The sequence below is a fragment of the Curtobacterium sp. MWU13-2055 genome (assembly GCF_023242305.1).
Lineage (GTDB): Bacteria > Actinomycetota > Actinomycetes > Actinomycetales > Microbacteriaceae > Curtobacterium.
This window is the reverse complement of the sequence record NZ_JALLIO010000002.1, coordinates 335872-450013: the sequence shown is the minus strand read 5'-3', so window position 1 is coordinate 450013 and position 114142 is coordinate 335872. Positions and strand designations below refer to the sequence as shown.

Sequence of the window (114142 nt, the reverse complement as noted above, 5' to 3'; positions counted from 1 at the left end):
CGTCGGCACGGTCGGCAACGGCAAGGGCGGGGACCTGCCCGTCGTCGAGGACGCCCTGGTGCGCCTCGGCTGCCGCGAGGACCGCGAGCCCGGTGCGAACGCCCGTCGGCTCGCCGCCCTGTGTGCCGCCACGGTGCTGTGCGGGGAACTCTCGCTCCTCGCCGCCCAGACGAACCCGGGTGAGCTGATGGCCGCCCACGTCGCCATGGAGCGACGGGGCACGAAGCCGGCCGGAGGCGCAGCATGACGCGCATCGGCATCCACGACATCGCCATCGCGACCGGGCACCACGTGCTCGAGCTCGACGACCTGGCCGAGCGCCTCGGCGTCGACCCGGCGAAGTACCACGTCGGCATCGGCCAGGACGCCTTCAGCGTGCCCGCCCCGGACGAGGACATCGTCACGATGGGGGCCGCCGCGGCCAAGGAGGTCATCGACCGCCACGGTGTCGAGGGCATCCGCACCGTGCTGTTCGCCACCGAGTCCGGCGTCGACCAGTCCAAGGCCGCCGGCGTCTTCGTGCACGGGCTGCTCGGCCTGCCGAAGAACGTCCGCGTCGTCGAGCTGAAGCAGGCCTGCTACGGCGGGATGGCCGCCGTGCAGCTCGCCCTCGGCATCATCGCCCGGGCACCGCACGAGCGCGTGCTCGTCATCGCCGCCGACGTCGCCCGCTACGACGTCGACACCGCCGCCGAGCCCACGCAGGGTGCCGGTGCGGCCGCGATCCTGGTGTCCGCCGACCCCGACCTCATCGAGATCGAGCCGGCCGCCGGCGTCTTCACCGCGGACGTCGACGACTTCTGGCGTCCGAACGACCGCTCCACCGCGCTGGTCGACGGCCGCCTGTCCGTCAGCGCCTACGTCGACGCCTTCGTGGGCGCGTGGGACGACCTCGCCGAGCAAGGCGGACCGGCGTACGAGGACATCGTGCGCTTCGTCCACCACCAGCCGTTCACGAAGATGGCGCTCAAGGCCCACCGGAAGCTGACGCAGCACGTGGGCGTGCCGTTCGACGAGTCGGAGCTGTTCGTCGGGTTCACGTACAACAAGCAGACCGGCAACACGTACACGGCGTCGCTCTGGATCGGGCTCGCCGCGCTCCTCGACCTCGACGAGGAACTGGCGGGTGAGCGCATCGCCCTGTTCAGCTACGGCTCGGGCAGCGTCGGCGAGCTCCTCACGGGCATCGTGCAGCCGTCCTACCGTGAGCACCGTCGCGTCGGCCGCGTCCGGCAGCTGCTCTCGGCCCGCGTTCCGCTGACCGTGGACGCGTACCGCGAGCTGCACGCGACCGGCGCCGCGACGAGCGACGACGTCGAGCGTCCGCGCGTCACGGCAGGGCCGTACCGGTTCGCCGGGGTGCGCGGCGGCGCGCGCCACTACGAGGCGTCCTGAGACGCACCGCGTGACGGACGGGAGGCCCGTGGCGGCCCCGCCACGGGCATCCCGTCCGTCCGCTGGTCACGTGGCGGACAGGACCTCGCGTTCCAGACGCTGGTAGCTGGTCTCCATGCCGTCGGTCATGCCGGTGGCCAGGATCATGTCCCGCTGCGTCCGGTCGGGGTAGGTGATGCGCAGCGTCAGGAGGGTGACGCCGTCGGCCTCGTCGAACTGCAGGTCGTTCGTGTTCGGCGGGAACGGCGCACCGGTCATCCGCTCGGTGGACACCATCCGCCGCTCCGGTTCCACGACGAGGTTCTCGCCCTCGAACCCGAACGGCTCGCCCTCGGTGTCACCCGTCGGCGCCCACGCCTGCCGGAACGTGCCACCCGGCGTCAGGTCGTTCTCGTACACCGTCATCTCCCACCCGTCCGGTCCGAGCAACCACTGCCGGACGAGTTCGGGCTCGGTGTGCGCCCGCCACAGCAGGTGGCGTGGTGCTGCGAAGGCCCGCGTGATGCGGACGTGGGTGTCGTCGACGAGCTCGGTGACGGTGCCGTTGCCCAGGGCGTACTCGCGCAGGTCGGCGAGGACGGCGTCGAGCTGTCCGAAGGCCTGCTCGTAGCCCTCGACCATGCCCATGTCCACCATGGTCTCGAGGTCGGCGGTGGACCCGAACGACGACCGGACGGTCACACGCGACCCGGTTCCGACGGTCTCGAACGACAAGACGGTCTCGCTGGCCGGCAACCCGTCGTCGACCTCGCCGTCGGCGTCGGTGAAGAGGTCGCGGAACACGATGCGGTGTGGCTCGTCGACCTCGGTGACCTGCCAGGCGGCGTGGAACCGCTCGCCCTGTGGTGACGTCATCCGGTAGTCGGCGCGGCCGCCGGGCCGCAGGTCGAACGAGGTGAAGGTGGCGGGGAAGCCGGGTGGGCCCCAGAAGCGTTCGAGCTGACGGGGATCGGCGAAGGCGCCCCAGAGGCGCTCGACCGGGACGGGGAACTCGGCGACGAGCGTCAGCGCGAGGGCCTCGGGATCGGTGTGGACGGACGTGGTGGGCATCATTGCTCCTTGTCGGTGTCGAGCAGGGTGTCGAGGCGGTCGATCCGGCCCCGCCAGAGGTCGCCGTAGGCGTCGAGCAGGTCGCGGACCCGGGCGAGCTGCCCCGGTTCGGCGCGCACGATGCGGGTGCGGCCGCGTGCTTCCTTGCTCACGAGTCCGGCTCCTTCGAGGACGGCGACGTGCTTCTGGACGGCGGCGAACGACATCGAGTACGCGTCCGCCAGGTCACTGACGGACGCGGACCCGACGAGCGTGCGTCGGACGATGTCACGACGGGTCGCGTCGGCGAGTGCGTGGAACACCCGGTCGACCTCGGCGTCGGACAGTGCAATTCGTACAACCATTTGGTTGTACGTTAAGACTGTCCACCCCCGTGCGCAAGGGCGACGTGCAGGTAGTCTGTCCGCGGAGATCGAAAGGGGCGATGCCAGTGGGCTCGAGCGCGTCGGACACCGTCAGTGCCCTCGTCGCGACCCTTCCTCCGTCGCCGAGGCTCCCCGACGTCGTCGCCGGGGTCGGGCGGTTCGTCGGCAAGCCGACCCGCGTGGTCGACGTCGACGGTCCGAGCTGGGGACCGCTCACCGCGCTGGTGTCGCAGTTCGAGCACGAGAACCTCGTCCTGGTGCCGGCCGGCGCTCCCGAGCTGTACCGGATGCACTGCGTCCTGCACGAGCTCGGACACCTCGTGCACGGTGACGCCGGAACCCCGACCACCACCTCGATCGCCGAGTTCGCCTCGGGCGGGCACGTGTGCCGCCGCGCCCTCGACGGCGACACCGGACTGGTGAGCATCTCGGACGACGACGAGCACTTCGCCGAGCGGTTCGCGTACGAGCTCGCGACCGTGCTGCTCGCCGGCAGCGCGAGCGCGGACGAGCGGGCCTACGGCTGATGGCCGTCCTGCACGCCGCCGCCTTCTGGTGCGCGGCGCTGATCTTCCTCGCCCGCACGCCCTACGTGCTGCGGAACCCGCGTGGCCGCGCCGCCTGGGGTGCGACCGGCGTCGGTGCGCTCGGGCTGCTGACCCTCGGCAGCGTCGTGCCGCAGACCGTGCTCGACGGCGCCCTCGGGGGCACGAACCTCATCAACCTGGTGCAGAACGTGTGCGCCACGGCGGCCTTCTGGCTGATGCTCCGGGCGAGCACGTCCGACCTGCCGAAGCGGCCGGGGCTGGCGAGCCCGCTCGCGCTCCTCGTGGTGGTCGTGGCCTTCGCCGTCCCGTTCTTCGCCGTGCGCGACCGGGGCGGCACCGACTTCCACTTCATCGTGCGGGAGATCCACCAGCCGGCGATGTGGCTCTACGGGTCGGTCTACATGGTGGGTGTCGGCGTGATCGCCGCCGCGACGCTCCGGTACGGCGTGCTGCAGAACCCGGTCGCGCTCGTGGTCTTCCGGGTGGGCCTGTCGCTCGTGGTCATCGCGAGCATCGACGAGCTGCTCTCCCTCACCGCCGACCACTTCGGGTGGTTCCCCGCCCCGCTGCGCGACGGACTCCGTCTGGGCTTCGACCCGCCGTTCTACCTGGGCATCGTCCTCATCGTCGTCGCGATGGCGTCCCTGACGTTCCGCCGGTGGTGGCGGGACGTGACGTGTCGTCGGCACCACCGACGGCTCCGTCGCATCGCACGGCGCCACGAACTGCGCGCCGTCGAACGGGACGGCGACGTGCAGGCACGGACCTACGACCTCGTCATCGCGATCCGCGACGCCGAGGTGCAGGGCCGCACCCTCGACGACGCCGAACTCGCCCAGGTGCGCTCGGCGGAACTGACCCTGACCCGCAGTCTCGGAGGCTGATGCGATGACGATGGTCTGGTGGGTGCTCGGTGTGCTCGTCGTGCTGGCGGCGGCGTTCCTGCTCGTGGTGCGGAAGGTCGTCGGCAAGATCGTGCTGCCCGGCGGCGACCGCTGGACCCCGGTGCTCGAGACGACCGACGACTCGATCCGGCTCCCGATCACCGACGACACCGTCCGCCCGGGGGAGTACGGCCTGTGGCACGACGGCACCGGGCACACCACGGTCGGACCGGTGCTCGACGTCGACGAGGCCGCCGGCACCGTGCGGCGTGCGGTGGTCCGGACGACGGGTGACGTGTCGACACGGGTGCGGTGGAGCGGGCACGTGCACCCGGACCCCGCCGCGATGGACGTCGACTGGGCGGAGGTCGACCTGGCGACGCCCGTGGGACCCGCGCCGGCCTGGGTCATCCGGCCCGATGGCCCCGAGGCCGAGCTCGCGCGGGCCACCGCCGACGCGCCCGGCGCAGACGCGCCCGCCGCGACCTGGGCCGTCCACGTGCACGGCATTCGCACCACCCGCGTGACGGCGCTCCGGACCGTGCCGGCGGCGCTCGAGGCCGGCTGGACCTCGATCCTCCCGTCGTTCCGCGGCGACGGCGAAGCACCCTGGCAGGGCCGTGCCTCGCACCTCGGCGCCCGGGAGTGGCCCGACGTCGAGGCCGCACTCGACCACGCCGTCGCGAACGGGGCTGAACGGCTCGTCATCGTGGGGTGGTCGATGGGCGCGACGATCACCCACGAGCTGCTGGCGCGGTCGGCGCACCGCGACCGGTTCGTCGGGCTGGTCCTCGTGTCGCCGGCGCTCGACTGGGCGACCACGGTGCGCTCCCAGGCCGGTCGTGCCGGGCTCCCCGGGTTCGTCGTCGGTGCCGCGCTCCGGGCGATGGCGCTGCCGTTCGTGTGCCGCCTCGTCGGGCTCCGATCACCCGTGGACGTTCGCGCGCTCTCCTGGTTGCACGCGCCGCGGAGCCTGCCGCCGACCCTGCTCATCCACTCGTCGGGGGACACCACGGTGCCGTTCGCCGTCAGTCGGGAGTTCGCCGACGCGCACCCCGACACCGTGACGTTGGCGGTGAGTGAGCCCGCCGAGCACGCCTGGGAGCGGAACGTCGACGCCGTCTGGTTCGACACCACGATCACGAACTGGGCGAGATCGCTCGACCACACCGGCACCATGGAGTAGAAGGGGCCATGGGTCAGCTCATCTACGACGGCCAGCCGCTCGACCTCCGCATCGACGACCGCGCCATGACACACCTGCAGATCGTGATCGTGAACATGCTCCGGCGTGATCACCGGTTCGCGTTCTCGTGGAAGGACGACGTCGTCCACGGCAACGGCCGCAGCACGATCTGGTTGAACCCCAACGTCGGCCTGCACTTCAAGTTCTCCGGCAGCCGGGTGCCGTCGATCAACCGCAGTTGGCTCGAGGACCTCTACGCCTCAGCCACGTCCGGGTCGGGGCTCGTCCTGACGCCGGAACCGCCGGACACGAGCACGGCGGCCGACTCGGCGTGGTCGCGAGCGGTCGCACCGGGGGACGCCGACGACGCTTCGGGGACACCGAGCGGTAGCACGGCTGAGTGATTCCCGTCAACGGGTTCCGAAGATCCGCCGATCGTCGTAGCGTTTCTGTACCGCGGATCAGAGTCGTCCCTTCGGGCCGGCATCCAGGGAGCCGGTGACGGCAACGAACCGCGGCAGGAGGGGGACCCGAATGACCGTGACGCAGTGCGCGCCCGGCGCCGACCAACCATCGGCGATCGAGTGGCGAGCACGACGGGAGTCCCGGATCAGGAGACTCGTCGTCCAGGAAGCCGGGTCATCGCACCCGGGTCCTTGCGTCACGCCACTGGGCTCGTCGGTCAGGCCTCACTGACCGGCACCCTTCCACAGGACGCCCCGGCAGTCGGATTCGGGTTCCGCTACCGGGGCGTTCTGCTGCCCGGGCGTTCTGCTGCCCGGATCGGGCGGGCGCTGCTGGCTCAGTAGACGTCGCGGACGTACCGCTTCGTGCGGCGCAGGTCGGCCAGGTACGACAGCGCGTCGTCCTCGTCGCGGCCGCGGCCGGTGCGGATGACGTCGAGCAGCGCGGCCTCGACGTCCTTCGCCATGCGCGAGGCGTCTCCGCACACGTACACGTGGCCGCCGTCTTCGAGCCAGGCGAACAGCTCGGCGGACTGCTCGCGCATCCGGGTCTGCACGTAGACCTTCTCGGCCTGGTCGCGTGAGAACGCCAGGTCGAGGCGGTTCAGCACGCCCTGCTCCTGCAGCTCGGTGAGCTCGTCCTGGTAGACGAAGTCGGTGTCGCGGTGCTGGTCGCCGAAGAACAGCCAGTTGCGCCCCGTCGCACCGGCCGCGGCCCGCTCGTGCAGGAACCCGCGGAACGGGGCGATGCCGGTGCCCGGACCGATCATGATCATCGGTGCGGACGCGTCGGCCGGCACGCCGAACGACGCGTTCGGCTGCAGGTAGACGTCGACCGTACCGTCGGGGTCGACCCGGTCCGCCAGGAACGTCGACGCGACACCGGCGTACATCCGGTGCGGGTCGCCGTACCGGACGGACGCGATGGTCAGGTGGATGCGGTCCGGGTGCGCCAGTGGGCTCGACGAGATCGAGTACTGGCGTGCCTGCAACGGGCGCAGGTTCGGCAGCAGCTCGTCGAGTCCGGGAGCGGCCGGTCCGGCGTCGCGCAGCAGGTCGAGGACGTCACGGCCCCACAGCCAGCGGTCCAGTTCGTGCTTGTCGCCGTGCGAGACGACCGCGGCGAGTTCGCTCGCCGGGGCGCGCTGCACGAGGTCCGCGATGAGGTCCTTCGACGGCGTGCGGACCTCGCGGTCGCTCCGCAGGACCTCGGTGATCGGTCGGCCGTCGAACGACTCGCCGCCGTTCGCGCCGACCTGCTCGAGCAGCTCCGCGACGAAGACCTCGTCGTTGACCGGCACGACCGCCAGGGCGTCGCCGGCGGCGTACTCGATGCCGGAGTCGCCGAGGTCGAACTCGTAGTGCCGGATCTCCTTCGCGCTGCGCGGCGAGGAGAGCAGCCGGTTCTCGGCCAGCCGCGACGGGTAGGGGTTGCGCTTGTTCCACTGCGACCCCGGCCGGGAGGCACGACCCGCGCCCGCCCCGCCGGTCGCGGTGGCACCGCCGTCGGCACCACTGCCCGTGGTCGCGCCGGGTGCGCCCGTCGCGCCGGCCTCGGCAGCGAGCCGGTCGAGCACGGCGGCGCTCCAGAGTGCGGCGGCGTCCTCGAAGTCGACGTCGCAGTCCACGCGGTCGTGCACCCGGGTCGCGCCGAGCTGCTCGAAGCGGGTGTCGAGGAGCTTGCCGGCCTGGCAGAACTCGTCGTAGCTGGTGTCCCCGAGGCCGAGGACGGCGTACTGCAGCCCCTCGAGCCGCGGCACGGTGGACGCCTGGACCGCCTCCCAGAACAGACCGGCGTTGTCGGGCATCTCGCCCTCGCCGTACGTCGAGGTGACGACGAGCACGTGGGTCATCCCGGCGAGCTGCTCCGGGGTGACGGCGTCGAGTGCAGCGGCACGGCCACCGAGCCCGCGGGCCTTCGCCCCGGCGACGAGCTCGTCGGCCAGGAACTCCGCGTTGCCGGTCTGCGTGCCGAACAGCACGTCGATCGTCGTCGTGGGGGCGGCGCCGGACGCCTTCTTGCCGGCGGCGGCGATGCCCGCGATGAACCCGGCCAGCCAGGACTCCTGGGCAGCCGAGAACGGTGCGTCGACGGGGATCAGCGATCCGGTCGGGGGGAGCAGGCTCACGCGGACACCGCCTCGGTCGGCGCCTGGGGTGCACGGCGGGCGATGTCCTCGAGCGCCGCGGTGGCGAGCAGCTCGTCGAAGCGGGCCTCGCGGACGCGGCCGTCGTTCTTGGCGTTCTGGTGCATGATCCACCCCGTGGTGCCCGGTGCGTCCATGCTGCGGTTGTTCCGCTGCGTGAGCGCACGCTTGTAGTCGTCGAGCCGCTTGATCGCGATGAGCGTCGCGAGCTGGTCGTCCGCGAACCGGTCGAGCGTGCCGCGCAGGTACTTCACGACGCGCTGCTTCACCGAGAAGTCCTCGGTCAGGACGAGGTTCTTCACCGCTTCGGTGACGCGGGGGTCGTTCGGACCCGCACCGGGGACGCGCTCGAGGGCGACGTCCTGGGCGACACCGAGCACCGTGTACGACGACAGCAGCGAGAACATGTCGTCGCCCTGGTCGCCGAGGGCCGGGGCCCGGCCGTCGAGGACGGTGCGCTGGTCGCGGTAGTCGACCTTGAACGCACGGAGCTTGTCCGTGGCGATCGAGGACGCGAGCTCGTCGAGCAGCTCGGAGCGGGTGGCCGCCGCGAGGATCTCGCCGGCGTCCTGCGAGAGCAGCAGGGCGCGCGGCATGCCGACGAAGACGTGCTGCCGGGTGGTCTCCCAGTCGGCGAGCAGCCGCTCGGCCAGCGCCGACCCGGTCGCCTCGAGATGCCACTCGAGCAGCAGGCGCGCGCCGGCCTCGTGGAACGCGCCGCGCTCGGTGTCGGTGACGGGGAACACGAGGAGCGAGTCGGTGCTGGCGCGCTGGGCGACCTGACCGGACGGGTCGTACTGGTACAGGAACCCGCCGGACATGCCGTTGCCGAGCCCCTTGCCGAACGCGCCGAGGTTGAACACGGCGCCGCCCGTCATGTACTCGCACCCGAAGTCGCCGACGCCCTCGACCACGGCCGTGGCGCCGGAGTTGCGCACGGCGAAGCGGTCTCCGGCCTCGCCCTCGACGAACGTGCGGCCGCCGGTGGCCCCGAAGAGCGCGAAGTTGCCGATCAGGACGTTCCCGCCCTGGTCGGCACTGCCGCCGCCCGGAGCGCGGACGATGATCCGACCGCCGCTCTGGCTCTTGCCGACGCCGTCGTTCGCGGTGCCGGTGTGCTCGAGCACGATGCCGTCGTTGTTGAACACGCCGTACGACTGTCCGGCCGAGCCCTGGGTGCGGATCGTGACCGCACCGTCGACCAGCCGGCGGCGCCCGCGGTCGTCGGTCGCCACGGCGGGCAGCCCCTGGACGTCCTCGGCGCGGAGCTCGTGGTTGAGCAGGCGCTCGACGTCGATGCCGAGCTGACCGCCGACGGACTTGTCGCTGTTGCCGAGCAGGACCCCGTGCACGAGCACGTGCTCCTGGGCGTGGTCGACCAGCGCCGTGCGGATGCGCTCGAGCAGTGCGTCGTCGGTGTGGAAGTCCTTCTCCAGGTACTCCGGGTCCGTCACGACCTTCTCCGGCACCTGCGCGAGCAGTGCGCGGGCGTCCAGACGGCCGACGCTCGCCGGGTGGTCGAGGAGCTGCAGCAGGTCGGTGCGACCCCGTGCCTCGCGCAGGGAGCGCAGGCCGAGGCGGGCGAGGATCTGCCGCACGTCGTGCGCGATGTTGAGCAGGTACTGCGCGAGGGCGCGCGGGTCGCCCTCGAACGCCTCGGCGTTCGTGGTGAGGCCGGCCGGGCACTTCACGTTGCAGTTCTTCGCCATGACGCAGCCGAGCATCATGAGCGCGGTCGTGCCGAACTCGAAGCTGTCGCCGCCGAGCAGGGCGCTCGTCACGACGTCGGACCCGGTCTGGTGCGCGCCCGAGCACCGGAGCGTGACCTTGGAGCGCAGGCCGTTCGCGACGAGGGCCTGGTGGACCTCGGCGACGCCGATCTCCGCCGAACGTCCCGCGTACTTCAGGCTCGTGACGGCCGCGGCGCCGGTACCACCGGTGTTGCCCGCGACGTTGATGACGTCCGCGCCGGCCTTGGCGACGCCGACCGCGATGGTGCCGATGCCCTCGGAGGACACGAGCTTCACGATCACCCGGACGCGGGCGGCCTTGCAGTCGTGGATGAGCTGCGCCAGGTCCTCGATCGAGTACGTGTCGTGGTGCGGCGGCGGCGAGATGAGCTCGACGCCGGGCGTGCCACCACGGGCCGCGGCGATGTCCACCGTGACCTTCGGCGCGGGCAGCTGACCGCCCTCGCCGGGCTTCGCGCCCTGACCGATCTTGATCTCGAGTTCCTCGAGCATGGGGTCGGCGAGGTAGCCCGCCCAGATGCCGAAGCGACCCGAGGCGAACTGCTTGATCCGCGAGCCGCGGATGGTGCCGTAGCGGGAGTGGTGCTCGCCGCCCTCACCGCTGTTCGACATGCCGCCGACCATGTTCGTGCCGTGCGCCACCGCTTCGTGCGCGGTGGCGACGAGGGCGCCGTGGCTCATCGCGCCGGACGCCAGGGTCCGGGTGATCTCGTGCGCCGGCTGGACCTCGTCGAGTTCGACGCTGTCGGGCGCGCTCTCGAGCAGGGCGAGCAGTCCGACGGCCGCGCCGGTGGCGCGGAGCGTCACCTGGGTGGCGTCGACCGAGTCGACGTCGACCTGGCCCGGGTACAGCAGCCCGAGGCCGTCTGCCAGGGCCTGGTGGCGCAGTGCACCCGTGGTCCCCGTGGACGCGAGGGCGAGGCGGAACCGCTCCGTGCCTCCCGGCAGGTCCTGGTCGTCCGTCGGACGCGAGCCGGACAGCCCGCGCACGGTGACGCTGGCGTTGCCGGTCGTCGAGAACCGACCCAGCTCGCGGGCGAAGTCCTCGGCCGTGTCGATGCCGGTGACGTCCGCGGGCAGCGCGAGCACGTCGCGGAGCGCAGCGGGGCGGCGCGACCGTTCGTCGTACGTGGTCTGCAGGAACGTGACGTAGCCCGGCGTGATCCGGTGCTGGTCGATCTCGGTGTCACTGAGGCGGTCGTAGCCGGTGTTGCGGTACGCCGCGTCGGTGATGCCGAAGGAGTCGTCGAGCTGACCGAGCGTCAGCAGGCGCAGTGCGTCCGAGTCGCCGGAGCGCTCGAAGGCCGGACGCTCCTCGGTCATGCCCCCGAACCCGCGGACGCTCGCGACGCCGAACGAGTGGCCGGCACCGTCCGAGCGCTCCTTGAACAGGCCGAGCAGGGGGACCTGGCCCTCGGCCGCGACCGAGCGGGCACGCTCGTGCCAGTCGGTTGCCGCCTGGGCGATGCGGGCGAAGCCGACGCCGCCCACGGGGGCCTGCATGTGCGGGAACACCCGCGCCAGGACGTCGTCGCCGGTGTCCAGGTAGTTCGGCTCGAAGAACGCGCCACCGATGTAGCTCTCGGCGGTGCACAGGCCGACGCGACCCATGGTCTTCGCCAGGGCCTTCTCGGCGGCCTTGCGGAACTGCTTCAGCGCGAGGTCCGTCGCGGTGAGCTCACCGGCGGGGGCCGGCGCGGCGGGGTACTTCTCCTCGGCACGCAGGCGCGCGCTCAAGCTGTACACAGCCGAGGCGCCGAAGCCCAGGGCCGTCGCCACGTGGTGTGACGATGGCAGCTGACCGCTCTCGGCGACGACGGACACCCGCAGGCGCAGCCCGGTCTCGATGAGCCGCTGGTTCACGGCGGCCACGGCCAGGATCACGGGCAGGGGCGCACGGGCCGACGAGACCTCGCGGTCGGTGAGCACGGCGATGCCGCCGGACGTCCCCGCGAACTGCTCCACGGCGTCGCACAGGGCGTCCACGGCGTCGCGCACGGCGTCGGCGTTCGCCTGCTCGTCGGCGAGCACCGGCACGTAGAGCATGTCGAAGCGCTCGAGCGGCACGATGTCCTGGTCGCGCAGGCGCACCATGTCCAGGTGGCCGAGGATCGGCGACTGCACGACGAGCTGTCGGCTCGTCGAACCCGTGCCGTCCGGCTTCGCGCCGAGCGCCACGCGCATGCTCATGCCGTCGGCTTCACGGATCGAGTCGAGCGGCGGGTTCGTCACCTGGGCGAAGCGCTGCGAGAAGTACTTCGCCATGCCGCCCTCGGTGTCGCTCAGGGCGTTGATGGCGTTGCCGTAGCCCATCGCCGAGATCCGCTCCGAGCCGTTCTGCAGCATCGGGTCGAGCATGAACCGGAAGCTCTCCTGGTTCAGCGAGTACGCCACGTACCGGCCGGCGAGCGACAGGTCGCCCTCGTAGCCCAGGGTGGTCGTCGTGCGCTCGTAGTCCGGAGCGGGCAGGTCGTCGAGGTCCACACGCGCAGCGTCGAGCAGCGTGCCGTAGTCGCGGCGGGCCGCGAGCATGCGCAGCACCTCGTCCGTGCGCATCCGGGTACCGGTGCGGTGGTCGACGACGAGCATGCCGCCGGCCTCGATGCGGCCGCGGTGCACGACCTCGTCGGCGTCGAACGTGACCTGACCGGCCTCGGACGACACCATCAGGTACTCGGTGGTCTCGACGGTGCGCAGCGGACGCAGCCCCAGGCGGTCCAGGCGCGCGCCGACGACGTCGCCGTCGCTGAAGATCACGGCGGCGGGGCCGTCGTTCTTCTCCTCGTACAGCGAGAAGTACTCGAGCATGTCCCGCACGTCGGCGGTCAGCGTGCGGTCGTTCTCCCACGCCGGCGGCATGAGCGAGACCACGGCCTCGACGATCTCGAGTCCGTCGTCGAACACGCGGCTCTGCAGCGTCTGGTCGAGGCGGCTCGAGTCCGACTGCCCGGGCGGGCGGACGATGCTGCGGGTGCGGGCACGCGCCAGTGCCTCGTCCGACAGCCGGTTCTTCCGGTCGGTGTTCAGCTCGCCGTTGTGCGCCATCAGCCGGAACGGCTGCGCCATCGTCGGGTGCGGCTCGGTGTTCGTCGAGAACCGGGTGTGGAAGTACAGCGTCCGCACCGAGTGACGCGGGTCACGCAGGTCCGTGAAGTACCCGATGACCTCGCCTGAGTTCAGACGGCCCTTCAGGATCTGGGTCCGGGCGCTGAGCGACAGCGGGTACAGGGCCGCGTGCTCGGCGCGCTGCTCGGCGGCCTCGCCGTAGGACACCGACTCGATCGTGAGCAGGGCACGGTTCGCCGCGGCGTCGACCTCGGTGCGGTCCCACTGCTCGGGCGCGCGGAAGACCCACTGCACGATCGGCAGCTGGTACTGCTCGGCCTCGGGTCGGGCGACGGAGTGGTCCACCGGGACGTCGCGGACCACGAGCAGCTCGAAGCCCTGCTGCTCGATGGCGTCCGTGACGGTCTGCCGCGCACGGGCGCGCTCGGCGTCCGCCGCCGCACCTGCGCCGCTCGGCACGAAGCAGTTCGCGACACCGAAGTGACCGGCGCGGAGCTCCTGGCCGGTGATGGCGCTGAAGAACTCCACCGACAGGTCGATGCTCACACCGGCGCCGTCGCCGACACCCTCGGCGGACTTGCCGCCGCGGTGGGGGATGGCGCAGAGCGCTTCGTCACCCTTGCGGATGACGTCGTGGTGGGGCGTGCCGTCGAGTCGGGTGATGAAACCGACGCCGCAGTCGCTCGATTCGCGGGCAGGGTCGTAGAGACCGAAAGATGTGGGGTTCACGTGTGCGGGTCCAGTGGGGCGTTGCCGGCAGCGGACGGCCAGGCTGCATCGATGGAGCGCTCGCCGCGGGCAGACCGGTGTTGGCAGTCGGGCCCTGTGGGGTTGTGGTGCGGTACGGCGATGCTACGGCGCGGTATACCGCCCACGCAACACCGCGCGGTGCGGCGCACCGTGCGGGTCTGTTCGGCTGGTGCGAGGTTGCCCGCTCGGTGCGCTGTCGTTGCGCTGCACGGAGCGTGCAACCTCGCACGGGATGGGCCGTACCGCACGGTGCGACGGGCTGCGCGGGCCGAACGACCCCGCACCGAGTGGCCAGCCCCGCACGGTGTCAGGCCGCGCGCTCGCCGGTCCGTTCGTCGACGGTGATCGGCTCCGTCACCGCCGTACTGGCGTCCGCGGCGGGGGTCGTGCCGGGGCGGATGAGCTCCGGGCGACGGCGGCCGCTGCGGAACACCCACGCCTTGAACAGCACGAACCGGACGCAGGTCGCGACCAGGTTGGCGGCCGTCAGCACCAGGATCTCGGCACCGTGCGACGCTCCCGGCGTCGTGCTGTGCAGCACCACGAGCGACCCCGACGTGATCGCCCAGGCGACGCCGAAGACCACCAGCCCCTGCACGTGGTGTCGCCCGGCTCCGGCACGCCCCCGCACACCGAACGTGAACCGCCGGTTGAGCGCGGTGTTGCCGATCGCCGTCAGCAGCAGGGCCAGGAAGTCCGCGGTCTGCGCCCCGATCGCCGGACGGAACAGCGCGTACAGCACCGCGAACGCGACGGTCGACAGCACCCCGATGGCGCCGAAGCGCAGCACCTGCCCGAGGAACCCGACGTGCGGTGGCGTGAACGGACGGCGGCCGATGGTCTCGTACACGGCACCCACCGGCACCCGCCCGCTGGCGATGCCCCGCGAGACGCGCCACATGCCCTTGAGGTCCTCGGTGGCCGTCGAGGCGATCTGCACGGACGAGTTCACGTCGTCGACCCAGTCCACCGGGACCTCGTGGATGCGCAGTCCCGCGTGCTCGGCGAGGACGAGCATCTCGGTGTCGAAGAACCACGCGTCGTCCTCGCACAGCGGCAGCAGCTGGTCGGCCGCCCGTTTCGTGACCGCCTTGAACCCGCACTGCGCGTCCGAGAACGACACCCCCATCGTCGTGCGGAGCAGCAGGTTGTACGAGCGGGAGATGAACTCGCGCTTGCTGCCCCGAACCACCCGCGACGAGTCCGCCAACCGCGTGCCGATCGCCAGGTCGGAGTGCCCGGAGAGCAGCGGCGCCACGAGCGGCTCGAGTGCCGCGAGGTCCGTCGACAGGTCCTCGTCGACGTACACGAGCACCGTCGCCGGAGATGCACCCCACACGGCCTTGAGCGCCCGCCCACGACCCTTCTCGGGCAGGTGGACCGCGTGCACGCCCGGCAGCATGGCGGCCAGGTCGTCGGCGATCCGCGCGGTGTCGTCCGTCGAGGCGTTGTCGGCGATCGTGATCCGCCAAGAGTGGTGCAACGACGTCCGGCAGAACGTGTGCAGGCGTCGCACGTGGGCCGCGAGCGTGTCCTGCTCGTTGTAGCAGGGGACGACGATGTCGATGTCGAGGGTCTGGTTCGTCTCCGTCATGCCGCTCATGCTCGGCAGCGGGCACATGCGGACCGAGGCAGTGCGCTGTGCTCCCGGTAAGAACGGCGTTCGGCGACCGTTCACGTCACGGTCGAACACGACAGGTGTCGCGCGGATACGGTCGACGGACGATGACGACCGAGCGCGACGACGCACACCGATCGGCGGTGCTGCTCCCGGGGGAGCGGCTCGGCCTGGCGCTCGACGAGCGGTGTCCGGAGTTCGAGGAGCTCCTGCTCACCCCTCCGCTGCACGGCATCCGACCGGACGGCCACGACTGGCTGCGACGCCGGTACGCCGAGATCGTCCCGCTCGTGCTCCCGGCCGCGCTGCGTGCCGTGGAGCGCGGTGAACCCGTCGACCGCGAGTGCCTCGCCCAGCTGCGCGCGGTGGCGGCCGCGAGCGCGGAGGACCCCCGCGTCGACGTGTCGGTCGTGCTCCGCGGGGCCCTGCCGGCGATCCGGGTCTTCGCCCTCGTCATGCACACGGCCACCCGCGACCACGCCGTCACGCTCGACCACGCCAGCCGGACGATGCTCGCGATGAGCCGCGCCTCGCTCGTCGCCCACGAACTCGGCTCGTGCTGGGCCGAGGCCTGGGCCCAGCAGCGACGGCGATCGGCGGGCGAGTCCGCGGCGGCGGTCACCACCGGGGAGATCGACCTCGTCGCCCGTGCGCCCGGCCTCGACGAGACCGAGGAACAGATGCTCGCGCTCGCCGCGCAGGGGCTCTCCAACGACGAGATCGCGAAGGAGACGGCCTACAGCCGCCAGGCCGTCGCGTGGCACCTCGGACGGCTGATGAAGTCGTGGAAGGCGCCGAACCGGACGGCGCTGGTGTCGGTCGCCTTCGTGAAGGGGTGGATCCGTGCACGGCGCGAGGTCCGCGGTGCAGCACGGACCTGGCCCCCGGCGATCGAGCCCGTCGCCGAGCGTCCCGCCACGCACGACGACGCCCCCTGAGACCGTGGTCCCCGGGGGCGTCGGTGCAGCGCCGACGGATCAGCGCCGGCGGATCAGCCGCCGTTCACGTGGATGACGTTGTCGATGCGTTCGATGTTGCCGAACGCACCCCAGTTCAGCCAGCCACCGTCACCGTTGTTCGTGATCGAGCCGGGGCCCTTGAACCAGTAGATGACGTAGTTGCCGCCCTTGATGTCGATCGACTGCGCGTCCGCGACGTCGCCGGACACCGTGATGTCCTGGTTCTTGTTGACCACCGCGACGGTGAGGCGGTCGGGGTTGCCCGCGTTCCAGTAGCCGACGTCGAGCGCGGCCTGCACGGCGCCGCCGCGGTCGCTCTGGTCGTTCACGGCGTCCTTGATCGCGTTGACGATCGCGACCGGGTCGAGGTTGACGTTGACGTTGCCGCCGACGGAGGCCGAGGTGCTCGGTGCGGGCTCGGCGGCCTGTGCCGGTGCCGCGACGAACGCCCCGGCGATGACGGCGCCACCGAGTGCGGTGCCGGCGAGGAGCTTGACGGACTTGCGCTTGAACGAGTTCATGATCGTGTTCCCATCTCTGCGGTGGTGACCCGTGTGGGTCGTCCAGCTCGGACAGGACCCAGCCTGCGTCGCCGGGTGCCGGCTTGCACGCGTTCGGCCCGGACGTTGGACGATCGTCTGATGATGCGGACGGTTGCGCCGGGCGCGTGCCATCCTCCGGCGCGGGCCCCATCCGGACGGTTGGGCGCTCGGGTCTCGCGCTTTCTCGGCGAGTTCTGCGGATCAGACGTCGACGACCGTGACGACTGACCCGGAACGAGCACGCGGGTACCGTCAGGGTTGCAGCAGGATCTGCAGGATCTGCACGATCGCGATGACCGCGAGGACCGCGATCGGCACGCCCGCGATCCACATCCCTGCACGGACCTGGGTCCGGCGGATCGTCGGCGGCGCGTGGGAACTCCGGGCGAACTCGGTCGCTGCGACGAGCTCCGGTGCGGCCGCCGGCGGTGCAGGTTCGGGCTGCGGACGGTCGTCTTCGAACGCGGGCACTTCGACCACGAGATCCGACGGGTCCGGGCGCCCCGGCAGCTCGCCGTACTCCTTCGTCATGCGACCAGTATGCGTTGCCGTCGGGATCGGCGTCCTTCGTGAGCAGCAATGGTCGAGTCGCGCCAGAGGACTCGACCATTTCTGCTCACGAAGCGGGCGAGGCGGACGTCACGAAGCGGGCGAGGCGGACGTCACGAAGCGAGCGCGGCGGGCGGCCCCGGCAAGTTCACCGTGAACGCCGTCCGACCGGGGCCGGAGGCCACCCGCACGCTCCCGCCGTGCGCCGACACCACGGCCTGCACGATCGCCAGCCCGAGGCCGCTCGTCCCCTGTCCCTGCGCACGGGTCCGCGAGGCCTCACCCCGGGTGAACCGGTCGAACAGGGTCGGGAGGGCTTCCGAGGGGATCGGCGGCCCGTCGTTGGCCACGACGAGGCGAGCGGCCGCACCAGCACCGGACGGCCCCATCCGCTGCAACGACACCACCACCGCGGTGCCGGTCGGGGTGTGCGTCCGGGCGTTCGCGAGCAGGTTCGTCACGACGCGGCGCAGCTGCTCCGCGTCGCCCGTCACCGTCAGCGGGTGGTCGTCGACGATCTGCAGGGTCCACCGGTGCCCGGGCGCGGTGGCCCGGGCGTCCATCGTCGCCTCGACCACGATCGAGGTCAGGTCGACGGGTTCGCGCGCGAGCGGGGACACCGGAACCCCGGACGCCAGGGCCGTCGCGTCGAGCCGCGCGAGCAGCAGGAGCTCCTCGACGAGGTCGCCCATCCGCACGGCCTCCCGGCCGATCCGGTCGACGTTCCGGTGGATCGCGTCGAGGTCCGACGAGCGCGCGGTCAGCTCGGCGTAGGCCCGGACGGTCGCGATCGGCGTCCGCAGCTCGTGCGAGGCGTCGGCGACGAAGGTCCGCATGCCGGCCTCGGCGTCGCGGCGCACCGTGAGCGCCCGGGCGACGTGCCCGAGCAGCCGGTTCAGTGCGGTGCCGACCTGCCTGACCTCGCGGTTCGCGGTGAGGTCGGCGTCGGCGACCCGCACCGGGATGTCGGTGTCGCCGCGTTCGAGGTCGAGGTCGGTCACCCCGGAGGCGACCGCGGCGACGCGTTCGAGCGGTCGGAGGGACCGCCGCACGAGCAGTGCGAGGGCCCACGCGGCGACGACGAGGCCCAGCACCGTGACGATCCCGATGACGAGCAACAGGCGGGCGATGGCGGCGTTCAGGTCACCGAGGGGAAGTGCGGTGACGAACACGTCGCCGTCGTCCCCGACCGCCTGCACCCGGTAGGTGCCGAGCGAGCCGAGGTCGATCGTCGCCGGGTCGGCGCCGCTGTCGACCGCGGTGAGCGTCCGCCGTTGCGCCGACGACAGCCCGTGCTGGTCGCCGTCGCTGTCGGTGTACCCGCCGAGCACCACGGTGCCGTCGCGGACGATCGCGACGACGGTGCCGGCGGACTGCCCCGGCGCCCCGATGAAGGCGTTGTCCGGATCCGGACGGTCCGACGACGATCCCGACGACGATCCCGACGACGATCCCGACGACGACCCGGGCGGCGGGCCGGTGGGTGCGTCTGCATCGTCCCGGCCACCGACGGTCCGGTTCGCCGCCGTCGACAGCTCCGCGTCGAGGCGGTCGACCAGGTACCCCCGGAACGCGACGACGGTCACCGCTCCGACGACGACGTTCGTCGCGACGAGCAGGAGCGCGACGGCAGCCACGACCCGCCACCGCAACGACGGCACCCGTCCGGCGCGGGTCGGACGGGCCCGGATCGCCTTCGTCGATCGGCTCACGTCGTCGGCCGCAAGACGTACCCAGCCCCGCGCACGGTCTGCAGCATCGGCTCGCGTCCGGCGTCGAGCTTCTTCCGCAGGTACGACACGTACATGTCGACCAGGTTCGACGACGACCCGAAGTCCATGCCCCAGACGCCCGCGAGCAGCTGTTCCCGCGAGAGCACCCGGTTGGCGTTCCGCGCCAGGTGCCGCAGCAGCTCGTACTCGGTCGGTGTGAGCTCGATCGGTTCGCCGGCACGGCTGACGGCGCGGGCGTCCTCGTCGAGGCGGAGGTCACCGACCACCACCTCGGCGCTCCCGCCCACCGCTGCGACCCGAGCGGAGGTCCGTGCGAGGATCCGCGCCCGGACGAGCAGCTCGTCGATGCCGAAGGGCTTCGTCAGGTAGTCGTCCCCGCCGCCGGTGAGTCCGGCGAGCCGGTCCTCGGGGGCGTCGCGCGCGGTGAGGAAGAGCACACGGACGGCGTCGCGGGAGTCGCGGAGCCGCTCGAGCACCTCGAACCCGTCGATGTCCGGCAGCATCACGTCGAGGACGATGACGTCGGGTTGGAACTCCCGCGCGGCGAACAGGACGTCGCGTCCTCGGTGCACCGCCCGCACGGCCCAGCCGTCCCCCTCGAACGCGAGGGCGACGGCGTCGGCCAGGGCGTGCTCGTCGTCGACGACGAGGGCGCGGACGGGGGTGCCGTCGGTGCGCTGCAGCGGTTGGCCGGTCACGTCCGCGAGCCTATCCACCGCGCCCTCGTCGTCGATCACTTGGCGGTGCTCAGGTCGTAGACGGTCTGCCCGCCGACCGTCGTCGACTCGTAGTTCGCCGCGACCCACTCCTGGATCGCCGATGCGGTGGACGAACCGCCGCCCATGCCACCGCCACCGGAGCCGGAGGAGACGTAGTACCCGATGTCCCCGTCGGCGACGTACGCCTTGAACTGCGCGAGCGTGGGTGCCGGGTCGCTCGACCAGCCACCGATCGCCATGACGGCGGTGTCGGTGTCGAGTTCGAGCTGCGCGGCCGACTGCGATCCGTTGACGGCGGCCGCCCACTTCGCGTCGGACGCCTCGAGCAGCTTCTGCAGGGCCGACGAGGTCGACGCACCTTCGCCACCACCCCCGGTCTGGAGGCCCGTCCCCGACCCACCCTCGGAGGTCGCGTCCTCCGTGCCGTCCTGGCCACTGCCCGGTGCCGTGCCGGACGTGCCGTCCGGCATCTCCGGCGCCTCGCCGGACGCGCCCTCCGGCGGGGTCCCGCCGGGACCCTGCTGGGAGTCGGACGTGCTGTCGGAGCCGCTGTCGTCGGAGCCGGAGGTCGACCCACCCGGTCCGCCCGTGCCTCCCGGGAAGCCACCGGTGCCGCCGCCCGTCCCACCGGAGCTGCTGCCCGCCGGGCCGACGCTCGGGATCGAACCGGAGTGCGCGACGGTCGTCGTGGCGAGGGCGTAGGCGGTGGTGCCGGACAGCCCGAACAGGGTGCCGGCGAGGACGCCGACCGTGACCAGCTTGCGGAGCGACGGGACACTGCCCATCACCACGAGCGCTGCGGACAGCAGCCCGCCGGCCAGCATCACCCAGCGGAGCCAGGGCAGCCACGTCGGGTTCTCGTTGAGCAGGCACCAGCCCCAGAAGGCGGTGATGCCGATCATCGCGGCCAGGCCGATCCGGCCGACGAACCGCGCTCGTGCGTGCCAGAGCAGCGCGCCACCGGTGCCGACGAGTCCGGCGATCGCCGGTGCCAACGCGACCGTGTAGTACGGGTGGATCGTGCCGGACATGTACGAGAACACCAGGCCGGTGACCAGGAGCCAGCCGCCCCACAGGACGAGTCCGGCGCGGGCCGGGTCGGCCAGGTGACGGCGTCCGACGACGACCAGACCGACGATCAGCGCGATGAGCGCTGCGGGCAGGAGCCACGAGATCTCGAGCCCCATCTCGGACGAGAACAGCCGGTTCAGGCCCGTCGAGCCACCGAAGGAGCCACCCGCGGTGCCGCCGGTCATGCCGCCGCCTCCGCCACCGTTGCCCGATCCGCCGAAGATCCGACCGAGGCCGTTGTAGCCGAACACCAGGTCGAGGACGGTGTTGTTCGTCGAACCGCCGATGTACGGGCGGGACTCGGCCGGCCACAACCACACGGCGACGACCCACCAACCGGCCGACACCACGAGGGACCCCGCGGCGATGAGCAGCCCGATGACGCGCTTGCCCCAGGTGGTGCGGGCGGCGAACAGGTAGACGAGGCCGAAGGCCGGCAGGACGAGCAGCCCCTGCAGCATCTTCGTCAGGAACGCGAAGCCGAGGGCGACCCCGGCCAGTGCGATCCACTTCCAGCTGCCCCGCGGCAGCGCCCGCACGGTGCAGTACGCGCCGGCGGTCATCAGGAACACGAGCATCGCGTCCGGGTTGTCGAAGCGGAACATCAGGGCTGCCGCCGGGGTGGCCGCGACGACGAAGCCGGCGAGCAGCGCGCCCACGTTCGCGGTGGTGGTGCCGACGCGGGCGAGGGTGCGACGGACCGTGCCCCACACCAGCGCGACGGACCCCACGGCCATGAGCGCCTGGGGGAGCAGCAGACTGAAGCTCGAGAAGCCGAACAGCCGGGCCGACAACACCATCACCCAGAGCGACGCCGGGGGTTTGTCCACCGTGATGAAGTTCGACGAGTCGAGGGAGCCGAAGAAGAACGCCTCCCACGACTTCGTGCCGGCCTGCACGGCGGCGGCGTAGAAGCTGTTGGCGTACCCCGAGACGCTGAGGTCCCAGAGGTACACCACGGCGGTCACTGCGAGGAGCGCCCAGAACGCCGGCCGGAGCCAGCGGGCGTCCTCGCGCTCGCCGAGGAACAGGCGGGCGAGCGGCTTGCGACGCCGATCCTGCGCGTCGGTCAGCGCGGAGGCCTTTCGATCGGTCACGGGTATCGGGTACGTGGTCATGTCGATGAGCATCGGGGGCGTTCCCCGAGCGCGGCACTGCGCCGGCTGTGCGCGGCCTAAGGAACGTCGGGCGCGGCCGGCGCGGCGCACCGTGCGAGGGGCAGTCTGCCGTGGTGCGAGGTTCCGCACTCGGTGCGAGGCACGCGGGGTCGCACGGGGTGCGGAACCTCGCACCGTTCGGCCGCGCCCCTCGCACCGTGCGCGGTCAGGCGTACCGCTGCGCCGCGTGCAGGGCCGCCCCCGTGTACGACCCGCCGAACAGGAACACGTGCAGCAGCAGCGGCGCGAGCTGGTGGAGCTCGACGCGCTCCTGCCAGCCGTCGGCGAGCCGCGACTCCCGGTCGTAGGCGGCGAGCACCGTCTCCAACCGAGGCAGCCCGAACAGTCCGAGCAGCGCCAGGTCGGTCTCGGCGTGCCCGCCGTGCGCGATCGGGTCGATGAGCACCGCGCCGGTCGGTTCGGACGCGTCCGTCGGCCAGAGCACGTTGCCGGCCCACAGGTCGCCGTGCAGCCGTGCAGGACGGTCCCCGACGAGTGCGGGCTGCGGCGACCCGAGCGTGCCGTCCTGCACCCGGTCGGCGACCCGCTCGAACACGGCCGCCTGGGCGTGGTCGAATCCTCCGGCGTCGACGATCCGCCGGACGAAGTCGCGGATCCGGTACTCGGCGAAGAACTCACCCCAGGTGGCCGGTGCGTGCGCGGCGTCGACGAACGGGGTGCGGGAGCGTCCCATCCGGAGCGCGGAGCCCGTCGTCCAGCCGGCGGGCGGTGCGCCCCAGTGGTCGGCGCCGGCGGCGTGGGTGTGCGCGAGGGAGCGTCCGAAGCGCTCGGCCTGTGCGGCGGTGGGGGAGCCGTCGGTGATCAGCTCGAGGTCGAGCACGGTCGGGCTCGGCCGGTCCAGCACCCGCGCGATCCTGGTGCCGCCCACGTCCTCGGCCTCGGCGAGCCAGGCGAGGCCGGCGGCTTCGGCTGCCGCTTCGTCCGGGGTGGTGAAGGTCTTCACGTGCGTCTCGGCCATCGGTCCATCCTGCCGAGGGGTCCCCGTCGTCCGTTCAGCAGGTCGTCAGACCGCGTCGACCAGCGCCCTCGCCAGCGGGTGCCACTCGCGTGACGACGGGCCGCTCAGCACCAGGGTCCGCTCGAGTCGCCGGGCCATCGGCACCATCACGAGGTCCGGCGGCAGCATCACCCGGCCGAGCGTCGGCACGATCGAGACGCCCTCGCCCCGTTCGATCATCCCGAACATGGTGCTCATCTCCCGCACGCGGTGGGCGTACCGGAAGGGGCGTCCGTCGAGCTCGTGCAGCTTCTGGATCTGGTACTCGCACCCGCCGCCGCCCGCGACCAGGCCGTCCTCGTGCAGGTCGTCGAGCGTGAGCGCGGGCAGCTCGGCGAGCGGGTGGTCGCGCCGGACGACCGCGGCCATCTCGTCCCGGGCGACGACGACGCCCCCGGCTGGCACCGGCGCGGGGTCGACGAGCACGGCTGCGTCCACGGTGCCGCTCTCGAGCCACTCGGGCATCTCGTCGTCGTCGCCCTCGTAGACCTGCACGTCGACGTCGGGCAACGTCACCGCCCACAGTTCGCGGAGCCGCGGCAGCAGGCCTTGGCAGACGGTGGGGACGGCCGCGAGTCGCACGGTGCCGCGCGCTGTGGCGGGCCGGACCACTGCCTCCAGGGCGTCGACCGAGGCGAGCACGCTGCGGGCGTGGGCGAGCAGGCGGTCGCCCAGGGGTGTCGGGACGGCGACCGCCCCGCGCCGGACGACCGGCCCGCCGACCTCGCGCTCGAGCCCGGCGACGGCGTGCGAGACGGCCGACTGGCCGACGCCGAGCACGGAGGCCGCGGACGTGAACGACCCGGCGTCGAGCGTGGCGACGAACGCACGGAGCTGGGGGACCGAGACGGTCATGCGTGCTCCTCATGTCGGCATGAACCCCATGCGTTTGCCGCATGGGCGTTGGTGGTTCGACACTAGGCCACATGAACGCCCTCCTCTACGGTCTCGTCGCCCTCACCTGGGGCTCGAGCTTCCTCTTCGCGAAGATCGGCCTCGACGGACTCGCACCGCAGCAGGTCGCCACCGTGCGGACCGTCCTGGGCGGCGTGACGCTCGTCGTCCTGTTGCTCGCGACCCGACGACGCTGGCCGCGGGAGCCCCGCGTGTGGGCGCACCTGGCGATCGTCGCGTTCTTCCTGAACGCCCTGCCGTCGTCGCTGATGGCGTGGGCCGAGCAGACCGTGCCGTCCGGGCTCGCGAGCATCTACAACGCGACGACCCCGATCATGACGCTGGCGGCGCTCGCGGTGCTCGTGCCCTCCGAACGGCTGCGGGGGCGGCAGGTGGCCGGGATCGTGGTCGGCATCGTCGGGGTGCTGGTGCTCGTCGGTCCGTGGGACCTGCTCGGCGACCCGGCCGTCCTGGCGAGCGTCCCGGGGCAGGTCGCGTTGCTCGGCATGACCGCCTCGTACGGCATCGGGCTCGGCTACCTGCGGCGGGTGGCGGTGGGCAGCGCGTACGACCCGGTCACGATCGCGACGGTGCAGCTCACGCTGGCGTCCGGCATGCTCCTGCTGGTCGCGCCCGCCATCGCCACCGGCCCGGTACAGCTGGACGGGAGGATCGTGGCCGCGATGGTCGCGCTCGGTTGCGTCGGCACGGGGCTGGCCTACGCGTGGAACACGCGCCTGGTGCAGGCGTGGGGCGCCGGTCGGGCGTCGACGGTCACCTACCTGACGCCGGTGGTCGGGGTGGCGCTCGGCGTGCTCGTGCTCGGTGAGCGCGTGCGGTGGAACGAGCCGGTGGGCGGACTGGTCGTGCTGCTCGGCATCGCGTTGGCCTCGGGGGTGCTCGGCCGCCGGAGTCTGCGTCGTCCGGCACGCCCCGCCCGTACGCTGGCCGGGTGACCTCCGGCCGGGACCCCAAAGTGGTGCGACTCCTGTTCGCCTCGTCCCACCCCGGTCCGACGGTCACCGTCACGGTGCTCGCCGCCGTCATCGCCGCAGCCGTCGGACACCCGGTGTGGCTCGTGGTCCTGGTCGCGCTGACGGTGGTCGCCGGGCAATTGTCGATCGGCCTGGCGAACGACTGGATCGACGCCGACCGCGACCGAGCCGTCGGCCGGAGCGACAAACCCGTCGCCCGCGGACTCATCGCGGTGGAGACGGTCCGCACGGCGGCGTTCGTGACGGCCGGTGCCGCCGTGGTCCTCTCGCTGTTCCTCGGGCCCGTCGCCGCCGTGGCGCACCTGGTGCTCGTGGCCGCGGGGTGGGCCTACGACGCCGGGCTCAAGCGCACCGTGTGGTCGGTCGTGCCGTTCGTCGTCGCGTTCGGACTGCTGCCCGTGGTCGCGGTGTCCGCCGGTCCCGAGGGGCTGTGGCCGGCGTGGTGGGCGATCGCCACCGGCGCGGTGTTCGGCGTCGCGATCCACTGCACGAACGTCCTGCCCGACCTGGTCGACGACGCCGCCACCGGTGTCCGCGGGTTCCCGCACCGCCTCGGGCTCCGGGGAGCCGGGATCGTCGCGTTCGGGTCGCTCGTCGTCGCGGCCGGCCTGGTGCTCGGCGGACAGGTGCTCGGTGACGACCCGGTCCGCGGCATCGGGGTCGTGCTCGCCGTGGTCGGGGCGGTCGTCGTGCTGGTGCTCGCCGTGGTGGGGGTCCGGCTGGTGCTGGCGGGACGGGCATCGCGCACCCTGTTCCGGCTCGTCATCGCGTCGTCCCTGGTGCTCGTCGTCGAGCTCGGGTTCGCCGGGGCGCGGCTCGTCGCCTGACGCACTCCTGCGCGGGACGCACCGCGCGGCTCGCCTGACGCGCTTCCGGGCGGCTCGCACCGCGCCGCTCGTCGCCGACGCGAGCCGTCAGGCCCAGCGCATGGCGTAGAGCCGGGCCAGGCCGTGCGCGGTCGGCAGCGACAGGACGGTCCGGAGCAGCGCCTCCCGTCCGATGGTGGAGGCGGCACCGAGTGGACGACCGAGCCCCATGTTCGCCTCGGCCTGCCGGGCCGCACGGCGGGCTGCTGCCTGCCGGCGGGCGGCGTAGCCGGGCCACGGTCCGGCCACGCCGGTCCGGACCGCGCCGGCGAGCAACGGCGCGAGCTCGGCCGCGTCGAGCCAGCCGAGGTTCATGCCCTGCCCGCCGATCGGGCTGATCTCGTGGGCGGCGTCGCCGACGAGCACGACCCGGCCGACCCCGACGCGGTCGGCGACGCGGCGCCGCACCCGGAAACCGCTGAGCATCGTGCAGGAGGACGGATCCGGGACGACGCCGGTGCGTGCGGCGACGATCGCGGCCAGTCGTGCCGCCGTCTCCGGGGCGGGGGTCGCGCCGCTCGGGGCGAACGCCAGCGAGTCCGGCACCAGGGCGACGTACCGGCGCCGACCGTGCGGCAGGGGGAAGGACTCGACGACGCCTCCGGGGCCGACGTCCACCAGGGCGGCGGTCCGGGCGTCGGCGCCCTCGGGGTCGGCGAAGTCGCCCATCACGTAGCGGTCCGGGTAGTCGCGGCCAGTGGTGCCGATGCCGAGCAGGTCACGGACGACGCTCCGTGCGCCGTCGGCCCCGACCACGAAGGCGGCGCGCACGGTTACCGGTGCGCCGTCCGGGCCGGTGCCGACCGCGTCGACGTGGTCACGGTGCCGGGACAGGGTGGTCACCGTCGTCCCGGTGCGCAGCGCGGCTCCGTCGGCAGCGGCCAGCCGGTCCCGCAGCAGGGACTCGGTGCGGTGCTGGTCGAGCGTCGCGACGTACGGGTGGGTGTCCGAGGCACGGTCGAAGGTCAGCGTGCCGAGCGTCCGCCCGCGGCTCCGCGCGACGCCGGTGCGCACGAGGGTCGCCTCGGCGAGCACCGGGACGTCGAGCCCGATCGCGGCGAAGGCATCGAGGGACGGCGGGTGGATGCCGATGGCGCGCGACCCCTCGGGTGGACCGGGGCGACGCTCCCACACCTGCACGGCGATGCCCCGGGCGGCCAGCAGCGCGGCGAGGAAGAGGCCGACGGGACCACCGCCGACGACGAGGACGTCGGTGCGCTCCGTGGTCACGGGCCGAGCCTACGGTCGGGCGGTCGAGCCGCGCACAGCTGCACTGCTCGTGCGCAGCCGGCGACGGAGCCGCTCCACGGGGACCTCGACCGCGTAGGCGGCACCGATCGACACGAGCAGCACGACGCCGACCAGACCGACCGTGCCCCACGCGCCGATCGCGAACGTGCCGAGCAGCGCGATGACGAGCGGGTGCCACAGGTACGCCGAGTACGACACCCGTCGTCCGAACCACGCCACCGGGGTCCAGCTCAGCGCGGTGGCGACGGGTGAGCGCACCGACACCAGGCCACCGATGAGCACCGCCGAGATCACCCCGATGACCGGCAGGACGACGCCGAAGGTCCAGGCGTGCTGGGTCCAGTCGTCGTCGATCCAGAGCAGCACACCCGCCAGGAGCCCGAGCCCGGTCCAGGTCGCGACGTGTCCGGCGATCCCGGCTGCCCGGACGCGTACCCGTTCGTCATCGAGCAGCAGCGCGAGCGCGCACCCGATCGCGAGCGGCACGACGCCGAGCACCGGCGAGAAGTACACGTCGGGGGTTGCACCGCCGCTCGGGGTCCGGTAGCTCGCCCACGACGCCGCCGACGCTCCGACGACCAGGACGCCGAGGCCCGTCAGCAGCCAACGCCGTCGAGCCCGCAGGGCCGCGAGCAGCACGAGCACGGGTGGCCAGACCAGGTAGAACTGCTCCTCCATCGACAGGCTCCACGTGTGCGCGAACACGCCCTGCGTGGTGTCCCAGAACGCGCGGAAGAGGTTGCCGGTGTAGGTCAGGGCGATGACCCCGGCCTCGCCCGCCGAGAACGACGCGCCCTTGTAGTCACCGACCCAGTTCCACAGCAGCAGGCCCACCGCGACGAACACGAGCAGCGCGGGGTAGAGCCGGAGCAGGCGCTTGAGCCAGAACGAACCCAGCCGGACACGACCGGTGCGTCGGCGTTCACCGAGCAGCAGCGTGGTGATCAGGAAGCCGGACAGCACGAAGAACACCGTCACGCCGATGAAGCCGCCCTCGAACTGCGGGACGTGCAGGTGGTACAGGACGACGGCGAGGATCGCGATGGTCCGGAGTCCGTCGAGGGCGGGTGCGCGATGGGTGAGCGGGGGCGGTGGCGTCCGGCCCGTCGGGTCGCCGTCGGTCCGGCCCCGCGCGGTCGTCGCGTGGCCGGGCGCGGTCGTCGCGCGGCCAGGTGCCGTCGTCGCGCGGACCCGCTCGGGCGAGAGCACGTCGGTCGTCACGGGCACCTCCTGCGCGATCGGGAGGCCACGACAGCGGGACGCGTCGTGACCGGATCGTCACATGATGCGCGCGGCAGGTAAGAGCCGACTCAACGCCCGGGGTGCACCAGCGTCGCCAGGGCGTCGAGTCGTTCGTGCACGATCGCGGCGAACGGGCGGTCCTCATCCGGAGCGATCCACTGGGCGAAGGACAGGTGGAACACCGTCACGGCGGTCTCGGCGGCCATCGTCGCCGCCGGTTCGGGGACGCCGCGCTCGCGCATGACCTCGCCCAGGCGTGCCTTCAGGGTGGCGAGCTTGCCGAGCTCCCGTTCGCCGAGCGCTGCGTTCGCGTCGATGATCGTCTGCCGGGCCCGCGACCACGACCGGCGGTCCTCGGGGAAGAACCCGGCGGCGGCGTCGAGGGCGCGGCCGACCAGGTCGAAGGGCGCCGCGTCGGCCGGGGCGGCCGTGATCGGGTCGACGAACATCGCGAGGAAGTCGTCCTGGCCGGCGAACAGGACCTCGCGCTTGTCGGCGAAGTGCCGGAAGAAGGTGCGCTCGGTGACCTGGGCTTCGGCGGCGATCCGCGCGACCGTGGTGCCGTCGTAGCCCTCGGACGCGAAGAGCTGCAGCGCGACCGCCTGCAGTCGTTCACGCGTTCCGGGTTGCCAGCGAGCCATGCGGAGAGTCTACTGATCAGGACGACTTGATGACAGCGGCTGACATCGAGTGCTACGGTGATGTCAGTTCATGACATCACACCGTGGACATCTGTGAAAGGACCACTCATGCACGTGTTCGTCACCGGGGCATCCGGCTGGATCGGCTCCCACACCGTCGACGACCTGCTCACCGCCGGGCACACCGTCACCGGGCTCGCGCGTTCCGACGCGTCGGCCGCCGCGCTCGAGGCGAAGGGCGTCGCCGTCCTGCGCGGTGACCTCGACGACCTCGACGTCATCCGCCGGGGCGCTTCCGAGGCCGAGGGCGTCCTGCACCTCGCCAACAAGCACGACTGGGCGAACGCCGCCGCCACGAACGCCAGCGAGCGGGCCGCCGTCGAGACCATCGGTGCAGCGCTCGTCGGCACCGACCGCCCGTTCGTCCTCGCGTCGGGCGTCGCCGGGCTCGCCCAGGGCCGCCCCTCGACCGAAGCGGACGCCAACCCGTTCGTCGGCCCGGACAGCATGCGCGGCGGCAGCGAGAACCGCGGCTTCGACTTCGTTGGCCAGGGGGTACGCACGATCGCGGCCCGGTTCAGCCCCACCACCCACGGCACCGGTGACCACGGATTCATCGCCGCGATCGTCGGTGCAGCCCGGCAGCGCGGCGTCTCCGGCTACGTCGGCGACGGCACCAACAGCTGGTCCGCCGTGCACGTCACCGACGCCGCCCGGCTCGTCCGCCTCGGGCTCGAGCAGGCCCCGGCCGGCACGCGGCTGCACGCCGTCGCCGAGACCGCGATCCCGACCCGCACGATCGCTGAGGCCATCGGCGAGGTCCTGGGGCTGCCGGTGACCTCGATCGACCCGGCGGACGCGGACGCGCACTTCGGGTTCATCGGCCGGTTCTTCGGCATGGAGATGTCCGCCACGTCCGACGCCACCCAGAAGCTCCTCGGGTGGGAGCCCACCGGGCCGGGGCTGCTCGAGGACATCGCCGCCGGCGCCTACTCCGGCGTGCGGGTCGCGTAGGCGACCGGTCCCCGCGAGACTCCGAACGACGAGTTCGATGTCGCACGACGTCGACATGGTCGTTCCGAGTCGGCGCCAGCCCCACGCGCCCCAGCAACGGACGGGAGGCCCGTGGCGGCCCCGCCCCGCGCCTCCCGGCCGTCGCCGGTCCGAACCACGGCGCATGGTGAGCAGAAATGGTCGGGTTCAGTCACCGGACCCGACCATTTCTACTCACGAGGCGAACCGCGAAGCGACGCGCGACGCGCGAGCGCGTCGGCGCCGACTACTCGGACTTCTGCATCTGCCACGGCTCCGGCTCGCGGTCGCCGTTCGGGCGCACGGGCCGGACGTCGCCGACGATCGGGATCGCGCGCTTCCGCATGAACCACAGGTAGCGGACGAAGAAGTGCGACAGCGTCGACAGCCGGTTGCCGTTGCCGAGCAGCGACGCGATGTGCACCGCCACCCACGCCAGCCACGCGACGGGCCCGACGAGCGTGATGCCACCCCGCAGCTGCGCGACCGCGGCGTTCGTGCCGATGGTCGCCATCGTGCCCTTGTCGAAGTACTTGAAGTGCTCGGTGGGCTTGCCCTCGAGCAGACGCTTGATCTGCGTCGCGACGTGCCGTCCACCCTGCAGCGCCGGCTGGGCCAGCTGCGCGAGGGCATCGGACTGCGCCGCGATGTCCCCGGCCGAGAAGATCCGCTCGGCGCCGTTGACGCGCAGGTCGTCGCCGACCTGGATGCGTCCGCCGCTGGTCTGCGGCAGGCCCCAGCCCGATACCTCCTTGTGGGCGGCGACGCCGGTGGCCCAGATGACCTGCGAGGCGGGGATGAACTCGCCGTCGGCCGTCATCACGCCGTCCGTCTTGACCTCGGAGACGCCGGTGTTCAGCCGGAGGACGACGCCGCGCTTCCGCAGGACCTTGGCCGCGTACCGGCGCAGACGCGGGGCGAACGGCTTGAGCAGTTCGCCACTGCGGTGCACGAGGGTGATCGTGATGGCACCCTTGTCCAGCTCGGGGTACGCCCCCTCGAGTGCCTGGTCGCGGAGCTCCGCGAGCGCGCCGGCCATCTCGACGCCGGTCGCGCCGCCGCCCACGATGACGATCTTGATCTCGTCGGGGCCCTGGTTCGCGGCAGCCTCTTCCAGCCGGGTGAACAGCTCGTCGCGGATCCGCAGGGCCTGCGAGCGGGAGTACATCGAGTACGCGTACTCGTAGGCGCCCGGGGTGCCGAAGTAGCTCGTGTTCACGCCGTTCGCCAGCACGAGGTAGTCGTAGTGCAGGTGCTCGCCGTCGGACATCTCGGCGATGCGTTCGTCGGTCCGGATGCCGGTGAGCAGGCCGTGCCGGAACTCGGCGTTGTCCTGCTTGGCGCGCAGGCTGCGGAGGAAGTACGTCACGTCGCCGGCGTTCAGTCCGCCCGTCGCCACCTGGTACATGAGGGGCTGGAACATGTTGTAGACGTGCCGGTCGACGAGCGTCACCCGGACGGGAGCGTCCGCCAGCTCGCGCATGGCAGCGACACCGGCGAATCCACCGCCGACGATGACGACGTGCGGGCGGGTGTCCTGGGGCATGCTGATCCGGCTTTCTTCGGTTCGTGAGGTGGTCACCCACGAGGGTACGCGCGCTGTGGACCGCTCCCGTCCACTGCCGACCGGGAGGCCCGGGTCGGCTCCGTCAGGCGTCGAGCCGTGCGTAGGTGCTCACGACGTTCCCCTTGCTCGTCACGGTGCTGCCGACCAGCCGCAGGCGCGTGGCCGGGTCGGTCGGCTCGAAGAGCTTCCGGCCGGAGCCGGCGATCGCCGGGTGCACCATCAGCTGGAGCTCGTCCAGGAGCCCCGCGAACAGCAGGTGCCGGACGACGCTCACGCTGCCGCACACCGCGATGTCGGCGCCGTCGCGTTCCTTGAGCTCGCGGACGAAGGTGTCGAGGTCGCCCGGGATCCTGGTGGTGTTCTGCCACGTCAGGTCGTCGCCGAGCGTCGTGGAGGCCACGTACTTCTCGATCGGGTTGATCCACTGCCCGAAGCCGTCGTCGGGGTGTGCCGGCCACCACTCGGACCACTCGAGGTAGCTGTTCCTGCCGAGCAGGACGGTGTCGGTGCGGGCCATGAACGCGCCCATCCCGGCCCCGAGCTCGTCGTCGAAGCTGTCGTACTGGAACTCGTACGGGTCCTGCACCACGCCGTCGACCGACGTGAACAGCCCTGCGGTGACCTTGCGCATGGCCGGAGCGTACTGCGGATCAGCTGCCGGTGCCGCTGTCGCTGCTGCTGCTGCTGCCGTCCGTGCCGCTGCCGGATCCGTACCCGGGGAGCTGCCCGGTGCCGTTGCCCGGGAACTGGTTCGTCCCGCCGTTCGTGCCGGGCACCTGCGTCGTCGACTGGGACTGGTCCCCACCGATCGCATGCCCGATGGCGAAGCCGATGCCACCGCCGACGAGCAGTGCTGCGAGTCCGACGATCGCAGCCAGGACGGGCCAGAACCACGGCGGCTTCGGTGTGCTCTTCCGGCTCGTCGGGGCCGAGGCGCCGTACCACGGGGTGGCGCCGTTCGGGTCGCCGGCGTTCCAGGATCCGGCGTCGGAGCGGTAGGGCTGCTGGGCGTACTGGTTCGGTGCGGGTGCGTCGAGGGTCGCCGTGGAGGTCGGCGTGGGTGCCGAACCCCAGCCGGCCGGTGCCGCTGCCGAGGGAGTGCGGGCGGCGTTGCCCGGCTCGTGGCCGTTCGTGGGAGTGGTGTCGCTCATGGAAGGCAGTGCACACCGTGCCCCTGTGTGCAGCCGATGACGAGCCTGACGCAGTGCTGCGAACCGCCGCGTACCCTCGGGGCGTGCGCGATGAGCTGGAGACGGACCCGACCACGTTCCGCACGGAGCCGGCGCGCACGGGCCGACCCGTGCCTCCCGGCATCCCGCTGGTGCGACGCGCGAGGTGGGCTGCACTCGACTGGTGGTACGCGATCTCGTGGCAGGTGCGGAGCCTCGGGCCCACCACGGCTGACGACTACCGGACCGGCGACGGCCAGCCCGTCGTGGTGATCCCCGGCGTCTACGAGACCTGGCACTTCATGCGGCCGCTCATGGACGCCCTGCACGACCGCGGGCACCCGGTGCACGTGCTGCCGGTGCTGCGGCACAACCTGCGTCCGGTGCCGGACTCGGCGCGCGACGTGTTCGCGTACCTCGAGGAGCACGACCTGCGGAACGTGCTCGTGCTCGCGCACAGCAAGGGCGGGCTCATCGGGAAGTACGCGATGACCCAGCTCGACGACCACGGCCGCATCGACCGCATGGTCGCCGTGTCGACGCCGTTCGCCGGGTCGGGTTACGCGCGACTGGCTCCGGTTCGGCACCTGCGGGTGTTCCGGGCGGCCGACCCCGTGCTGGCCGGACTGGCGCGGGAGCTCGACGCGAACGCCCGCATTACCTCGGTCTACGGGGTGTTCGACACGCTCATCCCCGAGGGCAGTGAACTGTCCGGGGCGACGAACGTGCGGCTGCCGGTGGGCGGGCACTTCCGGATCCTCGGTGACGCCCGCACGCGCGCCGCGGTCCTGGCAGCCGCCGACCCAGCCTGAGGCGCGCCCGTCCCGTCCCGTCCCCGTCCTCGTCCTCGTCCCCGAGGTTCCGAAATCTCGGCATGTCGGCGCTCGGATCGCCGCAGTTCGGAACCTCGGCGGCGATCACCCGGCGTGTTGTGGAACCTCGGGGAGCGGCCAACCTGCCTCAGACCCCGGGCAGGAACAGGCAGAACGGGTGCCCGTCGGGGTCGAGCAGCACCCGGACGTCGTCCTGCGGTTGGAACGCGGCCTGTGTGGCACCGAGCTCCTCGGCGCGGGCGACGGCTGCCGGCAGGTCCTCCACCTGGAAGTCGAGGTGCAGCTGCATGCCGGGGGCATCGGCGGTGCCGGGCCAGGTCGGCGCGACGTACTCGGGCTCGTACTGCACGGACAGACCCGGGCCCTCGGCGGGGCGGATGCGGGCCCAGGTCGGGTCGTCCTCGTACACGGTCCACCCGGTCAGGGCGCCGTAGAACCGGGCGAGGGCGATCGGCTCCGGGGACTGCAGGACGGTCGCGGCGAGCGTCGGCATCGAGGCGTCTTCGCTGGTCATGCCGCGGAGCGTACGCCGATCAGCGATCAGCGATCAGCGATCAGCGATCAGCGATCAGCGGTCAGCGGTCGGCGACGCTCGCGCGCTCGACGATGCGGTGCGGCACCACCACGGTCTCGGGCGGCAGGCTCCGGTCCTCGATCCGTCGGGTCAGCAGGTCGAGTGCTGCCGTCGCGAACGCCCGCCGGTCGAACGACACCGTGCTGAGCGCGGGGATCGAGTACGCCGCTCCGTCGATGTCGTCGAACCCGATGACGCTGACGTCCTCGGGGACGCGGACACCTCGGGCGGCCAGGACGTGCAGCACGCCGAAGGCGATCGAGTCCGTGAAGGCGAACACGGCGTCGGGCAGGGGGTGCTCGTCGAGCCAGGCCGCGAACGCCGTCGCTGCCGAACTCGTCGTCCAGGACGGCAGCGGCACCCGCAGTGCGGGGTCCGGTTCGATCCCGGCGGTGGCGAGTGCGGCGAGGTACCCGCGCTCCCGCAGCTCACTGGTGGCGGTGGGCTCGGACGCCCGGGCGGCACCGGCGACCGCGATCCGGCGGTGGCCCCGGGACACCAGGTAGGCGGTGACCTGCTCGGCGGCGGCCCGGCTGTCGACGTGCACCTGGTCGACGTGCTCGGGTTCGACCTCGCCGATCACGACGGTCGGCGGCAGCCCCTCGGTCGAGGCCAGGACGCTCGCGCTGAGCGACACCGGGTTGAGCACGAGGCCGTCGACGAGGTGGGCGCGGGCTCGTGAGACGAGTTCGCGCTCGCGGGCCGGGTCGTTGCCGGTCTGGTCGAGCTGGACGACCCATCCGCGCTCGCGGGCGAGTTCGACGAACCACTGCGCGAGTTCGGCGGAGTAGGCGCTGCCCATCTCGGGCAGGGTCAGGGCGATCGCACCGGAGCGGCCGTTCCGCAGCCCGCGGGCGGACAGGTTCGGCACGTAGTCGAGTTCGGCGACGGCCCGTTCGACGCGCTCGCGGGTCTCCGGGCGCACCACCACGCCGCCGTTGATGACGTTGGAGACGGTCTTCGGCGACACCCCGGCGAGGGTGGCCACGTCCCGCACGGTTGCGCGCATCGGGACGAGCGTAGCGCGGCAGGTCTCCGGTGGAGTCGTCGTGCGGGGCTGCGGGTGTGCGCTCACTGGAGCGTTACAACGATGGAAACGTTTGGCAACGGATTGCCACGTTGTAACTCCGCACGCCAGGGTCGCTGCAGGAATCCAACGGAGGAGGCCACCGAGTGACGAAGCTCGACGTCCGCGCGACGACCACCGCGCACACCGCACCACCACCCGACCCCGGGCTCCGCCGACGGAGCACGTGGCAGCGGATCCGCCGCGACCGGGTGCTGCTGCTGATGGGCCTGCCGGGAGTCGCCCTGCTGCTCGGGTTCCACTACCTGCCGCTGCTCGGCAACCTCATCGCATTCCAGGAGTACCTGCCGTTCGTCCCGCTCGGCCGCAGCCCCTGGGTCGGGTTCGAGAACTTCTCGGTGGTGTTCGACGGCAACGGCGAGTTCCTCGGCGCGCTCCGGAACACCCTCGTGATCACCCTCGTGCAGGTCGTGTTCGTGTTCCCCGCACCGATCATCCTGGCGCTCATGCTCAACTCGCTGCTGTCCGAGCGGATCAAGGGCGTCGTGCAGTCGATCCTGTACCTGCCGCACTTCCTGTCGTGGGTGATCGTCGTCGCGGTGTTCCAGCAGATCCTCGGCGGCTCCGGGCTCGTGAACAACGCGATCCGTGCCGCCGGCGGTGACGCGATCGACTTCCTCGGCAACCCCGACGGCTTCATCGCGCTGCTCACCAGCCAGGTGATCTGGAAGGACACCGGCTGGGCAACGATCCTGTTCCTCGCCGTCCTCAGCTCGATCGACGCCAGCCTGTACGAGGCGGCGAAGATGGACGGCGCCTCGCGCTGGCGCCAGCTGTGGCACGTCACCCTGCCCGGCATGCGCGGCATCATCATCCTGCTGCTCATCCTGCGGCTCGGCGACTCGCTCACCGTCGGCTTCGAGCAGATCATCCTGCAGCAGCAGGCCGTCGGTCGTGCCGCCAGCGAGGTCCTCGACACCTACGTCTACAACAACGGCGTGCTCGGTGGGCAGTGGGGTGTCGCCGCGGCCGTCGGACTCGTCAAGGGCGTCGTGGGCGTGCTGCTCGTGCTCGGCGCCAACAAGCTCGCGCACGTCTTCGGTGAAGCGGGCGTCTACCAGAAGGAGTCGCGATGACCGCCACGCACACCGTGACCGTCCCACGGGCGAAGAAGCGCAAGCGCGGTGGCCCGGACGCGGCTCCGCTGCCCGGACGGCTGCTCACCGGAGCGGTCCTGCTCGTGATCTGCCTCGTGGTGATCCTGCCGTTCGTCGGCATCGTGTCGACGAGCCTCGCACCCACCAGCCAGGTGAACGACGCCGGCGGGTTCGTGATGTGGCCGAAGGGCTTCGACCTCAGCGCCTACGAGAGCATCTTCGCCGGCGGTGTCGTCACCCGGGCCCTGGTCGTGAGCATCGGCATCACCACCGTCGGCACGCTCATCAGCCTGTTCGTGAGCGCGATGCTCGCCTACGCCCTCAGCCGTCCGGGCTCCTACGGGTCGGGCGCCGTGCTGGGCCTCGTGCTCGTCAGCCTGCTGTTCGCGCCCGGCCTCATCCCGAACTACCTCGTCGTCAAGCAGTTCGGGCTGCTCGACTCGTACTGGGCGCTCATCCTGCCCACCGCCCTGAGCGCCTTCAACGTCATCGTGATGCGGTCGTTCTTCATGGCGATCCCGCAGGAGCTCCTCGAGTCGGCACGCATCGACGGCGCCGGTGACTTCGCGGTGTTCTGGCGGATCGTGCTGCCGCTGTCGAAGGCCGTCCTCGCCGTCATCGGCCTGTTCTACGCCGTCGGCTACTGGAACGCGTTCTTCAACGCGCTGCTCTACATCAACGACACCGCGAAGTGGCCCCTGCAGCTGGTGCTCCGCACCTACGTGATCAACAACGCGCAGCTCGGCGGCGCCGACCTCGGGGCGTCCGCCGATGCCCTCCCACCCCAGGCCTCGATCCAGATGGCGATCCTCGTCGTCTCGATCGTGCCGATCCTCATCGTCTACCCGTTCCTGCAGCGGCACTTCGCCAAGGGTGTCCTGACCGGTGCGGTGAAGGGCTGACCAGCGTGACGAACAACGGAATCACCCGCCGCGCGCTCATCGCGGGCGGTCTCGGGGTCGCAGCCACGGGCCTCCTGGCCAGCTGCTCCACCGTGACCCGCTCGACCGACGTCAAGGCGATCAACCAGGCGGTCACGCTGCCGGACTACGTGCCGTGGGCCGGCGGGCCGGAGCCGGCGTTCCCGAAGACGAGCGCCCTCATGCCGAGCGCCTTCCGGAAGATCCCGGCGACCCTCGTGCCCACCGACGGCAAGCCCGGCGACGGCTCGACCGTGCACGGCAGCGTCCCGACGAACTCGCCCGTGCCGCCCTCGAAGGGCAGCAACCCGTACTGGCAGGGGCTCGACCAGCGGATGGGGATCGACCTCGACCTCACCATCACGCCGAACGCCGACTTCGGCAACAAGTTCGCCACGCAGGTCGCCGGCGACACCCTCGGCGACGTGTTCACGGTGTTCGGGTCGTTCCCGTACCTGCCGCAGTTCCTCGAGGCCAAGGCCGCAGACCTCAGTCCGCACCTGTCCGGCAGCGGCGTCCGCGACTACCCGTACCTCGCCAACCTGCCGACCGCGTCCTGGAGGGGGACCGTGTACTCGGGCGGCATCTACGGGGTCCCGATCCCGCGTGGCCCGCTGTCGTCGCAGGCGCTCCTGCGTCGTCAGGACCTGTTCGCGGACCTCGGGGTCGACCCATCGTTCTCGAGCGTCGACGAGTTCGTGCAGCTCTGCCGCGAGGTCTCGGACCCGCACCGCAACAGATGGGCGTTGGCGTCGGTACCGACGAACGTGCTCGCGCCGATGTTCGGACTGCCGAACCAATGGCAGGAGGAAGGCGGCCGCTTCCAGCACATGTACGAGACGGAGGAGTACCAGGACCTGCTCGAGACGTCGCGGAAGCTCATCGCCGAGGGCCTCGTCCACCCGGACAGCATCACCGCCTACAACGGCAAGGTCTGGTTCGTGCAGGGGTCCGCCGTGATGCTCGCCGACACCTACACCGCGATCCCGGGCCTGCTGCAGCAGGCGACGGCCGGGAGCGGGTTCGAGCTGACGATCGCACCGTTCGTCGGGCCGGCGGGCGCCGCGGCGAAGCCGTGGCTCGGGGACCCGAACAACACCATCGCCGCGGTCGCCGCCGCGTCCGACGAGCGCATCCGCGTCCTGCTCGAGGTCCTCAACTGGTGCGCTTCGCCGTTCGGTACCGAGGCCTGGATGTACCGCAAGTTCGGCATCGAGGGCCGCGACTTCGAGTACCGCGATGGTGCCCCCGTGCTCACGAAGACGGGCAACAGCGAGACCGCGCTCGGCGAGTTCCCGCTGCAGTACCTCACCGAGTGCCCCTTGCCGCTGTACTACGCCGGGGCCCCGGCGATGACGGACACCGTGCACGAATCGCTGTCGTCGTGGGTCGCCCGCGGGCTGCCGAACCCGGCCTACGGTCTGTACTCGCCGACGAACTCGACGACCGGGCCTGCCCTCGGCACCTTCGCGACGAACGCGATCAACGACGTGCTGCTCGGGCGGGCGAAGGTGTCGTCGTGGAAGGGGACCGTCCGGGAGTGGCGCCGCCGCGGCGGCGATGCCGTTCGACGAGAGTTCCAGCAGGCGTTTGCAGCGCGGTCGTCCTGACCGCTGGGGCTGCGTTCGGAGCGGACGGGAGGCACGTGGCGGTGGCCGCCACGGGCGTCCCGTCCGGTCTGCGGTCGCGTCCCGATCAGCGCGGGGTGACCGCGAGGTTCCGCCACTGCGCCTCGACCAGGTGCTCGCGCACCCCCACCGCGCCGCTCGTGGTGGTGCAGCTGCCGAAGTCCTTGCTCGCCTGGACGACCGTGCCGCCGGCGGACGGCGACGCCGTCGCCGTGACCACGCAGCCGACCACGGCGACGGTGATGTGCCACCACTCGCCTCGGCGGACGTCCCGTGGCAGCGGAGTCGTCGCCCCGGGGATCCACCTACCGGCGTCGTGCTGTCCGACGACGAGTGCGGTCCCGCTGATGCCGGCTGAGAACCCGCGGAGGTCGTCGACGCCGCTGCCGGGGTTGGTCACCCGGGTGATGAACCCCGCATCGATCGAACCGGTCGGTTCCCGCATGAGCCGGACGTCGCCGGTCAGGGTCAGGTCGCCCCACGAACGGTTCAGCACCTGCTTGTCGCCGACGCCCTGGTCGGCGGTGTTCGCGAGCGTCTCGGCCTGCTGGTCGAAGCTCCAGGAGCCGCCGTACGTGGCGGCCGCCGGGCCGTCGTTGAAGCTCGCGGTGCTGAACGTGGAGTTGTACGGCGTGGTGCTCACCGATGCCGCCGGTGCACCCGACGTCGCCGTGAAGAAGCGGTAGCCGGCCTTGCTGTCCTGGTTGCGGAGGCCGACCGCGCCGGCGGTCAGGCAGGTCGACGCCGGGTCGGTGAAGGTCGCGCGGGTCCAGGAGTTCGCACCGACCGTGGTCTGCCACGCGGTGACCGTGCAGCCCGACACCTGGACGACGAGGTGGTAGAACTGCCCGAGCGCGAGTGTGCCGGGGATCGACGTGCGCGCGAGCGACGGGGTGTAGGACCCGTTCCGCATCCGCCCGATGAACAACGAGTTGTCCGACAGGTCGACGGCGGCGTAGTACGCGTTCATGGCGTCCGTACCGGATGCCGGCGAGGTCACCCGGGCGAGGAGTCCGGCTTGTGTGCCCTCGTTCACCTGGACGTCGGCCTGCACCGTGTAGTCGGTCCACGCCGGGTTGCCGGTGACGGCCTTCGGGCCACCGGTCCCGCCGCACGTCTCGAGGAACTTGCCGTAGCCGAAGGTGGTCTGGGTCGACCAGCACCCGTTGTACGTCGTCCAGCCGGCCTGGCCGCCGGCGAAGCTGTCGCGCATCGGGAAGGTCGTGCGGTTGTAGCTCGGCGACGTCGTCACGGTGTCGGTCGGGTGCACGAAGGTCGCGGTGTAGGCGCCGTGCGTCGTGGGGACGTACCCGGCGACGATGACCCCGACGGCGAGCAGTGCGACGGCCAGCGACCGCCAGGGGCGCCTCACCGCACCGTTCCCGCCGGCGGAGCGGCTGTCTCGGCGTCCGTCAGCGGCACGTCGTTCCGTCCGACGAGGACCGCCACGACGATCGGGACCGCGCACACCAGCCCGAGGCCCGCCCAACCGAGGACCGACAGCTCGAGCTGCGATGCGACGTGGAAGACCCCGCCCGCACCGGGGGAGACACCGACCTCGGCGGTCTGTCCGCTGGTGAGGTGCGCTGAACCGCCCTCGGCGATCGATGCCCGGATGGGGAGCAGGCCGGTCGAGACGACGCGGGCGACGCCGCCGTCCGCCGTCGTCGACGTCGCGAGCAGCTGCACCGCCACGAACGGACGGAGGACCGCGCCGACCACCGCCACGGCGAGGGCCGCTCCGAGCAGCCGCGACGCGGAGCGGGCGTCACCCGGAGCGAGGAACCCCGTGCCGAACCAGACGAGTGCGACGGCCGCGACGATCCACGGCAGTCCGCGCGCCGCCCACCCTGCGCCGGGCAGGACGACGACCACGTGTCCGACCACGTCGGTCGGTGCGATGAGCCAGGCATCCGGCGCGGCGTTCACGTCACCGCGGGTCTGGATGCCCGCCGAGCCACGGCTGTCGATCCGGTGCGTGTAGAACTCGCTGCCGGCGTCGGGGCGGAAGGTGATGACGTCGCCCGTCCGCAGGTCGCCCACGACCGCGGGACGTGTGAGCACGAGGCTCCCGACGGGAGCAGCGGTGCCCATCGACGGCGTGCGCACGTCGAAGGCCCGGAGCCCGGACACCGCCGCGACGGCGATCCCCCCGACGGCGAGTGCCACCAGCAGGAAGAGCACCACGACCCGCGGCGGGACAGCCGTGCCGCGGGCCCGTCGCCGTCCCCGCGACGGCGCGTCGAGGGCCCCGCGACCGTCGATGACGACGGTCGCGGGCCTCTGGAGGCTGCTGGTGCTCATCGGCTGGTGACGCTCCGCGCTTGCTCGGGGTCCGCCCGGCTCAGGCGGTGAACGTCCACGTGAGAGGCTGCGAGAGCGACAACCCCGACGTGCTGTTCGCTGTGTCGGCCGGCAGGGTGACCGTGACGACGGCGCTGAGGACCTCGGTCGGAGCGGGCGGGTTCGGCACGACCGTCGTGGTGCCAGCGAGGGACTTCGGGGTCGTGCTGGCGGGCAGGACGTCGGCGTTGCGCCACTTCAGCGAGACGACCACCTTGTCGCACAGGTCCACGGAGCTGCTGGCCGGGCTGGTGGTGCAGGCGCCACCAGTCAGGGCGAACCGCTGCGGAGTCGTCGATCCGGTGTTCTTGAACGTCACGGTCGTCGACTTCGTGTCACCCGGGCTGAGCGTCTGTCCGCTGTAGAGGTTCGCGGTGCGGCAGGTCGCGGTGCCGGACGAGTCCGTGCCGCACGTGGTGTTCGACCCGTCCGCCGACGTCTCAGCGATGCTGATGGAGGCTGTGGAGACGGTGTTGTCCGGGTGGACGAAGCTCGCCGTGTAGGCCGAGAGCGTGCCCGAGAAGGACATGGACAGGGCGACCGCGGCGGCGACGCCAGCGCCGATCAGGAGCGGGCTGAAGCGCCGGCGACCGGCGCGGTTCGCGATGACGTGTCGGGACATGGCTGTGCTGTACCTCCGGGGGTCCGGTTCGGATCAGGGTCTGCCCGGCGCGCCAGGGATGCACGGGGGCAGCGCGAGGCCGCAGGAAGGGCGTCCGCGAACTGAGAAGTGTTCAGTCATTTGTGACTGTAGGGATGCTCAGAACCCTCGGAGTCCCCCAAAGCACGGGCAGACAGTTCCGTGCACCCCTCGGCCGAGGGTCGGAGCGTCGTCGGGGTCTCGCGTCAGCCCGCGGGCCACGACGCGTCGGCGAACAGGTCCTCGAGCTCCTGGACCAACCGCGAGGTGTGGAAACCGTCGGCCGCCGCGTGGTTGATCTGCAGCGCCATCGGCATCACCGTGCGGTCACCCTCCGTCCGGTACCTGCCGAGCGTGATGATCGGCAACAGGTGGTCGTACCCGTCGCGGACGTGCAGCGCGAACCCGGTGAACGACGTGCGGGGGAAGGTGGAGACGTCGAACACGTTCCGGGGCCGGTCGTCCTGCGGGAACATCCGGACGTCGTCCCGGTACCGATCCATCGTCTCGACCGCGGCGGCGTGGAACCGGCCGGGGTCCTCGTCGTAGGGCACCACCAACGCCGAGAAGGTCTCCGTGTCCGGGTGGAACACCGTGAACATCGGGTGCACGACGTCCCAGACGCCGGGGGAGCCGTCGTCGAGCAGTTGCATCCGGAACTCGGCGTGACGGTTGACCACGGTCGCGATCGCCCAGATCTGGGACGCGTAGGTCTTCGCCGCGCTCGTGCGGACCGCTGCGACGAAGGCCGTGACGTCGACGTCGACGGTCACCTCGTAGGTGCACTGCACACGCCGCCGGTAGTGCTCGAAGTGCTCGCGGCGGGGCCAGGTGTCCAGGTCGATCGGTCGGATCTCCGTCATGGCACCAGTCTGGTCGCGAGTGCGGCGTCGAGTGCTGCCCGCTCACCGTCGATCGTCAACGCGACCTCGACGAGCGCCCGTCGCTTCCACAGGAGGAGCAGCACGTCCTCCGCCCGACCGGTGACGATGACGGCGGCGTCGCCACCGTCCGTGCCGTCGAGCGAGGCCTCGCCGGGTGCGTCGGAGAACGCGAACGCGACGGTCCGCGCCAGCGCCGCGATGCGGCCGAGCCGCACCTGACGCGGGTACAGGTCACCGACGACCTCACGAACACCGTCGGTCGCCAGCTCGACCGGGAGGCCCGGCTCGACTCCCAGCGCCCGCTGCGCGTCCCACAGGTGGATCGCGGTCTCGTGCGCCTGGCGACGTGCCCAGGTCGCGGCCGTGTCCGGCGGGTAGATCGCCGAGCACGGAGTGTCCGAGGAGCGTGCCCGGAGCGCCGCGACGAGTTCGTCGGCTCCCGTGCGGAAGCGGTCCGCGAGGTCGTCGTGCGCGAGCGGTGCGGGCTCCGAACCGGTCAGCTGCCCGAGCGCCCACCGGTGCACGTCGGTCAGATGGACACCGAGGTCCTCGACGGACCAACCAGGGCACGACGGCACCGGTGCCGCGCGGTCGCCGGACCGCAGGACGTCGTCGAACCGTTGCGCTGCTCCGGCGAGGGCGGTGAGGTGGGTGTCGTACGTCGACATGGAGCCAGCATGGTCACGAGGTGCTCCCTAGGGTGGAGCCATGCCGACGCTCGAACGGGTTCCTTCCCTGACCGCCCCGGAACTGCTGGCCGCACCCGTCGCCGCAGCGCTCGCCGCGTTGCCCGCCGATGTCGCCGCACGGATCGAGGCAGCTCCGATCGACCCTGACCTGGCAGACACCGCCGCGTTCTCGGATGCGTACGGCTTCCCGCTCGACGGCGGGGCGAACTGCATCGTCGTCGCGGGCAAGCGCGGCGAGGACGTCCGGTTCGCCGCGTGCGTCGTGCTCGCCCACACCCGCCTCGACGTGAACCGTGTCGTCCGGAAGCTGCTCGACGTGCGGAAGGCGAGCTTCGCGCCGATGGACCAGGCCGTGGAGCTGACGGGCATGGAGTACGGCGGGATCACCCCGATCGGGCTCCCCTCCGACTGGCCGGTGTACGTCGATTCCCGTGTGCTCGATGCACCGAACGCGGTGATCGGGGCAGGCCGCCGCGGCGCGAAGGTGTTCCTGCCCGGCTCCGTCCTCGGAGCGCTGCCGGGTGTGCAGGTCGTCGAGGGCCTGGCGACCGAGGGGCTCGCGACCGAAGCCTGATCAGTCGTTCGGGCGGATGAGGCAGAACGGGTGCCCCGCCGGGTCGAGGTACACGCGGAACGTCGGGGTCGCCGAGCCCGTCGCGGTCGCACCGATCGCCAGGACCGCTGCCTCGCCGTCGTCGAGGTCCTCGACCTTCACGTCGAGGTGGCTCTGCTGCGGGACGAGCTGGCCGGGCCACTCCGGTGCGCGGTAGTCCTCGACCTGCTGGAACGCCAGGAGCGGACGCTGGTCGGTGAAGGGGAGCGCGACCTCGGCCCAGTCCTCGTCGAAGCCGACGATCTCGCCGCCGAGCAGCTCCGCGTAGAAGCGCGCCAGACCGCGAGGGTCTGCGCAGTCCAGGACGACCATGTCGAGTGTGCCGATCATGGCCGTCAGGCTAGACCGATCACGTCGATTTGTCCCCACCCTGCTCCGTTCTGACAGACATGTGATCATTGGCTGCGCCGATGAGCGCGATGAGACCATCCACCTCCGACTGAAGATGTTGTGGGAGTGGATCCAGCCACATCTTCGAAGCCGCGCGCGCAATCGCCACCTTGCTCGGTTCAACGCCAATACGAGAAGCCTTCAGCGGGTTCTCGTATCGTCCTGCCGATGTGGCCGGCGGATTACCCTTCTTTGGATGCGCTTTGCGGATGGCGGCGCTCAGTACGTGATGTGGCACGTAGTTCTCGATTGTGTATCCCCAAGTGACCCACCCGAAGCTTCGGCTCGGGTCTTCGCGAAGAGCGTCCAGTACTTGCTGTTTGCTTTCGTTCAGGTGGTCGCCGGGCGCATGTCGATCCGAATCGATAAGGACCGCTACGTACCTGTTCAGGCGACGAAGCGAAATGAAGTCTTCCACCTCGGGTTTGTCCAGAGGTGAGAGTGCGTTCAATAATCCCCCTCCGTAGAACATGATCGAGTAGTGAATGCCCTCGGCGAAATATTCCGGAGCAGTACGATCAATCCATGACTTCAAGTAAATGCGGTCGGACGGCCCCTCCACCCAGATGACTACATTCGCCTGGACGAGGTCGGATGGCCGGTAGCCGAGGTCCTCGCAGATGTTGGCGCGCCCGCTCGCTGAACCGACCGTGTCGACGGTCGAATTACCGGCCTCAACCGTCACATGAGAAATGGTACCGATGCCGACGTCGAGCATGTGGGCGGAGTGTGTTGCGATGAAGTAGGTATTCGTCGTCTCATTCGCGAGGTACTGCAAAAGCTTTCTCTGCAAGAGTGGATGAAGATGGACCTCGGGTTCTTCTATGCAAACGATCGATTCCTCGATCGTCGTCGCGGCTGCCGCTAAAATCACAACCTCGTGGATTCCCGTACCGAGGTGTTCGATGGGTAATGTGTGACCGTTCTGTGTGATGTGTATAGATTCCGCATTGTGCGGGATCTCAATTGTGAGGTCGTCGTCCTCGAGAACGGTTTGGACGAACCGCTCGATCGCGTGGAACCGGGCCTTGAGTCGGCGATCGGCAAATGCTGGGTGTTGCAGTTGGAGGAGACGACGAACGATGCCTGCTCCATTGAGCTCTTTTTCTGTATTGCTCTCGTTTGTGATAGCTCGTCCGCCGTCGATCATGAAGGACTCTGCCTTGCCGGTCATCCGATCGACCAGATCTGCGACGACGTTGCTCGCCGTTGCTCCGGCTTTGTCGCCGGTGAAGACGTCCAATTGGGCCGCGAGGATCGAGGTCAGATTGCCATCGCCAATTAGCCTGCCCAGTTCCTTCACGAGTGGGGTGGTTGCTGCGAGCCCCTGAGGCCCTCGGTTGTTCGGCAGCCATATAGAGTCTGCGGCATGGTCCGGTAGGAGAAGGGCGGACCGGATGTTCTCCGCGAAGCTTCTCAGGTGGGGTGCGAGAGAGCGGCGCTCGTCTCCGAGCTTCAGATTGTCGAAGCTCACGAGTAAGAGGTAGTCGTCTCGGTCGTCCTCCTCATCGCCGACCGCCCGGTTGGATGCACTGGATTTCGGTCCGTTGCCGAAGATGTTCATCACGACGCGGAGGGCATTCGACTTGCCGCTGTTGTTCTGACCAGCGATCAAGTTGACCTTGTCCATTGGTAGAATGGAAAAGCTCGGCCCGCGATAACTTCGGAAGTTTCGGAACGCGATTGCCTCGATGCCGTTCATCCGTTGATCATGGCACGCGGAAGTCGGCGCCGGAAGCGATCAGCGCGCTGCGGTCAGGGCCTTCGTGATCCGCTGCAACGACACCGTCTCAGCGGTGCCGAGTTCTTGCGCGAACAGGCTGAGGCGGAACTCCTCGAGCATCCACCGCGCGTGCACGAGCTCGGGGTGCGAACCGACTGCCGGAGGGAAGGCCCCGCCGGCGTCGACGTAGCGGTCGGTGGCGACGGTGACCTCGCGCATCCACGTGGCATCGCGCCCGGGGTTCTGCAGCAGCTTCTGCACGCGTGCCTCGATGCCCTGCAGGTACACCCGGATGCGCCGGAGCCGGTCGGTCCCGGCGACGGAGACGAACCCCGGGGAGACGAGACGCTCCATCTGCTGGCGCATGTCCGTCAGCGCACCGAGCAGGGACATCGAGTTCGCCTGCTTGAGTGCTCGTTCGGCGGACCGTTGGGCGAGGAGCACGGCAGCGAGCTCGGACACCGCCGTGAACATCGTGTCGACGACCGTCGCCGACACGGCGTCACGAACCGCTTCGAACGCGGCCTTCGTGAACACGAGCCCGTCCGGGTGAGCGCGACGGATCACCGCGTCGACGACGGCCGCGAGCACGTCGTCGAAGAGTGCGTTCGTGGAGGCGTACGGGCTCGCCGCGAGTGCGAGTTTCTCCTGCGCCGTCAGGTGCGACTGGATGTACGACACCGGCGACGGCACCGCGAGCATCACCAGGCGACGGACCCCGGCGGGCATGCGCACCTGCCGGTCGGACGGCGTCGCGAGCAACTGCACGCCGACGGTCGCCTTCGGACCGGAGCCCTCTTCCACCAGGGACGGGTACGCGCGGATGACGCCACCGGCCTGCTTGGTGTCGAGGGTCTGCGGCAGGTCCTGGGCCGGCCAGGTCGTCAGGCCGGACTGTTCCACCCCGGCACCGCCACCAGCGGCGGCGACGCGAGCCGCGCCTCCTGGCTGGCCCGCAGCCCGCACCGTGGCGGAGGCGACACTCTGCTGCGTGCGGTCCTTGAGCTTCGTCTGCAGGACCGACAGGTCCTTGCCGGCCTCGACCCGCCGACCACGTTCGTCGACGACCGCCCAGGTCGGCAGCAGGTGCGACGGCACGCGGGCCAGGTCGAAGTCGGACTCCGACACCGGCACGTAGGTCATGCGCTGGATCGCCTTGGCCAGGGTCGCGCGGAACGACTCGGTCGGCTCGGTCGGGGCGTCGTCCGGCAGTTCGGCGACGATCTTCTCGGCCCAGTCGGCGGCGGGTACGACGTTCTTGCGGATCTGCTTCGGCAGCGACTTGATGAGGGCGGTCACGAGCTCCTTGCGCAGGCCGCGGACCTGCCAGTCGAAGCCCTCTTCGCGCATGCGGGGGAGCAGTGCGAGCGGCACCTGCACGCTGACACCGTCGTCCTGCGCGCCCGGCTCGAAGCGGTACTGGATCGCGAGTCGCTGGTCGCCGCTCCGCCACTGGGTCGGGTACTCGACGTCGTCCTCCGCTGCCTCGGCAGCGGATTCGTCCAGGAGGTCCGCCCTGCGCATCGTGAGCAGGTCCGGCTGGTCGCGGCGCGTCGTCCGCCACCACCCCTCGAAGTCGCGGGTCGTCGCGATGTCGGCGGGGATGCGGGCGTCGTAGAACTCGTAGACGTTCTCGTCGTCGAGCAGGATGTCGCGCCGGCGCGTGCGCTCCTCGAGCTGCTCGAGTTCCTTGCGGAGCTTCCGGTTGGCACGGTCGAACGCCTGCTGCGACTCCCACTCGCCCTCGACCAGGGCGTGGCGGATGAAGAGCTCGCGCGAGTGCTCCGGGTCGATCCGGGCGTACTGCACGCGGCGCCGCTGCACGATCGGGACGCCGAACAGGGTCACCCGCTCGTAGGCGACGACCGCGCCCTGCTTCTTCTCCCAGTGCGGTTCGCCGTAGGTGCGCTTCAGCAGGTCACCGGCGAGGGGCTCGACCCAGGCGGGGTCGATCCGGCCGACGGTCCGTGCGAACAGTCGACTGGTCTCGACGAGTTCGGCCGCCATCACCGCGTCGGGCTGCTTCTTCGCGAGCACACTGCCCGGGAACACCACGAACCGGGTGTTCCGCGAGCCGAGGTAGTCGCGCTTCTCGCGGTCGCGCAGCCCGATCTGGCTGAGCAGACCGGCGAGCAGGGACCGGTGCACCGCGTCGCCGTCCTCGGAGCGGGACTGCCCCACGCGGACGTCGACCTGCTTCGCGGCGCGGGAGAGCTGGCGGTAGAGGTCCTGCCACTCGCGGATGCGCAGGTAGTTGAGGAACTCGGCCTTGCAGAGCCGGCGGAACGCGCTCGACGACAGCTCGTCCTGCTTGTCCTCGATGTAGTTCCACAGCGCGAGCAGGGTGAGGAAGTCGCTCGTCGGGTCGGCGAAGCGGGCGTGCATCTGGTCGGCGTGGGCGCGCTTCTCGAGCGGGCGTTCGCGGGGGTCCTGGATGCTCAGGGCACTGACGACGGCGACGACCTCGCGACCGACGCCCTGGCGCCCGGCCTCGAGCACCATCCGGCCGAGCCGCGGGTCGATCGGCAGCCGGGTGAGCTGTCGTCCGGACTTGGTGATTCGGCCGTCCTTGTCGACGGCACGGAGTTCGCGCAGCAGGTCCAGGCCGTCCTTCACGCCGCGGGAGTCCGGTGGCTGCAGGAACGGGAACGACTCGATGTCGCCGAACCCGAGCGAGATCATCTGCAGGATCACCGCGGCGAGGTTCGTCCGCAGGATCTCGGGGTCGGTGAACTCGTCGCGACGCTCGAAGTCGTCTTCGGAGTAGAGCCGGATCGCGATGCCGGCGCTCGTGCGGCCCGCTCGACCCGAACGCTGGTTGGCGCTGGCCTGCGAGATCGCCTCGATCGGCAGCCGCTGCACCTTGGCGCGCGGGGAGTACCGCGAGATGCGCGCGGTGCCGGTGTCGATGACGTACTTGATGCCGGGCACCGTCAGCGAGGTCTCGGCGACGTTGGTGGCGAGCACCACGCGTCGGCGGATCCCCGGCGTGGTGCGTCGGTCGAAGACGCGGTGCTGGTCGGCGGCGGAGAGCCGGCCGTACAGGGGCAGGACCTCGGTGCCCTGGTAGCGCTTGCCCTCGATCGCGTCCTGCGCGTCGCGGATCTCGTTCTCGCCGGACAGGAACACGAGCACGTCGCCGGGTTCTTCGCGCGCGAGTTCGTCGAGTGCGTCGGTGATCCCCTGCAGGGTGTCGCGATCGTCGGCGCCGTTCGCCCCGCCGCGGTCGGCCGTGCGCGAGTCGGTCTCGTCGTCCTCGTCGGTGTCGTCGGCGTCCTCGGACACGAGCGGGCGGTACCGGATCTCGACGGGGTAGGTCCGCCCGGAGACCTCGATGATCGGGGCGTCGCCGAAGTGCTTCGAGAAGGACTCGGGGTCGATCGTCGCGCTCGTGATGATCAGCTTGAGGTCAGGGCGCCGCACCAGGAGCCGCTTGAGGTAGCCGAGCAGGAAGTCGATCGTGAGCGACCGCTCGTGCGCCTCGTCGATGATGATCGTGTCGTACCGCTTCAGGTCGCGGTCGAAGTGGATCTCGTTCAGCAGGATGCCGTCGGTCATCAGCTTGATGCGGGTGTTCGACGACACCTTGTCGGTGAACCGGACCTGGTAGCCGACCAGGTCGCCGAGGTCGCTGCCGAGCTCTTCGGACACGCGCTCGGCGATGGTGCGAGCGGCGATCCGGCGGGGCTGGGTGTGTCCGATGTGCTCACGCCCGAGCTCGAGGCAGATCTTCGGCAGCTGGGTGGTCTTGCCCGAGCCGGTGGCACCCGCGACGATGACGACCTGGTTGTCACGGATGGCAGCCGCGATGTCGTCCCGCCGCTGCGAGACCGGCAGTTCGGGCGGGTACGTGATGACTGGCGGCGTGGGAGACATGAGCATTCCAGGATACCGTCACGCCGCCGGTGCTGCGAGCCCGGCGGCCAGGTCTCCTGCGGACCGAGCGGGCAGGGCGCACACGCGGTCGTGGCAGACGTACGCAGCCGGGTCGAGGGCGTCCCGTGCCTCGAACAGTTCGAACCCCGCAGCTGACCACTCCGCAGCCTGCGTCGGGGTCACACGAGCGATGACCGTGCCGGGTCGGCGCGCGGCGCGGACGGCATCGCGGAGTGGGTCGTGCGGGTCCGACGTCACGACCACGACCTCGCGCGAGGGCCGTTGCAAGCCGAGTGCGACACCGAGGGCGTCGGCGTGCCCGAGCGGTCGCTCGGTACCCGTCGTCGCGCGGTCAGCCACCAACCGCGCGGCCGCCGTCCGGTACGCGGAGTCGCCGGTCAGCGCCGCGAGGCCGGCTGCCGCTGCGGCCAGCGCCACCGTGCCGGAGCGCATCGCGGTCTGCGGCTGTTCCCCGGTTGCCGTGCCCGCTCCGGCGAGCACGGCGTCGACGTCGAACCGGTTCGCCAGGCCGTCGTCGACCAGGGCACGAGCCGTCACGGCGTAGGTGACCTCGCCGGTCACCAGGGCGAGCTCGAGCAGACCCTCGGCCAGCAGCCCGACGTCCTCGATGGTCGCCGGTGCTGCTGACGCGCCGCGAGGCGTGCTCGAGCGAACCACGACGTGCCCTTCACGCACGTGCGACCGCAGCAGCGCATCGGCCGCATCCCGGGCGATGCCGATCATCTCGGGGTCGTCGTGGCGGTCACCGGCGATCGCGAGTCCGCGGATCGCCAGGCCGTTCCAGCCGGTCAGGACCTGGTCGTCGAGTGGTGGCGGGTCGAGGAGCACGCGCTCGGACAGCGGCCGTCGGTACCACTCGCCCTCCACCCGCTGGCCGTCGATCGTGGACTCGCTGTCCTGCGCGGCGACGAACGCTCCGTCGTCCTGCCGCAGGGTGTCGCGCAGGAAGTCCGCGATGCCGCGCGCCTGTTCGGCGCCGGCGACCGCGAGGAGTCCGGCGTTGTCGTAGAGCATCCGCTCGTAGTGCGGCACACTCCAGTCGCGCTTGGTGGCGTACCGGAAGACACCGCCGTCGGCATCGGTCAGCTCGGAGGCCCGGATCGCGTGGAGCGACCGGTCCAGCAGACCGTCGGCCTCGGCATCGCCGTCGCGTGCCGCGTCGGCGAGGAACTCCAGCAGCGGCGTGCTCGGGAACTTCGGAGCGCCGCCGAAACCACCGTAGGTGGTGTCCTCTGCCTGCGACAGCTGACCGGTGACGGCCCGGATGTTGTCGACGGACGGGAGGCGCGGGTCGGCTCCGTCAGCACCGTCGGCCGCGCGGGCGGTCGCGTCCACCTCGGCCCCCTGCCGGATCGCCGTCGCGATGGCCGCGGCGTTCGCGTCGACCTCGTGCCGCCGCTCGGTCCACGCGTCGAGCACCGCCGCCAGGATCTGCCGGAACGCGGGCACCTGACCGACCGGGGTCGGCGGGAAGTAGGTGCCGGCGAAGAACACGTGGCCCTCGGGCGTCAGGAACGTCGTCAGGGGCCACCCGAGCTGCTGCGTGAACGCGCTCGCGGCGGCCATCAGGCTGGCGTCGACGTCGGGACGTTCTTCGCGGTCGACCTTGACGGCGACGAAGTCCTGGCGGAGCAGTGAACCGATCTCCGGGTCGGCGAAGCTCTCACGCGCCATGACGTGGCACCAGTGGCACGTGGCGTAGCCGACCGACACCAGGACCGGGACGCCGCGCTCACGTGCCTCGGCGAAGGCTTCGGGGCCCCACTCGTGCCAGTCCACGGGGTTACCGGCGTGCAGCCGGAGGTACGGGCTGACCGAGGTGCCGAGTCGGTTGTCGTTCATGACTCCAGCGTGCCCCGTGGCGACTGAGCGGGCCAGCGACGGACGCGATCTGTGGACGGATCGCGGAGTCCACAGGCCGCAGCGGGACGGTCAGCGGGTGAGCCACCCCGTCAACGCGGCGAGGCGCTGCGCGACCTGGGCGGGGGTGAGATCGTCGGTGTCCACCCGGGTGACCGTGTCCCCGGAAGCCGAGTCGAGCCTCCCGGCCGTTCGCGTGCTGTGCGCGAGCTGCGCCTGCGGGACCTTGCCACCTGCCCGCCGAGCGAGGCGCTCGGCGGTGGGACCGTCCGCCGCGCGCAGCAGGACCGTCGTGACCACGGGGTCGTCGCCCATGGCGGCCGCCAGACGCTCGTGTTCGAGCACGGAAACGGTGTTCGTGTAGACCAGCCGGTGGTGGCCGAGCTCGCGGTAGGACGTCCACAGGGCGGCGAGGTTCCGTTCCGCGAGCCGCGCCTCGGGGTGCTCGACGTGCGGTGCCGGGTGCGCCAGGTCGAGCAGGTCGCCCTCGATCACCGCGTGGCGGACGTCCGCAGCGACGAGCAAGTCGTGCAGTGCCTCGGCCGCGGTGGACTTGCCGACACCGGACCGACCGCCGATGAACAGGACCTCGGAGCGGGACGTGCTCGGCGCCGTCACCCGAGGCCCAGCGACAGGAGCGCGAGGGCAGCGTCCTCGGGGCCGTAGTCGAACATGCGCTCCCAGAACGGGTCGTCAGCCCACGGCACGTCGCCGTCCGCCGGTGTGGACTGCGCCGTCTCCACCAACCAGTCGAGTTCGGGCAGGACCGCGGTCGCGAAGGTCGGCGGCTGCCACCCGAGCGCCCGTGCCGCCGTCGTGTCGAGGACGAACGGTGACGGCGACGACCACGGGGTCGTGCCGACGAAGGCAGGGGCGTCCGCGTCGAGCAGGACCTCGTCGAACCGGTGGTCGAGGTGCCCAGCGATCGTCCGCACGATCTCGAGCGCCGTCGGAGCGGAGTCATCGGCGACGTTGAGGATGCGCCGGTCCGGAGCGTCCGCGACCAGTCGGACGAGCGAGCCGATGCCGCTCGCCGCCGTCGTGTGGTCCACACCGCGGCCGTGGTCGGCGAGCAGGATCCGTTCGCGGCCGTCGAGGACCCGGCGGACCACGAACCACTCACGCGGACGGCCGATGCCGACGCCGTACACCTTCGACGGGCGCAGCACCGTGACCGGGGCGCCGTGGTCGAGCAGCACCTGCTCGGACGCCACCTTCGCCGCGCCGTAGCCGTCACGGCTGGTCGGGTCGCCGTCGCCCGCCGTGACGGTCGGTTGGATCTCGGTGACCGCGGCGCCGAAGACCGGCTTGTCCGTCGAGTTCGCGTGCCGGCCCTGGTCGTCGACGTAGACCGCACGCGAGGAGACGAAGACGCTGGAACCGACGTCGTCGAGGAACGGCAGGAGCTGCGTCGCGTCGTCGCGGGTCAGCCCCACGGTGTCGACGAGCAGGTCCGCGCCGGGGCGGAGGAGGTCGCGCAGGGTGCTCGTGTCGCGGCGGTCACCCGCGGTGAAGGTCGCGCCGCGGGCGGTGAGGGAATCGGCTGCCGGGCCTCCGCGGCGGGCGAGGACGTCGACCTGCCAGTCGTCGCCGCCCCGCCCGGAGGCGTCGAGGAGTTCACGCGCGACGGCCGAACCGATCCCGCCGGTACCGCCGACGATGACCGCGCGTCTGGAGCTCATGCGCCAACGCTAGCCGGGACGCGCGTCGTCGTCAGGACGCCAGGGCCTCGGGCTCGTGCCGCCACCAGTCCAGCAGCGAGCCGTCGTACACGGTCACCTTGTCGTGGCCGAGCACGGTCAGCGCCAGGGCATCGACGCACGCGGCGCTACCGACCCCGCAGTACGTCACGATCTCGTCCTCGCCGACGACCGCGGCGAACGCCTCGGCGAGCTTCGGCCCGCGCAGGTACGCGTTGGTGTCCGGGTCGACCAGGGTGTCCACGGTGATCGGGGTGCTCCCCGGGATGATCGGCGGGTGGTCGTCGCCGAGGGCCGCTGCGGGCGCCGCGAACACCAGTGCCGCGGGCTGTTCGCCCGTCACTGCTCGGCGGACACGGGCGTGGTCGGCCCAGAGCGGGCGTTCTTCACCGGCGAGGAAGGCGCTGTCGTCGTCGGGCGCCTTCGCCGGCGATGGTGCCTGGCGCAGTGCACCGACGCGGACCGGTCGGCCCTCGTCGCGCCACTTCGTGAACCCGCCGTCGAGGACCGCGACCGAGTCGAAGCCGAACGACCGGAAGATCCACCACAGCCGCGCCGACCACTCGCCGACGCTGTCGTCGTAGACCACGACCGTCGAGGTGTTCGTGACGCCGAGGTCGCCAGCAGCTGCTTCGAACCGCTCGGCACTCGGGCGGGTGAAGGGCACCTCGGCGCCCGGCGTGGAGAACGCGTCGACGAGGTCGGCGAAGCGGGCACCGGGGACGTGCCCGCGCTGCTCGTAGGAGTCGACCGCGGAGTGCCACATCGTCTCGAGGCCGGTCCCCACCGTGTGCACGGAGGCGTCGAGGACGACGAGCTCGTCACCACCGAGGTGGTCGGCGAGCCACTGCGTCGACACGAGCGGCGAGGTCAGGACGGGGGCCATGCCGCACACGATAATGCGGACCACTGACGGGTGACAGGGAAACCGACACACTGCGCAACCGGGGCGCGTGTGGTGGCTTGTGCGTCGACTCGGAACGACAAGGTGGTCGTCGTACGACATCGCGATCGTCGTTCCGAGTCGGCAGCCCCGCCCACCCCGCCCCACACACACGCACGAACGGCCCGCCCCGGCAGAACCAGGACGGGCCGTTCGGACGAGCTGACGCGTCAGTGTGCGGCGGCGGGGATGCTCCCGGTCGTCGTGGACGCGGCGTGTGCGAGTCGGTCGAGCCGCACCGACTGCCGGTTGATGAGCAGACCACCCGCCAGGGCGACGAGCACGAGCACACCGGCCGAGATGCCGAACGCCACGTGGTAGCCGTCGAGCGTGGCCTGCGCCTGCTGCAGCTTCGTGGGCGCCGCCGACAGCCCGGTCAGGCTGTTCTTCACGACGTCGGCGAAGATCGTCGACAGCAGCGCCGTGCCGATCGAGCCACCGATCTGCTGCATGGTGTTGACCGTCGCCGAGGCCACACCGGCGTCGGCTCGGGCCACTCCGGTGGTCGCGGTGTTCATCGCGGACGAGAAGATCGTGCCCATGCCGAGCCCGATGACGATCAGCGCCGGCAGGACGGTGCCCGCGTAGGAGCTGTCCAGGTCGGTGCGCAGCAGCAGGAGCAGGCCGATCGCGGCGACGAGGCCACCGGCGAAGATCAGGATCTTCGGGCCGATGCGGGGCAGCAGTCGCCCACCGATCTGCGTCGCCGAGATCATGATCGACAGCGGCATCGGCAGGAAGGCCAGACCGGTCTGCAGCGAGCTGAACCCGAGGGTCTGCTCGAGGTAGTAGGTCAGGAACAGGAAGATGCCGAACATGCCGATCGCCACCAGGCCGATCGCGATGAACGACCCGCCGCGGTCACGGTCGAGCACGACCCGCAGGGGCAGCAGCGGGTGCGCCACACGGGTCTCGATGAACACGAACGCGGCGATCAGGACGACGCCACCGGCGAGCATCGCGATGGTGACGGGGGAGTCCCAGCCGTTGGTCTCGGCGTTCGAGAACCCGTAGACGACACCGACCAGACCGGCGGTGATGGTGATGACGCCGGCGACGTCGATGCGCGGGCGATCGACCTTCGGCGGCTTCTCCATGAACACGAGCGCGCCGATCACGCCGAGCACGGCGAAGACGACGTTGACGTAGAGGCACCAGCGCCACGACGCGTACTCGGTGAGCACGCCGCCCAGGAGCAGGCCGATGGCCGCACCGGAACCGGCGATCGAGCCGAAGATGCCGAACGCACGACCGCGCTCCTTCGGGTCGCGGAACGTGGTGGTCAGCATGCCGAGCGCGGACGGTGCGAGCAGGGCGCCGAAGACACCCTGCAGGGCGCGGGCCGCGACGAGCAGGCCGAACGAGTCGGCGAGGCCGCCGAGCACCGACGCGACCGCGAAGCCGACCAGGCCGATGATGAAGGTGTTCTTGCGGCCGAACAGGTCGCCGAGGCGCCCGCCGAGCAGCAGGAGCGAGCCGAACGCCAGCGAGTACGCGGTGACGATCCACTGGCGCTGGTCGGTGCCGAACCCCAGGTCGGCCTGGGCCGAGGGGAGCGCGATGTTCACGATCGTGGCGTCGAGCACGACCATCAGCTGGGCGAGGGCGATGACCGCCAGGGCGATCCAGCGGTGGTTGCTCTTGGCGGGGGTGGTGCCAGAAGTCGTGGGTGCTGCCCCGGTGGGGGTCGGCACGGTGTGTTCTGCCGTCACGGCAGCCTCCTTCGAGAAGGTTGGAGGGGGAGCACGAAGCGCGCACCGTCGGGCGTTTCGAAGAGGGGAGGTGTCAAACGGATGCGCGGCATCCGTTTGTCGACAGTGTAGACCGAAACGGAAGGTCCGCATCCACTTATTCCCAGAAAGTTCAACTAGGTTCGGCATCGTGAGCACCACCGAGTCCGCGCCCGACCTCGAGCGCCCGCTGCGCGCCGATGCGGCACGCAACCGCGAGCTGATCCTGCAGACCGCTCGCAAGTGCTTCGCGGAGCGCGGGCTGTCGGTCACCCTGAACGACATCGCGCACGAAGCGGGGGTCGGTGTCGGCACCGTGTACCGACGCTTCGCCGACAAGGACTCCCTGATCGAGGCGCTGCTCGCCACCAAGTTCGAGGCGATGAACGACGCAGCGGCCCGCGCCGCCGACGTCGTCGACCCGCGCGAGGCCCTGCGGGTCTACCTGACCGGGGTGTTCGAGTTCCGCGCCCGCGACCGTGCGCTCGCCGACGCCATCGTGCGTGCGGGCAAGGCGCGTCCGTCGATCGTGCAGGAGCGTGACCGGTTGGAACGCCAGGTCTCCGCGATCATCGGTCGGGCCGAGACCGCCGGGGTGGTCCGCGCCGGCTTCGACTACCGCGACCTGCCGATGCTCACCGCCATGGTGGGTGCGGTGGCCGATGCCACGCGCGAGCACGACCCGAACGCCTGGCGCCGGTACGCCGAACTCCTCATCGAGGGCGTCCTGCCGCAGACCCGGACCGCGCCGAGCATGGTCGGCGACCCGCTCGACCGCGAGTCGATCGAGCGCGCGCTGCACGCGCAGTCCTGACGCGTCCCCGCGGACCGCGCGCGGCTCGGCCGCCAACCGACCCCGGACGGGAGGCCCGTGGCGGGCCCGACCCGTGCCTCCTGTCCGGCGGTCTGGTCGCGACCAGTGCGCCGGGCCGGTCGCGACCAGCGCGCCGGGCCGGTGGCGAACAGCGCGCCGGGCCGACACCCGACGCGCGCTACAGCCAGCTCGGCAGCCAGTAGTGCGACCGGATGAAGTCCCACGGCACCTGGATCGCGGTCCACATCGGGTACCAGTACGCCGACGCGAGCACCACCACGACCAGGTACACGCCGACCCAGACGATCGCCCGGGTCCGTCGGGGCCGCGGATCGGTCCGTGACCCGAGCACCAACCCGATCGCCGCCGCCAGCGCCATCACCATGAAGGGCTCGAAGGCGATCGTGTAGAACTGGAAGACCGTCCGGTTGACGTACATCAGCCACGGTAGGTAGCCCGCGGCGACGCCGAGCAGGACGAAGCCGTACTGCCACTGTCGGCGCAGGATCCAGAGCACGAGCAGCGCCACGGTCGCGATGACCGCCGCGTACCAGATGAACGGGTTCGCAACGCCGGTGATCGCCTCGCCGCAGCGGCTCGCCGAGCAGCCGTCCTGGCCGGCATCGGTGCCGACGTAGAACATCGACGTGGGCCGCTGCATCACGAGCCAGAGCAGCGGGTTCGCCTGGTACGAGTGCGGCGTGTGCAGCCCGATGTTGAAGTTGTAGATCTCCGACTGGTAGTGCCACCAGTTCTGCAGACTGTCCGGCACCCACCGGAGCAATCCGGTCCAGCGTTCGCCGCCGGAGGCCAGCCAGTTGCGGTCCCAGCCGTCCTTCGACACGAACCAGCCGGTCCACGACGCGACGTAGGTGACGGCAGCGATCGGCACGGTGAGCAGGAACGAGACCGGGGCCTGCTGCAGCAGCGCGCTCGACGACCAGAACTCGACCCCGGCACGGCGGCGCATCATCATGTCGCTCAGCACGGAGTACACGGCGAAGAACGCCAGGAAGTACATCCCCGACCACTTCGTCGCGGTGGCCAACCCCATCGTCAGCCCCATCGCGAACAGCCACGGACGCCACCAGAGCACGGGCCCCCACAGGGTGTCGCGGCCGGCGGCGACGCGCTCGGCGACCCAGTCGTCGAGCCGCCGCTGACTCCGGCGCCGGTCGAGCAGGAGCGCCCCGAACCCGAGCACGACGAAGAACGTCAGGATCCCGTCGAGCAGCGTCACGCGGGACATCACGATGGCCTGGCCGTCGATCGCGAGCAGGCCGCCGGCGAGCGTGCCGACCAGGGTGGAGCGGAACAGCGACCGGGCGATCACCGCGGTGAGGAACACCGTGGCGATGCCGAGCACGGCGACGGCGAACCGCCAGCCGAACGAGTTGTCCGCCCCGAACAGGAGCATGCCGAGCCCGATCAGGTACTTGCCGAGCGGCGGGTGCGCGATGAACTCCGCGGCGCTGGTGAAGACGTCCGTCTCACCGCTCGAGAACCGGTCGTCGGTCGTCGGGGCGGAGTCGCTGCTCGGGTTCGCCGGCCAGGTGCCCTCGTAGCCGAGGTGGACGATCGACCAGCCGTCCTTGACGTAGTAGGTCTCGTCGAAGACCAGCGAGTGCGGGTTCCCCAGGTTCGCCAGGCGCAGCACGGCGGCGAGCAGCGTCACCGCGATCGGTCCGGCCCAGCGCCACACCGCGACGCGCTGGGCGGTGGAGAGCACCCGCCCCCACCAGTCGTCGAGGCGCGAGCCGACCGGCCCGTCGGGCACGGCCGTGCGGTCGTCGGTCAGCTCGCTGGTCATCGCTGAGCATCCTACGGATCGACCGCATGTCCGCGCTGCGACCGTGCTGCGACGACAATGGGTGGCGTGATCGTCCTCGCAGCAACCCCCATCGGCAACCTCGGGGACGCCTCGCGCCGTCTCGTCGAGACCCTCTCCAACGCCACGGTGGTCGCGGCGGAGGACACCAGGACCGCCATCCACCTCATGCGCGCCCTCGGCATCGAGAACCGTCCGCGGCTCATCGCCCTGCACGAGCACAACGAACGGGCGAAGGCGTCCGAGGTCGTCGAGCTCGCCCGTGACGAGGACGTCGTGGTCCTCACCGACGCCGGTATGCCCGCGATCAGCGACCCCGGCTTCCCGCTCGTCGAGGCAGCGGCCGCCGCGGGCGTCACGGTCACGGCGCTGCCCGGCCCGTCGGCGGTGCTCATGGCGCTCGCCGTCTCCGGACTGCCGACGGACCGCTTCACGTTCGAGGGGTTCCCGACGCGCAAGGGCGGGGAGCGGCGTCGTGCGTTCCAGGCGCTCGCGGGGGAGCAGCGCACGATGGTCTTCTTCGAGTCGCCGCACCGGTTGGCCGAGACGCTCGCCGACATGGCCGTCGGGTTCGGGGGTGACCGTCGTGCCGCCGTCTGCCGCGAGCTCACGAAGCTGTACGAAGAGGTCCGTCGTGGGCCGCTCGACGAGCTCGTCACGTGGGCGTCAGAGGGGGTCCGGGGCGAGATCTGCATCGTCGTCGCCGGTGCCGCCGAGGCCACCGAGGAGGCAACGCTCGACGACGGGGTCCGCCTCGTGCTCGAGCGGGTGGCCGCCGGCATGCGCATGAAGGAGGCCGCAGCGGCGGTCGCGGACGCGACCGGCCTGTCGAAGCGGGACCTGTACGAAGGGGCGCTCGCGGCGCGCTGAGCGGGGCTCGTCACGTTCGCGTCGGCCGGTCTGGAGGCGCGGGGCGGGCCCGCTACGGGCCTCCCGGATCCGGTTTTCCACAGTCCACCGCCGCGCGCGTCATCCGGGTTCCGCGCGCCCGTAGGATGGTCCGCATGTCCGCCGGGTCCTCGTTCAGCATCACCACGCCGATCTTCTACGTGAACGACGTGCCCCACATCGGGCACGCCTACACAGAGGTCGCCGCGGACGTCCTCGCGCGCTGGCACCGGCAGCGGGGTGACGACACCTGGCTGCTCACCGGCACCGACGAGCACGGGCAGAAGATCCTGCGCACCGCCTCGGCGAACGAGGTCACGCCCCAGGAGTGGGCCGACCGACTCGTGACCGAGGCGTGGAAGCCACTGCTCGACACCGTCGACGTGGCCAACGACGACTTCATCCGCACCACCGACGAGCGCCACGAGCGCGGTGTGACGGCGTTCCTGCAGAAGCTCTACGACGACGGCTTCATCTACGCCGGCGAGTTCGAGGGCTTCTACTGCGTGGGCTGCGAGGAGTACAAGCAGCCGAGCGACCTGGTTCCCGGCACCGGTGCGTACGAGGGGCAGCAGGTCTGCGCCATCCACTCGATCCCGGTCGAGGTGCTGTCCGAGCGCAACTACTTCTTCCGGATGTCGGACTTCGAGCAGCGCCTGCTCGACCTGTACGAGTCGAACCCGCTGTTCATCCAGCCGGAGAGCGTCCGCAACGAGATCATCTCGTTCGTGAAGCAGGGCCTCCGCGACCTGTCGATCTCGCGGTCCAGCTTCGACTGGGGCATCAAGATCCCGTGGGACAGCGACCACGTCCTGTACGTGTGGTTCGACGCCCTGCTCAACTACGTCACGGCGCTGGGCTACGGCACCGAGGACGACGAGGCCTTCAAGCGCCTGTGGCCGAGCGTGCACATCGTCGGCAAGGACATCGCCCGCTTCCACGCGGTCATCTGGCCGGCGATGCTCATGGCTGCCGGCCTGCCCGTGCCCGAGCGCGTCTTCGGTCACGGCTGGCTGCTCGTCGGCGGCGAGAAGATGTCCAAGTCGAAGCTGACCGGCATCGCGCCGTCGGAGATCACCGACACCTTCGGCTCCGACGCCTTCCGCTACTACTTCCTCCGCGCCATCACCTTCGGGCAGGACGGCAACTTCAGCTGGGAGGACATCTCGGCGCGGTACCAGGCCGAGCTCGCGAACGGCTTCGGCAACCTGGCCTCGCGCCTGGTCGCGATGCTGCAGAAGTACTTCGACGGCGCAGTGCCGGCGCGCGGCTCGCTGACCGAGTCGGACCAAGCGATCGATGCCCTGGCGGTCTCGGTCACCGAGCGTGCCGACGCCGCCATCGCCGCGTTCGCCCCGCACGAGGCGATCGCTGCCGTCTGGGAGCTCGTCGACGCCCTGAACGGGTACATCACCGAGCAGCAGCCGTGGGCCCTGGCGAAGGACGACGCGAACCGCGAGCGGCTCGGCACCGTCCTGACCACCGCGCTCCGTGGGCTCGGCACCGTCGCGGTCCTGCTCTCCCCGGTGATGCCGAAGGCCACCGAGAAGCTGTGGGCGTCGATCGGTGCCGGCGGCTCGATCGCCGAGCAGCGAGTCGACCGTGCCTTCGAGTGGCAGGGTGCTTCGCACGTCGTGGCGCTCGAGAGTGGGCTGTTCCCGCGCATCGAGCAGTCGGAGCAGGTATCCGCGTGACCGACGCCCACCTCCGCTCCCGTGGCGACGGGGACGGCTCCAAGCGCGACCTGACCTACCCGCCCCTGCCCGAGGCGCTCGTGGTCCCGGTCTACGACAACCACACGCACATGGAGATCGCCGACGGTGGCGACGGGGCGCTCGACTACCGCGAGCACCTCGGCCGGGCATCGAGCGTCGGGGTCCGCGGTGTCGTGCAGGTCGGCACCGACCTGGCGACCTCGCAGTGGTCCGCGTCGATCGCCGCCCGTGAACCCCGCGTGCTCGCAGCGGTCGCGCTGCACCCGAACGAGGCGCCCTCGCTGCAGGAGCAGGGGCTGCTCGACGAGCACCTCGCCGGCATCGAGCGGCTGGCGGCACTGCCCCGCGTCCGGGCGATCGGTGAGACCGGGCTCGACTTCTTCCGCACCGGTGAGGACGGGCGCGACGCCCAGATCCGCTCGTTCGAGGAGCACATCCGCATCGCGAAGGAGCACGGCCTCGCGCTGACCATCCACGACCGCGACGCGCACGACGCCGTGGTCGAGGTGCTCGACCGCGTCGGGGCTCCGGAGCGCACGGTGTTCCACTGCTTCTCCGGCGGACCCGACCTGGCTCGGCTCTGTGCCGAGCGCGGTTGGTACATGTCGTTCGCCGGCACCGTGACGTTCAAGAACGCGGCACTGCTCCGCGAAGCCCTCGTCGTCGCGCCGCGGCACCTGATCATGGTCGAGACGGACGCGCCGTTCCTGACCCCGACGCCGTACCGCGGCCGGCCGAACGCCCCGTACCTGATCCCGATCACCCTGCGGTCGATGGCGGAGACCCTCGGCACCGATGCCTCGATGCTCGCCGCACAGATCGCGTCGAACACCGAACTCGTCTACGGTGCGTGGGACGCCGAGCCCGTGACGGTGGACGAGTAGTGGGCGCGCTGCTCGGTCCGGCCGAGATCCGGGAGCTCGCCGCCGAACTCGACGTGACCCCGACGAAGAAGCTCGGGCAGAACTTCGTGCACGACGCCAACACCGTCCGGCGCATCGTGTCGGTCGCCGGCGTGACGCCGTCGTCCCGCGTGCTCGAGATCGGGCCGGGCCTCGGCTCCCTGACGCTCGGGCTCACCGAGACCGGCGCGCCCGTCACCGCCGTCGAGATCGACAAGCGGCTCGCGGCGAAGCTGCCGTCGACGGTCAGCGTGCTGCAGCCAGCGGCGACGTTGACGGTCGTGCAGCAGGACGCGATGACCGTCGCCGCATCGGACCTCGACACCGAACCGACGCACCTCGTCGCGAACCTGCCCTACAACATCTCGGTGCCCGTGCTGCTGCACCTGCTCGCGACCTTCCCGTCGATCGAGCGGTCGCTCGTGATGGTGCAGGCCGAGGTCGGGTACCGTCTCGCGGCGGGCCCGGGCAGCAAGGTCTACGGGTCGCCGAGCGTCAAGGCCGCCTGGTACGGCTCGTGGAGCACGGCCGGGCTCGTCAGCCGACAGGTCTTCTGGCCCGTCCCGAACGTCGACAGCGTGCTCGTGGCGTTCGACCGGCACGAGCCCCCGGGGGACGAGCGGCTGCGGTCGCGGGTCTTCACCCTGGTCGATGCGGCGTTCCAGCAGCGTCGGAAGATGCTGCGGCAGAGCCTGTCCGGTGTGCTCGGCGGCAGCGCCCACGCCTCCGAGGTCCTGACGGCGGCGGGCATCGACCCGACGGCGCGGGGCGAGGCGATCGGGGTCGACGACTTCGTGCGGCTCGGTCGGACGGTCCTCGCAGCTGCGGAGTAGCTCGTCTCCCGCATCGGATCGGCGAAATACGGAATGTTCGGTGCCGTCCGTTCGGTGCTCCTACGGTTGATCACATCGACCAAGGAGACAGCATGCAGCCGACCGAACCACGCCGACCGAACCGCCGCGGCCTGACCGAGGAACAGCTCACAGCGGGACGTCGTCGCGCCCTGCTCAGCGCGGACCCCGGTCGGCAGCGGGGGCCGAGGATCCTCACCGAAGCCGAACGGCAAGCGCTGTTCGCTCGGACGCCGCGACCTGAAGGCACGTTCGAAGAACGCCGCGAGCGCCGACGGCGCGCGATCGAGTCGATCGATCCGGACTGCCGGGCTGAACCCATCGCGCGCATCCGCCAGGTGGGCTGACCGTGTTCGAGCGGCTCGGATCCGATGAGTTCGACGAGCATCGGGTACTGGAGTTCGACGGATGCACCAGCAGGCCGGATGCTGTCCTCGTTGAGACGAGTTTCATCGAATGCGTGCTGCACCGTGCGGAGCCGCAGCATGGCGGGGCGTCAGCGTTCTGGGACCACCTCGACCTGGCCGACACGCGGATCCTGTACAGCGCGTTCACCGAGTTCGAACTGTTCGAATCGGCCCACCACAGGGGACTGCAGGCCGCACGTCGCCATGTGGCTGCATGGCGAGACCTGCTGCGGTCGACGCAACTGCACTGGGTCGGGATCGATGACGTCAGCGACGGAGTCCCGGGGCTGATCGAGGAGTTCGGCCTGACTGCCTCGGGTGCTGTGCACGTCGCCACGGCTTTCCATTGGGAAGTCGACGGCTTCGTGACGGTCGATCCTGCGTTCGGGGTCGTCGACAAGGAGCGCCTCCCGCTGATCATCGACGCCGAGGGTGCTCAGCTCGCGCGTCGCCTGCGGGCAGGTTCCCAGCGCTGATCCGCGAGGGCGGTGTCCTCCGGCCTACGATGGCGGCATGACCGACGGAACGGTTCGCTCGCACGCGCAGGGGATGGCGCCGGACCGCGTCCTCGCGGCGACGGGCAAGTCACCGGACGAGTGGCACGCGCTGATCGACACGGCGGACGGAGCCACCATCGGGCACGCTGCGATCGCGTCGTGGATCGTGGATCAGGGCGTCGAGCCGTGGTGGGCGCAGGGCATCACCATCGGGTACGAGCAGGCTCGTGGGCTCCGCATCCCCGGGCAGCGCACGGACGGCACCTTCGCGGTGTCGGCCTCACGGCAGGTCCCCGGTGAGCGCGAGGCGGTCCTCGATCGGATCGTGCCGGTGTTCGCGGCCGCACTCGGGTCCACGCCGACGTCCGAGCGCCGCGGCGGCAAGCGCCCGTCGGCCCGGTGGACCTTCCCCGACCGCGAATCCGTGCTGCTGAACACCGAGGACGGTCCCAAGCCCGACACGGTCCGCATCTCGGTGCAGCGGGAACGGCTCACCGGCCCCGAGCGGATGCCCGACGCCAAGGCCGAACTGCAGCAACTGCTCGCCGGACTCTGAGCCCGCGAACGGGGGAGCGCGCGCAGGACCCGCGGACCCCTACGATCGGCGGGTGCGTCGCATCACCCTTTCCCAGTGGCTCGCGATCGTCGCCGTGCTCGGCGGGCTCGTCATCGAGTTCTTCGCCGTACCCGCTGTCGTGCGGGACCCGGCGAACGACGCGGCGTGGGCGGGTGCGGTCCTCGGGGTCGCATTTCCGGTGTTCGGTGTCGCGGTCTCGGCGTTCCGAGACGATCCGAGCGACGTCGATGACGACTTCCGGCCGCCGATGCGCCTCGACCGGCTGGGCCGGGTGGCCGAGGGGGCACTGGCCGTGACGGCGTTCACCGCCGCCTGGGCGGTGACACGGCTGCACCACAAGCCCCTCGACTCGGCGTTGTACAGCGCGGTGATCGCCTCGGCGCTTCCGCTCGCGAGCCGTGCCCTCGATCGGCTCGCCCGTCGCCGTGGTGAGCAGGCCGACGGCGCTGACGACTGACGCGCTCCTCGCACCGTGCGAGGCACACCACGCGTGGTGCGAGGTTCCGTGGTCGGTGCGAGCCGAAGTGCCTCGCACGGAACGCGGAACCTCGCACCGTTCGAGGCGTCGCCCGGGTCAGTGCGCGCGCGACGCCATCGCCTCGAAGATCTGCTGGTGCGTGCCGTCGCGCTCGGCGAACCGGAGCGGCAGCACGTTCTGCACCAGGATCTCGGGCGAATCGCCGGCGGACAGCAGCCCGATGACCTCGTCGGCGAAGGCGTTCAGCGGCATGCCGCCGAAGTCCGCTCCGCCCATCAGGTCGGTCGACACCGCCGGGGGAGCGAGTTCGAGGACCGACACCGGGGTACCGAGCAGCTGCTGACGGAGCGACTGCGTGTACGAGTGGATGCCGGCCTTGGTGGCGTTGTACGTCGGCGTCGCGGTGAGCGGGACGAACGCGAGGCCGGACGAGACCGTGACGATGGTCGAGGCGGGCTGCGCCAGCAGGTGCGGCAGGAACGCGTCGATGAGGCGGATCGTGCCGACCAGGTTGGTCTGGATGATCTCGAGCGCGTCGTGGATGTGGTCGGGGGAGCGCAGGTCCTCGTTGCGCATGATCCCCGACATGGTGACGAGGGCGTCGAGCGACGGGTACGCCTCGAGGACGGAGGCGGCGGCCTTCTCGATGGATGCGGCGTCGCTCACGTCGATCTGCACGGTGCCGAAGCCGTGCTCGGCGGCGAGCGAGTCGAGGAGCGACTGGCGACGCCCGCCGATGACGACGGTGCTGCCCGCGGCCTGCAGGCGCTGGGCCAGGGCGAGGCCGATGCCGGAGGTCGCGCCGGGGATGAAGACGGTGGAGTTCGTGATGTCCATGTCCACCACCATGCGCTGTCGTCGGCAACCCATCCAGACCTCGGTCATCGGGGGATCGGCGATCCCTGGCACGGCGGCGCGAACCGGACGACAATCGGGACCATGGACCGCGCTGCACTCGCCGACTTCCTCCGCCGTCGCCGCGAACTGCTGCGCCCTGAGGACGTCGGCCTCGGTCAGGGACCACGACGCCGGACGCCTGGTCTCCGGCGCGAAGAAGTCGCTGCGCTCGCGGGCATGTCGGTCGACTACTACACGCGTCTGGAACAGCAGCGCGGACCGCAGCCGTCGGAGCAGATGATCGCCGCGATCGCCCGGGCGCTCCGCTGCAGCCTCGACGAACGCGACCACCTGTTCCACCTCGCGGGGCAGAACGCGCCGACCCGGTTGCACCGCGCCGACCACGTCGACCCCGCGATCCTGCGGGTGCTCGACCGGCTCGAGGACACCCCCGCGATCGTGGTCAGCCACCTGGGGGAGACGCTGGTCGAGAACCGGCTCGCGGCGGCGCTGCTCGGGTCGTCCGTCAGCCTGCCCGGCAACGAGCGCTACCAGGCGTGGCGGTGGTTCGTGACCGGCGACGAGCTCGCGAAGTACGCGCCGGAGCAACACGAGCGACTGGCCCGGGTCGTGGTGGCGTCGCTGCGGGCTGCGGTGGGGCTGGCCGGACCGGGGGACCGTCGGGCCACCGAGCTGATCGCCGAGCTCGAGACCCGCAGCCCCGAGTTCCGCGAGCTCTGGGCACTGCACGAGGTGACGAGTCGCTGGTCCGACAACAAGACGATCGTGCAGCCGCAGCTCGGCCGGATCACCGTCGACTGCCAGGTCCTGCACACCGACGACCAAGCCCAGGCGCTGCTGCTCTTCACCGCACCCCCAGGGTCCGAGGACGCGCAGAAGCTCGAGCTCCTCGGCGTCGTCGGCCAGCAGGCTTTCGCGGGCTGACGACCTCGCACGGTGCGGGTCCGTCCGGCTCGTGCGAGGTTGGTCGAGCCCGCACGGTGCGAGGCCGATGATCCCGTGCGCCGTTGACCGCTCGGTGCCGCGCTTCATCCCGCCACCGAGCGATCAGCCTCGCACCGGCCGGACAAGCGCGCACCGTGCGACCCGGACCCCGGCTCCCCCCCGGGCGCTCCACGCGAAGCAACCGCGCGTCACACACTTGGCCGCGTGCGGTATACCGTGCCTAGGGTGGGCGGGTGAGCACTCCCCGCGTGTACGTCATCCACGAGAACCCCGAGTGGTTCCCGCCGCTCGCCGCAGCCTTCGAGGCCGAGGGCGTCCCGGTGCAGGAGATCCTGCTGACCGAGGGACAGATCGACCTCGGTGCCGAGCCGGAGCCCGGTGTGTACTGGTCGCGCATGTCGGCGTCGAGCCACACCCGCGGCCACGAGCACAGCAAGGAGTACACCCGCGCGGTCCTCGGCTGGCTCGAACGATCGGGTCGCCAGGTCGTCGGCGGCAGCCACGTGCTCGAGCTCGAGGTGTCCAAGGTCGCCCAGCACGGGCTGCTGCAGCACGCCGGGTTCGACGTGCCGCGCACCACCGCCGTGTTCGGCACGACGACGCTCAAGCAGGCCGCGCGTACCTTCACGCACGGCCAGGACGTCCCGTTCATCACGAAGCACAACCAGGGCGGCAAGGGCCTGGGCGTCCGGCGCTTCGACTCGCTCGCCGAGTTCGACGCCTACGTCGACTCGCCGGAGTTCGAGGCGCCGGTCGACGGCATCACGCTGCTGCAGGAGTTCCTGACGGCCCGTGAGCCCTTCATCACCCGTGTCGAGTTCGTCGGGGGCGAGTTCGTGTACGCCGTCCGAGTCGACACGAGCGCCGGCAGCTTCGAGCTGTGCCCGGCCGACGCGTGCGAGGTCCCCCAGGTCATCGCCGGAGCGGTCTGCGACGTGCCCGGCACCGAGACGGCCGGAGCGCCCCCGGCGTTCAGCGTCCGGACCGAGGTCACGGCCGAGCACCCGCTCGTCCAGCAGCTCCGCACGTTCCTCGCCGACCAGCGCGTCACGATCGCGGGCGTCGAGTTCATGGAGACCACGGACGGCCGCACGGTCGTCTACGACATCAACACGAACACGAACTACAACCCCGCCGTCGAGGAGTCCGCGCCGGCCTCCGGCCCGCGTTCCATCGCGCGCTACCTCGGTGGCCTGCTGGAGACGCAGTACGCGGCGCAACTCACGGCCTGAGCACGCAAGAACCACCGGACAGGAGGCCCGTGGCGGGCCCGCCACGGGCCTCCCGTCCGTTCCGCGCCCCTTCCCGGGCACTCCCCACCTCCCCAAGGAACTCACCCCGTGCGATTCGGATACTGGACCCCGCTCTTCGGCGGCTGGCTGCGCAACGTCGACAACGAGAACATGCCGGTCACCTTCGACTACGTGAAGCGGCTGGCGCAGCGCGCCGAGCGGATCGGCTTCGACCTGACGCTCGTGCCGGAGCTCAACCTCAACGACATCAAGGGCACGGCGGCGCCGTCGCTCGAGGCCTGGTCACTCGCCGCGGCCATCGCGGCGACGACCGAGCGCCTCGAGATCATGGCGGCCATGCGCCCCGGCTACCACCTGCCCGCGGTGACGGCGAAGCAGGCGGCGACGATCGACGACATCTCCTGCGGCCGCTTCACGTTCAACGTGGTGAGCGCGTGGTGGGCGGAGGAGGCCAAGCAGTACGGCGGCATCTTCTCGGAGCACGACGACCGCTACAAGCGGACGGCGGAGTTCGTCGAGGTCATGAAGGGGATGTGGCGGGAGACGCCGTACTCGTTCTCGGGCGAGTACTACGACATCGAGAACGCGCACCTCGAGCCGAAGCCCCGCGTGACCCCGCGCATCTACGCCGGCGGCGAGAGCGAGGCGGGCAAGGCCGCGATCACCGGGTACGCCGACGCCTACGTGACCCACGGCGGCACGGTCGAGGAACTCCGCACGAAGATCGCCGAGATGAAGCAGCGCCGCATCGACGCCGGACTGCCGCCGTTCGAGGCGTTCGGCATGGCCGCGTACGTCATCGTCCGCGAGACCGAGGAAGAGGCACAGGCCGAACTCGCGCGGATCACCGACGTGCAGCACGGCAACGCGTACGAGTCGTACCAGGACTTCATCTCGAAGTCGCAGCTCGAGCACGTCCCCTCGCTCGAGGACTACTCGGTGTCGAACCGCGGCCTGCGCCCCGGGTTCGTCGGAACGCCGGCACAGGTCGCTGCCCGGATCAAGGAGTTCGAGGACGCCGGGGTGGACACGCTGTTGCTGCAGTTCTCGCCGCAGCTCGAGGAGATGGACCGCTTCGGCGAACAGGTCATCCCGCTCGTCCGCCCGTCGGTGGTCGCGGCGTCCGAGGCGGTCGTCTGATGGGCACGACCGAGGAGGAGTGGGCGTTCGAGACCCGGCAGATCCGCGCGGGCTTCAAGGCCGACCCGGGGTTCGGTGGCAACGTCCCGCCGATCGCCCAGACCGCGGCCTTCGTCTACCCGTCCGGTGAGGACGCGGCGGACCGCTTCATGCTCAACGCCCCGGGGCACACGTACTCGCGCGTGAACAACCCGTCGGCGGCCGCGCTCGAGCGGCGCATCGCGGACCTCGAGGGTGGCGTCGGGGCGCTCGCGCTGGCGTCCGGCCAGGCGGCCACCTCGTTGGCGGTCCTCGGCGTCGCCCGGGCCGGTGACCACGTCGTGTCGAGTGCCTCGCTGTACGGCGCGACGTACACGCTGTTCGCGTCGACGCTGCACGACCTCGGCATCGCGTTCACCTTCGTGCAGGACCCCACGGACCTGGACGAGTGGGCTGCCGCGGTGCGTCCGGAGACGAAGGCGTTCTTCGGGGAGTCGATCCCGAACCCGCGCGGTGACGTCCTGGACTTCGCCGGGGTGGCCGGTGTCGCGCACGACGCCGGCGTCCCGCTCATCGTCGACAACACCATCGCGACGCCGTACCTGGTCCGGCCGATCGAGCACGGCGCCGACATCGTCGTGCACTCGGCGACGAAGTACCTGGCCGGGCACGGCAGCGCCATCGCCGGACTCATCGTGGACAGCGGCAACTTCGACTGGGCGGCTTTTCCGGAGCGGTTCCCGCAGCTCGCGACCGCCGAACAGTCCGGGTTCGCGAACACGGACTTCGCCGAGAAGTTCGGGCGGCGCGCGTTCATCCAGCGCACCCGGTCGAAGCTCTCCGCCGACCTCGGTCCGGCGATCGCCCCCTTCAACGCCTTCCTGGTGCTGCAAGGCATCCAGACGCTCTCCCTGCGGATGGAGCGGCACGTGTCGAACGCGGCCGCCGTCGCGTCGTGGCTGGACGCGCACGACCAAGTGCTCGGCGTGCACTACGCGGGACTGCCGTCGTCGCCGTGGCACCACCTGCAGCAGCGGTACGTGCCGAAGGGGCCGTCGGCGGTCCTGGCGTTCGACCTGGACGGCGGGGTCGAGGCCGGACGGCGGTTCGTGGCCGCCCTCGAGCTGTTCGACCACGTGTCGAACATCGGTGACGTCCGGTCGCTCGTCGTGCACCCGGCGTCGACGACCCACGTGCAGATGACGTCGTCGGAGCGGGCTGCGGCCGGTGTCGGCGACGGGCTCATCCGGCTGTCGATCGGCCTCGAGCACATCGACGACGTCCTCGCCGACCTCGCGCGGGGCTTCGCGGCAGCCGCAGCGGGATAGGTTGGGGGCATGACCACGTTGGCCGCCCCGACCCGCGTGCGGACGCGCGCCCCCGGCAAGATCAACGTGTTCCTGTCCGTCGGTGCGCTGCAGGACGACGGCTACCACGACGTGGCGACCGCGTACCAGGCCGTGTCGCTGTACGAAGACGTCACGGCCGAGCACGCCGACGACTTCTCGGTGACCTTCACCGGCCCGATCGACACGTCGAACGTGCCGGTCGACGAGTCGAACCTGGCGATCCGTGCGGCCCGGCTGGTGGCCGACGCCGCTGGGCACCGGGGCGGAGTCCGGTTGACGATCGACAAGCAGGTGCCGGTGGCCGGCGGCATGGGTGGTGGCTCGGCGGACGCCGCGGCCACGCTGCTCGCCGTGGACACGCTCTGGGGCACCGCCCTCGGGCGTGAGGAACTGCTCCGTCTCGCCGCGCAGCTCGGCGCGGACGTGCCGTTCGCCTTCGCCGGTGGCACGGCCGTGGGCACCGGCCGCGGCGACGAACTCAGCCCCGCGCTGGCGAAGGGCGAGTTCCACTGGGTCCTCGCGCTGAGCGACGACGGCCTGTCGACCCCGGCGGTCTACCGTGCGCTCGACGAGCACCGGGAGCGCTACCGCGCCGACATCGCACCGGCGCCGTCCCACCCCGTGGTGGAGTCGAACGTGCTGCAGGCGCTGCGTGCCGGCGACCCCGACCTGCTCGCCGACTGCGTCCACAACGACCTGCAGGCCCCGGCCATGCGGCTGCAGCCCGGACTCGCGTCGACCCTCGAACTCGGCGAGAAGGCCGGAGCGCTCGCGGGTCTGGTGTCGGGCAGCGGTCCGACGGTGGCGTTCCTGGTCGGTGACCGTGACGCCGCGCTCGAACTGCAGGTCGAGCTCAGCGCTGCCGGCCTGGTCGCGCTCCGTGCCACCGGTCCGGTGCACGGCGCCCGCCTCGTGCACTGACAGTACGACAGACCCTGACCGTACGACAGACGCTGACCGTACGACGGAGCACTGACCGGCCGTCAGCTCAGCGGCTGTACTTCCACAGGATGACCGTGTCGGTGTGCCAGTACCGCACCACGTGGAAGCCCTGGTCCTTGAGCGTCTCGGAGACCTCGGGGCGGATGTTCCGCGACTTGGCGCCGACGAACCAGACGGTGTCGATGTCGGCCAGGCGTGCCGGCACGGTCGTGGCGATGTCGCCGTTCACGTTCCAGAGCTCACCACGCTGCGCACCCGTGCTCGCCACCGCCAGGTCCCGCATGCCGCTGAAGGCCTCGGGGTAGGCGTCGGCGATGACCTGCGCCGTCGCGGTCGGGTGTTCCCACACGCTGCCGTAGATCACCCCTTCGTCCGAGTCGGTGGTCACGTTCCGCTCGCGTTCGATGATCGCCGCCGCGTTCGCCCAGTGCGAGGACTGCTTGGCGTGCGGCAGCCGGACGATCGTCGACGTCGGCACGGACACCAGGACCATGGCCACGACGGCCATCGCGATCCAGCGTCGCGGCCGGAGGGCCGTGATCGCCAGGCCGATCAGGAGCGCCACGAACGGCAGACTGATGCTCGCGTACTTGGGGGAGTACAGGTGCTCGCCGGCGGCGGTCGCGGCGACCAGGAGCGCGGTGGGCACGATCGTCAGGGGCACGGCGACCCGGACGGCCTGCATGCGGAGCACGTCGCGGGCGGCCGGCGACGGGCGTCGGGTCGCGCGCACCGCCAGCACGACGGCGACGATCATGAGCAGCCACCCGAGGGTGGCGTACGGGTAGACGACCCCGAACCACGCGGTCGCGAACACCTGGCGCAGGGTGGCCCAACCGATGCCGGTGATCCACCCGACCTGCTTGGCCTGACCGGCGGCGAGTCCGATGAACGGCAGGACGACCACGGCTGCGGCGGAGGCGGCGACGGCCCAGCGGACGACGACGGCGCGGTCCACCATCGCCGAGGGCACCGTGCCGCTGCGATCCGTCACCGTGGCCTGCCGTCGGGCTGCCCGGTCGGCGACGCCGGTCCACGCGAGCACGACGCCGTGCGCCACGACGGCGAGGGACAGGTAGACGTTGAACAGCACGGCCACGGCCGCCAGCACGCCGTAGACGACCCACCACCGCGTCGCGTGGTGCCGCACCCGCGTGCGACGGACCGCGGTCAGGCCGACGAGTGTGAGCAGCGCGGCGAAGGTGGTGACGGTCGCGTACGGGCGGCCCTCGGTGCCGGCCCAGGCGACGCGGGGCAGCAGCAGGAAGACCAGACCGGAGACGACCCCGAGCCGGACACCGCCGAGCCGCCGGCCGAGCGCCACCACGAGGGCGGCGGCGATCCCGATCGCCAGGGCACTCGGGAAGCGGAGCGTGAACGGGGAGTAGCCGACCAGCGCGAGCCAGACGTGCATGAGCGCGTAGTACAGACCGTGCACAGCGTCGACGTTCTGCAGCTCCGCCCAGAGCGCCGGCCAGCTGCGCTGCGCGCTCGTCAGGGTGGCGGCTTCGTCGTACCAGACCGACGGCACCCACGTGAAGGCGGCGGCGACGACCACTCCGACCACGCCGACGGTGATCTCCGGCGCACGCACCAAGGTCCGCACGGTCGACAGGGCGAGTGCCCAGAGCCGTGCGCGCGTCGACGAGTCCGACGTCGTGCGTCGGACCGTGACGGTGCCGGTGCGGGGAGAACTCACGCCCGCGACCGTACCGAGCGGCACTGAGCATCCGCCGCGTCCACCCGCTGAGCATTCACATGCAGGGATTCGGTGCGACCGGCCAGAATGACGGGATGGACCCCCTCGTCGCCCCCGTCGCAGCGCTCTCCCCGTGGCGGACACGGCTCGGCTCGCGGACCGCTGCCCTGTCCGACGTCGGCGGCGTCGGGCTCCGCCGGCTGGCCGCTTCACGCGTCCTGGTGGTCGGCGCCGGCGGGCTCGGGGCTCCCGTCGTCGCGTACCTCGCGGGGGTCGGACGGCTCACGGTCGTCGACCCCGACGTGGTCGACGCGTCGAACCTCGCGCGCCAGACGCTCTTCACCGCGGCCGACGTCGGATCGTCGAAGGCCGAGGTCGCCGTCGCCCGCGCCCGCGCCGTCGACCCGGAACTCGACGCCGTCGCCGTGGTCGGGTCCTTCACCCCGGAGCTCGTCGCCGGGCACGACGTGGTCGTCGACGCGGCGGACTCCGTCCTGGTCACCCGAGCGGTCTCGGACGCCTGCGCCGACGCCGGCGTGCCGTTCGTCTGGGGCACGGTGCTCGGTCACGACGGCCAGGTCAGCGTGTTCCGCGACGCCGGACCGGACGGCGTCGACTTCCACGACCTGCACCCCGAGGCCCTGCCCGACGAGGGCTCCTGCGCCCTGGACGGCGTCGTGCCGGCACTGTGCGGCGCCGTCGGAGCGGTGATGGCCGGACAGGTGCTGGCCCTGGTCACCGGCACCGGCGAACCGCTGCTCGGGCGCGTCCTGACCGTCGACGCACGCCGCTGGCGGTGGAGCGAGAGCCCCGTCCGGCGCGGACCGGCATCACACCGACCCGTCGTGGTCGCTCCCGCGCGGACCGACCGCATCGCCCCGTCGGCGCTCGCCGCGCGCCTGGCCGACCCGGCGGACCCGGTGGTCGTCGTCGACGTGCGCACCGACGCCGAACGGGCGGACGGCGTCGTCGCCGGAGCCGTTCCGGACGACGCCGATGCGGCGGACGTGGTCGTCTACTGCGCCCGTGGCCCGCGTGCGGACGCGTGGGCTGCCGCACAACCGGCCTGGAGGCACGTGGCGGTCCTCGACGGCGGGTTCGAGGCCTGGCGCCGTGAAGGGTTGCCCGTGGCGAACGGGCTGATGTCCTGATCCGACACCGATCGGGTCCAGAGCGCCGCTTCCGCGGCTAGGATCGTCGCATCATGACGCAACTGCGGATCCGCGATGCTGCTGCCTTCCTCGGGGTGAGTGACGACACCGTGCGCCGACTCGTCGACGGGGGCACCTTCGACCGGGCCACCGACGACGCCGGTCGCGCCGTCGTCGACGGTCGACAGGTGGCCGAGTACGCCCGGGCACGGAGCACCGAGCTGGCAGCACCGGACACCGGCGTGAAGAGCTCGGCACGGAACCGCTTCGTCGGCATCGTCACCGACCTGGTCGTCGAAACCGTGATGGCGCAGGTCGAACTGCAGTGCGGACCGCACCGCGTCGTCTCGCTCATGAGCGCCGAGGCGGTGCGCGACCTCGGGCTCGAGGTCGGGTCCGTCGCCGTCGCATCCGTCAAGGCCACGATGGTCACCGTCGAGGCGCCCACCCACCAGGAGGACCCCCGATGACCCGTCGTTCCCGCTCGCTGCTCGTGCCCCTCGCCGTCGTCGCGGCGCTCGGCCTGGCGTCGTGTTCCACCGCCGACGCTCCGGCCGGGTCGTCGTCGCCGTCATCGTCGTCGAGCGCGGACGCAGGCGTGTCGGGCTCGATCACGGTGTTCGCGGCGGCGTCGCTCCAGAAGACCTTCACCACGCTCGGCAAGGCCTTCGAGCTCGCGAACCCCGGCGCCTCGATCGAGTTCTCGTTCGCGGGGTCGAGCGACCTCGTCACCCAGATCCAGAACGGCGCCCCCGCCGACGTGTTCGCCTCCGCCGACGAGGCGAACATGGCGAAGCTGTCCGCGACCGACCTGGCGAGCGGGTCACCGGAGGACTTCGCGACGAACGTCCTCGAGATCGCCGTCGCGCCGGGCAACCCGAAGGGCATCACGAGCCTCGACGACCTGACCGGCTCCGACGTCCAGCTCGTCACGTGCGCCGCCCCGGTGCCGTGCGGCGCCGCGACGGCGAAGGTCGAGTCCGCCTCGGGCGTCGACCTGCAGCCCGTCAGCGAGGAGCAGTCCGTCACCGACGTGCTCGGCAAGGTCGAGTCCGGTCAGGCCGACGCCGGGCTGGTCTACGTGACCGACGTGCAGGGTGCCGACGGCAAGGTCGACGGTGTCCCGTTCGACGAGTCGAGCAAGGCCGTCAACACGTACCCGATCGGCGTGCTCAAGGCGTCCGAGGACCCGGAGCTCGCGCAGGCGTTCTCCGACTACGTCCGGTCCGCCACCGGCCAGAAGGTGCTCACCGCCGCCGGGTTCGGGAAGCCGTGACCCGTGGCCTCGCGGGCTGACGGACGGCCGCCGGTCGCCTGGTGGCTCCCGCTGCCCGCGGTGCTGGGCGGCCTGTTCGTCGTCGTCCCCGTGCTCGCGATGCTCGGTCGGGTCGACTGGTCGTCGTTCGTCGCCCTCGTCACCTCGACGGCGTCGCTCACGGCCCTCGGGCTCAGCCTCGGCACCGCGCTGGCCGCCACGGCCGTCGCGTTCGTGCTCGGGTACCCGCTCGCCGTGCTGTTCGCCCGGTCCCGGTCACGGTGGGTGGGCGTCGCCCGCGCCGTCGTGCTGCTGCCGCTCGTGCTGCCGCCCGTCGTCGGCGGACTCGCGCTGCTGGCGGCGTTCGGTCGCCTCGGGGTGGTCGGGGCGTTCCTCGACGACCACGGGTTGCACATCGCGTTCACCACCACCGCGGTCGTCATCGCGCAGACGTTCGTCGCCATGCCGTTCCTGGTGTCCTCGATCGAGGGCGCGCTCCGCGTCGAGGGGGACCGGTACGAGCGGGTCGCCGCGACCCTCGGCGCCGGTCCCACCCGCACGTTCCTCACCGTCACGACCCCGAGGGTCCTGCCCGGCATCGTCTCCGGACTGGTGCTCTGCTTCGCGCGAGCGCTCGGGGAGTTCGGCGCGACCCTGACCTTCGCGGGCAGCCTGCAGGGGGTCACCCGGACCCTGCCGCTGGAGATCTACCTGCAGCGCGAGGTCGATCCGGACACCGCCGTGGCACTGGCGGTCGTGCTCGTCGTGGTCGCCGTCGTGGTCATCGGCGCCTCGTCGCTCCGGACCCGGGGCGTCGCAGCGTGACCGGGGTCACCGCGCGCATCGTCGTCGAGCGACGCGGGGTCGACGTCGCCCTCGAGGTCGCGGCAGGGGAGTGCGTGGCCGTCATCGGGCCGAACGGCGCGGGCAAGTCCACGGTGGTCGAGGCCCTTGCCGGCCTGCTGCCGATCGACGCCGGACAGGTGGTCCTCGGCGGCACCGTCGTGTCGGACCGGCGGCGGACCGTCCCCGCACACCGCCGCCGCATCGGACTCGTCGCCCAGCGGCCCGACCTGTTCCCGTTCCTCGACGTGGTCGGCAACGTGGCGTTCGGCCCGCGGGCAGCCGGCGTCCGACGCGCCGCGGCCCGTGCCCGCGCGCTCCGTGCCCTGGCGGCCGTCGGCATCGACGACCTGGCGGGACGGAGCCCCGATGCGCTGTCCGGCGGGCAGGCCCAGCGCGTCGCCATCGCCCGGGCGCTCGCCACCGACCCGGCGGTCCTGCTGCTCGACGAACCGACGTCGGCGCTCGACGTCGCCGCGCGCGACGAGGTCCGTGCGGCCCTCCGCACCGCGATCGGCGGGCGTCCGAGCGTCCTGGTCACGCACGACCCGGTCGAGGTCGTCGCCCTGGCCGACCGGGTGGTCGTCGTCGAGCACGGCCGGGTCGTCGAGGACGGCACCCCAGCGGCCGTGCTCGGACGGCCCACGAGTGCCTTCGCGGCGGCGTTCTCCGGACTCGCGCTGGTGCGCGGGACCGCCACCGCGGGTGGGATCGCGACCGACGGCGGGGGCGAGTTGGCATCGGGGACGCACGCCGTGCCTCCCGGTCGGCCCGCCCTGGGCGCCTTCCACCCGACGGCCGCCGTGCTCACGCGGGACGGCGCCGGACCGGAGCGCACCGTCACGTCGCTCGAACCGCGGGACGGTCTGGTGCGGGTGCGCGCCGGCGACCTGGTCGCGAACCTGACCCTGGCTCGGGTCACGGCACTCGGCATCGGGCCTGGCGACGCGGTCCACGTCGACGTTCCCGCGTCCGAACTGGCGGTGTACGCGCCGCGCGGTTGAGACAATGGACGGATGACCTCCTGGTTCCCCAAGGCGTGGCCCGTGGCCATCCCGATCCTGGCGGCCGTCGTGCTCGCGTTCTCGTACGGCCGCTACGGACTCGGCACCGTGGTCGTGGCGATCGTCGCGGTCGTGCTCGCCGCCACCGTGCTCGCGGCGGTGCACCACGCCGAGGTCGTCGCGCACCGGGTCGGGGAACCGTTCGGGTCACTCGTGCTCGCCGTGGCGGTCACGATCATCGAGGTCGCGCTCATCATCTCGCTGTCGAGCTCCGGCGGCGCCCAGGCCGAGACCCTGGCGCGCGACACGGTGTTCTCGGCCGTGATGATCACGATGAACGGGCTGGTCGGTCTCGCGATCCTGATCGGGACGCTCCGGCACAACACCGTGCGCTTCAACCAGGAGGGCGCGAGCGCCGCGACGATGACGGTGGCCGCGCTCGCGGTGCTGACCCTGGTGCTGCCGACGTTCACCACCGGCACCGACGACGCGTCCTTCACCGGGACGCAGCTCGTCTTCGTGGCCGTGGCGTCGATCGTGCTCTACGGGCTGTTCGTCGTGACGCAGACCGTGGCCCACCGGGACTTCTTCCTGCCCGTGAACCGGTCAGGGGGTGTGCTCGCCGAGTCCGAGGACGCCCACGCCGCCCGGCCGACCGGTCGCGCGACGATGATCTCGCTCGCACTGCTCGTCGTCGCGCTCGTCGCCGTCGTCGGGCTCGCCAAGGTCGAGTCGCCCGCGATCGAGGCCGGCGTGGCCGCGGTCGGGTTCCCGCCGTCGTTCGTCGGCGTCGTGATCGCCCTGCTCATCCTGCTGCCCGAGGGCATCGCGGCGTCGAAGGCTGCCGCCCGCAACCGGATCCAGACGAGCCTGAACCTGGCGATGGGGTCGGCGATGGCGTCGATCGGTCTGACGATCCCCTCCATCGCGGTGGCGTCGCTCTTCATGCCGGGCACGCTGCTGCTCGGGCTCGGGTCGTCGCAGATCGTGCTGCTCGCGCTGACGATCGTCGCCGCGGTGCTCACCGTGCTGCCGGGGCGGGCGACGCGACTGCAGGGCGGGGTGCACCTGGTGATCTTCGCCGCGTTCATCGTGCTGTCCGTCTCGCCGTAGGGGGGCGCGGCGGCCGCGGCCGGGCGGCGCGGCGGCGGCGGCGTACCTGGTCGAATCGGGCGTACCTGGTCGGAAGTTCTGCCCCGGTATGCCCGGAAACACCAGGCATCGCGGGCGTTCTGGGAAAGAACGGACACAGGGCGCGCAGGCACGGGGACGAGTCGGGAGTACCAGGTCGTTCCGGGCGTACCTGGTCGGAAGTTCTGCCCCGGTGTGCCCGGAAACACCAGGCATCGCGGGCGTTCTGGGAAGGAACGGGCGGGGGCGCTCAGCCGCCGGCGAACGGGGGCATGACGTCGACGACCGCGACCCCGGACAGCGCGGTGGCCCGGTCGCGGGTGGTCACGCCGTCGACCAGGTACGAGCACCGCTCCTGCAGCGCACTCCATCGCGATGGGTCGGTGGCGGTGACCTCGCGCAGCGCCTCGTCGAGCGTGCCGGCCGCGGTGGTCAGCGTGTCCGCGCCGACCGCCGCACGGGCAGCGGCGAAGAACCGGATCGTGGTCACCGCTCAGCCGCCGATCGCGCTCATGCCGCGCGTCGGGTGCACGAGCTCGTCGCTGTCGTCGCCGTGGTCGCGCGGCTTCGCCCACATCGCCCGGCGCCACAGCTCGGCCAGGTCGTCGTCGGAGACCCCCGCGCGCATCGGGCCGAGCACGTCGGTCTCCGCGTCGGAGAACAGGCAGCTCCTGACGTTGCCGTCGGCGGTCAACCGGGTGCGGGTGCAGTCGGCGCAGAAGGACTCGGTGATGCTCGCGATGATGCCCACGGTGCCGAGTGACGCACCGGAGCGCGCATCCTGCACCCGGTACCGCTCGGCCGGGGCGCCGTCACGCGGTGCCTCGTCCGGCGTCAGCACGAACGACGACGCCAGCAGCGCCCGGGTCTCGGCAGCGGTCACCATCTCGGTGCGGTCCCAAGCGTGGTCGGGGTCGAGCGGCATCTGCTCGATGAACCGCAGCTCGTAGCCGCGGTCGAGGCACCACCGCAGCAGCTCCGGCGCAGCCTCGTCGTTGATCCCGCGCAGCAGCACCGCGTTGACCTTGATGTCGAGGCCGGCGTCGTGGGCGGCGGACAGCCCGGCGATGACCTTCTCGAGGAACGGGCGGCGGGTCACGGTGGTGAACACGTCCGGGTCGACGGTGTCGAGCGACACGTTCACGCGCCGCAGCCCGGCGTCGTACAGGGCCTGGGCGCGGTGGGCGAGACCGATGGCGTTCGTGGTGAGCGACAGCTCCGGGGCGTCGGGCAGCGCGGCGCACCGGGCGATCACGTCGACCAGGTCGTGCCGGAGCATCGGCTCGCCGCCGGTGAACCGCACCTTGCGCACGCCGAAGCGCGACGACCCGATCCGGACCAGCCGCTCGATCTCGGCGGCGGTCATCAGGGCGTCGTCGGGGGCGAAGGGCAGCCCGGCGGCCGGCATGCAGTAGGTGCAGCGCAGGTTGCACCGTTCGGTCAGCGACACCCGCAGGTCGATCGCACGGCGCCCGAAGCGGTCGACGAGCCCGCCGGACGCCGGGTCCACGGTCGTGCCGAGCAGGGTCGCGGGTGCCATGCGGCTCAGCGTACGTGTTCGACGCGCCGGAACGACAGCCGTTTCCACCAGCGTCGCCAGTCCGACCGGCTCGTGCGCAGGAGCGTGACCACCACGATGACGGCCACGGCGGCGAGCAGCCACCACCGGTAGGCGTCCGTCGACGGCCACACCCCGCGCAGCGCGATGGCGAGTCCGATCGACAGCCACTCCCACCGCCCCGACAGCACCACGAACGGGATGAGCAGCAGCGCGTACCAGGGGTAGCGCGGGGTCACGGCGAGGAACGTGACGCCGATCATCAGGACCTCGCCGGACCACGGCCGCGACGGGTCGGACAGCCGCCACGCGACGAAGGCGGCGAGCAGCACGGCGAGCCCGACCACGACGGTCGCGGCGTCGCCCCGGAACACCAGCGACACCAGGGCGAAGCGCGAGCCGTCCTCGTAGCCCTCCTCGCTCAGGTAGCCCGGCAGGTACCCGAGCACGTCGAGCCCCGTCGTCAGCACGTACGGCACGTAGAGCAGTCCGAACACGGCGATGCCGACCGGGATCGCCCACCAGGAACGCCACCGGCCGAGCAACGGCGGGTACACGATCGCGGGGATGAGCTTGGTGGCCGTGGCCGCTCCGAGCGCGATCCCGCCCCAGATCGGTCGACCGAACGCGACGAGGACGGCACCCGCGGTCGCGAGCGCCGCGCCGAGGGCATCGACGTGCGAGTTCGTCACGGCCTCCGACGCCACGAGCGGCGACCAGGCCCAGAGCGCGGCCCACCACGTCGGGCGGCCCGTCTTCCGCAGCACCACGACGAGGGCGACGCTCACGACCAGCGAGAGGAGCAGGCCCGCCACCTGGAACGGCATGTACTGCGCGGTCGCCGGCACGAACGCACGGACCGCGGCGAACCAGAGCTGCGCCATCGGCGGGTAGATCGTCGTCACGTCCGGCCGGTTGATCGCGGTGCAGTGGCCGTCCGCGCCGTCACCCAGGCCGCGGAACCGGGGCTTGAGGTCGTCGCACGTGCCGTTCACCTTGTCCGGGAACAGCCAGTCGGGCCGCAGACCGGACAGTGCCGTGGACTGGGGGGTGTGCGCGTACGGTGAGACTCCGGCATGCTGGACGATGCCGTCCCACGCGTACCGCGCCGAGTCGGTGCTCGTGCTCGGTGGGCCGGCCAGCGCCGCGAGACCGACCACCACCGCCCCGACCATGACCACGGCGGTCATCCACCGGGCGGGCACGAACCGCAGCGCGAGCACGGCGATCACGAACACCGTCCAAGCGATCAGCGTCCACGCAACGAATGACGAACGAGTGTCGGATCGGAGGAACCCCAGATGCGTGACGCCGAAGGCGATGACGCCCGCGAGGGCCAGTACCCCGACGACCGCGCCCACGACGGCGAGGCGGGCACCGGGTCCGACGGCGGAGGACGGTCGGACGGCACGCAGTCGGTCGCTCATGGTCCGTCGAGGCTAGCGGGCGTGCGGCACCTGCTGTTCGAGGCGCGGGCCGCTCTGGCCTCGCCGAACCGGAACGCGCGCTCCGCGGTGGTGCTCGGACGACTGCTCGGCATCGCCTTCGTGGTGTGCTTCGGCACCGGCATCTACAGTCACCTGCTGCAGGAGCCCCTCGGCTGGATGCGGTTCCCGACCCGGCCGACGCAGCTCTACCAGTTCACCCAGGGCCTGCACATCACCACCGGCATCGCGATCATCCCGCTGCTGCTGGCCAAGCTCAACACCGTCATGCCCGCGCTGGTGCAGGTCCCGCCGGTGCGCGGCGTGCTGCACCTGTTCGAGCGGCTGTCGATCGCCGTGCTCGTGTCGGCCTCGATCATCCAGGTCACGACCGGCCTGCTCAACACGTACCAGTGGTACCCGTGGCCGTTCCCGTTCCGCCAGGTCCACAACGCGATGGCGTACGTGATCATCGGGTCGCTCATCATCCACATCGCGTCGAAGCTGCCGGTGATCGCCCGCTACTGGCGGAAGCGCGACTCCTACGACGAGCAGGGCCGGTTCATCGTGGACCCCGCGTCCGGCAGTGAGCTGCTCCCACCCGTCCTGGAGGCCCGCCCGGCGTCCGCACCGAAGGCTGCGGGTGCCGAAACGACCCAGTCCACGGCCCCCGGCCTGCTCGGCCGCGTGTTCCGCTGGATCGACGGCGTCGACGCGGTCAAGGCTGTCGAGGCGGTCGACGCAGCCCCGGACGAACCGACGGCCGATGCGCCGGAGCCGACCCGGGCCTCCCGGTCGGTCGAGGAGCGCGCGCAGGGCCGACGCCAGCGGATCGCACGACGCGGGTTCTTCGGCGGTGTGACGGCCGCGGTCGTCGGCGTCGTCGCCCTGACGGCGGGGCAGTCCTCGAAGCTCGCCGAACCGTTCAACGTGTTCGGCGCGCGCCAGCGCGGTCTCGGCGCGAACGGCCTGCCGGTCAACCGCACCGCCCGCGCGGCGGGGGTGCTCGCCAGTGCGACTGCCGCGGACTGGACGCTGACCGTCGTCGGACCCGACGTGACCCGGACCTTCGTGCGCGCGGAACTCGTCGCGCTCGGTACCACCGAGGTCGACCTGCCGATCTCGTGCGTCGAGGGGTGGAGCCAGATGGGCAGCTGGAAGGGCGTGCGGATGCGCGACCTGCTCGGCGCCGTGCAGGCCGAACCCGGATCGCACGTGCGCGTCACAAGCCTGGAACGGCACGGCGGCTACCGGATCATGGACATGGGGCCGGAGTACGCCGAGGACCCGACCACCCTGGTCGCGCTCGAGCTGAACGGTTCGACGCTCGACCTGGACCACGGGTTCCCGGCGCGGATCATCGCTCCGGGGCGACCGGGCGTGCTGCAGACCAAGTGGATCGAGAAGATCGAGGTGCTGCGGTGAAGGCCGCGCGGATCGTGCTCGTCGTGCTCGGCGTGCTGGTGATCGCGTTCGGCGCCTACGTCCTGGTGACGTCGGTCAAGCCGAACCGGATCGGCGGGCTGGCGACCTGGCTGCTCGGCGCGGTGATCCTGCACGACGCGATCCTGTCGCCGTTCGTCGTCGGCGCCGGACTGCTCCTGCGTCGGGCGGGGCGGTCGCTCCGGGCGTGGGTGCTCGTCGTGGTGCAGACGGTGATCGTGCTCGGCAGTGTGCTCGCCCTCGTGGTGCTGCCCGAGATCGCGGCGAAGCGGCACGGGCAGAAGAACCCCACGATCCTGCCGTTCGACTACGGCACGCGGTTGCTGATCGTCGAGGGGCTGCTGCTGCTCGTGGTGGTGGCGGTGCTCGTCGTCGGGGTGGTCCGTGCGCGGCGGACGCGTTCCGGTGGCCCGCGCGCCGACGGTGCGCGCGCCACTGGTTAAAGCGACAACCATTCGGTAGGATGCAGACATGACCGACGAGACCCCGTGGCTCACCCGCGAGCAGTTGCGCGCGTGGATGAAGCTCGTGGCCGTCATGGAACTCCTGCCGGCGGCGCTCGATCAGCAGCTCCAGCGTGACGCAGACCTGACGCACTTCGACTACATGGTCATCGCGATGCTCTCCGAGACCGACGGTCGCACGCTGCGCATGTCGGCCCTCGCCTCGGCGACGAACGCCTCGCTGCCCCGGCTGTCGCACGTGGTGTCCCGGCTCGAGAAGCGCGGGCTCGTGACGCGCTGCCCCTCGACCTCGGACCGCCGTGCGACCGACGTCCGGCTCACCGACGCCGGGTACGCCACGATCGTCGAGGCCGCTCCGGACCACGTCCGCACCGCACGCCACGTCGTGATCGACGCCCTGAGCGACGAGCAGGTCGTCCAGCTCGACGGCATCGCGGCCGCACTGCTCACACGGCTCGACCCCGAGGGGCGGTTCGCTGCCCTGACGTACCCGCGGGACGACGACGACACCGCGATCTGCGAGGCCCGGCTGACCGGTGCCAGCACCGACTGAACGGCGCTGTGCGCCCGCGTCTGCGCCCGCGTCTGCGGGCTCGGTCGTTGCAATAGGCTCGGCCCATGACCGACCCCGCCGCGCCGTCCGACACGTACTCCTACCTCGGACCCGCCGGCACCTTCACCGAGGCGGCCCTCAAGCTCGTCGAGGCCGCGGCCGGCAAGCCCTGGCGGAGCGTCAACAACGTCGGTGAAGCGCTCGACGACGTCATGTCCGGCCGCTCGGTCGGCGCGGTCATCGCGATCGAGAACAGCGTCGACGGCGGCGTCAGCGCGACGCAAGACGCCCTCGCCCGGATCCCCGGCGTGCGGATCGTGGGGGAGTACCTCGTGCCGGTCGACTTCGTGCTCGTCGCGCGCCCCGGCACCGTGCTCGCCGACGTCCGCACCGTGAACGCGCACCCGGTGGCGTACGCGCAGACCCACAACTGGCTCGAGGCGAACCTGCCCGGTCACGGCCACATCCCGGCGTCGTCGAACGTCGCCGCCGCGCTCGCCCTGCTCGAGGCGAACCCCACCGCCGACGCCGCCGTCGCACCGCCCGGCATCACCGACCACCACGACGTCGTCGTGCTCGCGTCGTCGATCGGCGACAACGCCTCGGCCGTCACGCGCTTCGTGCTCGTGTCCAAGACCTTGGCGCTGCCCGAGCCGACCGGTGCCGACAAGACGAGCGTCATCGTCGAGCTGCCCGCCGACCACCCCGGCGCCTTGGTCGACATGCTCGAGCAGTTCGCCACCCGCGGCATCAACATGGGGCTGCTGTCGTCGCGGCCGATCGGCGACGAGCTCGGCCGCTACCGGTTCGTCATCGACCTGGACGGGCACGTGCAGGATGAGCGCGTGGCCGACGCCCTGCTCGGTCTCCGTCGGTTCAGCCCCCGCGTGACGTTCCTCGGGTCGTACCCGCGAGCCGATGGCGCGCAGCCCGAGGTGCCGGCGCGCTACTCGGACGCCGCGTTCGTCGAGGCGCGGGACTGGCTGCGAGCGATCGTGTCCGGCGAGCCCGACGCGGGCTGACGCGCGGCGGTGTGCTCGTCGGTCGGCGCTGTGCTGTCGGCCGGTGCTCTGCTCGTCGGTCGGCGCGTCCGCCGCACGGTGCGGCTCTTGTCGGCCGGTGCGAGGTTCCCCGCTCCGTGCGCCGCTACAACCTCGCACCGAGGACGCAACCGTGCACCAGTCGAACGACCCCGCACGGTGCGTGCTCACACCGGTCCGCACAACCGCGCACGTGCTGAACAAACCCGCACGGTGCGTGATCGCCCGGCCCGCGCAACCGCGCACGGGCCGAACAAACCCGCACGGTGCAGCGCGGCCAGCTCCCGGCTCAGCGCTTGCGGCCGCGCACCCAGCTCGGCCGCGGCTCCACCGTCGGCACCTTGACGGTCAGCGAACCGGGGTCGATCCGGGCGCGGAACGCCGTGATCTCGCCCACCGGGTCGCCGTCGATCTCGAACTCGTCGGGCTTCTCGAGCCGCAGCGTGAACTCCTCGCCGCGCATGTAGCGCAGCGGACGCTCCTGCTTCGCCGCCGTGGTGATGCGTCGACCGATCAGCGTCTCGGACAGCGCCGAACGCCGGAACCAGCGCAGGATCCCGTTCTCCCAGAACACGCGGGCACCGATCCGCACCCAGCCGAAGAAGCCGCGGGGGCGCATCACGACGATGTCGAACACGCCGTCGTCGATCTCGGCGTCGGGCAACAGCATCGCGTTCGCCTGCAGCATGCCGCAGTTGCCGACGATGACCGAGTGCGCGCGCACCGAACCGTTGCGGGCCGACTCGTCGAGCCGGTACTTGAACTCGAAGCCGTCGGTGTCCCGCACGGAGCGGAGCAGCGAGTCGAGGTACGCGAGCCACCCGACGCGCTTCTTCAGCTCGGGGCGGGTGTTCGCGATCATCCGGGCGTCGAGTCCGAGGCCCGCCATCACGACGAAGCCGAACTGCTCGCGGGCGCCGTCCGGCCGCTCGATGCCGATCAGGCCGAAGTCGATCGCCCGCTCGTGGCCGGAGAAGATCGTGTGCGCGCTGCTCGCCAGGTCGTCGAGGGGGAGCTTCATGTTGCGGGCGAGCAGGTTGCCCGTCCCGCTCGGCAGCAGTGCGAGCGAGGCACCGGAGCCGTGCACGACCTCGGCGACCGCGCGCACGGTGCCGTCGCCACCCGCGGCGGCGACGACGTCGGCCCCCGCGTCGAGCGCTGCGCGGGCCATGCCCCCGCCCGGGTCTTCCTCGGTGGTCTCGAACCAGAGCGTCTCGGCCCAGCCGGCTTCCTGCTGGTGCTGTTCCACGGTGGCCTTGAGGGTCGGCAGGTGGACCTTGACCGGGTTGTAGACCACGGCAGCCGTCCGGTGCTCGGTGGGGAGGGCGTCCTGGTCCGCGGGCGCGGTCTCCGAAGGGGTCGACATGGGATCAACGGTACCGATCGGACGCTGCGAGCGGCGGGTTCCTCCCCATGTCGCCGCCTCTAGGATGGAGCGGTGATCGATCCCCAGCTGCTTCGCGACAACCCGGACGTCATCAAGGCCTCGCAGGAGTCCCGCCGCGCATCCGTCGCCGTGGTCGACGAGGCCGTCGCTGCCGACGCCGCCCGACGCAGCGCGATCACCGCGTTCGAGTCGCTCCGCGCCGAGCAGAACGCCTTCGGCAAGACCGTCGCCAAGGCCCCGAAGGACGAGAAGGCCGCGCTCGTGCAGCAGGCCCAGGCGCTCTCGGCCCGGGTGAAGGAAGCCCAGGCGGCCGTCACCGCGGCCGAGGAGACCTTCAACTCCGTCGTACGCGCCATCCCGAACGTCGTGCTGCCCGGCGTCCCCGCCGGTGGCGAAGAGGACTTCGTCACCCTCCGCACCGTCGGCACGAAGCCCGAGTTCGACTTCGAGCCGAAGGACCACGCCGACCTCGGCGAGCACCTCGGCATCATCGACATCCCGAGGGGCGTGAAGGTCTCCGGCTCGCGCTTCTACTTCCTGCGCGGCCTCGGCGCCCGGCTCGAGATCGCGCTCATGTCGCTCGGCCTCGACCGCGCCATCGCCGCCGGCTTCGAACCGCTCATCACCCCGACGCTCGTCCGCCCCGAGACGATGGCGGGCACCGGCTTCCTCGGCGAGCACGCGGCCGAGGTCTACCGGCTCGAGGCCGACGACCTGTACTTGACGGGCACGAGCGAGGTCGCACTCGCCGGCTTCCACGCCGACGAGATCCTCGACATCGAGAAGACCGCGCACCGCTACGCCGGCTGGTCGACCTGCTACCGGCGCGAGGCCGGCTCGGCGGGCAAGGACAACCGCGGCATCCTGCGCGTGCACCAGTTCAACAAGCTCGAGATGTTCGCGTACGTCCACCCGGACCAGGCCGAGGCCGAGCACGAGAAGCTGGTGTCTTACCAGGAGCAGATGCTGCAGGACCTCGGGCTGCACTACCGCGTGATCGACGTCGCCGCGGGTGACCTCGGCACGAGCGCGGCGAAGAAGTACGACATCGAGGCCTGGGTCCCGACGCAGGGCACGTTCCGCGAGCTCACCTCGACGTCGAACTGCACGACGTTCCAGGCCCGTCGCCTCGACATCCGGTACCGCACCGAGAGCGGCAAGACCGCCCCGGTCGCCACCCTGAACGGCACCCTCGCGACCACTCGCTGGATCGTCGCGATCCTCGAGACCCACCAGCAGGCCGACGGCTCCGTCGTCGTGCCCGAGGTGCTGCGCCCCTACCTCGGTGGCGTCGAGGTGATCGAGCCCCGATGAGCACGCAGGGGCGGTTCGTGGACGGTGCGGCGCAGGGCGCGGGCGCCGGTGCTCCCGCCCGCACGAAGCGGTGGCTGGTCGCCCTCGACATCGACGGGACCACGATGCGCGAGGACGGCGTCATCACGGAGGCCGTGGTCGCCGCCGTGCGCGATGCCGAGGCCGCCGGGCACGAGGTCATGCTCTCCACGGGCCGCAGCGAGGGCATGACGGTGCCGCTGCTCGAGACCCTCGGCATCGAGCCGAAGTACCTCGTCTGCGCCAACGGTGCGCTGACCCTGGCCCGTCGTCCGGACGGGTCCTACGAGCGTGTCCACGTCGAGCACTTCGACCCGAGCGACGTGCTGCAGACCATCCGTGGCGCCCTGGAGAACGCGGCCTTCGGCGTCGAGGACGAGACCGGCCACTTCCGGTTGTCCGAGAACTTCCCCGCTGACACCATGACCAACGCCGGCGAGCTGGTGCCGTTCGAGCAGCTGCTCACGGTCGAGGCCACCCGCGTCGTCGTGATCTCGCCGGAGCACGGGCTCGAGGAGTTCCTGCAGATCGTCGAGGACATGGGGCTGCACAAGGTCTCGTACACGGTCGGGTGGACCGCGTGGCTCGACATCGCACCAGAGGGCGTGACGAAGGCCACCGCGATGGAACGCGTGCGCGAGTGGCTCGACATCCCGCGCTCCCGCGTCTTCGCCGCGGGGGACGGCCGCAACGACATCGACATGCTCCGGTGGGCTTCGACCTCCGGTCGCGGCGTCGTGATGGGCCAGGCGCCCGACGACGTCGTCGACGCCGGCAACGAACTCACCGGTGGCGTGTCCGACGACGGCCTGGCAGCGGCGCTCGACTCCCTGCCGCGCTGACCCCGGCATGCGCTGACGCGCACGGCGGACGGGAGGCCCGTTAGACTTCCCGGGACGCGGTCACGTCTCGCCACGTGGTCGCGTCACTGGAGGGTTGTCCGAGCGGCCGATGGAGCCTGTCTTGAAAACAGGTGGGCAGAGATGTCTCGTGGGTTCGAATCCCACACCCTCCGCCATGGACACCCGGTTGCGCCTGCTCCGCGTCGACGACGCGGCGACGCTCGCCGCCGTCATCGCCGCGAGCGCCGAGCACCTGCGCCCGTGGGAGCCGACCCGGGCACCGGCGTACTTCACCGAGCAGGGCCAGCACGATGTCATCGTGCAGTCGCTCGCTGCGGAGCGCGCGGGCACCGCGGTCCCGTTCGTGATCGAGTCGACGGACGGTGAACTCCTCGGGCGCATCACGCTGAGCGGCATCACCCGCGGCGCACTGCAGTCGTGCGCGATGGGGTACTGGATCCGCGCCGACCGACTCCGCCAGGGCCACGCCTCCCGCGCCGTCGCCGCTGCCGCCGGCCACGCGTTCGACGTGCTCCGACTCCACCGGGTGCAGGCCGAGACGCTTCCGGAGAACGTGGGGTCCCAGCGTGCCCTCGAGTCCGCGGGGTTCGAGCGCTACGGGTTCGCGCCGGAGTACATCACGATCAACGGAGCCTGGCGCGACCACGTCATGTTTCAACTGCTCGCACCCCCTCCTGCCACACGGCGCACCCGATGATCGAGGTCGTCGAGTACCAGCCGTCGTGGCCCGAGCGGTTCGCGGTGTTGCGGGACGCGTACGCCGCAGCCCTCGACGCCGCCCATGCGCCCTACCGCAGCATCGAGCACGTCGGCAGCACATCAGTGCCCGGCCTCGCGGCGAAGCCCGTGATCGACGTCGACATCGTGGTCGACGCCAGCGACGTCACGGCGGCGGTCGCAGCGATGGCCTCGATCGGCTTCGAGCCTCGGGGAGACCTCGGTGTCCCCGACCGGCAGGCCTTCCGGACACCCGAGCGCTTCGCCCCGAGCAACACCTACGTCGCCACGGCCGGATCGCTCTCGCTCCGGAACCACCTCGCCGTCCGCGACGTGCTGCGTGCCGACCCGGCCCTGCGCGACGAGTACGCCGCCGTGAAGCGCCGAACGGCCGCCGAGGCCGAGGACATCGACGACTACATCGAGCGCAAGAGCGGCGTGCTCAGTCGTGTCCTGGCCGCGGCGGGCATCTCCGTCGAGGAGCGCGCCGCGATCACCGCCGTCAACCGCGACATCACCGATCGCGGTGCCCGCGGTTGAGTTCGCTCACTCCGCCGTGTGCGTTCGTCGTCTCCAAGCGTCAGCCCGACGGAGCGCCTCCTCGGCGATCAGCTGGACCTCGGCTGGGTCGTCCGGAAGCGTCATGCTGTGCTCGCCGTACGCTTCGCGCGCGATCGCCACGAGTTCGTCGGCGGTCCTCACGTCGAGGTCGATGATCAGACGGTTGAGGTCCGTCCGGTCCTTCGGGCGGGACGCTGCGAGCTTCATCGCCAAGAGCCGTCGTTTCGAGGCCACGACGACCGGGCGACCGTTGATGGTGGTGTGCAGCGCTTCGGTGTCGTCGTTCGGCGAGAACTCCATGAACGAGAACGCGCGGGAGTTGATCCACTCGGGGTCGAGTCGGTGTTCGGCCGCCATGGCTCGCGCTTCGACGAGCACCTCGTCCATCGGTTGGAACAGTCCGTCGATGTCGGGGGTCACCTCGTCGCGGCCGAGGTGCACAGCGACAGCGGCGCCTCCGACGATGTAGGTCTCGACCTCGACGCCGCGGCCAGCCAGGCGCTCCAACAGCTCACCGAGGAGGTCGACGACCTCAGCGCCACTGAGGAGACGGTAGTCCTCGGTCATGCGGCCTCGAGGTCGCCTTCGCGAAGCAAGATGTTCTTCCGCAGGAAGAGATCGGGCGTCCGTTGCTTGATGAACGAACGCCACTCGAGCGAAGCCTCGGCATCCCCGTCCCAGAGCCATTCGCGATCGAGCGGACGGAGCTCGAGCATCCACGTCGGCGGCTGGGTCCCGTGCCGGAGGAGCGCGTACGCGTACGCCGTGGTCAGGAGCGCGTCGTAGTGCTCATCGCCGACCGACGGAGCGCGCTCCGTCACACCCGGATCGACCGGTGTGTCGGGAGCGGCGTGCAGAATGCGGCTGACTGCATCGGTCAGAGCCCGGTCGGCTGCGGCGACGTGGCCGATTCGGAGCGCGTCGCGGATCAGCTCCGCTGCCCTCGACAGTGGGATCAACAGTGCGTTCCCGGCCATGGTCGAATCCTACGGGTCCGTCCGGTCGCGCCGGCCCTCGATCTTGCGGGCGGTTCCGGTTCGTGAACGGCGGAGGTCCTGAACCGGAGCCGCCGAACCGATCAAGCGGTCGCGAGCGCCGGGTACAGCGCCGCCAGCGGCGCACTGAGCCCGGCGCGGACGTCACGGCTGACCTGGTCCGCCAGGACCTCGTGCTCACCGGCCTCGACCGCGTCCCAGATGAGCCGGACGATGTCGGCCGGGTCGGACTTCTCGACGTCGAGCCCCGCCGTCATGCCGGTGTCGGTGTAGCCGAGGTGTGCGCCGACGACCTGGGTGCCCTGGGGTGCGAGCTCGAGGCGGAGCGAGTTCGTGATCGACCAGAACGCTGCCTTCGACGCCGAGTACGCGCCGGCGAGCGCGACCCAGCTCAGGGCCGAGTGCACGTCGATCAGTGCGCCGCCGCCGATCGAGGGGGCGAAGGCCTTGGCGACCCGGAGCGCGCCGAAGACGTTCGTCGCGAAGATGCGCTCGACCTCTGCGACCGAGGTGTCGACGAGCGGGTCGGCGCCGGCGATCCCGGCGTTGTTCACGACGATCGTGGTGTCCGCGGCCGCACGGGCAGCGGCGTCGACGCTCTCCTGGCTGGTGACGTCGAGGGCGAGCGGGACGATGCGCTCGTCGTCCCAGGTGCGCGGGGTGCGGGCGGTCGCGTAGACCTTGGCGGCGCCGCGGTCCAGGGCCTGCTGGACGAACTCGGCGCCGAGGCCGCCGTTCGCTCCGGTGACGAGGACGATGGCGTTGGTGAGGTCGGTCATGAGGGGCTCCAGACGAGAGAAGTTGAGTACGGAAACCGAACCTAGCACGTTGTGTCCGGAAATCGAACCCAGCTAGGATGAAGGCATGCTCGGCATCCTCGGCGGCGACGAGCGCTGCCCCATCGCACGGTCCCTCGACGTCCTCGGCGAGAAGTGGACGCTCATGATCGTGCGTGACGCCCTCGCCGGTTCCACGCGCTTCAGCCAGTTCCAGCTGAGCCTCGGCGTCCCGCGCGAAGTCCTGACCGCACGGCTGGCCTCCCTCGTCGACGGGGGAGTGCTCGAGCGCACGACCTACAAGGCGGAGGGTGCCCGGGCGCGCGAGGAGTACGTGCTCACCGACGCCGGCCGCGATCTCTCGCTGGTGCTCCTGGCACTCGGCGGCTGGGCGGATCGGTACCGCCCCACGGAGCTGACGTCGGACCTGCGCTTCGTCGACACCGATTCCGGCGAGCCGGTCGAAGCGGTCGCGGTGGCGCAGGAGTCCCAGCAGCGTGTGCCGCTCCAGCGGCTCACCGCCGTCATGGACCCGGCCACCTGACGGACGGGAGGCCCGTGGCGGCCCCGCCCCGCGCCTCCAGGACGGTTTGGTGGTGCGTCAGCGACGCACGTCGCACCCGCAACTCGCGCCCAGGACCAACTCGGCGGGCACAAGGTCGCGGTGCCACTGGTTGTCCGCGTCGAGCCCGAGCACACGGTCGACGGCGGCGGTCGCCATCGTCTCGATCGGCTGCCGGACCGTCGTGAGCTGCGGGTTCGTGTAGTCGGCCTCGGCACCGCCGTCGAACGACACGATCGCGACGTCCTCCGGTGCGCGCAGCCCGAGTTCCCACAGTGCCCGCAGCACACCGACGGCCTGCATGTCCGAGCTGACGAAGACGGCGCGGGGTCCCGTCCCGTCCGCGAACATGCGGAGTCCTGCCTCGTAGCCGCCCCGCCGGGTGAAGTCGCAGCGCACGATCGGGCCGTCCGGCAGCCCGGCGTCGCGCAGGGCCCGCATCCAGCCCTGTTCACGGAGCTCCATGGAGCCGGCGTGCCCCATGACGAGGCCGATCGATCCGTAGCCGTGCTCGACCAGGTGCTGGGTGCCGTCGTACGCGCCCCGCAGGGCGTCGACGCCGATGCTGGCGTACTCGGGCACCTCGAAGAAGGTGTTGAGCAGGACCATCGGGATGCCCGGGTCCGACACGGTGGACAGGTCCGGGTGGGTCATGATGCTCGTGACGATGATCCCGTCGACCTGGCGGGCGGACAGGCTGCGGAGCCGCTCGCGCTCCTGGCTGGCGTCGCCGTCGCTGTTGGCGAGCAGGACGTCGTAGCCGCGGGCTGCTGCGGCGTGGGTGACCTCGACGGCGAGCTCGGACCAGAAGGGGTTGTCGAGCTCGGGGACGATGAGCCCGAGCATCTTCGACGACCCGGTGCGCAGGGCCTGGGCGCTGGCGTTCGGCCGGTACCCGAGGACCCGGATGGCGTCACGGACCCGGGCGGCGGTGGTGGCCGCGACGGGACGGGGGCCGTCGTGCACGACGTAGCTGACGACGGAGGTGCTCACGCCGGCGTACCGGGCGACGTCGGCGCGGGTGACCGCCCTCGGGGTCGTCGGGACGCTCACGGGTGCCACCTTCGTCGGCTCGGAAGTCGCGTTCGGGTGCCGGCCCGTGCGGACCGACACCCGAACACCACTTGCTATTCGCTGGCGATACTAGACGAGGGCACCGCCGAGGTCGTCTCCGGGGCGTCCCCGAAGTCCGGCACCTCGAGGCGTGCACCGCCCTGCAGGGCCGACTGGTGGGCGATGATGCCGGGCAGCGTGAAGCGTGCGGCGGTCCAGGCGTTCACCGGCGGCAGGGTCCGGTCGACGACGGCGCGGACGAAGTCGTCGGCCAGGAACTGGTGCGAGCCCTCGTGCCCGGTCGGCACGCCGGCGTACTCGGCGGGCAGGCGGTCGGTGTCGTGCACCTCGGCGTAGCCGGACACGAACGCGTCGCGCAGCGAGGGGTCGACGCCGGCGAGACGCGGGTCGTCGAGGTCCATCGTCGCCTGCGTGTTGATCTTGTCGCTGATGTCGTGCGAGTCCTCCTTGTCCTGCCAGACGCTGGTCTTCGCGAGCTGTTCGAAGCTCGCTTCGGTGCCGAAGTAGCGGAAGCGGGACTCGCGGATGTGCGACGGGTAGCCGACACGGCGCATCTCGTTGATGCGCATGACGCCGCCGTTGTCGAGCTCGAACAGGGCGGTGGCGTTCGAGAAGTCGTTGTCGAACTGGCTGACGTCCTTGTCGAAGACGCCGTCGCCCCGGTCGTCCTTGACGCCGATGCAGCTGACGCTGACCGCGTGTCCGGGGATGGCGCCGAGGACGCCGCCGACCGAGTGGGTCGGGTACAGCATGGGCGGGTAGCTGGCGGTGCGCTTCCAGTCCTCACCACCGCTGAACTGGTACGCGGCGTAGAACCCGAGGTCCATGTCGTGCACGTAGTCGCCCTCGGAGTAGAAGACCCGGCCGAAGGCGCCGTCGGCGACCTGCTTGCGGGCGAACACCGTCGCGGGGTTGTAGTAGCTCGTCTCGCCCATCATGTAGGTGAGCCCGGTCTCGCGGACGGCCTCGATGATGTCGCGGATCTCGTCGACCGAGATCGCCATCGGCACCGCCGAGTAGACGTGCTTGCCGGCGCGGAGCGCCTTGACGACGAGCGGACCGTGCGTCCAGCGCTGGGTGAAGATCGCGACGGCGTCGACGTCCGAGGCGAGCACGGCGTCGAAGTCGGCGAACGTGCCGTCGAGGTGCTGCGACTCGACGAGCTCCGACGCGCGGTCGTCGACGAGGTCGGTCACGAAGACGCGGTCGACGTCCGGGTGGAGCTTGAACAGCTTGGCGAACTGGGGGGCGAACTGGCCCGCGCCGACCATTCCGACAGAGATCATCAGTGACCTTTCCAGGGTGAGGGATGCGTCGCCGGGCAGGTCGCGCCGATGCGATCGACCGCCATCCTGACACGATTGTCTACACGTGACAACCCCGGATTCGGAGCGTGAAAGAGCCTCTTGCCACCCGGTGTCACCACGTGTAGATTCCCGGCTCACGGACTGCTGCACGTCAGTCCACCGCAGACGAAGGAGTCGCGATGGCCACCGAGAGCCCTGTGTCGTCACCCTTGACGACCGCCAGCACGAGACGGAGGAGTCGGGCAGCCGACCTCCCGCTCGCCCGTACCACCGTCCCACGCCGCCGCCGTCCCCGGAACGACCTGTGGCTCGCGCTGCTGTTCATCGCGCCGGCCGCGATCGGCTTCGTGGTGTTCCTCGCCTGGCCGACCGTGCGGGGCATCTACCTGAGCTTCACGTCCTACAACCTGCTCACCGAGCCGGAGTTCACCGGGCTGCAGAACTACGCGCGGCTCGTGCAGGACTCGATCTTCTGGCACTCGATGGTCGTCACGATCGAGTACGTGCTCATCAACATCGTCATCCAGACGGTCGTCGCACTGTTCATCGCCGTGATGATGCACCGCCTGACGAAGTCGACCTTCGTGCGCGGCATCGTCCTGGCGCCCTACCTGGTGTCGAACGTCGTCGCGGCGCTCGTCTGGCTGTGGATCCTCGACACCCAGCTCGGCATCGGCAACGAGATGCTCGCGGCCCTCGGCCTGGACCGCATCCCGTTCCTGCAGAGCGACGTCTGGGGTATCCCGTCGATCGCGCTCATCAACGTGTGGCGGCACGTCGGCTACACGGCGCTCCTGATCTTCGCCGGCCTGCAGTCGCTGCCCGAGACGGTGTACGAAGCCGGCCGCATCGACGGTGCGAGCGAGTGGAAGATGTTCTGGCGCATCACGGTGCCGCTGCTCCGCCCGATCCTGTCGCTGGTGCTCATCATCACGGTGATCGGGTCGTTCCAGGTGTTCGACACCGTCGCCGTCACCACGCAGGGCGGCCCCGCGAACGCCACGAACGTCGTGCAGAACTACATCTACAACCTGGCGTTCGGCCGGTTCCAGTTCGGCTACGCGTCCGCGGTCTCGGTCGCGCTCCTCATCGTCCTCAGCATCATCACGATCATCCAGTACCGCCTCACCCGCTCGGGTGAGTCGGACCTGGACTGAACGGAGCGCCGCACCATGACCACGACCCTCACCCGTTCCGTCACCACGAAGCGTCCGCCCCGACCCGGAGCCGGCCACCGTCGCCGTCCGTCGGTCGGCCGCGTCCTCGCCTGGGTCGCGATGATCATCGTCATCGTCGTCACCCTGTTCCCGTTCTACTGGATCCTGCGCACCGCCCTGTCGTCGAACGGTGCGATCAACTCCGACCCCACGTCGCTGCTGCCCGTCGGGTTCAGCCTGGGTGGGTTCGAGCGCGTCCTCGGCCTGCAGTCCACCGAAGAGGCGCTCGCCCAGGGTGGCTCCGGCGCTGCCCTGAACTTCTGGCGGTACCTGCTCAACTCGGTGATCGTGTCGACGCTCGTGACGGTCGGCCAGGTGTTCTTCTCGGCCGCTGCCGCGTACGCCTTCGCCCGACTGCGCTGGCCCGGACGCGACAAGGTCTTCGGGGTGTTCCTCGCCGGCCTGATGGTGCCCGCGATCTTCACGCTGCTGCCGAACTTCACGCTCATCAAGCAGCTCGGGCTCGTCGACAACCTGCTCGGCATCGCGTTGCCGACGATGTTCATGACCCCGTTCGCGGTGTTCTTCCTGCGGCAGTTCTTCCTCGGCATCTCGAAGGAGGTCGAGGAGGCCGCGCTGATCGACGGCGCGGGCAAGGTCCGGGTGTTCTTCCGGCTCGTCATCCCGATGGCCGCTGCGCCGATCGCGACGCTCGCCGTGCTGACGTACATCACGAGCTGGAACGACTACTTCTGGCCGCTCATGGTGTCGTACACGGACAGCTCGCGGGTGCTCACCGTCGCCCTCGGTGTCTTCAAGTCGCAGTCCCCGCAGTCCGGCACCGACTGGGCCGGGCTGATGTCCGCGACCCTCGTGGCGGCGCTCCCGATGATCGTGCTGTTCGGCGTCTTCGCCAAGCGGATCGTCAACTCCATCGGCTTCTCCGGGATCAAGTAGCCCCGGCTCGGACAGGACCACACCATGACGAACAACCTCTCCCGCCGCGCACTGTTCGCGGGCGGCGCTTCAGCCCTCGCCCTCGGTGCGCTCGCCGCCTGCTCGTCCCAGAGCCGGGGGACCGCGTCCAAGAGCGGCGCACGCACCGTGAGCTACTGGCTCTGGGACTCCAACCAGCTGCCCGCCTACCAGCAGGTCGCGAAGGCCTTCCACCGCGAGAACCCCGACATCACGGTGCAGATCACCCAGCTCGGGTGGGCGGACTACTGGACCAAGCTGACGGCCGGGTTCATCGCCGGCACCGCGCCGGACGTCTTCACCGACCACCTGACGAAGTTCCCGCAGTTCTCCGACCTCGACGTGCTCTACAAGCTCGACGAGCTCGACGCGACGAAGTCCATCAGCGACGACGACTACCAGTCCGGCCTCGCCGAGCTGTGGAAGGGCCAGGACGGCCACCGCTACGGCTCGCCGAAGGACTGGGACACCATCGGGATGTTCTACGACCGGAAGGCGATGCAGAAGGCCGGCGTCTCCGACGACGAGCTCGCCACGCTCGAGTGGAACCCCGACGACGGCGGCTCGTTCGAACGGATGCTCGCGCACCTGACCATCGACTCCAAGGGTCGGCGGGGTGACGAGCCCGGCTTCGACAAGGAGAACGTCGAGGTCTACGGCATCTCGTCGAACGGGTCCGGCGGCGACGGCTTCGGCCAGACGCAGTGGTCGCCCTTCACCGGGTCGACCGACTGGTTCTACACGAACGAGAACCCGTGGGGCGACAAGTTCCGCTACGACGAGAAGACCGTGCAGGACACCCTCGCCTGGTACTACCGCCTGGCCGACAAGGGCTACATGGCGAAGTACGGCGTCTTCTCGACGACGACCGGTCCGGACGTCCAGCTCGGCGCGGGCAAGTGCGCGCTGTCGTTCAACGGCTCGTGGATGATCGGCACGTACCTGAACATGAAGGACCTCGACATCGCCGTCGCCCCGACGCCGATCGGGCCGACGGGCAAGCGGGCGTCGATGTTCAACGGGCTCGGCGACTCGATCACGAAGCAGGCGAAGGACCCGGAGGCGGCGGCGAAGTGGGTCGCGTTCCTCGGCAGCGACACCGCCCAGGAGATCGTCGGCCGCGCAGGCGTCGTGTTCCCGGCCCGTCCCGCCGGTACCGAGGCGGCGGTCGCGTCGTTCCGGAAGCGCGGGCTGGACGTGTCGGCGTTCACCCGGCAGGTCGAGGAGAAGACCACGTTCCTGTTCCCCGTCACCCGCAACCCGGCGGACGTGCAGGCGCTGCTGCAGCCGGCCTTCGACAACGTCTACGCGAACGGCAAGCCGATCTCGACGTTGACCGGCATCAACGAGCAGGTCAACAACCTGCTGGCGCTCACCTGAGCGCGCGGGTCGCCTGACGCGGTCTGACGCGACCACCCCTCGGTCTGGGCCCACGCCGCCGGTTCCGGCGCGACGCGCCAGCGGCGTGTCGGCCGTGTCGGTGGGGAGAGGCACGGGGCACGCCCGCTCCGCGCCTCCAGACCGTCAGACTGGTCACGTGGAACGACGTGAGCAGATCCTGGTGGCCGCTGCGGAGGAGTTCGACCGCGTCGGCTTCGCCGCCGCGACGATCGCGGCCATCGCCCGCGGGGCGGGCGTCTCGCAGGGGGCGCTGCACTTCCACTTCCCGACCAAGCTGGCCCTCGCGCTCGGTGTGATCGACGAGCAGAACGTCCGGACCTTCGACGTCGTGAGCCACACCGAGCAGTCACCAGCAGCTGCCCTGGTCGGCGCCTCGCGAGCCATCGCGGACCTGCTGCGGACCGACCCGATCGTGCGCGCGGGTATCCGGTTGTCACTGGAGCGCGGCGAGTTCCACGCGGCCACGGTCAGCTTCTACGAGCAGTGGATCGGCGGGATCGTCGACGTGTTCCGGCTGGCGATCGCGAGCGGCGAGCTCCGCACCGACCTGACCGCGGAACAGCTCGGCGCCACCGTCGTGCCGTACTTCACGGGCGTGCAACTGGTGTCCGACGTCCGCACCGGGCGAGCCGACCTGTTCCCCGCGGTCGCGACGATGTGGCGGGTGGTCCTGACGGCCACGGCGGACCCGGCGCACCGCGACCGGCTGCTCGGCGTCGTCGACGAGGCGTTCAGCGGTCGTGGAGTTCGCGGTCACGGAACCACTTGAGCAGCCACGCCGCGCTCGTGCGGTCGAACGACCGCGGGAAGTCCGTCTCGCCGGACAGGAACGGACTGAAGCCCGGCTCCGCCTGGACGTCCGCGTCGTCGAGCGAGCGGTAGGCCATCGACCAGCCGTCGAAGCGTCGTCGCTCGATGTCCTCGCGGATGAGCGACTTCACCTCGCCGTGCCGCGGATCACGGCTGATCGCGGCGAACCGGTCGTCGACGCTCCACGCGGGGCCCTCGAGCAACTGCATGAAGCGGCCGCCCTTCACGACGAGCAGCCCGGAGACACCGAGCGCCTCGTTGCGGAGCCGTGAGCCGTCCAGCAGCGTCGCGAGGTCGCCGTCGTCGAACGGGACGACGGCGCGACTCATGTAGACGATGGAGACGAGCACGGGTCCATGGTGTCAGTCGGCGGGGAGTTCGTGGGCCGTGACGTCCTCGTTGCGCTTCTTGCGCCACGGACGCGCGGGGGTGTTCGGGCCGTCCCAGACCAGGATCGCACCCCACGCGGCGGCCAGCAGCGGCACCGAGATGATGGCACCGGTGATGCCCGCCAGGACGGTGCCCGCGGTCAGGCCGATCAGGATGACCAGGCCGTGCAGCTTGAGGGTGCGTCCCATCAGCACCGGCTGGAGCAGGTTGCCCTCGAGCTGGTTCACGAGGATCACGATCCCGACGACGATGAGCGCCTGGACCGGTCCGAGGGCGACGAGCGCGACCAGCGCGGCCAGGATGCCGGCTGCCGTCGCACCGACGATCGGGATGAAGGCCGTGATGAACACGACGACGGCCAGGGGGAGTGCCAGCGGGACGCCGACGATCGCGATGCCGACACCGATGCCGATGGCGTCGACGGCGGCGACCGTGGCGGTGCCGCGCACGTACCCGCCGAGGGTCGAGACGACGCGGTCGCCCACCCGGCGTGCACGGTCGTAGCGCTCACCGGTGAACGGGCGGAGCAGGAACTCCCAGATGCTCGGGCCGTCCTTGAGGAAGAAGAACAGCACCACGATCATCAGCACGAGGCCGGTCAGGAAGTTCGCGGTGGCCGAGGCGCCGGCCAGGGCGCCGGAGCCGAACTGCGCACTCGTGATGAAGTCGGTCACGGACGCCACGGCGTCGTCGACCTGCTTGTCCGAGATCGAGATCGGCAGGTTCTTCGCGAAGTCCTGCAACTGCTGGAACCCGTCGACGGCCGACTTCTGCAGCTGCGACCACTGGTTCTCGACGGCGACGACGATGAGCCACCCGATGAGCCCGAGCACCGCGAGGACGCCGATGAGCACCGCGAGGGTCGCGAGGACCGACGGCACCTTGTGCTTGCGCAACCAGGACACGATCGGGTGCATGGCCGAAGCGATGATGAGCGCGAGGAGCACCGGGATGGTGACGACGCTCAGCACGCTGCCGGCGTAGACGACGCCGACGATGACCACGACGACGATGATCACCTGCAGGCACCGCGTCGCCAGGCGGCCCGTCGAGTCGGACCACGCCGCCTGGATCTTCGAGGGGGTGGTCGGCTGGGGGCTGTCGCGGAAGAACGGCATGGGATCGACCGTACCGATCCGCGGGGCGGCGCGCCCGGACCCGCGCCCGGCGTCGCGGATCAGGTGGAGACGGTCCGCCGGACGTCGACGTCGTGGGAGTCCCGTGCGGCGGGCGCGACGACGAAGGCGGCGACGAGCAGCACGAGGGGCACCAGCATCGCCGCCTGCAGCCCGAGGTGCTCGCCGACGAAGCCGAGCAGGGGCGGTCCGACCAGGAACGCGATGTAGCCGGCGGTCGCGACGACCGACACCCGGCGGTCCCCGTCGGTCGGGTGGTCACCCGCTGCCGAGATCGCGAGCGGGAACCCGAGCGCGATGCCGAGCCCCCAGACGGCGGCGGCGATCGCCGTGACGACCGGGCTCGGCGAGACCACCACGAGCAGGACCCCGATCCCGCCGACCGCGGCGCAGAGCCGGACGACCGGGCCCCGCCCGAGCCGCGTGACGAGCGGGGTGCCGGCCGACCGGCCGATGAGCATGGCGAGCGCGAACCCGGTGAAGACCAGCGAGCCGACCGCTTCCGGGGCGTCGTGGTCGGTCGTCATCAGGAGCGGGAGCCAGTCGCTGGCGGCACCCTCGGCGAAGGCCATCGCGAGCGTGATCACCGCGATGAGCGCGAGCTGCACGGTGATGACGGAGCGGCGGGTGGCCGTGGTGACGCGGGATGCGCCTGTCGCGTCCTCGGCGTCGGCTCCGTCCGTCTGCGCCGTCGCACGCGGAAGCGGCTGCAGATTGAGGGCAGCGAACGCCGCGAGTGCCGCCATCACCGCAGCCCCCACGAGCAGGTGCACGAGCACCGGTGTCCGGGCAGCCGTCATCGCGATGCCGACGACCCCGCCGACGACGGTCCCCAGGCTGAAGCAGGCGTGCAGCACAGGCACCACCGGGCGGCCGATGTGCCGTTCGACCGCGGCGGCCTCGACGTTCAGCCCGATCTCGGCGACCCCCGACCCGAACCCGATCAGGAACAGCCCCGCCCAGACACCCGCCAGCACCTGTGCCGGGGCGAGCAGGGCGACGAGGACCATCCCCACCACGGGCAGTGCACCACCGAGCAGGATCAACGGTCGTGTGCCGAGCCGTCGGACGAGCGCACCGGCACCGAGGATCCCGATCATCGACCCGATCGACAGCCCGAGGAGCACGAGCCCCATCGCCTCGATCGACGCCCCGAGTTCGTCGCGGATGGCGGGCGTCCTGGTCACCCACGTGGCGATGCCGAAGCCGGTCATCGTCGACGTGGCGAACAGGGCCCCTCGAGGGTGCCGGGTCATGTGACCATCTGATCGGTCCGCCGACGGCCCGTCAAGGGTGCGGTCGTCAGCGGAGCATGCCGAGGGCGCGGGCCTCGGAGACCGCGGCCGTGCGCGAGGACACCCCGAGCTTCGAGAACACGTGCACCAGGTGCGACTTCACGGTGGCGTCGCTGATGTGCAGGCGCGCGGCGACGGCGCCGTTCGACGCCCCCTCGGCGACGAGGCGCAGCACCTCGAGCTCCCGCGGCGACAGGCTCACCGACGGGGCGCGCATCCGCGCCATGAGCCGACCCGCGATCGTCGGCGCGAGGGCGCTCTGTCCGGACGCGGCGGCGCGGACGGCCGCGACGAGTTCGTGCGGGGGCGCGTCCTTGAGCAGGTACCCGCTCGCGCCGGCCTCGACCGCACCGAGGATGTCCCCGTCGGAGTCGTAGTTCGTCAGCACGAGCACGTACGGCGCGGCGTCGAGCGCGCGGATCCGTCGCGTCGCGTCCGCCCCGGTGAGGTCCTGCCCGAACTGCAGGTCCATGAGCACGAGTTCCGGCGAGAGCCGGGCGGCGAGGTCCACGGCTTCGTCCGGGGTGGACGCCTCACCCGCGACGACGATGCCGTCCGTGCCGTCGAGGAGTGCTCGGAGCCCGGCGCGGACCACCGGGTGGTCGTCGGCGATGAGGATGCGGATCACCGGACCTCCAGGATCGCGACGAGCGTCGTCCCGCGGCCAGGGGCCGAGTGGACCTCGAGCCGGCCGCCGAACTGCTCGACGCGCTCTTCGGTGGCACGCAACCCGAACGAGTCCGTCGTGCCCGACCGGTCGTGGACGGCGACCGGGTCGAAACCGACGCCGTCGTCCGCGATGGTGAGCCGGGCCTCCTGACCGTCCACGGTGAGTGACAGTCGGACGTGGGTGGCCGCGGCGTGCTGCACCACGTTGGCGACGGCGCCCTGGGCGATGCGGAGCAGCGCGGTCTGGACGTCCATCGGCAACGAGGCCTCCGCGACGTCGACCGTGACGTCGAGGCCGTCGCGCGACCACTGGGAGCCGGCCAACCGTTCCAGCGCTGCCCCGAGTCCGAGTTCGAGCGCCGGTGGTGCGAGTTCGCGGATGAACCGCCGGGTGTCGGCGAGGCCCTCGGCAGCGGTCTCACGGGCGAGCCGGATGTGCTCCGTCCCCGGACGCTCCCCGTCCGCGCGTTCGGCCGCGTGCAGCAGCATCTGGATGCTCGACAACCCCTGCGCGACGGTGTCGTGGATCTCACGGGCCAACCGGGCCCGCTCGGCGAGGACGCCCTGCTCGCGTTCGGTGACGGCCAACCGGTCGCGCGTGGCGAGGAGCTCGGCGACCAGGGCCTCGCGTTCGACCGCCTCGCGCGCGAGCGCCCGGTACCCCAGTCCGATGAGCAGTGCGACGCCCGCTCCGACGAGCGGACCGACCACACCACCGACGGTGAAGCCGCCGTGCAGTCCGAGGGCGACGACGGCGACCAGGGTCGCAGTGATGACGGCCACCGGTCCGACGATGCGCGGCAGGACGTGCAGGTACAGGAAGAAGAGCGGGAAGACGAGGTAGGCGGCCTCGGGGACGCCGACGAGCAGGGCGATCCAGACGAGGGTCAGGGCGATGAGCCAGACCGCACCGGCGACCGTCCGACGGGGGCCGTCGCCGCGCGCGACGACCGCCCCGAGCAGGTACACGCCCGCGAACACCGCAGCCAGGGCCAACCGCACCCACGTGCCGGCGCCACCGTCCACGAGCACCCGCACGACGACCAGGGCGAGCAGCGCCGCCGACAGCACGTGCAGGCCGGTCCGCAGACCGACGAAGACCGGGGTGAGGGTGCTGTGCGCCATGTGCTCCCCAGCGTACGGAGGCATCGGCCGGTGGGGATCAACCGAAAGTTCGATCGGAGGACCGAACCCTCCGGCGATGCCGGGTGGGAGCACCGCGGCGAGGCTGGGAGTCGTGGTCGCGGAAGGTCTGCGACCCGGGAAGGGAACCCCGTGTTCGTCGCTTGGCGCGATCTCCGGTTCGCCCGTGGCCGGTTCGTCCTCATCGGCTCCGTCGTGGCACTCATCACCCTGCTCGTCGGGTTCCTCGCCGGGCTCACCGGCGGGCTCGCGTCGCAGAACGTCTCGGCGGTGCTCGACCTGCCCGGCGACCGCCTGGTCCTGCAGCAGCCGTCCACCGGGCAGCCGTCGTTCGGCGACTCCACCATCGGGCAGCGGGCCGTGGACGGCTGGCAGGCGGCCCGCGGGGTCGACGACGTGGTGCCGGTGGGCATCGTCCAGGGCCGGGCGACGGCACCTGGCGCGGGGTCCGGCGCTGCGGGGTCGGGCGCTGCGGGGTCGGGCGCGGCCGTCGGCGTCGCGCTGGTCGGGCTGCCGACGGGAGCACGGTCGACCCCCGTCACCGATATCGCACCCGGTCGCGACGACCAGGTCGGGCTGTCGTCCGGTGCTGCGGCCGACCTCGGCGTGCAGGTCGGCGACCGCATCACCGTCACCGGGACGGACTACCGCGTCGCCGTCGTCGGCGGCGACGCCTGGTACAGCCACACACCGGTGCTCGCCATGACCCCGGAGGCGTGGGCCGCGGCCGACCGGCGGCTCGGCGGCGACGGCGCGCCGACCGTCCTGGCCGTCAGCGGCAGCCCGGACTGGGACGCCGTCGCAGCGTCCACCGGCACGTCCGCCGCGTCGCCGCTCGGGTCGCTGACCGCCCTCGAGACCTTCCGGTCCGAGATCGGGTCGCTCGGCCTGATGATCGTCATGCTCTTCGGGGTGTCCGCGCTCGTCGTCGGGGCGTTCTTCACGGTCTGGACCATGCAGCGGGCCGGCGACGTCGCCGTGCTCAAGGCCCTCGGCGCGAGCACCGGATCACTCGTCCGCGATGCGCTCGGACAGGCGCTCGTCGTGCTCGTCCTGGGGATCGGCGTCGGGATGCTGGCCGTCGTCGGACTCGGCGCGCTCGCCGGCGGTGCACTGCCGTTCCTGCTCAGCCCGGTCACCACCGTCGTGCCGGCCGCCGCGATGGCCGTCCTCGGACTCGCCGGCGCCGCCGTCGCGCTCCGCACCGTCACCTCCGCCGACCCCCTCACCGCCCTCGGGAGCAACCGATGATCACCCTCGACGACGTCACCCTGACCTTCCCCGACGGCGACCGGCGGATCATCGCGGTCGACCACGTGTCCCTCGTCGCCCGGCCCGGCGTCGTGACCGGCATCACCGGCCCCTCCGGATCGGGCAAGTCGTCGCTGCTCGCCGTCGCCGCGACGCTCATCCGGCCGGACTCCGGTCGGGTGCTCATCGGCGACGTCGACGCGGCCGCGCTGTCCCGGGACGAAGCCACCGCCCTGCGGCGTGCGCACATCGGGATCGTGTTCCAGCAGTCGAACCTGCTGCCGTCGCTGACCGCACGGGAGCAGGTGCTCGTGATGGCGCACCTCGGCGGCCGGCACCCCGCCGGAGGTCGTCGCGCGGGAGGGCTCCGGGACCGGGCCGACGACCTGCTGGACGCGGTGGGGCTGTCCGACCACCTGGACAAGCGGCCGGCGCAGCTGTCCGGCGGGCAGCGGCAGCGCGTCGCGATCGCCCGGGCACTCGTACACGAACCCGACGTCCTGCTCGTGGACGAACCGACGAGTGCGCTGGACCAGGAGCGCGGCGCGGCGATCATGGAGCTCATCGCCAAACTGACGCGCGAGCGGGACACCGCGACGATGCTGGTCACCCACGACCTGGTGCACCGCGGGACCCTCGACGAACTCGTCACGGTGGTGGACGGTCGGCTGGCCGGGGCGCCGGTGATCGCCGCCTAGGATCGGGCACATGGCGACCGTCCTCCTCGTCCGACACGGACGCACCACCGCGAACGCCACGGGCGTGCTCGCCGGACGCACCGCCGGCGTGCGACTCGACGCCGTCGGGCGGGAGCAGGCCGCCCGGACCGCCGACCGCATCGCCGCCGTCCCCCTCGCCGCCGTCGTCTCGAGCCCGCTCGAACGGTGCCGGCAGACGGCCCGGGCGATCCTGGAGCGGCAGTCGGGCGACCCCGCGTCGGCGATCGAGCGGGCGATCACCGAGGCCGACTACGGCGAGTGGCAAGGGCGGAAGCTCGCCGACCTGGCGAAGGAGCCGCTCTGGCGGACGGTGCAGGCGAACCCGAGCGCCGTGGTGTTCCCCGGCGGTGAGTCCATGCAGACCATGCAGTCCCGGGCGGTGTCGGCCGTCCGGCGCATCGACGCCGAGGTCGAGGCGGAACACGGGCCCGGAGCGGTCTGGGTCGCGGTGAGCCACGGCGACATCATCAAGTCCGTCCTGGCCGACGCGTTCGGCATGCACCTCGACCTGTTCCAGCGCATCGGCGTCGGGCCGGCGTCGGTGTCGGTCGTGCGGTACGGCGAGCACCGGCCCGAGGTGGTCGCGACGAACACCGAGTCCGGCGATCTGTCGTGGCTCGCGACCGCTCCGGCGCCCAGCGGGGACGCGGCGGTCGGCGGCGGGGCCGGACATCCGGAGGCCCCGTCCGAGGCAGGCCCTGCCAGACCCTGAACGGGCGCAGGCCCGCACTCCTACAATGCGGGTATGCCCTCCATCGTCCACGGCTTCGACTGGCCGGACCGCCTCGTCGTCGGCACCATCGGCCGTCCGGGCGAGCGCGCCTTCTACCTGCAGGCCCGCTCCGGCAAGCGCGTCACGAGCGTCGCCCTCGAGAAGGAGCAGACCGCCGTGCTCGCCGAGAAGATCGACGAGCTGCTGGACGAGGTCGCCACGGTCGAGGCGAACCGCTTCAGCGTGCCGGACACCGCCCCCGTGGAGCTCCGCGACCCGGAACCGCTCGACCAGCCGGTGGAGCCCGAGTTCCGTGCCGGTGCCCTGAGCCTGGGCTTCGACCCGTCGACGGCGCAGGTGGTCATCGAGGCGTACCCGATCGACGACGACGTCGAGATCGTGTCCGAGGAGAGCGAGGACGGCCTCGAGATCGAGGCGGTCGTCGAGATCCCCGAACCCGACGAGCTCTTCCAGGTCAAGATCCCGGTCGGCACCGCACGCGCGTTCGTCGAACGCACACGCGAGATCGTCGCCGCTGGCCGTCCGCCCGGCGACGCATGAGCGACGACTCACTGAGCATCACGGCGCGGATCCGTGAGGCCTCGAACGCGACGTTCCTGGCCGAGCTGGACGGCGAGGCGGTCGTCTACAAGCCGATCGAGGGGGAGCGCCCGCTCTGGGACTTCCCGGACGGCACGCTCGCCGGCCGCGAGGTCGCGGCCCACCTGGTGTCCGAGGCGTTCGGTTGGGGCATCGTGCCACCGACGTGGCTCGGTGACGGCCCGTTCGGACCCGGCATGGTGCAGCGCTGGCAGACGATCGACCCGGACCAGGACGCCGTCGACCTCGTCACCCCCGAGACCGCCGAGGCGGACGGTTCGCCGTGGCTGCCCGTCCTCGAGGCGATCGACGAGCACGACCAGCCGGTGACGCTCGTGCACGAGGACTCCGAGGCATTGCGCCGCATGGCCGTCTTCGACGTCGTCGTGAACAACGCCGACCGCAAGGGCGGGCACGTGCTGGCGATGCCCGACGGACACCGGTTCGGTGTCGACCACGGGCTGGCCTTCCACGTCGAGCACAAGCTCCGCACGGTGCTGTGGGGGTGGATCGGCGAGCCGCTCGGACCGGACGAACTCGAGGGGCTCGACCGGGTGTCGGAGGCGCTCCGCGGTGCCCTGGGCGACGAACTCGCTGAGCACCTGACGCCGGAGGAAGTCGACACGGTGCGCGCGCGGTGTGCGGCGCTGCGGGCCGTCGGCATCTTCCCGCCACCGCCGGGGCACGGCCCCGCGGTGCCGTGGCCCTTGTTCTGACGCACACGTCGTGAGCCGGCGCCCCGGCTCGGCCTGCCGTGGCGACCCCGGCCGGCCGTGGACACCCCGGTCCGGGACGGTGGGGCCCGTCGGGTCCGGACCCCACCGACCGGTCCGCGTCCGTGATCCGTGGACGCGGAGACCCGTGGCGTCCGGTGGCGTGCGCCGTTGCACTCCGGGACCCCGCGGGAGTCGACCGGTCGAGAACGGATCAGGTGCACTCGGCCGACCGCTTCCGGCACGCCGACGACGTCGGCGCAGGAAGAACGATCACGGCGGCCGGGGTCTGGGGCAACTGTGGTGGCGCTCAGCATACGACTGCGGAACCCCGCGCAACAGTCCCTGCCGGGACCGATCCGGCGGCTAGTCGAACAACGACGGCCCGCCGCGGCGCGACCCCAGGTACGACCCCACGACAGCGACACCGAGGTCGTCGTTCTCCGGAGCGACGACCGAGCCGTCCACCCGCTTCGCCATCGCGTCGATGAACCGTGCGAGCCCCGGGTCGTCGCCGAGGCGGAAGAAGGTCGTCTGGGCGCCGAGACGACCGGCGTTCTCGAGCTCCCGAACGGTCAGTGCGATCGTCACGGGGTCCGGCGGGTAGTCGAACCACACCTGTCCGTTCGGCTCGAGGTGCGACGTCGGTTCCCCGTCGGTGACGATGAGCAGCACGGGTTGGGCGGTCGGGTGCTTCCGGAAGTGCCGGTTGGCGAGGAGCAGCGCGTGGTGCAGGTTCGTGCCCTTGTCCCACATCGCGTCGAGACCCACGAGCTGCTCGATGTCCACGACCTCGGCCTCGCGTCCGAACGCGATGAGCTGCAGGTCGTCGCCGCGGAACCGCGTCGAGACGAGCGTGTGCAGCGCCAGGGCCGTGCGCTTCATCGGCACCCAGCGGTCCTCCATCGCCATCGAGAACGACGTGTCGACGAGCAGCGCCACGCAGGCCTGTGTGCGGGACTCGGTCTCCTGCACCTCGACGTCGTCGATGGTCAGGCGGACGCCAGGGCCCACCCGCCCGTCGGCCGCGGTCCGGGTCAGCGCGTTCGTGATCGACCGGGTGACGTCCCACGGCTCGGTGTCGCCGTACGCCCACTGCCGGGTCGCGCCCGAGGGTTCGCCGGCCGCGCCGGACTGCCGGATGTCGCGGGCACCCTGTCGGCCGGACATCCGCTCGGCGACGTCACGGAGCAGGCTCTTGCCGAGCTGCCGCATGGCCTTCGGGGTGAGCCGCAGCTGCCCGTCGGCACCGCGGCGCATCGCCCCGGAGTTCCGCAGCGCCTTCTCGAGCTGCTGCAGGGTCTTGGCGTCCACGGCGGCCTCGGCGCCGAGCTGCCGGGTCAGGGCGTCGATGTCCAGGTCGTCGAGCTCGGAGCCGGGGCCGGACTGGGCGAGTTGGTCCGCGAGGGCGTCGAGGTCGGCGATGTCCTGGAACACCCCGGTCCCGTCGCCGAGTCCGAGCCCCTGGTCGCCCTCCATGCGCTCGGACCCGCCCCAGTCCTCGCCGGGCCGCAGGGACCGCAGGTTGCCGTCGAGCTGGGACAGCTGCCCCATCAGGTCGGGGGAGCCGAAGGCCTGCTGGGCGAGGGCGTCGAGTTCGTCGCGCTGCTCCTCGGTCATCGAGTTCCGCATCCGCTGGGCGGCGGCGGCCCGTGCCGCGAGGTCGTCGAGCAGCTCGTCGACGTTCGCGGGGTTCGACGGGAAGTACTCGCCATGCTCCGCCATGAACGCGTCGAACTGCTCCTGCGAGTCGGTGCCGGCGCGGTGGTCCTCGAGCAGCTGGTTGAGGTCCTGCATCATCGCGCTGACCGCCGCACGGTCCTCGTCCGTGGCGCCCTCGAGTGCCTGCTTCATGCCCGCGAAGCGCTGGTCCAGCACCTCGCGGCCGAGCAGGTCCTTGATCTCGTCGTACTTCTGCCGGGCCTCGCGGCTCGTCCAGTCGTACCCGCCGAGCTCCTGCACCGCGGCGGCCGGCGACGGGGACAGGCTGTCGAGCTGCATCTCGGCCAGGGCGCGGTCGCCGTCGTCGAGCTCGACGTTGCGGGCGAGCTCGCCGCGTTCGGCGCGGAGCGCCTGGTCGAGCAGTTCGCGGACCTGCTGCAGGGTGCCGTCGAGGTTGTTCTTCGCGGTGAGTTCCCGCCGCCGCTCCGCGACCTTGCGCGCGAGGTCGTCGAGTCCGCGCTGCGTCCGGCCACCACGGCGCAGGAACTCCCGCATGGCCCGCTCCGGTGAGGTGCCGGCCATCACGTCCTGCCCGATGGCGTCGAGTGCTTCGGCGAGGTCGGCGGGCGGCGCGAGCGGATCCGGTCCGTCGGTGTACGCCCCGTACCGGGTGTCCCGCGTCAGTCGTCGGTTCTGCCTAGCCATAGACGGCTTCGCCCCCGCCGGACTCCTTGCTGATGCGGCGGGCGAGGAAGAGCCCCTCGAGCGCGAGTTCGATCGCACCCGCGCGCTCGCCGTCGTTCGTGGCACCGAGACGCTCGCACACCTGGTCGTACAGGTCGGACTCGCCGATCGACGGCAGTCCTTCGAGGAACGCCCGTGCGCCGACCTGTTCGCCCGTCGTCACCATCGTCCCGCCGTCGAGCGCCTCGACGAGCACCCCGAAGTCGAGCCCGCGGAACCGGGCGCGCACCGTCTCGGCCGTGGCGGTCCGCAGCAGGTGCTCGAGGACCTCGTCCGCGCGGTCCTCTTCGCCGTTCTCGAACTCGATCTTGCCGCCGAGCACGTCGACCGCCGTCTCGAGGTCGATCGGTCGCGCGACGGCCTCCGGCTCACCCTGGCGTGCAGCACGGTGCACGGCCGCCGCGGCGACCGTCTCGGCGCCGGCGATCGCGAACCGGGCACTGACACCGCTGCGCTGGTCGACCGCGCTCGACCCGCGCAGGGCTCGGGTGAAGCGGGCGAGGATCTCGACGATCGCGTCCGGCACCTCGGCGGTGAGCTGCGCCTCCTGCCGGATGACCGCGATCTCGTCCTCGAGTTCGATCGGGTAGTGGGTGCGGATCTCCGCGCCGAAGCGGTCCTTCAGCGGCGTGATGATCCGGCCGCGGTTCGTGTAGTCCTCCGGGTTCGCGCTGGCCACCACGAGCACGTCGAGGGGAAGCCGGAGCACGTAGCCACGGATCTGGACGTCGCGTTCCTCCATCACGTTGAGCATCGCCACCTGGATGCGTTCGGCGAGGTCCGGCAGCTCGTTGATCGCGACGATGCCGCGGTGGCCCCGTGGGACGAGTCCGAAGTGGATGGTCTCCGGGTCGCCCAGGCTGCGCCCTTCCGCGACCTTCATCGGGTCGACGTCGCCGATCAGGTCGGCGACGCTCGTGTCCGGCGTCGCGAGCTTCTCGACGTAGCGGTCGTCGCGGTGCCGCCACGAGATCGGCAGGGCGTCGCCGAGGTCGTCGGCTCGGCGGGCGCTCGCGGTGGTGATGGGCTCGTAGGGGTGCTCGCCGAGCTCGGAGCCGGTGATCACCGGGGTCCACTCGTCGAGCAGGCCCTGCAGGGTGCGGAGCAGGCGGGTCTTGCCCTGGCCGCGCTCACCGAGCAGGACGACGTCGTGTCCGGCGATCAGGGCACGTTCGAGTTGCGGGATCACGGTCGTCTCGAACCCGCGCAGGCCGGGCCAGGGGTCGTCTCCCGCGCGCAGCGCGGTGAGCAGGTTGTCGCGGATCTCGGCGCGGACCGTCTTCTGGACGTGGCCAGAAGTGCGGAGCTCGCCGACCGTGCGGATGTCGGGTCGGGTCACGTTCTGGACGTTACGCCGTTGCGGACGGGAGGCACGTGGCGGGCCGCACCGTCCTCCCTCGCAGGCTCGGTCGGCGCGCCCCGCGCAACGCTTCGCGTTGCCGCTGAGCGGGGCGTGCCCGTCCGCTTGTGGGTTTCCATAGCAACCGCAATGATTGAGGCTCCGGCATCGGAGCCGGATTCGATAGGGGGATCCGGCTCCGAGCCGGCCCCGTCGTACCGAATGTGAACCATCTCGCCGATCTCGGCGTAGGTTCCCCTCTCGTGAGCAGCACGAACGGGGCGATCAAGAGCCTGGTCCCCGCCAGGATGGACAGACTGCCGTGGACGAGGTTCCACTGGAGTGTCGTCGTCGGACTCGGGGTCTCCTGGATCCTGGACGGTCTGGAGATCCAGATCGTCTCCAACGCCGGCTTCCAGGCCGACCTGAACCTGTCGACGCAACAGGTGACCTCCCTCGGCACGATCTACCTGGTCGGCCAGGTGGTCGGAGCGCTGGTGTTCGGGCGCATGTCCGACCGGCTCGGGCGGCGCAAGCTCTTCATCCTGACGCTCGCGATCTACCTGATCGGCTCGGGCGTCGCCGGTCTCGCCCAGGACTTCTGGTTCCTGGCCGCGTTCCGGTTCGTCGCCGGTCTCGGCATCGGCGGCGAGTACGCGGCGATCAACTCGGCGATCGACGAACTGATCCCCGCGAAGTACCGCGGCCACGTCGACATCGCCATCAACGGCACCTACTGGGGCGGCGCCGCGCTCGGCGCCTTCGCGAACATCTACCTGCTCGACACGGCCAACTTCTCGGAGAGCATCGGCTGGCGCATCGGCTTCTTCCTCGGCCCGGTGCTCGGCATCGCGATCATCTTCCTGCGGCGGCACATCCCCGAGAGTCCGCGCTGGCTCATGACCCACGGGCGCGAGGAAGAGGCCGAAGCGACCGTCACCCAGATCGAGGAGGCGGTCGAGAAGTCCACGGGCAAGCGGCTGCCGGACGTCGACGAGTCGAAGGCCATGACCGTCACGCCGACCGACCGCGTCGGGTTCCTGACCATCGCGCGCGTGCTGCTCAAGCAGTACCCGACGCGCACCCTGGTCGGTGCGTCGATGATGATCACGCAGGCGTTCCTCTACAACGCGATCTTCTTCACCTACGCGCTCGTCCTGACGAACTTCTTCGGCCTCAAGACCGCGCAGACGTCGATCTACTTCTTCCCGTTCGCGATCGGGAACCTGCTCGGACCGATCATCCTCGGTCGGTTCTTCGACACGTGGGGCCGTCGGCAGATGATCTTCCTGACGTACCTGGTGTCGGGGCTCGTCCTGGCGACCTCGGCGTTCCTGTTCCGCGCCGACGCGATCTCGGCGACGGTCCAGGTGGCCTTCTGGTGCGTGTCGTTCTTCTTCGCGTCCGCCGGAGCCTCGAGCGCGTACCTGACGGTCAGCGAGATCTTCCCCCTCGAGCTGCGGTCGCAGGCCATCTCGTACTTCTTCGCCCTCGCGCAGGTCTTCGGTGCGATCGCACCGCTGATCTACGGCGCGTTCATCGGGGACGGGTCGTCGCGGGAACCGCTCTTCTGGGGCTACCTGCTCGGCTCCGCGGTGATGATCGGCGGTGGGGTGATAGCCCTGGTCTTCGGGGTCGATGCCGCGCGGAAGGGGCTCGAGGACGTCACCCAGCCCCTGTCCGTCCTCACCGGGGACGCGGAACAGCAGCGGCGCTGAACAGCGACGGCGGCCATGCAACATTCTGTATTCAGAGTGTTTAGCACGGCCGTCGTCGTGGTGTCACGGTGCTGGCATGGCACTCCTCCACAGCGCGACACCCACCACGACGATCCACGACGGTGCCGGTGCGGTCGGCCAGGGTGACCGCCGTGCGTGAAACTGGCGCGATGGAGCAGTCACCGATGCGTGTCGGCCGGGGCGACCGCGATCCCCACGGCCTCCGGCGCAGTCTGTTGCGCGACGCGGTCTTCCTCCGCCTGCTCGACAGCGTGCTGCGCGGCGAGTACCGCCGCGGGCAGCGCCTGCGCCTCGACACCATCGCCGAGGACATGCGGGTCTCCCGCACGCCGGTGCGCGAAGCCCTCGTCTCCCTCGAGTCCCATCAGCTCGTCACCGTGCAGCGGTACGTCGGCGTGGTGATCACGCAGTGGTCCGTCGGGCAGATGACCGAGCGCCTGCGCATCGCCCGGGCGCTGGTCGTCGACCCGCCGGTGAGCGGCACGGGCCACGACGACCGCTTCGACCCGGCCTGGCTCCGCGAGTGCTGGACCGAAGCCGGGGCCTTCGTCGAACTCGCCGCGTGGTTCCTCCGGCGGCGCGGCGCCTCGGTCAGCGCCGACTGGATGCTGTCGCAGCGCACCGTGCTCGACACGTTCTTCACCGACGACGTCGCACTGGCCAACGGGATCGACGCCGTGGTCGACCGGGCGCGGCGACTCGACCTCGTCGACCAGGCCGTGCGGGCAGCGGAGCGCGACGCGCTCGACGACTGCGCCGTGGTGCTGCTCGAGCTCGCGGCGGCGCTCATCGCCCTGCCGGACCGGTTCCGGGTGGCCGTGGCCTCCTGAGCCGTCCCGGCTGCGGGTTCGTACAGGTCGGCGCCACGGCGCACGGATCCGGGGGTCGACGGTGGCCCGGTGGCCTCGCTCTGACGTCGTTCGCACTGGATCGCCAGGGACCTCC

106 protein-coding genes and 1 tRNA gene (1 of these 107 cut by a window edge) are annotated in these 114142 nt (G+C 71.2%); 55 read left to right on the top strand and 52 right to left on the bottom strand.

The window, feature by feature from the left end:
- Positions 1 to 247 carry the final stretch of a hydroxymethylglutaryl-CoA reductase gene (locus M4960_RS06850; RefSeq protein ID WP_123291780.1) on the top strand. 818 nt of this gene lie to the left of the window's left edge, so 247 of the gene's 1065 nt are visible here — the last part of the coding sequence; its start codon lies off the left edge, out of view; the stop codon is at positions 245 to 247.
- Positions 244 to 1395 (top strand): hydroxymethylglutaryl-CoA synthase, encoded by a 1152-nt coding sequence (locus M4960_RS06845; RefSeq protein ID WP_248703839.1) that lies wholly within the window; start codon positions 244 to 246, stop codon positions 1393 to 1395. The genes M4960_RS06850 and M4960_RS06845 overlap by 4 nt, the downstream gene beginning before the upstream one ends.
- Before the next feature lie 66 nt (positions 1396 to 1461).
- Here the strand turns inward: M4960_RS06845 and M4960_RS06840 are convergent, their stop codons facing one another.
- Together M4960_RS06840 and M4960_RS06835 are read right to left on the bottom strand one after the other, a co-directional pair.
- Complete coding sequence (locus M4960_RS06840; protein ID WP_248703838.1) at positions 1462 to 2445, bottom strand: SRPBCC family protein; 984 nt, start codon at positions 2443 to 2445, stop codon at positions 1462 to 1464.
- Entirely contained in the window at positions 2445 to 2789 is a 345-nt protein-coding gene (locus M4960_RS06835) for a helix-turn-helix transcriptional regulator (RefSeq protein ID WP_248703837.1), read from the bottom strand. Before M4960_RS06835 ends, M4960_RS06840 begins: the two co-directional genes overlap by 1 nt.
- A gap of 80 nt (positions 2790 to 2869) precedes the next feature.
- Here M4960_RS06835 and M4960_RS06830 point away from each other — a divergent pair, with 80 nt between their 5' ends.
- From M4960_RS06830 to M4960_RS06815, 4 genes are read left to right on the top strand one after another with little or no spacing between them, the layout of a single operon-like run.
- On the top strand, positions 2870 to 3337 hold the full coding sequence (locus M4960_RS06830; RefSeq protein WP_248703836.1) for a hypothetical protein: 468 nt from the start codon (positions 2870 to 2872) through the stop codon (positions 3335 to 3337).
- Entirely contained in the window at positions 3337 to 4242 is a 906-nt protein-coding gene (locus M4960_RS06825; RefSeq protein ID WP_194673244.1) for a hypothetical protein, read from the top strand. The genes M4960_RS06830 and M4960_RS06825 overlap by 1 nt, the downstream gene beginning before the upstream one ends.
- Before the next feature lie 4 nt (positions 4243 to 4246).
- Positions 4247 to 5428 (top strand): S9 family peptidase, encoded by a 1182-nt coding sequence (locus M4960_RS06820; RefSeq protein WP_248703835.1) that lies wholly within the window; start codon positions 4247 to 4249, stop codon positions 5426 to 5428.
- Positions 5429 to 5436: 8 nt separating this feature from the next.
- Positions 5437 to 5832 carry an ATP-dependent DNA ligase gene (locus tag M4960_RS06815; RefSeq protein ID WP_123291787.1) on the top strand — a complete coding sequence of 132 codons (396 nt, stop codon included), beginning with the start codon at positions 5437 to 5439 and terminating at the stop codon, positions 5830 to 5832.
- Positions 5833 to 6230: 398 nt separating this feature from the next.
- Here M4960_RS06815 and M4960_RS06810 read toward each other — a convergent pair whose 3' ends face one another.
- From M4960_RS06810 to M4960_RS06800, 3 genes are all read right to left on the bottom strand, one after another.
- Positions 6231 to 8021: a sulfite reductase subunit alpha gene (locus M4960_RS06810; protein WP_123938423.1), complete on the bottom strand. Its 1791-nt coding sequence runs from the start codon at positions 8019 to 8021 to the stop codon at positions 6231 to 6233.
- A complete protein-coding gene (locus M4960_RS06805) occupies positions 8018 to 13585 on the bottom strand; it encodes a glutamate synthase-related protein (RefSeq protein ID WP_248703834.1) in 5568 nt (1855 codons plus the stop codon). Before M4960_RS06805 ends, M4960_RS06810 begins: the two co-directional genes overlap by 4 nt.
- A 328-nt stretch (positions 13586 to 13913) precedes the next feature.
- Entirely contained in the window at positions 13914 to 15209 is a 1296-nt protein-coding gene (locus tag M4960_RS06800) for a glycosyltransferase (protein ID WP_374202904.1), read from the bottom strand.
- A gap of 122 nt (positions 15210 to 15331) precedes the next feature.
- Between M4960_RS06800 and M4960_RS06795 the strand changes: the two genes are divergently transcribed.
- Positions 15332 to 16162, top strand: a complete 831-nt coding sequence (locus M4960_RS06795; protein ID WP_248703832.1) for a helix-turn-helix transcriptional regulator — start codon at positions 15332 to 15334, stop codon at positions 16160 to 16162.
- Between the two features lie 53 nt (positions 16163 to 16215).
- Here the strand turns inward: M4960_RS06795 and M4960_RS06790 are convergent, their stop codons facing one another.
- The 7 genes from M4960_RS06790 to M4960_RS06760 all read right to left on the bottom strand — a co-directional run bounded on the left by M4960_RS06790 (position 16216) and on the right by M4960_RS06760 (position 23827).
- Positions 16216 to 16704 (bottom strand): hypothetical protein, encoded by a 489-nt coding sequence (locus M4960_RS06790; protein WP_111084734.1) that lies wholly within the window; start codon positions 16702 to 16704, stop codon positions 16216 to 16218.
- A gap of 273 nt (positions 16705 to 16977) precedes the next feature.
- Positions 16978 to 17256 (bottom strand): hypothetical protein, encoded by a 279-nt coding sequence (locus tag M4960_RS06785; RefSeq protein WP_248703831.1) that lies wholly within the window; start codon positions 17254 to 17256, stop codon positions 16978 to 16980.
- Between the two features lie 131 nt (positions 17257 to 17387).
- Positions 17388 to 18986 (bottom strand): cell wall metabolism sensor histidine kinase WalK, encoded by a 1599-nt coding sequence (locus tag M4960_RS19645; RefSeq protein ID WP_248703830.1) that lies wholly within the window; start codon positions 18984 to 18986, stop codon positions 17388 to 17390.
- Positions 18983 to 19705, bottom strand: coding sequence for a response regulator transcription factor (locus M4960_RS06775; protein ID WP_123339010.1), 723 nt, complete (start codon positions 19703 to 19705; stop codon positions 18983 to 18985). Before M4960_RS06775 ends, M4960_RS19645 begins: the two co-directional genes overlap by 4 nt.
- A 35-nt stretch (positions 19706 to 19740) precedes the next feature.
- On the bottom strand, positions 19741 to 21894 hold the full coding sequence (locus M4960_RS06770) for a glycosyltransferase family 39 protein (RefSeq protein ID WP_248703829.1): 2154 nt from the start codon (positions 21892 to 21894) through the stop codon (positions 19741 to 19743).
- A gap of 226 nt (positions 21895 to 22120) precedes the next feature.
- A complete protein-coding gene (locus M4960_RS06765; RefSeq protein ID WP_248703828.1) occupies positions 22121 to 22933 on the bottom strand; it encodes a fructosamine kinase family protein in 813 nt (270 codons plus the stop codon).
- Positions 22934 to 22978: 45 nt separating this feature from the next.
- Entirely contained in the window at positions 22979 to 23827 is an 849-nt protein-coding gene (locus tag M4960_RS06760; RefSeq protein ID WP_131880419.1) for a LysR family transcriptional regulator, read from the bottom strand.
- Positions 23828 to 23898: 71 nt separating this feature from the next.
- Between M4960_RS06760 and M4960_RS06755 the strand changes: the two genes are divergently transcribed.
- Together M4960_RS06755 and M4960_RS06750 are read left to right on the top strand one after the other, a co-directional pair.
- Positions 23899 to 24822 (top strand): DMT family transporter, encoded by a 924-nt coding sequence (locus M4960_RS06755; protein WP_248703827.1) that lies wholly within the window; start codon positions 23899 to 23901, stop codon positions 24820 to 24822.
- Complete coding sequence (locus M4960_RS06750; RefSeq protein ID WP_248703826.1) at positions 24819 to 25688, top strand: UbiA family prenyltransferase; 870 nt, start codon at positions 24819 to 24821, stop codon at positions 25686 to 25688. The genes M4960_RS06755 and M4960_RS06750 overlap by 4 nt, the downstream gene beginning before the upstream one ends.
- Before the next feature lie 87 nt (positions 25689 to 25775).
- Here the strand turns inward: M4960_RS06750 and M4960_RS06745 are convergent, their stop codons facing one another.
- The 3 genes from M4960_RS06745 to M4960_RS06735 form a co-directional block, all read right to left on the bottom strand.
- Positions 25776 to 26957 (bottom strand): NAD(P)/FAD-dependent oxidoreductase, encoded by a 1182-nt coding sequence (locus M4960_RS06745; protein WP_248703825.1) that lies wholly within the window; start codon positions 26955 to 26957, stop codon positions 25776 to 25778.
- 9 nt (positions 26958 to 26966) lie between these two features.
- On the bottom strand, positions 26967 to 28199 hold the full coding sequence (locus M4960_RS06740) for an acyltransferase (RefSeq protein WP_248703824.1): 1233 nt from the start codon (positions 28197 to 28199) through the stop codon (positions 26967 to 26969).
- A gap of 89 nt (positions 28200 to 28288) precedes the next feature.
- Positions 28289 to 28861 carry a TetR/AcrR family transcriptional regulator gene (locus M4960_RS06735; protein ID WP_248703823.1) on the bottom strand — a complete coding sequence of 191 codons (573 nt, stop codon included), beginning with the start codon at positions 28859 to 28861 and terminating at the stop codon, positions 28289 to 28291.
- Between the two features lie 108 nt (positions 28862 to 28969).
- Between M4960_RS06735 and M4960_RS06730 the strand changes: the two genes are divergently transcribed.
- Positions 28970 to 29875, top strand: coding sequence for an SDR family oxidoreductase (locus tag M4960_RS06730; RefSeq protein ID WP_248703822.1), 906 nt, complete (start codon positions 28970 to 28972; stop codon positions 29873 to 29875).
- A gap of 265 nt (positions 29876 to 30140) precedes the next feature.
- On the opposite strand, the gene M4960_RS06725 is transcribed toward M4960_RS06730, so the two are convergent.
- The 3 genes from M4960_RS06725 to M4960_RS06715 form a co-directional block, all read right to left on the bottom strand.
- Positions 30141 to 31439: an NAD(P)/FAD-dependent oxidoreductase gene (locus M4960_RS06725; RefSeq protein WP_248703821.1), complete on the bottom strand. Its 1299-nt coding sequence runs from the start codon at positions 31437 to 31439 to the stop codon at positions 30141 to 30143.
- Between the two features lie 103 nt (positions 31440 to 31542).
- Entirely contained in the window at positions 31543 to 32091 is a 549-nt protein-coding gene (locus M4960_RS06720; RefSeq protein WP_248703820.1) for a dihydrofolate reductase family protein, read from the bottom strand.
- Between the two features lie 19 nt (positions 32092 to 32110).
- Positions 32111 to 32611 carry a hypothetical protein gene (locus M4960_RS06715; RefSeq protein WP_248703819.1) on the bottom strand — a complete coding sequence of 167 codons (501 nt, stop codon included), beginning with the start codon at positions 32609 to 32611 and terminating at the stop codon, positions 32111 to 32113.
- Between the two features lie 83 nt (positions 32612 to 32694).
- Between M4960_RS06715 and M4960_RS06710 the strand changes: the two genes are divergently transcribed.
- Complete coding sequence (locus M4960_RS06710; protein ID WP_308221997.1) at positions 32695 to 33441, top strand: alpha/beta hydrolase; 747 nt, start codon at positions 32695 to 32697, stop codon at positions 33439 to 33441.
- Between the two features lie 148 nt (positions 33442 to 33589).
- On the opposite strand, the gene M4960_RS06705 is transcribed toward M4960_RS06710, so the two are convergent.
- Both M4960_RS06705 and M4960_RS06700 read right to left on the bottom strand, forming a co-directional pair.
- The gene (locus M4960_RS06705) at positions 33590 to 33976 is read right to left on the bottom strand and encodes a VOC family protein (protein WP_248703818.1); all 387 of its coding nucleotides are present in this window, start codon (positions 33974 to 33976) and stop codon (positions 33590 to 33592) included.
- Positions 33977 to 34037: 61 nt separating this feature from the next.
- Entirely contained in the window at positions 34038 to 35045 is a 1008-nt protein-coding gene (locus M4960_RS06700) for a LacI family DNA-binding transcriptional regulator (protein WP_248703817.1), read from the bottom strand.
- Between the two features lie 164 nt (positions 35046 to 35209).
- Between M4960_RS06700 and M4960_RS06695 the strand changes: the two genes are divergently transcribed.
- The 3 genes from M4960_RS06695 to M4960_RS06685 are packed head-to-tail and all read left to right on the top strand — an operon-like array spanning position 35210 to position 38750.
- Positions 35210 to 36199, top strand: coding sequence for a sugar ABC transporter permease (locus tag M4960_RS06695; protein WP_235036018.1), 990 nt, complete (start codon positions 35210 to 35212; stop codon positions 36197 to 36199).
- On the top strand, positions 36196 to 37122 hold the full coding sequence (locus M4960_RS06690; protein ID WP_123291805.1) for a carbohydrate ABC transporter permease: 927 nt from the start codon (positions 36196 to 36198) through the stop codon (positions 37120 to 37122). The genes M4960_RS06695 and M4960_RS06690 overlap by 4 nt, the downstream gene beginning before the upstream one ends.
- 5 nt (positions 37123 to 37127) lie before the next feature.
- On the top strand, positions 37128 to 38750 hold the full coding sequence (locus M4960_RS06685) for a hypothetical protein (protein ID WP_248703816.1): 1623 nt from the start codon (positions 37128 to 37130) through the stop codon (positions 38748 to 38750).
- 85 nt (positions 38751 to 38835) lie between these two features.
- On the opposite strand, the gene M4960_RS06680 is transcribed toward M4960_RS06685, so the two are convergent.
- The 5 genes from M4960_RS06680 to M4960_RS06660 all read right to left on the bottom strand — a co-directional run bounded on the left by M4960_RS06680 (position 38836) and on the right by M4960_RS06660 (position 43303).
- Positions 38836 to 40140 (bottom strand): hypothetical protein, encoded by a 1305-nt coding sequence (locus tag M4960_RS06680; RefSeq protein WP_248703815.1) that lies wholly within the window; start codon positions 40138 to 40140, stop codon positions 38836 to 38838.
- Positions 40137 to 41072 carry a signal peptidase I gene (locus tag M4960_RS06675; RefSeq protein WP_248703814.1) on the bottom strand — a complete coding sequence of 312 codons (936 nt, stop codon included), beginning with the start codon at positions 41070 to 41072 and terminating at the stop codon, positions 40137 to 40139. Before M4960_RS06675 ends, M4960_RS06680 begins: the two co-directional genes overlap by 4 nt.
- Before the next feature lie 40 nt (positions 41073 to 41112).
- Positions 41113 to 41733, bottom strand: coding sequence for a hypothetical protein (locus M4960_RS06670; RefSeq protein WP_248703813.1), 621 nt, complete (start codon positions 41731 to 41733; stop codon positions 41113 to 41115).
- A gap of 224 nt (positions 41734 to 41957) precedes the next feature.
- On the bottom strand, positions 41958 to 42614 hold the full coding sequence (locus M4960_RS06665) for a CatA-like O-acetyltransferase (protein WP_248703812.1): 657 nt from the start codon (positions 42612 to 42614) through the stop codon (positions 41958 to 41960).
- Positions 42611 to 43303: a maleylpyruvate isomerase family mycothiol-dependent enzyme gene (locus M4960_RS06660; protein ID WP_132099849.1), complete on the bottom strand. Its 693-nt coding sequence runs from the start codon at positions 43301 to 43303 to the stop codon at positions 42611 to 42613. Before M4960_RS06660 ends, M4960_RS06665 begins: the two co-directional genes overlap by 4 nt.
- 40 nt (positions 43304 to 43343) lie before the next feature.
- Here M4960_RS06660 and M4960_RS06655 point away from each other — a divergent pair, with 40 nt between their 5' ends.
- Complete coding sequence (locus M4960_RS06655; RefSeq protein ID WP_248703811.1) at positions 43344 to 43898, top strand: YbaK/EbsC family protein; 555 nt, start codon at positions 43344 to 43346, stop codon at positions 43896 to 43898.
- Here the strand turns inward: M4960_RS06655 and M4960_RS06650 are convergent, their stop codons facing one another.
- From M4960_RS06650 to M4960_RS06615, 8 genes are all read right to left on the bottom strand, one after another.
- Positions 43899 to 44267, bottom strand: a complete 369-nt coding sequence (locus M4960_RS06650; RefSeq protein WP_123292292.1) for a VOC family protein — start codon at positions 44265 to 44267, stop codon at positions 43899 to 43901. It lies immediately after the preceding gene.
- A gap of 19 nt (positions 44268 to 44286) precedes the next feature.
- Positions 44287 to 46029: an ATP-dependent endonuclease gene (locus M4960_RS06645; RefSeq protein ID WP_123338552.1), complete on the bottom strand. Its 1743-nt coding sequence runs from the start codon at positions 46027 to 46029 to the stop codon at positions 44287 to 44289.
- Between the two features lie 39 nt (positions 46030 to 46068).
- Complete coding sequence (hrpA, locus tag M4960_RS06640) at positions 46069 to 49926, bottom strand: ATP-dependent RNA helicase HrpA (protein WP_248703810.1); 3858 nt, start codon at positions 49924 to 49926, stop codon at positions 46069 to 46071.
- Positions 49927 to 49944: 18 nt separating this feature from the next.
- Positions 49945 to 51789: a thioredoxin domain-containing protein gene (locus M4960_RS06635; RefSeq protein ID WP_248703809.1), complete on the bottom strand. Its 1845-nt coding sequence runs from the start codon at positions 51787 to 51789 to the stop codon at positions 49945 to 49947.
- Positions 51790 to 51879: 90 nt separating this feature from the next.
- The gene (locus tag M4960_RS06630; protein ID WP_248703808.1) at positions 51880 to 52425 is read right to left on the bottom strand and encodes an AAA family ATPase; all 546 of its coding nucleotides are present in this window, start codon (positions 52423 to 52425) and stop codon (positions 51880 to 51882) included.
- Positions 52422 to 53489: an NAD(P)-dependent oxidoreductase gene (locus M4960_RS06625; protein WP_248703807.1), complete on the bottom strand. Its 1068-nt coding sequence runs from the start codon at positions 53487 to 53489 to the stop codon at positions 52422 to 52424. The genes M4960_RS06630 and M4960_RS06625 overlap by 4 nt, the downstream gene beginning before the upstream one ends.
- Before the next feature lie 31 nt (positions 53490 to 53520).
- Positions 53521 to 54393 (bottom strand): sulfurtransferase, encoded by an 873-nt coding sequence (locus M4960_RS06620; protein WP_159573772.1) that lies wholly within the window; start codon positions 54391 to 54393, stop codon positions 53521 to 53523.
- Between the two features lie 227 nt (positions 54394 to 54620).
- Positions 54621 to 56162 (bottom strand): MFS transporter, encoded by a 1542-nt coding sequence (locus M4960_RS06615; protein WP_123291813.1) that lies wholly within the window; start codon positions 56160 to 56162, stop codon positions 54621 to 54623.
- A gap of 169 nt (positions 56163 to 56331) precedes the next feature.
- Here M4960_RS06615 and M4960_RS06610 point away from each other — a divergent pair, with 169 nt between their 5' ends.
- Positions 56332 to 56994, top strand: coding sequence for a TetR/AcrR family transcriptional regulator (locus tag M4960_RS06610; RefSeq protein WP_159574131.1), 663 nt, complete (start codon positions 56332 to 56334; stop codon positions 56992 to 56994).
- 178 nt (positions 56995 to 57172) lie between these two features.
- Here M4960_RS06610 and M4960_RS06605 read toward each other — a convergent pair whose 3' ends face one another.
- Positions 57173 to 58804: a dolichyl-phosphate-mannose--protein mannosyltransferase gene (locus M4960_RS06605; protein ID WP_123291815.1), complete on the bottom strand. Its 1632-nt coding sequence runs from the start codon at positions 58802 to 58804 to the stop codon at positions 57173 to 57175.
- Between the two features lie 66 nt (positions 58805 to 58870).
- Between M4960_RS06605 and rsmI the strand changes: the two genes are divergently transcribed.
- The 7 genes from rsmI to M4960_RS06570 all read left to right on the top strand — a co-directional run bounded on the left by rsmI (position 58871) and on the right by M4960_RS06570 (position 65116).
- The gene (gene rsmI / locus M4960_RS06600; RefSeq protein ID WP_123292295.1) at positions 58871 to 59692 is read left to right on the top strand and encodes a 16S rRNA (cytidine(1402)-2'-O)-methyltransferase; all 822 of its coding nucleotides are present in this window, start codon (positions 58871 to 58873) and stop codon (positions 59690 to 59692) included.
- A gap of 134 nt (positions 59693 to 59826) precedes the next feature.
- Positions 59827 to 61404: a methionine--tRNA ligase gene (gene metG, locus M4960_RS06595; protein ID WP_248703806.1), complete on the top strand. Its 1578-nt coding sequence runs from the start codon at positions 59827 to 59829 to the stop codon at positions 61402 to 61404.
- Positions 61401 to 62309, top strand: a complete 909-nt coding sequence (locus M4960_RS06590; protein ID WP_248703805.1) for a TatD family hydrolase — start codon at positions 61401 to 61403, stop codon at positions 62307 to 62309. The genes metG and M4960_RS06590 overlap by 4 nt, the downstream gene beginning before the upstream one ends.
- Positions 62309 to 63160, top strand: a complete 852-nt coding sequence (rsmA, locus tag M4960_RS06585) for a 16S rRNA (adenine(1518)-N(6)/adenine(1519)-N(6))-dimethyltransferase RsmA (protein ID WP_248703804.1) — start codon at positions 62309 to 62311, stop codon at positions 63158 to 63160. The genes M4960_RS06590 and rsmA overlap by 1 nt, the downstream gene beginning before the upstream one ends.
- A gap of 367 nt (positions 63161 to 63527) precedes the next feature.
- Complete coding sequence (locus M4960_RS06580; RefSeq protein ID WP_123291820.1) at positions 63528 to 64061, top strand: type II toxin-antitoxin system VapC family toxin; 534 nt, start codon at positions 63528 to 63530, stop codon at positions 64059 to 64061.
- Between the two features lie 37 nt (positions 64062 to 64098).
- Positions 64099 to 64638: a DUF4287 domain-containing protein gene (locus M4960_RS06575; protein WP_248703803.1), complete on the top strand. Its 540-nt coding sequence runs from the start codon at positions 64099 to 64101 to the stop codon at positions 64636 to 64638.
- 52 nt (positions 64639 to 64690) lie between these two features.
- Positions 64691 to 65116, top strand: coding sequence for a hypothetical protein (locus tag M4960_RS06570; protein WP_123291822.1), 426 nt, complete (start codon positions 64691 to 64693; stop codon positions 65114 to 65116).
- A 117-nt stretch (positions 65117 to 65233) separates the two neighbouring features.
- On the opposite strand, the gene M4960_RS06565 is transcribed toward M4960_RS06570, so the two are convergent.
- Entirely contained in the window at positions 65234 to 65974 is a 741-nt protein-coding gene (locus tag M4960_RS06565; protein WP_159574139.1) for an SDR family oxidoreductase, read from the bottom strand.
- 102 nt (positions 65975 to 66076) lie between these two features.
- Between M4960_RS06565 and M4960_RS06560 the strand changes: the two genes are divergently transcribed.
- The 5 genes from M4960_RS06560 (at position 66077) to M4960_RS06540 (ending at position 71582) form a co-directional block, all read left to right on the top strand.
- Positions 66077 to 66919, top strand: coding sequence for a helix-turn-helix transcriptional regulator (locus M4960_RS06560; RefSeq protein WP_111084701.1), 843 nt, complete (start codon positions 66077 to 66079; stop codon positions 66917 to 66919).
- A gap of 254 nt (positions 66920 to 67173) precedes the next feature.
- On the top strand, positions 67174 to 68172 hold the full coding sequence (locus M4960_RS06555; protein WP_248703802.1) for a RimK family alpha-L-glutamate ligase: 999 nt from the start codon (positions 67174 to 67176) through the stop codon (positions 68170 to 68172).
- Positions 68173 to 68280: 108 nt separating this feature from the next.
- On the top strand, positions 68281 to 69333 hold the full coding sequence (locus tag M4960_RS06550; RefSeq protein WP_131880469.1) for an LLM class flavin-dependent oxidoreductase: 1053 nt from the start codon (positions 68281 to 68283) through the stop codon (positions 69331 to 69333).
- Positions 69333 to 70640 carry an O-acetylhomoserine aminocarboxypropyltransferase/cysteine synthase family protein gene (locus tag M4960_RS06545; RefSeq protein WP_123291826.1) on the top strand — a complete coding sequence of 436 codons (1308 nt, stop codon included), beginning with the start codon at positions 69333 to 69335 and terminating at the stop codon, positions 70638 to 70640. The genes M4960_RS06550 and M4960_RS06545 overlap by 1 nt, the downstream gene beginning before the upstream one ends.
- 9 nt (positions 70641 to 70649) lie before the next feature.
- Positions 70650 to 71582 (top strand): 4-(cytidine 5'-diphospho)-2-C-methyl-D-erythritol kinase, encoded by a 933-nt coding sequence (locus tag M4960_RS06540; RefSeq protein WP_111084697.1) that lies wholly within the window; start codon positions 70650 to 70652, stop codon positions 71580 to 71582.
- Positions 71583 to 71649: 67 nt separating this feature from the next.
- Here M4960_RS06540 and M4960_RS06535 read toward each other — a convergent pair whose 3' ends face one another.
- On the bottom strand, positions 71650 to 73302 hold the full coding sequence (locus tag M4960_RS06535) for a glycosyltransferase family 39 protein (protein ID WP_248703801.1): 1653 nt from the start codon (positions 73300 to 73302) through the stop codon (positions 71650 to 71652).
- Positions 73303 to 73397: 95 nt separating this feature from the next.
- Between M4960_RS06535 and M4960_RS06530 the strand changes: the two genes are divergently transcribed.
- From M4960_RS06530 to M4960_RS06505, 6 genes are read left to right on the top strand one after another with little or no spacing between them, the layout of a single operon-like run.
- Complete coding sequence (locus tag M4960_RS06530) at positions 73398 to 74453, top strand: HesA/MoeB/ThiF family protein (RefSeq protein ID WP_248703800.1); 1056 nt, start codon at positions 73398 to 73400, stop codon at positions 74451 to 74453.
- A 53-nt stretch (positions 74454 to 74506) separates the two neighbouring features.
- Complete coding sequence (locus M4960_RS06525; protein WP_248703799.1) at positions 74507 to 74923, top strand: molybdopterin-binding protein; 417 nt, start codon at positions 74507 to 74509, stop codon at positions 74921 to 74923.
- Complete coding sequence (modA, locus tag M4960_RS06520; protein ID WP_248703798.1) at positions 74920 to 75729, top strand: molybdate ABC transporter substrate-binding protein; 810 nt, start codon at positions 74920 to 74922, stop codon at positions 75727 to 75729. Before M4960_RS06525 ends, modA begins: the two co-directional genes overlap by 4 nt.
- 3 nt (positions 75730 to 75732) lie before the next feature.
- On the top strand, positions 75733 to 76533 hold the full coding sequence (locus M4960_RS06515; protein WP_248703797.1) for an ABC transporter permease: 801 nt from the start codon (positions 75733 to 75735) through the stop codon (positions 76531 to 76533).
- Complete coding sequence (locus M4960_RS06510) at positions 76530 to 77555, top strand: ABC transporter ATP-binding protein (protein ID WP_248703796.1); 1026 nt, start codon at positions 76530 to 76532, stop codon at positions 77553 to 77555. Before M4960_RS06515 ends, M4960_RS06510 begins: the two co-directional genes overlap by 4 nt.
- Before the next feature lie 12 nt (positions 77556 to 77567).
- A complete protein-coding gene (locus M4960_RS06505; RefSeq protein ID WP_131880481.1) occupies positions 77568 to 78668 on the top strand; it encodes a calcium:proton antiporter in 1101 nt (366 codons plus the stop codon).
- A 268-nt stretch (positions 78669 to 78936) separates the two neighbouring features.
- Here M4960_RS06505 and M4960_RS06500 read toward each other — a convergent pair whose 3' ends face one another.
- Genes M4960_RS06500 through M4960_RS06490 form a run of 3 tightly spaced genes read right to left on the bottom strand, consistent with a single transcriptional unit; the run spans position 78937 to position 81671 of the window.
- The gene (locus M4960_RS06500; RefSeq protein ID WP_123291834.1) at positions 78937 to 79176 is read right to left on the bottom strand and encodes a MoaD/ThiS family protein; all 240 of its coding nucleotides are present in this window, start codon (positions 79174 to 79176) and stop codon (positions 78937 to 78939) included.
- Between the two features lie 3 nt (positions 79177 to 79179).
- The gene (gene moaA / locus M4960_RS06495) at positions 79180 to 80226 is read right to left on the bottom strand and encodes a GTP 3',8-cyclase MoaA (RefSeq protein WP_248703795.1); all 1047 of its coding nucleotides are present in this window, start codon (positions 80224 to 80226) and stop codon (positions 79180 to 79182) included.
- 5 nt (positions 80227 to 80231) lie between these two features.
- The gene (locus M4960_RS06490) at positions 80232 to 81671 is read right to left on the bottom strand and encodes a glycosyltransferase family 87 protein (RefSeq protein ID WP_248703794.1); all 1440 of its coding nucleotides are present in this window, start codon (positions 81669 to 81671) and stop codon (positions 80232 to 80234) included.
- 21 nt (positions 81672 to 81692) lie between these two features.
- Here M4960_RS06490 and M4960_RS06485 point away from each other — a divergent pair, with 21 nt between their 5' ends.
- The 4 genes from M4960_RS06485 (at position 81693) to pheA (ending at position 85150) form a co-directional block, all read left to right on the top strand.
- Positions 81693 to 83093 (top strand): molybdopterin-dependent oxidoreductase, encoded by a 1401-nt coding sequence (locus M4960_RS06485; RefSeq protein WP_248703793.1) that lies wholly within the window; start codon positions 81693 to 81695, stop codon positions 83091 to 83093.
- Positions 83090 to 83554, top strand: coding sequence for a hypothetical protein (locus tag M4960_RS06480; RefSeq protein WP_248703792.1), 465 nt, complete (start codon positions 83090 to 83092; stop codon positions 83552 to 83554). Before M4960_RS06485 ends, M4960_RS06480 begins: the two co-directional genes overlap by 4 nt.
- A 28-nt stretch (positions 83555 to 83582) precedes the next feature.
- The gene (locus M4960_RS06475) at positions 83583 to 84128 is read left to right on the top strand and encodes a MarR family winged helix-turn-helix transcriptional regulator (protein WP_123291838.1); all 546 of its coding nucleotides are present in this window, start codon (positions 83583 to 83585) and stop codon (positions 84126 to 84128) included.
- Between the two features lie 65 nt (positions 84129 to 84193).
- Positions 84194 to 85150, top strand: coding sequence for a prephenate dehydratase (gene pheA / locus M4960_RS06470; RefSeq protein WP_123338582.1), 957 nt, complete (start codon positions 84194 to 84196; stop codon positions 85148 to 85150).
- A gap of 307 nt (positions 85151 to 85457) precedes the next feature.
- On the opposite strand, the gene M4960_RS06465 is transcribed toward pheA, so the two are convergent.
- A complete protein-coding gene (locus tag M4960_RS06465) occupies positions 85458 to 86534 on the bottom strand; it encodes a diacylglycerol kinase family protein (protein WP_159573183.1) in 1077 nt (358 codons plus the stop codon).
- A gap of 72 nt (positions 86535 to 86606) precedes the next feature.
- On the opposite strand from M4960_RS06465, the gene serS reads away from it, so the two are divergent.
- The 5 genes from serS to M4960_RS06440 all read left to right on the top strand — a co-directional run bounded on the left by serS (position 86607) and on the right by M4960_RS06440 (position 90007).
- Positions 86607 to 87869 (top strand): serine--tRNA ligase, encoded by a 1263-nt coding sequence (serS, locus tag M4960_RS06460; RefSeq protein ID WP_248703791.1) that lies wholly within the window; start codon positions 86607 to 86609, stop codon positions 87867 to 87869.
- A complete protein-coding gene (locus M4960_RS06455; RefSeq protein WP_123291842.1) occupies positions 87866 to 88729 on the top strand; it encodes an HAD-IIB family hydrolase in 864 nt (287 codons plus the stop codon). Before serS ends, M4960_RS06455 begins: the two co-directional genes overlap by 4 nt.
- 88 nt (positions 88730 to 88817) lie before the next feature.
- Positions 88818 to 88905, top strand: a tRNA-Ser gene (locus M4960_RS06450).
- Positions 88905 to 89447 (top strand): GNAT family N-acetyltransferase, encoded by a 543-nt coding sequence (locus M4960_RS06445; protein WP_248703790.1) that lies wholly within the window; start codon positions 88905 to 88907, stop codon positions 89445 to 89447. Before M4960_RS06450 ends, M4960_RS06445 begins: the two co-directional genes overlap by 1 nt.
- Entirely contained in the window at positions 89444 to 90007 is a 564-nt protein-coding gene (locus M4960_RS06440; protein ID WP_248703789.1) for a GrpB family protein, read from the top strand. Before M4960_RS06445 ends, M4960_RS06440 begins: the two co-directional genes overlap by 4 nt.
- Before the next feature lie 6 nt (positions 90008 to 90013).
- Here M4960_RS06440 and M4960_RS06435 read toward each other — a convergent pair whose 3' ends face one another.
- The 3 genes from M4960_RS06435 to M4960_RS06425 all read right to left on the bottom strand — a co-directional run bounded on the left by M4960_RS06435 (position 90014) and on the right by M4960_RS06425 (position 91802).
- The gene (locus M4960_RS06435) at positions 90014 to 90595 is read right to left on the bottom strand and encodes a DUF6036 family nucleotidyltransferase (protein ID WP_123291845.1); all 582 of its coding nucleotides are present in this window, start codon (positions 90593 to 90595) and stop codon (positions 90014 to 90016) included.
- Positions 90592 to 91005 carry a hypothetical protein gene (locus M4960_RS06430; protein ID WP_133937657.1) on the bottom strand — a complete coding sequence of 138 codons (414 nt, stop codon included), beginning with the start codon at positions 91003 to 91005 and terminating at the stop codon, positions 90592 to 90594. The genes M4960_RS06435 and M4960_RS06430 overlap by 4 nt, the downstream gene beginning before the upstream one ends.
- A gap of 101 nt (positions 91006 to 91106) precedes the next feature.
- On the bottom strand, positions 91107 to 91802 hold the full coding sequence (locus tag M4960_RS06425; RefSeq protein WP_248703788.1) for an SDR family oxidoreductase: 696 nt from the start codon (positions 91800 to 91802) through the stop codon (positions 91107 to 91109).
- 85 nt (positions 91803 to 91887) lie between these two features.
- Between M4960_RS06425 and M4960_RS06420 the strand changes: the two genes are divergently transcribed.
- Entirely contained in the window at positions 91888 to 92343 is a 456-nt protein-coding gene (locus M4960_RS06420; protein WP_248703787.1) for a helix-turn-helix domain-containing protein, read from the top strand.
- A gap of 57 nt (positions 92344 to 92400) precedes the next feature.
- On the opposite strand, the gene M4960_RS06415 is transcribed toward M4960_RS06420, so the two are convergent.
- The gene (locus M4960_RS06415) at positions 92401 to 93414 is read right to left on the bottom strand and encodes a LacI family DNA-binding transcriptional regulator (RefSeq protein WP_248703786.1); all 1014 of its coding nucleotides are present in this window, start codon (positions 93412 to 93414) and stop codon (positions 92401 to 92403) included.
- A gap of 74 nt (positions 93415 to 93488) precedes the next feature.
- Complete coding sequence (locus M4960_RS06410) at positions 93489 to 94721, bottom strand: Gfo/Idh/MocA family protein (RefSeq protein WP_333925394.1); 1233 nt, start codon at positions 94719 to 94721, stop codon at positions 93489 to 93491.
- Between the two features lie 200 nt (positions 94722 to 94921).
- On the opposite strand from M4960_RS06410, the gene M4960_RS06405 reads away from it, so the two are divergent.
- The 4 genes from M4960_RS06405 (at position 94922) to M4960_RS06390 (ending at position 99044) form a co-directional block, all read left to right on the top strand.
- A complete protein-coding gene (locus M4960_RS06405; RefSeq protein ID WP_228506149.1) occupies positions 94922 to 95899 on the top strand; it encodes a carbohydrate ABC transporter permease in 978 nt (325 codons plus the stop codon).
- Between the two features lie 15 nt (positions 95900 to 95914).
- A complete protein-coding gene (locus M4960_RS06400; protein ID WP_123291849.1) occupies positions 95915 to 96856 on the top strand; it encodes a carbohydrate ABC transporter permease in 942 nt (313 codons plus the stop codon).
- Between the two features lie 24 nt (positions 96857 to 96880).
- Entirely contained in the window at positions 96881 to 98254 is a 1374-nt protein-coding gene (locus tag M4960_RS06395) for a sugar ABC transporter substrate-binding protein (RefSeq protein ID WP_248703785.1), read from the top strand.
- Between the two features lie 157 nt (positions 98255 to 98411).
- Entirely contained in the window at positions 98412 to 99044 is a 633-nt protein-coding gene (locus M4960_RS06390; protein ID WP_248703784.1) for a ScbR family autoregulator-binding transcription factor, read from the top strand.
- Here the strand turns inward: M4960_RS06390 and M4960_RS06385 are convergent.
- The 5 genes from M4960_RS06385 to M4960_RS06365 are packed head-to-tail and all read right to left on the bottom strand — an operon-like array spanning position 99007 to position 103700.
- Positions 99007 to 99435 (bottom strand): BLUF domain-containing protein, encoded by a 429-nt coding sequence (locus M4960_RS06385; protein WP_123338593.1) that lies wholly within the window; start codon positions 99433 to 99435, stop codon positions 99007 to 99009. The two genes, M4960_RS06390 and M4960_RS06385, sit on opposite strands and share 38 nt — an antisense overlap.
- A gap of 12 nt (positions 99436 to 99447) precedes the next feature.
- Positions 99448 to 100593: an AI-2E family transporter gene (locus M4960_RS06380; protein ID WP_248703783.1), complete on the bottom strand. Its 1146-nt coding sequence runs from the start codon at positions 100591 to 100593 to the stop codon at positions 99448 to 99450.
- Between the two features lie 59 nt (positions 100594 to 100652).
- Complete coding sequence (locus M4960_RS06375) at positions 100653 to 101867, bottom strand: MFS transporter (protein WP_248703782.1); 1215 nt, start codon at positions 101865 to 101867, stop codon at positions 100653 to 100655.
- 46 nt (positions 101868 to 101913) lie between these two features.
- The gene (locus M4960_RS06370; protein WP_248703781.1) at positions 101914 to 102534 is read right to left on the bottom strand and encodes a response regulator transcription factor; all 621 of its coding nucleotides are present in this window, start codon (positions 102532 to 102534) and stop codon (positions 101914 to 101916) included.
- Positions 102531 to 103700 carry a sensor histidine kinase gene (locus M4960_RS06365; RefSeq protein WP_248703780.1) on the bottom strand — a complete coding sequence of 390 codons (1170 nt, stop codon included), beginning with the start codon at positions 103698 to 103700 and terminating at the stop codon, positions 102531 to 102533. The genes M4960_RS06370 and M4960_RS06365 overlap by 4 nt, the downstream gene beginning before the upstream one ends.
- A gap of 150 nt (positions 103701 to 103850) precedes the next feature.
- Between M4960_RS06365 and M4960_RS06360 the strand changes: the two genes are divergently transcribed.
- The 5 genes from M4960_RS06360 to M4960_RS06340 are packed head-to-tail and all read left to right on the top strand — an operon-like array spanning position 103851 to position 107716.
- On the top strand, positions 103851 to 104969 hold the full coding sequence (locus M4960_RS06360) for an ABC transporter permease (RefSeq protein WP_123938364.1): 1119 nt from the start codon (positions 103851 to 103853) through the stop codon (positions 104967 to 104969).
- Entirely contained in the window at positions 104966 to 105667 is a 702-nt protein-coding gene (locus M4960_RS06355; protein ID WP_248703779.1) for an ABC transporter ATP-binding protein, read from the top strand. Before M4960_RS06360 ends, M4960_RS06355 begins: the two co-directional genes overlap by 4 nt.
- A gap of 10 nt (positions 105668 to 105677) precedes the next feature.
- On the top strand, positions 105678 to 106400 hold the full coding sequence (locus tag M4960_RS06350; protein WP_248703778.1) for a histidine phosphatase family protein: 723 nt from the start codon (positions 105678 to 105680) through the stop codon (positions 106398 to 106400).
- 33 nt (positions 106401 to 106433) lie between these two features.
- Positions 106434 to 106961 (top strand): DUF3090 domain-containing protein, encoded by a 528-nt coding sequence (locus M4960_RS06345; protein ID WP_123291859.1) that lies wholly within the window; start codon positions 106434 to 106436, stop codon positions 106959 to 106961.
- A complete protein-coding gene (locus M4960_RS06340; protein ID WP_248703777.1) occupies positions 106958 to 107716 on the top strand; it encodes an SCO1664 family protein in 759 nt (252 codons plus the stop codon). The genes M4960_RS06345 and M4960_RS06340 overlap by 4 nt, the downstream gene beginning before the upstream one ends.
- Positions 107717 to 108079: 363 nt before the next feature.
- Here M4960_RS06340 and M4960_RS06335 read toward each other — a convergent pair whose 3' ends face one another.
- Together M4960_RS06335 and M4960_RS06330 are read right to left on the bottom strand one after the other, a co-directional pair.
- Entirely contained in the window at positions 108080 to 110080 is a 2001-nt protein-coding gene (locus M4960_RS06335; RefSeq protein WP_131880516.1) for a VWA domain-containing protein, read from the bottom strand.
- Positions 110073 to 111458: an AAA family ATPase gene (locus M4960_RS06330; RefSeq protein WP_248703776.1), complete on the bottom strand. Its 1386-nt coding sequence runs from the start codon at positions 111456 to 111458 to the stop codon at positions 110073 to 110075. The genes M4960_RS06335 and M4960_RS06330 overlap by 8 nt, the downstream gene beginning before the upstream one ends.
- A 263-nt stretch (positions 111459 to 111721) precedes the next feature.
- On the opposite strand from M4960_RS06330, the gene M4960_RS06325 reads away from it, so the two are divergent.
- Complete coding sequence (locus M4960_RS06325) at positions 111722 to 113176, top strand: MFS transporter (protein WP_308221995.1); 1455 nt, start codon at positions 111722 to 111724, stop codon at positions 113174 to 113176.
- Between the two features lie 170 nt (positions 113177 to 113346).
- Positions 113347 to 114027: a GntR family transcriptional regulator gene (locus M4960_RS06320; RefSeq protein ID WP_131846694.1), complete on the top strand. Its 681-nt coding sequence runs from the start codon at positions 113347 to 113349 to the stop codon at positions 114025 to 114027.
- The last annotated feature ends 115 nt before the right edge of the window (positions 114028 to 114142 follow it).

What these genes read in the sequence shown, in the direction of transcription:
- M4960_RS06625 (WP_248703807.1), bottom strand. Translation starts at nt 53,489, where the DNA reads ATGAGCTCCAGACGCGCGGTCATCGTCGGCGGTACCGGCGGGATCGGT.
- M4960_RS06620 (WP_159573772.1), bottom strand. Translation starts at nt 54,393, where the DNA reads ATGGCCCCCGTCCTGACCTCGCCGCTCGTGTCGACGCAGTGGCTCGCC.
- M4960_RS06395 (WP_248703785.1), top strand. Translation starts at nt 96,881, where the DNA reads ATGACGAACAACCTCTCCCGCCGCGCACTGTTCGCGGGCGGCGCTTCA.
- hrpA (WP_248703810.1), bottom strand. Translation starts at nt 49,926, where the DNA reads ATGTCTCCCACGCCGCCAGTCATCACGTACCCGCCCGAACTGCCGGTC.
- M4960_RS06565 (WP_159574139.1), bottom strand. Translation starts at nt 65,974, where the DNA reads ATGGACATCACGAACTCCACCGTCTTCATCCCCGGCGCGACCTCCGGC.
- M4960_RS06340 (WP_248703777.1), top strand. Translation starts at nt 106,958, where the DNA reads ATGAGCGACGACTCACTGAGCATCACGGCGCGGATCCGTGAGGCCTCG.
- M4960_RS06505 (WP_131880481.1), top strand. Translation starts at nt 77,568, where the DNA reads ATGACCTCCTGGTTCCCCAAGGCGTGGCCCGTGGCCATCCCGATCCTG.
- M4960_RS06670 (WP_248703813.1), bottom strand. Translation starts at nt 41,733, where the DNA reads ATGTCCCGACACGTCATCGCGAACCGCGCCGGTCGCCGGCGCTTCAGC.
- M4960_RS06795 (WP_248703832.1), top strand. Translation starts at nt 15,332, where the DNA reads ATGACGACCGAGCGCGACGACGCACACCGATCGGCGGTGCTGCTCCCG.
- M4960_RS06560 (WP_111084701.1), top strand. Translation starts at nt 66,077, where the DNA reads ATGGACCGCGCTGCACTCGCCGACTTCCTCCGCCGTCGCCGCGAACTG.
- M4960_RS06660 (WP_132099849.1), bottom strand. Translation starts at nt 43,303, where the DNA reads ATGTCGACGTACGACACCCACCTCACCGCCCTCGCCGGAGCAGCGCAA.
- M4960_RS06800 (WP_374202904.1), bottom strand. Translation starts at nt 15,209, where the DNA reads ATGAGCGGCATGACGGAGACGAACCAGACCCTCGACATCGACATCGTC.
- M4960_RS06815 (WP_123291787.1), top strand. Translation starts at nt 5,437, where the DNA reads ATGGGTCAGCTCATCTACGACGGCCAGCCGCTCGACCTCCGCATCGAC.
- metG (WP_248703806.1), top strand. Translation starts at nt 59,827, where the DNA reads ATGTCCGCCGGGTCCTCGTTCAGCATCACCACGCCGATCTTCTACGTG.
- M4960_RS06405 (WP_228506149.1), top strand. Translation starts at nt 94,922, where the DNA reads ATGGCCACCGAGAGCCCTGTGTCGTCACCCTTGACGACCGCCAGCACG.
- M4960_RS06645 (WP_123338552.1), bottom strand. Translation starts at nt 46,029, where the DNA reads ATGAACGGCATCGAGGCAATCGCGTTCCGAAACTTCCGAAGTTATCGC.
- M4960_RS06440 (WP_248703789.1), top strand. Translation starts at nt 89,444, where the DNA reads ATGATCGAGGTCGTCGAGTACCAGCCGTCGTGGCCCGAGCGGTTCGCG.
- M4960_RS06380 (WP_248703783.1), bottom strand. Translation starts at nt 100,593, where the DNA reads ATGCCGTTCTTCCGCGACAGCCCCCAGCCGACCACCCCCTCGAAGATC.
- M4960_RS06420 (WP_248703787.1), top strand. Translation starts at nt 91,888, where the DNA reads ATGCTCGGCATCCTCGGCGGCGACGAGCGCTGCCCCATCGCACGGTCC.
- M4960_RS06840 (WP_248703838.1), bottom strand. Translation starts at nt 2,445, where the DNA reads ATGCCCACCACGTCCGTCCACACCGATCCCGAGGCCCTCGCGCTGACG.
- M4960_RS06720 (WP_248703820.1), bottom strand. Translation starts at nt 32,091, where the DNA reads ATGCGCAAGGTCACCGCAGGGCTGTTCACGTCGGTCGACGGCGTGGTG.
- M4960_RS06545 (WP_123291826.1), top strand. Translation starts at nt 69,333, where the DNA reads ATGGGCACGACCGAGGAGGAGTGGGCGTTCGAGACCCGGCAGATCCGC.
- M4960_RS06435 (WP_123291845.1), bottom strand. Translation starts at nt 90,595, where the DNA reads ATGACCGAGGACTACCGTCTCCTCAGTGGCGCTGAGGTCGTCGACCTC.
- M4960_RS06820 (WP_248703835.1), top strand. Translation starts at nt 4,247, where the DNA reads ATGACGATGGTCTGGTGGGTGCTCGGTGTGCTCGTCGTGCTGGCGGCG.
- M4960_RS06350 (WP_248703778.1), top strand. Translation starts at nt 105,678, where the DNA reads ATGGCGACCGTCCTCCTCGTCCGACACGGACGCACCACCGCGAACGCC.
- M4960_RS06430 (WP_133937657.1), bottom strand. Translation starts at nt 91,005, where the DNA reads ATGGCCGGGAACGCACTGTTGATCCCACTGTCGAGGGCAGCGGAGCTG.
- M4960_RS06475 (WP_123291838.1), top strand. Translation starts at nt 83,583, where the DNA reads ATGACCGACGAGACCCCGTGGCTCACCCGCGAGCAGTTGCGCGCGTGG.
- M4960_RS06690 (WP_123291805.1), top strand. Translation starts at nt 36,196, where the DNA reads ATGACCGCCACGCACACCGTGACCGTCCCACGGGCGAAGAAGCGCAAG.
- M4960_RS06705 (WP_248703818.1), bottom strand. Translation starts at nt 33,976, where the DNA reads ATGACCAGCGAAGACGCCTCGATGCCGACGCTCGCCGCGACCGTCCTG.
- M4960_RS06700 (WP_248703817.1), bottom strand. Translation starts at nt 35,045, where the DNA reads ATGCGCGCAACCGTGCGGGACGTGGCCACCCTCGCCGGGGTGTCGCCG.
- modA (WP_248703798.1), top strand. Translation starts at nt 74,920, where the DNA reads ATGACCCGTCGTTCCCGCTCGCTGCTCGTGCCCCTCGCCGTCGTCGCG.
- M4960_RS06345 (WP_123291859.1), top strand. Translation starts at nt 106,434, where the DNA reads ATGCCCTCCATCGTCCACGGCTTCGACTGGCCGGACCGCCTCGTCGTC.
- M4960_RS06400 (WP_123291849.1), top strand. Translation starts at nt 95,915, where the DNA reads ATGACCACGACCCTCACCCGTTCCGTCACCACGAAGCGTCCGCCCCGA.
- M4960_RS06785 (WP_248703831.1), bottom strand. Translation starts at nt 17,256, where the DNA reads ATGACGAAGGAGTACGGCGAGCTGCCGGGGCGCCCGGACCCGTCGGAT.
- M4960_RS06410 (WP_333925394.1), bottom strand. Translation starts at nt 94,721, where the DNA reads ATGATCTCTGTCGGAATGGTCGGCGCGGGCCAGTTCGCCCCCCAGTTC.
- M4960_RS06530 (WP_248703800.1), top strand. Translation starts at nt 73,398, where the DNA reads ATGGACCCCCTCGTCGCCCCCGTCGCAGCGCTCTCCCCGTGGCGGACA.
- M4960_RS06320 (WP_131846694.1), top strand. Translation starts at nt 113,347, where the DNA reads ATGGAGCAGTCACCGATGCGTGTCGGCCGGGGCGACCGCGATCCCCAC.
- M4960_RS06715 (WP_248703819.1), bottom strand. Translation starts at nt 32,611, where the DNA reads ATGAGCGACACCACTCCCACGAACGGCCACGAGCCGGGCAACGCCGCC.
- M4960_RS06365 (WP_248703780.1), bottom strand. Translation starts at nt 103,700, where the DNA reads ATGGCGCACAGCACCCTCACCCCGGTCTTCGTCGGTCTGCGGACCGGC.
- M4960_RS06845 (WP_248703839.1), top strand. Translation starts at nt 244, where the DNA reads ATGACGCGCATCGGCATCCACGACATCGCCATCGCGACCGGGCACCAC.
- moaA (WP_248703795.1), bottom strand. Translation starts at nt 80,226, where the DNA reads ATGGCACCCGCGACCCTGCTCGGCACGACCGTGGACCCGGCGTCCGGC.
- M4960_RS06575 (WP_248703803.1), top strand. Translation starts at nt 64,099, where the DNA reads ATGACCGACGGAACGGTTCGCTCGCACGCGCAGGGGATGGCGCCGGAC.
- M4960_RS06355 (WP_248703779.1), top strand. Translation starts at nt 104,966, where the DNA reads ATGATCACCCTCGACGACGTCACCCTGACCTTCCCCGACGGCGACCGG.
- M4960_RS06675 (WP_248703814.1), bottom strand. Translation starts at nt 41,072, where the DNA reads ATGAGCACCAGCAGCCTCCAGAGGCCCGCGACCGTCGTCATCGACGGT.
- M4960_RS06835 (WP_248703837.1), bottom strand. Translation starts at nt 2,789, where the DNA reads ATGGTTGTACGAATTGCACTGTCCGACGCCGAGGTCGACCGGGTGTTC.
- M4960_RS06735 (WP_248703823.1), bottom strand. Translation starts at nt 28,861, where the DNA reads ATGGCTCGCTGGCAACCCGGAACGCGTGAACGACTGCAGGCGGTCGCG.
- M4960_RS06540 (WP_111084697.1), top strand. Translation starts at nt 70,650, where the DNA reads ATGACCACGTTGGCCGCCCCGACCCGCGTGCGGACGCGCGCCCCCGGC.
- M4960_RS06755 (WP_248703827.1), top strand. Translation starts at nt 23,899, where the DNA reads ATGAACGCCCTCCTCTACGGTCTCGTCGCCCTCACCTGGGGCTCGAGC.
- M4960_RS06465 (WP_159573183.1), bottom strand. Translation starts at nt 86,534, where the DNA reads ATGTCGACCCCTTCGGAGACCGCGCCCGCGGACCAGGACGCCCTCCCC.
- M4960_RS06825 (WP_194673244.1), top strand. Translation starts at nt 3,337, where the DNA reads ATGGCCGTCCTGCACGCCGCCGCCTTCTGGTGCGCGGCGCTGATCTTC.
- M4960_RS06790 (WP_111084734.1), bottom strand. Translation starts at nt 16,704, where the DNA reads ATGAACTCGTTCAAGCGCAAGTCCGTCAAGCTCCTCGCCGGCACCGCA.
- M4960_RS06830 (WP_248703836.1), top strand. Translation starts at nt 2,870, where the DNA reads ATGCCAGTGGGCTCGAGCGCGTCGGACACCGTCAGTGCCCTCGTCGCG.
- M4960_RS06445 (WP_248703790.1), top strand. Translation starts at nt 88,905, where the DNA reads ATGGACACCCGGTTGCGCCTGCTCCGCGTCGACGACGCGGCGACGCTC.
- pheA (WP_123338582.1), top strand. Translation starts at nt 84,194, where the DNA reads ATGACCGACCCCGCCGCGCCGTCCGACACGTACTCCTACCTCGGACCC.
- M4960_RS06730 (WP_248703822.1), top strand. Translation starts at nt 28,970, where the DNA reads ATGCACGTGTTCGTCACCGGGGCATCCGGCTGGATCGGCTCCCACACC.
- M4960_RS06665 (WP_248703812.1), bottom strand. Translation starts at nt 42,614, where the DNA reads ATGACGGAGATCCGACCGATCGACCTGGACACCTGGCCCCGCCGCGAG.
- M4960_RS06655 (WP_248703811.1), top strand. Translation starts at nt 43,344, where the DNA reads ATGCCGACGCTCGAACGGGTTCCTTCCCTGACCGCCCCGGAACTGCTG.
- M4960_RS06635 (WP_248703809.1), bottom strand. Translation starts at nt 51,789, where the DNA reads ATGAACGACAACCGACTCGGCACCTCGGTCAGCCCGTACCTCCGGCTG.
- M4960_RS06760 (WP_131880419.1), bottom strand. Translation starts at nt 23,827, where the DNA reads ATGACCGTCTCGGTCCCCCAGCTCCGTGCGTTCGTCGCCACGCTCGAC.
- M4960_RS06375 (WP_248703782.1), bottom strand. Translation starts at nt 101,867, where the DNA reads ATGACCCGGCACCCTCGAGGGGCCCTGTTCGCCACGTCGACGATGACC.
- M4960_RS06525 (WP_248703799.1), top strand. Translation starts at nt 74,507, where the DNA reads ATGACGCAACTGCGGATCCGCGATGCTGCTGCCTTCCTCGGGGTGAGT.
- M4960_RS06425 (WP_248703788.1), bottom strand. Translation starts at nt 91,802, where the DNA reads ATGACCGACCTCACCAACGCCATCGTCCTCGTCACCGGAGCGAACGGC.
- M4960_RS06765 (WP_248703828.1), bottom strand. Translation starts at nt 22,933, where the DNA reads ATGGCCGAGACGCACGTGAAGACCTTCACCACCCCGGACGAAGCGGCA.
- M4960_RS06455 (WP_123291842.1), top strand. Translation starts at nt 87,866, where the DNA reads ATGAGCACGCAGGGGCGGTTCGTGGACGGTGCGGCGCAGGGCGCGGGC.
- M4960_RS06335 (WP_131880516.1), bottom strand. Translation starts at nt 110,080, where the DNA reads ATGGCTAGGCAGAACCGACGACTGACGCGGGACACCCGGTACGGGGCG.
- M4960_RS06490 (WP_248703794.1), bottom strand. Translation starts at nt 81,671, where the DNA reads ATGAGCGACCGACTGCGTGCCGTCCGACCGTCCTCCGCCGTCGGACCC.
- M4960_RS06650 (WP_123292292.1), bottom strand. Translation starts at nt 44,267, where the DNA reads ATGATCGGCACACTCGACATGGTCGTCCTGGACTGCGCAGACCCTCGC.
- M4960_RS06605 (WP_123291815.1), bottom strand. Translation starts at nt 58,804, where the DNA reads ATGACCAGCGAGCTGACCGACGACCGCACGGCCGTGCCCGACGGGCCG.
- M4960_RS06725 (WP_248703821.1), bottom strand. Translation starts at nt 31,439, where the DNA reads ATGCCCCAGGACACCCGCCCGCACGTCGTCATCGTCGGCGGTGGATTC.